Below are 115,343 nucleotides of genomic sequence, written 5' to 3'. Positions count from 1 at the left end.
AGTGCGGCGCGAGTCGCACTCTCATAGCCTTCCCATTCTGTCCGGCCTGGCTCGTTAATATGAACATGCGAGTCCACGAGCCCTGGCATCAACACTTGATCGTCCGGAACGATAATTTCTTTCACTGCATTAACCGGAGCATCGAACTCATCGATTCCATCGATAACCCCATCGCTAACGCGCACTGCACAAGGACGAATTCCATCAGGGAAGACGGTCCGCTTTGCTCTAATAACAAGGTCTACTTTTTGAGTTTCCATGTCTTTCAGCTTTCTATCGGGCAATCGCATCGCGATCGGCATCAAGGTCAACCGTCATCGCTTGCTTCACTGCATTGATGACGTAGGGGTCATTCTTGGAGACCAGGTAGTGACATGCGAAGGCAAGCCCTGCTCCGATAAACCATGAGAATGGACTGAGGAAGCGGCAGAAATCGATCTGCAGAACCGCAATCAAAATTGTGGGGATCGAGGTAGCAATAAACACCCAGACCGCACGCATGTTCCAGCCCTTGGTAAAAGCGTGCATCCCGTTAACCTTGAAGAGCTCTGACACCTGGACATGCTGCTTTCGCAAGAGGTAGTAATCCGCAATGATGATTCCAAAAAGCGGACCGAGGACTGCACCGAAAGCCGCAAGGAAGATATTGATCATCACAGGGCTGTTGAACAGGTTCCAAGGCGTGATAACTAGAGCAATCACCGCGGAGATCAAGCCACCACGAACGAAGTTGATCTTCGACGGCCATGCATTTGCCAGGTCGTATGCCGGGGAAACAAAGTTGGCAACGACGTTAATTCCCAATGTTGCGACCGAGAAGGTGATTGCGCCTAGGGCCGCGGCAATCGGGTGATTAATACGCGAAACCATTTCGACAGGATCGTAAACATACTCACCGTAAATCTGGAACGAACCTGCAGTTACCAGGACTGAGACAACCGAGAAGAGGATGAAGTTAACAGGAAGTCCCCACATATTTGCCTGGAAAACGGCCTTCTTGCTTGGAGAAAAACGCGCGAAATCGCAGAAATTCAACAAGAGCGTTGAAAAATAAGCGACTGTCAAGGCAATGGCTGCAAGGAACGCATGCAGCATTCCCCATTCAGCAGGCTTCGAAGGAACCGTGAGCGAGATGCTCCAACCTGCCTTGTAGAGTACATAAATCGTCAGAACAAACATGACGACCCAAACCGCAGGCCCGGCAAAGTCCTGGAATTTACGGATCGTTTCCATGCCGTTACGAAGCAGGAGCAGTTGAAGCGTCCACATCAAGACGAATGCAACCCAGCCGAGAATGCTCTCACCAAGGAACATTGTGTGTCCCCAGTCGATCCACGACTTATTGATTGAACCAACAAGAACAATCACAGCCTTGGATGCAAGCCAAGTTTGAATCCCATACCAGCAGATGGCAACGAAGCCACGTGTCAAGGCAGGAAGATTCGACCCATAAACGCCGAATGAAATACGTGCCAGCACCGGATAGCACAAGCCAGTTTTTTGACCCGCATATCCCACGAGGTTCATTAGAAGGAAAACAATAACAATTCCAACTGACAATCCTGCAAACACGAGTGCAGCGCTGAGTCCAAGCGCAAAAAGACCCGCCGCAAATGTATATCCACCAATCGAGTGAATATCTGACATCCACATCGCGAACAGCGAGTAGAAACTCCAGTCACGACTTTTTGCTGGAGCAAGATCGTCATTGAAAAGACTGGCATCAACACCCCTCGGCATGGCGCCATCTTCAACGCCAGCCGATGAGGGATTTAGTACCTTCTCACTCATCTTTCCTACTTTCTGCCCGACAACGTTGTCGAGCTCCAGAATTAACCGAATAGACGCTTCTGAAAATCTATGAAGACGCAGACAAAGGGGATGCCATCAGTTCACGCTTTGGTTTCCGCCTCGTATGAGACCTCATCAATATTCTTTGAAGCTTGTAGCATTACCTGAGTATGCTTCCGCCACTTCGTATGTCATTGAAGTTTTGCTCAAACGGAAAGAATTCCGTTCAACAAGAAATGCTCTGAGAACTACTTAGTTCTCGAAATTGGCCAATTCGCAACCCGCTTAGGGCGCGGTGGCGCATAGGTGCGGATTTTTGAGGTAGTCAAACCGAGATCAACAAGATCCTGAGCCAAGAGTGCAGCGCACGCAACCCCCTCGACCACAGGAACATTCAGTTGCTCAGTTAGCTCTCGATCCAAGCCCGCCATACCTCCGCAACCAAGAACAATTACTTCGGCATGATCTTCAAGGAGTGCAATTTGCGCTTGCTCCCGAATAGCATCTTTCGCGCGCTCCTGATCTTCCAGCTCCAGAACACTAAGCGAAGTCGATCGAACATTCGCACAGTGCCTATCAAGCCCAAAGCTCAGCAGACGCTCCTCAATAAGAGGGACGGCACGATCAAGTGTCGTCACGATGGTAAAACGATTGCCGAGAAGCATTGCAAAATGAGCAGCCGCCTCGGTCATATCAACAACCGGAACATCAACAATCTCACGTAGTCCTTCAACGCCATGCTCACCAAAGCCACATTGAATGACAGCATCAAAAGTATCAGGATAGGTTGCCACGCTGTCCATCACCGCAACAGCGCAGAGATACGATTCGAAATTACCTTCGACTGATTCCGCACCAACTTGTGGAGTCACCCCGACGATTTCCGTACCCTCACGCACAACGGCGCGTGCTGCATCAGCAATCTGCTCAGTCATTGCAGCAGTGGTATTGACGTTAACCGCGAGAATTTTCATCTTTCCTCCCAGAAGTCAGTTATCAGCTACATCGCTAATAGGCCGATTCGACGATCCGAGCCGCCGTCGGTACGAGTGATGGTACACAGAGTTGCAACGCAGCAAAACACCTCGCTTTTTGGCTTTATAGCGCGTTTCTGTCGTTCAAACGCACACAAAATAAGGACTGAAAAGTGTCAATCTTGACACCCTGACTAAAAACTCTCAGAAACTTCATGCCCATTTCTCACAACTTTTCCAGCATTTAGTTTTGCACATTAACAAATTCTGGAAAACCGTGGCACATATACCTGTTACTTTAAATATTGTTGACACTCCAGCCGCGCCCTGTACTACAGTGAGCCCCCTAGGACGGTCACATACTGAACATGGAGGTTCTCATGGTGTCCCTCGATCAGCTTCTCAGCCCATATGCTCAAGCCCCCGATATCAGCGCTAGTGCAGTTCACGCAAAGATCAAAGAGAACTCGGCAAGCGAACCGGTCTTTTTCGTCCTTGACGACGACCCCACCGGCACCCAGTCCGTTGCGGATATCCCGGTATTAACAACCTGGGGTTTGGAGGATTGCAAATGGGCACTTATGCAAGAAAAACCCGCAATTTATGTCATGACAAATTCGCGTTCACTACCGCGTTCAGAAGTCGCAATTATCATCAATGAAATTGTTCAGAATGCAAGTGAAGCGGCTCGAGAACTAAATATTCCTATCTCATTTGTTTCGCGCTCAGATTCGACATTACGTTGCCATTTTCCACTTGAGGCTACATCGATTGCGAAATCAATTGAGCAAAACGGTCAAAGAATTGATGGAATTATCCTTATTCCTGCCTTCCCAGATGCCGGTCGACTGACCATAAATGGCGTCCATTACTGCCGAGAAGACAATAGTTATATCCCTGTTGGGCAAAGCGAATTCGCGCGAGATGCAAGTTTTGGTTTTCATTCATCTGAACTTGCTCTTTGGGTAGAAGAAAAGAGTGGGGGTGAAATTCCCTTCGATAATGTGGTAACTGCGGATCTGAATTGCGTTCGCACCAAGCCTGAAGAGCTTCTCTCACGCGTTATGTCGATTTGTAACGGAATGGTCTTCGCACCTGATGCAGCTTGCGAAGAAGATTTGCGCGCAATAAGTCTCGCTTTGATTCAAGCAGAAGCACAGGGGAAGCACTTTGTCTACCACGTCGGTCCTCCTTTTATGCGAGCTCGAATTGGCCAGGACCGTCATGCTCCGATTACTAGCGATGAAATCAACACTCTCATCGACTCTGAGCGTGCTTTTGTTCCCGGCGGCTTGGTCGTAGTCGGATCGCATGTTGCGGTAACGAATGCGCAGCTCAACCATCTCACTTCGAACGTGCCGCTCCATCACATCGAGCTTGATGTTTCGCAGGTTATTGATGATTCTCAACGCGAAATGTACCTCAACGAGCTCGCGCGTGAAGCAATCGATTGTTTATCTGAAAAAACTGTATTGATCTCCACCTCTCGGAAGGTTCACACCGCTTCCGATCCCGAGGCCTCGCTTGCTATTGCGCGCCTCGTATCGGCTTCCCTTGTCCGCCTCGTTCAAGAAATCATCACTGGGACTTCCCCCCGTTTTGTCATTGCGAAGGGAGGGATTACTTCATCGGATCTGGCCTCAAAGGCACTTCAGATGCGGCACGCAATGTGCATTGGGCCGATGCTCGAAGGAATCATTTCGCTCTGGACAGCATGCTCGGGTCCTGCGCTGGGAATTCCGTACATCGTTTTCCCGGGAAATGTCGGTGATGAAACTGCCCTTACTCGGGTTGTCCAGAAACTTACGGCAAGTCAAAAGTAAGCCGGTAACAATTCATTTTTTATACACCAAGAAGGAAAAATATCGTGACCGATATCTTCCATTTCGATACACCCGAAACACCTACCCGGCTATATACCGAGTTCATGCAGAAAGAGACCGAGGAACGCCGCGCATTTCTCGGAGATTCACAGCAACTCGATGAAGAAACAGGAGCACCTGAACTCCTTCGCGATGCACTTAGCAGCGCAATTCTTCATCTAAATAACGAGATTATTTCGCTTTCTCACACAATTCATTCGCACCCTGAGACGGGCTTTAATGAGTACTTTGCAATGAACACAGTCGCCGAAGTACTCGCGCGACACGGCATTAGTAGTGAGAAGGGAGTTTTCGATATTCCAACAGCACTTCGTGCAAGCATCGGAAACTCCAACCCGGATGCACCGGTATTTGCATTAACCTGCGAGTATGACGCCCTCCCGGGCATTGGGCATGGCTGCGGACATAACGTTATGTGCGCCCAAACAGTGGGGGCATTTCTAGCATTATCAGCACTCAATTCAGAACTGCCCGACGGCCTCCCCATGCGGGTGATCCTCCAGACGACACCTGCAGAAGAATGCTCGACATGCAAAGAAGTTCTCTTCCAACGAGGGGCATTTGATGGCGTTGACGCGGTTGTTATGGCCCACTCTTACGGGACGGATGTTGCACACCAAACGTGGCTCGCGCAAAAACGCTTAAAAATCCAATTTACAGGCGTCCCCTCGCATGCATCATCGGCACCTTTCATGGGGCGTAATGCGCTCGATGCTGCAGTCCTATCTCTCACTGGAATCGGTTTGCTTCGCCAGCAGCTCTCACCAACTGACCGCATGCACGCCATCATTACCAATGGCGGCGACGTGCCTAACGTCATTCCAGAGAAAACCGAACTCAGCATGTGTATCCGATCAAAATACGACTCGGGACTGAGCAACCTTATTGAACGAGTACTCAATATCTTCCGCGGGGCAGCACTGATGACAGGTACAGCGGTCACTTTTATCGAAGAAGCAAATCGAAACGAAGCGCCCGTTATATCAAATAAGTGGCTCCTCCAATCGTGGGTACGTTCACAGCGTCGACGCGGACGAAACCCCCTGCCATTCGGAGTCCTATCAGAGACAATCGCGGCGGGAACAGACTTTGGAAATCTATCAATCCGTATACCGGCAATCCATCCGCTAGTTTCTGTTGGAGACTCTCAGCTGATGCTCCACACAGAAGAATTAGCCGCCGCCGCGGCATCACCTTCAGGGGACCAAGCAGCGCTTGATGGTGCTTTTGGCCTCGCAAGTGTGGCGCTCGACTTCGGCTACGACGAACGCTTCCGAAATGCAGTCGCAGAAGACTTCAATGCGACGAAGGAACTCTAGGAGATCACAGATGTCAATGGTCCTTCTTAAAAACGGAACTTCAATCCCCCAGCTTGGCTTGGGAACTTGGTATCTCGGCGATAGCGCAAGCACACGAGACGAAGAAATTGCCGCCCTGAGATACGGAATCGAAGCGGGCGCAACGCTTATCGATACCGCTGAAATGTACGGAAACGGACGATCTGAAGATCTAGTCGGCGAAGCAATCAGCCCCTATGAACGCGATTCTATTTTCCTGATCTCGAAGGTTCTTCCCTCTAATGCCTCGCACGAGCGTATAGAGCACTCGCTCGACACAAGCTTGCGCTTCCTCAACACCGATTATTTGGACATGTATCTCTACCATTGGCGTGGAGCAGTGCCCCTAGAAGAAACCGTCGAAGAATTGGAGCGCCTCCGCGCAAAGGGAAAGATCTCCTCGTGGGGAGTATCTAACTTCGACTGCTCTGATATGTCAGAGCTCTTGGAGGTTCGAGGCTCACAGCATTGCCAAGTCAACGAAGTCCTGTACCACCTTGGTTCGCGAGGAATCGAAGTCGATCTACAACCTTTGCACGCCGCACATAGAGTTACGACGATCGCCTACTGTCCTCTTGCGCAGGCTGGAAGGCTGCAGCACAACCTCATCACAAATAAAGTTATCCAAACCCTGGCTGCCGACCGCGGTGTAACGCCCTTCCAAATCCTGCTTGCATGGGTCCTTGCTCATAAGGACGTCGTTGCAATCCCACGCACCGGAAGCTTGAAGCACATGAAAGAAAACATCGAGGCTGCATCAATCTGCTTCTCGCAAACTGAACTCGATCTTCTCGACTCCGCATTCCCGCGACCGCGGCACCCAGTGCCGCTAGATATCCAATAGGGATAGCTAAATCCGCGCTTGGGAATGCGGAGGGACATTAGCGGCGAGGCGGGCAGTATTCGACTGATCCGCCTCGCCAACTATATGAGCCTTATCCAGAGCATCCTGGCGTTCTTGGTCGGAAACTCGATCCTCCAGAGAGGTAGGGATCCCGCGCGAAATCAGCCTCTCATCAACCTCGTTGACGAAAAGTACACGCCTGCGCTTCCGTGCTCGCGTCGCATGTTCTTCGGATCCCGCAGAGTTATCTCCACTTCCTAAATCCGACTCACGAGAGTGCGAGTGCGTCGCCTCAAAGGGGTCACTCACTTACTATTCCTACGAATCACATGGCGCAAGACCGCATCGGTCTGAGCGCCGCGACGAGTCAATCCAAGTGCACGCCAGAGCTCATCAACTGCCTCTTCTTCGCTGCGCTCAACACCATCGGATGCCACCCACAGTGCGACCTCATCCAATTGGTCATCGCTATAGGCCGCCAGCGGCAAACCACGTGCAATCGCGGGACGCTCTCCACGCGCGCTATCAGCATCGTTTTCAGACTCAGCCACGGCCTCGTTCTCACGAGCATCCTCAACCAACTCATCACGGCGCTGACGAGCCTGCGAGGCCTCGTCATCTTCCTGATCACCGTGCGGAGCCTCAGCAGAAACAGAAGCGAAAGCGTCTTCTTCTTCAGCTACACCAAACTCAGCGTCAGGATCCTCGGGAAGTTCAAGTACTGGCGCGGCGGGACCGTTGATCTCATCAACTGCATCCAACACCAGCTGGACAATGCGATCCGTTTCCTTTGCCGGGTCAATGAAGACGGCCATCGACAATGCGATATGCACCTTCCAGCCCTGCTCTTCAAGCATCGAAGGCCACAGGCGATCGCGCACACGTAATGAAGGCTGAGCAACATACTCATCGTCATCAGTAAGCACTGCAAGGAGTAGGCGTCCCGGAACCTCGGGGTGTCCGATCGCAAGGGGGATCCGCAAACCACCGGGAATACCGATATTTGCAACAACCTCAAGACCCAAGCCGTACAGACGATCCGCTAGGTCGATGAGCAGACGATCCGGCTCAATCTCCAGGGTCGGCCAGGCATCAATACCCACACCCGACTGCCCTTGAGCAATCTCTAGCAAATCGACCAGCATGAGCGCACCACGCTGGGACAAACGCGAAGTATCAATCTCTTCGGGTCGAATCGAAGAGACAACGGTCAGATCTCCGCGCACCGAGCGCAAGACATCAGCCATTGCTCCCGCACCCGCAGGGGAAGAGAAAACACCGAAGTGGTGAATAACGCGACCGTGAGGAGTCTTCGCGAAACCAACAGAAATAATGACGTGGTCGCGGCCCAGGCCTCGTGCACCATCGGGGTCAACAACCACGAAAGGTTCCACACGCGCGGGATCAAAGAAAGAGGCCAAGCCCGGTTCGGCGCCAATCGTGCGCGTCAGTTGGGCGCGGATTCGTTCAGCGTGCTGTGCATTCAACGCGACGACAGCAAGAGAACGATCGGGGGTTGAAGTCGCGTGCTCAAGAACAGCCTCGACAACGGCATCGACTTCCACGGAAGTCGACTCAACGGCCTCACTTCCCGGAGTCGGCATCCCTGTGCCCTCTGTCCACACCGCGGTCACCGGTGCGCTGGCAGAAGTCCAAGGAACCGGAACACCCGTGTGGTCAACGCGATATCGGGCAAGAAGCAATGCCATCTGATCGTTCAAGCGCGTGGGGCGAACATCCATGCGCACCTGCGGAAGAACCTCGGCTAGGGCCTCGACGGCATCCTCGCTGTGTTCCTGCGCAAGATCGGCAAAGACGACCACCTGCGATGCTCGCGAAATAATCGGAACCAGCTCTGCGATGGGGAGCTCATCGATGCCGTCCAAAATCACGACATCGACCTGTTGCTGCTCAGGCAGAATTTGGGGAACCAGCGTCGGGACCGTCAAAACCGCGGGAATAAGCTTCCACGACAAGGGGAATTGCGCGTACAAAGACGTCAGCGGATGCTGGTCTTGGACGGCTAATTCAAGAGCGCGCAAGGCTTGCGGATCATCAGCCAAGGCTTGGGTACGTACCCGGTGCAGACGCGAAATGACCTGCGGAACCAGCGATGCGACCTGGCGGCGGTCCAAATCGCGGCCCTCGATCAGGGTTTGCTCCAAAACGGCAGGATCAAAACCGCCCAAGCGCGAATCGGTTGCCAGCATCAAGCCCAAGATCGAGGCCCACCACGCTAGGTCGAGTTCGGCATCCAGTTGGTCGTCAGCGACATGACGCTGGCGAAGATCTCGGGTCAGCGGTTCAAGACCAAGCTCGGACAGAGCCTTCAATACCGCAACGCGACGAGGAAGCTCGTAACCACCTTCGGGATCAGCGCTGAGCCTTTCGCACAGTTTCGCCAATTCGGCAATCGGCATTGCCTCAAGATCACCGTGAGCCGTCGCAAACATGGGCGTCAGATGTTCAAGATCTTCCGCAACATCCTGGGTCAGTTCCACGGCCTGCGTCAGGTTCGACGGCAGTGTCGGCCAGCCATCCGAATCGCAATGCTGGCGCCACACATCACGTCGTTCCTGGACGGTTAGCAGAGCGCGGTGAAGATCATTGACGTGGGTGCCCGGGCGGAGCATGTCCTGCGCTTGTTTGACCAAACGGACTCGCTGAGAACGAGACATCGAAATACCGTGCTCTTGACGCCACTTCTTCGAGGCGGTCGCAATCACCATATCGGCTGCAGAGCGCTCAAAGACGCGGGGCTGGAAGATATCCAAAACCTCACGAACACCCTCGAACATCGACAGCTGCGCATACCACTGACGCATATCAACAGCGGGGGTGATCCCGCTTTCACCCGCAACCGAGGACATGATGACTCGCAATTGCGGAAGCGTTTCCTTTGCCAGGCGATCGACTCGCTCAAGAACATCAGGAACCTGCTCTTGGGAACCAATGACGATCCCCTTCCAGGGACCAACCTGCGCTTGGCGAGAGAAAACTCCTAGGGCCGAGGCCTCGTGAAGAAGTTCGCGGGCACTCTCTCCCTGGTCGGAAGCGATCTCAAGAAGAACATCCTCACCAAGGCGTACGCGAGTTCGGGGAGCAGGCTTTGTTGCCGTCAGATCAGTCAGAACCTGAAGGGCATTGAAAGCACTGACACCGAAATTCTTGAAGGGGCGGTGCAAATAGGTGGTGTAAGAAGACAGGGTTTGACGGATGGTACGCAAACGCGCACGCATCTGCGCAACTTCGGCCGTATCTTCAACCGAGTTCGTATCTTCAGCCGCGTGAAGAAGCTTCTCCCCCAACAGTGCGTCGGTCGCATTCGACCCGTCAATACGTACCGCGGCCTCATCGATACCGAGCTCACGAAGGCGCCCGTGAACCGCAAGGGAGCGCGAGGGTGAACCTGCAATATGAACCAGCGTGCGTCCATTCGCGGCACTATCGGCAATAATCGCAGAAATAAGGGAAGCATCATCTGCACCCGAAGGCGTATCGACAATGAAGGAATGGCCCTCCGCGACGGCCTCAACAACGTCTTGTTGACGCGGGGTCAGATCACCTGCACCGCGTTCCTCATCGGGGTCACGGTCATTGGGGTTGGATTGTGGAAGAGGACCAGAGGTCGCGCTTCTGGCCGCCGCGTCCCCAGCAAGAGCGCGAATTACGCGGTTCTTCATCAGAACGGCAGGTTGCTCGAGCTCGCGAAGCAAAAGCGCAGCTGGGTGTTCAAAAATCCCAATTGTCAGTTCTTCACGGACATCGAAGTTCTCAAGAACCGAGGCCGCCCGCCGGGCATGGTCCAAAACCACAGATGCAGAAAAACCGTGCGTCTGAGTCGACAGATGCGCAACTTCATCCATATCGATGCGCACGCCCTTGTCCGCGAGCGCATCTTCGAAAGCAGCAGAAAGTTCCATTCCATGACGCAAGGTGATAACGACATCGTCACCTTCAACGGCAAGACGCAGCGGGCGGAGGAAAACGGGGGCGCTTTGCCTGGCCTCGCCACTACCCCACTGCGCGTGACCGATGGCAATGTGAACAGGGGCAACACCGTGGCGCATTGCCATTTCGTGAGCGAATGAAACCAGGGAACGCGCGCGCTCGAGAGCACGCTTATGGGCCACACTTTCACGGATCAGGCTGGACAATTTCGTGGGTCGTCCAGCATAAAGCTGTGCCAATCCTCCCGGGTGTGCCTCAGAGACGGTCAGGCTTGGGAAAGAGTTTCCACCTTCCTGCGAAGTCAATAGGCGCAATTGCGCACGCCATTCTTGGACAACATGGTCGCTGGGTGCGCTCGGCGTTTCAGGAACGGTATCTACCGGTTCCCGTGAGGAATCTTGCGTCGATCGAGAAAAGAAATTAACGGCCACAAAACCACCGTAATGGAAATGACTCCTTCGCCACGAGAGGGAACGCCGTAAGGCAACATTTTCCCAGCACTCGGGCTACCGAGTCCGGCTGCCCGCAGTGACTTAAGCTATCTCCATGAGCACTGTTGCAACTGATTTTGCGTCCAAGCTGGAACCGCTGGTCGAATTGGCCGAACGCGCGGGTATTTCCAGTGAGCACCTTCTCCCCTACGGATTTGATCTGGCAAAGATTGATCTGGCCGCTGTCGACACTTCCGCTCCCCAACGAGCCCGCTACGTCGTCGTGACGGCAACTTCCCCCACTCCTTTCGGCGAGGGGAAAACGACGACTGCTATTGGCCTCGTTCAGGGGTTGGCACTTGAAGGTGCTAACGCAACTTTGACAATTCGCCAGCCATCAATGGGCCCGACTTTCGGCGTCAAAGGCGGAGCGGCCGGCAATGGCAAGAGCCAGGTCCTGCCATTCGAGAAGATGAATCTGCACCTGACCGGCGATTTCCACGCAATCACAGCTGCACACAACCTGCTGTCGGCGATGATTGATAACCACCTACATCAGGGAAATGAGCTCCACATCAAGGAACGCTCCATCACGTGGCCGCGCGTTCTGGACGTCAATGACCGCTCTTTGCGCCACGTCGTCACGGGCTTGGGTGGCGCAATTGATGGCGTGACTCGTCAGTCGTCCTTTGATATCACCGCCGCCAGTGAGGTCATGGTCATCATGTCCCTTGCCACCTCTTACGCTGATCTTCGCGAGCGTTTGGGACGCATTGTCATTGGCCAAAATGAGGCCGGCGAATATGTCACCGCTGAGGACCTGAAGGCTGCGGGAGCAATGGCCGCGCTCCTTCGCGATGCACTCTGCCCGAACCTTTTGCGCACGACTGAGGGCAGCCCGGTCCTGGTTCACACCGGCCCCTTCGGCAATATTGCAACGGGCTGCTCCTCGGTGATCGCGGACCGCCTTGCTGGACAGCACAGTGATTACGTGGTGACCGAGGCCGGTTTCGGCGCGGATATGGGCGCCGAGCGTTTCTTCGATATCAAGTGCCCCGTGGGCGGTTTGCGTCCCGATTGCGCGGTGATCGTCACGACAGTTCGTGCACTCAAGTCCCACTCCGGCAAGTACCGTCTTGCTCCGGGCAAACCCCTGCCCGATGCCATGACCGAGGAAAACGTTGAAGAGATTCGCACGGGCAGCGCAAACCTTCTCAAGCACATTGAAATTGTCCGCGGTTTCGGCCTAAACCCCGTAGTTGCAATCAATGTCTTCCCCACCGACCACGAGGCCGAGCTCGCTGAGATCGAGAAAATTTGTGCCGAGGCCGGGGTGCGTGTGGCGCGCTCCCTCGGTGTCGTTGAGGGCGGCGAAGGCGCGCGCGAGCTTGCACGTGAAGTAGCCGCGGCGTGTAAAGAATCCGCCGATGCGCAGATTAGTCCCCTCTACGAAGATTCGGATTCCCTCGAAGACAAGATCGCAAAGGTTGCTGCAATGTACGGGGCATCGGGAGTGGATTACACTCCTGCCGCCGCAAAGCGCCTCAAGGAATACCAAGCAGCTGGCTTTGGTTCACTCAAGGTTGTGGTTGCTAAAACTCCGATGTCCCTCAGTGCCGATCCGCAGGCGAAGGGCGCGCCTACGGGTTGGACTCTTCCCATTCGCGAAGTTCGTCTTGCGGCTGGTGCAGGCTATGTCTACGCAATTTCGGGAACGCTTTCAACAATGCCCGGTTTGTCGGCTCACCCTGCGGCAGAGCGAATTGGGCTGACCACTGACGGTGAAATCACTGGGGTGAAGTAAGCCTAAAAGAAACTGCACAGAAGGCTCCCTGTCGATCACTGCTTCATCCAGATCGACAGGGAGCCTTCTTGTTGGTTGAGCTCAGAGCACTACTAGATGACCAGAGGACATCCCGAACAGTGAAGCATCACCTCGGGTGCCTTATTCCCGTGGCACGCACCCAAACCCGAAGCGCACAGCGACTGCGCGCTGGTTGCATGGCCTCGGCGCTCCATGTCCTCAATGACGACAGTGGCGAATGCCTTCGACACCTGTGCCTGCGCTGCCGCGGCTTCCAGGGTGCACCCCCGCGCCAGCGCCTCTCTAAGACGCTGGACGGGAGACACAAACTGCGCAGAAGCCATCAGAAAAGCAACCGTCCGATCTGGAAGACGCCGACAGCCAACAGCCAAGCGCTGCAGAGCTGGACGGCAACGGCGGCTGCGGTGAGCTTACCGCCAATCTGGCGGACCTGTTCAGCAACTGTCGCCATACAGGGCGTGTAGGTCAGAACAAAGACCAAGAACGCGAAGGCACCGATCGGCGCTGCATCTCCCGCAGACTTTTGGAAGGATTCAGTGACCAACTGAGGCAGCGAACCAAGATCATCACCGCCATCCTCGGCATCTCCACCTTCTGTTTCGGGATCCATGTTGTAGGAAGTGACGATCGACGAGATCACTGTTTCCTTCGCAACGAAACCGGTCATCAGAGCACCGGTCATGTGCCACTCACCAAAACCAGCGGGTTTGAAGACAGGCTCAAGCACCTGAGCGGTGCGCCCGTAAAGGGAGTCCTCCATTGGGAGTTCCGAGTCGGCGAAAGAGTAGTTTCCTGCCATCGGAATGGCACCCATGAGCCACACGACGAAGGTCATGGCCAAGATGATCTTGCCTGCGCCCTTCACGAAGGCCCACGCGCGCAACCACGTAGTCCGCAAGATCACGAAAACTCGCGGAACCTGGTAGGCGGGAAGTATCAGGAACAGTGGAGAGTCCGTGGTCTTCTTCGTGAAGAACGGCTTGAGGATAAGTGCTCCCAGGACCACCATGATGAGCGAGAGAACATAGAGCGAGAAGATCACTGTTCCAGCACTATCGGGGAAGAAAATCCGCGCGATCATCAAGTAGATGGTCAGTCGCGCTGCGCACGAGGTGTAAGGCGTAATGATGGTCGTGACGATTCGCTGGGCAGTGTTGGGAAGTGTTCGTGTTGCTGCCAGTGACGGCAGATTGCAGCCAAATCCCATGATCAGCGGCAAAATCACACGGCCATCCAGACCGATCGCACGCATGACACGGTCACCAAGGAAGGCTGCGCGAGCCATGTAACCGGAGTCTTCCAGGATGGAAATCATCAAGAAGATGATGAACATCAGGGGGATGAAGGAAGAAACCACGCCCAAACCGGTGCACAGACCACCAATGAGGAAGCTGTGGAGCCAGCCGTCTTGGAGTCCCCCAAGCGTGAGGAGGTAGGTGATGCCGTTTGCCAAAGAGGGGAAGCCTTCATCCGTTGAGGAGAAGATGTGGTCGAAGAAGTCCTGAACAGGGCTGACCCATTCGCCTGCGACTTTGAAGAGGAACCACATAAGGACAAAGAAGATCGGGATTCCCAGCCAGGGGTTGAGCAGGACTCGGTCAATCTTGTCAGAGGTCGAGAGGATGGGGTCGCCTTCGGCTTTTCCGACTACTGCGGTTTCGACGCGATCAACCCAGGCGAAGAGTTCATCTGCTTGGGTCAGCCCACCGCATCCGCAGGTACAGCTTCCATCAGCCGCGTTGACGGGAAGGCCCTTCGGACGTGTGTGGTGTTCGAGCGCGTGACGGACAATTCCTTCAAGAAGATCAGGGTTGTCGTAGTGGCGCGGGTCTACCGCGAGAACGGGAATTCCCAATTCATCGGCAAGTTTATCGACCGGGTATTTCTGGCCATCCTTCTCAGAAACATCAACCATTGTGGCGACGGCGACTACGGGGTGACCAGCTTGTGCAACTTGTCCCAAGAGGTAGAGCGAACGCGTCATTGCGCTGGCGTCCAAAAGGACAATAGCCAGATCAACTTTTCGTCCGGTTCGAGGGTCGGTGAATGAGCCCTCGGCACCAGAAAGAGTGTCACTGACAACTTGCTCGTCAGGAGAAGACGCGATCAAGGAATAGGTTCCCGGAAGATCGACAAGGTTTGCACCCAGTGCGCGCCAGGTACCGCGCTTCATCTCAACCGTGGTACCGGGAGCATTAACGACGTGCTGGCGGGAACCGGTAATCGCGTTGAACAGTGTTGATTTCCCAACGTTTGGGTTACCAACTAAGACAATCGTTTTTTCTCCACCACTTGAGGTCGGAGTGTCCAACACAGCGACATCTGATTTGGGAGAGCAGTGTGGGCAGCTCATGCGATTTCCTCCACTTCGATTGCCCGAGCACTACGGCGGTCAACGGCAACGCGCGCACCGGCGATATTAACGACGAGGCCTCCGAAAGCGGCCTTGTTCACAATGAAGAATTCGCTTCCAGGGCGAACTCCAAGTTCATACAGACGGAGTCGGTGTTCGGGGGAAACCTCCATGTTTCCGAGGCGAGCCCGAGTCCGTAGTGGAAATTGTGATAGTTGCATATCACCAAGGTTAGGCAAGCATTATCGACGCAAGTGACACCTTTGTCCCTCCCATAGAAATTGCGCGCCTATTGCACACTTAAACTCTGCAGAAACGCTTCATAAGCACTCCCTGAACTGCTCTTTTATCTTCTCCATCACATTGGATTTATGATCATCTCATCTAATTTCCTGCTTGCTTTCAGAAGGGATCAATGATGAGCACCGTCCAGGAAGTGAAGGACATTATCGAACGCGCAGCGAAGATGCCGTGGGGGCCCGCGTGCAGTGCCGAGCTTGCACGTGCAGTGGTGCTCGTCGATTCCTTAGAGGGCGAAGAAGAGCTACGCATCGAGGCTTACATGGAGCTGGCTACCGCCTATCAGCAGGGAAATGAAGAATGGAAAGCGCTAGCCCCGACGGCATGGCTCGTCACAAAATTTGACGAAAATCCCGGTGCTTTTGAAGCGGATCAGATCGAATCCTTAGCATGGCTGTACAAGAACGCGACCAGCGCAACCGGACGCAACCCCGCAGTCTCGAAGGAACAAGCACTGGAGCTCTCCGAAGGCTTTGGGAAATTCATCCAGGATCAGGGCTATTCGATGCATGCGGTCCACGGAGTCCGTTTCTCCCTCGCGCTACGGATGGGTGATCCCGTGGCCGCCCATGAAGAATTAGTGAAGTGGCGGGCAACCCCACGCGATGAGGTTTCCGACTGCGTCCAATGCGATCCCGAACGCCAGATTACCGAGGCCGTCGTCGCGAAAGATTGGGAACGCGTAGTTGCGACAGCTGTACCTTTGCTCGACATTCGCGAGGGCTGCGGAAATCAGCCTGCAGGAGTCCAAGCACTGTCGATGATTCCTCTATTGATGTCAGGACGCCCCGAAGCAGCGTGGGAATGCCACGTCCGTTCCTATCGCCAGCATCGCCGTAATGCGCAGTACATGGATCTTTTGGGACAACACATGGAGTTCCTTGTACTCTCCGGGCGTTGGCAGCGTGCGCTCGATATCCTGCGCGACTCCATTGCAGTGACCTCCCGCGCAGAAAGCGCAGCCCTTCTTTTTGATTACCTCAAGGGTGCTGCATTGGCAGCGCGCGAGGCCGTCGACCGAGGTTTAGGAAAACATGCTTTCCGCGCGCTTTGCACCGGGCAATCTCAGTGGTGCCAGGGGCCTCGTTTGGATGTCAATACTCCCTTGGAAGATGTTGCCTCAGGACTCAAAGAATGGTTGTTCTCTGTTGCCACGCTCTTCGATGCGCGAAATGGCAATGATTTTTACACGGCCTCTGCTGGCGAGGTTCTTGATGAAGGCCCCGTTAACAGTGAAGCAGAAGAACGCGCACAAAAAACCTGGTCTTTTGAGGTTGTGGGCGAGCGCGAAGTTCTTCCCGAAGCGATTTCAAGTAGTGACGTCGATGAAACACCGAAATACTCCACGCGTCGCATCAAGCAGGAGAAAGTGAAGACCACCGATGACACGAATCCCTACCCGCGTGTTGATCTAAGGCCCTTTACTCCCCCGGCCTCGATGCAAGAAGCCTTCAATCGTTTCTCAGCACTCTCGGACACAACCGGTTTCGATCCGGAACGCCAGTTCATCGTCGACCACGCAACTGTCATGAACGAGTCAGTTCTGGATATCGATTTCAGTCACGCAGACGTCATGGACTACTACATTTTCGCTTGCGTCATCCTCAAATTGCACCAAAATTTTGATGCTGCTCGCAGCCTCCTCGACCAGGCAGAACAGGCGGTTATTGCACTGGACGATGACACGACTATTGTTTCTCCCGGCTTTTTCTCAAAGCTCAGGGGACGTCGCGCTCACCTCACTCGCCAGCAGCTCAACCTTGCATGGATCAACCTCCAACGTTCTTCCTGTGATGTCATGTATTTTTCCATTCGCGATGAGGAAATCCCCGAAGAAGTAATGACTCATGCGATGGCCCGTATCAAGAACGCTCGCGCATTAATTGAAGAAGTGGCCCCCGAGCTGAATCGCAATCAGGGAACGGGGAAAGATATTCAGCTCGTTGGCCTGATTCTCAGCCAATGTGCGTCCATTGCGACAATGTGCAAAAACTTCGATGACACTGAGGCAAGCTACGCGCTTTGGGAAAACCTCGAGAGGGCTTTTACCCGTTTTGCACCTTCAAAGAAGCATGTTGCGCTTGACCTTCTTTTGGAATATCAGGAATTAGAGCTTGGACGCGAAAAATACATGGCAGCTTGCCAATACGCCGACCAAGCTCTGCGTCTGAACGATTTGTGCGATCCCTATACCGCCCTCATCTCGCGCGGGACGATTTGCTCGGCTTCACTTCAGGCACACCAACCTGACGAGGCTCTTGCCCAAGCCAAGCACCTCAATGACGTCATTCACGCTTTCCCAACCGCGGTGTGGAATGTCAGTGTCGCGCGTCTTTTTTCGCAAGCTCTTGCTGAAAAAGATCGTTTTATCGAAGCAACTGAAATCCTTGAAGAGGCCTTCAGCACTCTCAATGATTCCCCGTATATCAGAATGCGCTTGGCCGAAGCTGCCCCAACTTTGGCACACTTCTACCTCTGCATCGAGGAATACCAAGATGCCTACGACCTTGCGATGAAGTATTCCGCCGTGCTGCGTGAAAATGAAATGTATCGACTGGCTCTGAGCCTTGCCGACACCGCTAGCAATGCGGCGAAGGAGTTGGGGAATTACATTGCCGAGGCCGACGCTGCGGATCTTGCCGCAGAATTGAGCCACGAATGGAAAGAGTATTTCAGGGAGCATCAGTACCTTCGCCGCGAGGCAGCGGCGATGGTCAAGGGACCAAACGTGGGAGAGGACGATCTTGAGCGCGCTCTATCTGTATTGGAACGAGATCGTCAGCTCATCGCCTCAATCAAGACAGAGCTAACCGAGAAACAAGTAGCCATATCGCATGCCGAAAACAACTACACCTTGGGGTGGGTAATGCTGAAGGCGGGCAAACCGGTTGAGGCTATGGATGTTCTTCGCGAATCGATCGCGTGCTTCCGCGCATACGAAGAATATGACGAGGCCGGTTACCCGATGGAAGTTCTTGCACGCTGCTATTACGTCACGGGGAATTTCGATGGCCTGCGCGAGTGCGTCGACGAACTCACTGAGATGACAAAACTACCCTCGATGAAACCCACTAGGTTGAGGTCGCTCATTCGCGCGATCCAAGAACTCATCGACGAGGAAGACCCCGGGGCTCAAGATCAGTCTTAGACCCGCGTGTTTGTGGGGCAAGGATCATGTGCCCTTACCCCCACAAACACAAATAGTTTTAGGACAGATCCGTTACTGCCGAAACCGAAACGGGAACGTTCCCAGCAACCGCCTTCGAATAGGGGCAAAGCTGGTGAGTGCGCTCAACCAATGCCTGCGCCTGCGAAAGCTCAAGACCGGGAATCAGAACACGGATGTCAACAGTGATACCGAAGGATTCGCCCTCGGGACCGATTCCGACGCTCACAGCGACCTTCGAATCGGCAACATCGACCCCCGCTTCCTTTGCGGCCAAGCCAAGAGCTCCCTGGAAGCATGCACCATATCCCATGGCAAAGAGAGCTTCAGGATTTGCACCACCACCGGGTCCGCCAAGAGCCGGAGGCATACGCATATCTAGGGTGAGATCAGGCTCAAAAGAGTGGGCCTGTCCAGAACGGCCACCCGTCACCTCAGCGCGGGCGGTGTACACAATTTTCGATGGTGTATTGCTCATGACGCCATTGTGTCGTTTTTGTCCGAATAGCGCACTATATTTAAGCCCTAGGAGGAAAAAGAATAGAGTGGAGTGCATCGAGTATTACCGCCAAGGAAGACCATGAATACGCGCACTCGTGGATATCTCATCACGATCCTCGCCTCAATTGCCTGGGGCTTCTCGGGAGTCTGTAGTGAATTCCTGATGAAGGATTATGGCGCGAACCCCTATTGGCTCACCGCGATGCGAATGCTTCTTGCCGCACCGACTACGATGGGCTTCCTTCTCTTTAAAGACCGAGGTTTTTCTGCCTTGCACAGAAGCCTCCTGCGAAACCGTCGTTCCTACCTGCCGATGGTCATTTATTCGGTTCTCGGACTTGCAGGCAGCCAGTTAACCTATGTTGTCGCGATCGGCTATTCCAATGCGGGAACGGCAACGGTCATTGAATTCCTCGGTCCCATCCTGATTGTCGTTTTCGTCTGTATCACCGCACGCCGTCTTCCGAAATACACCGAGCTCTTTGCCATTACTTTTGCTTTATTGGGCACCTTTATTCTGGCAACCCACGGGAAGATCGACTCTCTGGCTATTTCCACCGATGCCTTGTACTGGGGTCTTGCCAGCGCGATCGGTTTCGCTCTCTACACGTTGATCCCCGTCAAACTCATCCGCCACTACGGCAGCGAACTGGTCGTTGCGTATGGCTTTATCATCGGCGGAATCATCTTAGGCCTCGGTGTTCGCGTCTGGTCCTACTCCATCAAGTGGGATTTCATGTCGGTGATGGCCATGGCCGGACTGGTCTTAGTCGGCACGACCTTCGCATTCACGCTATTCCTGCAGGGAGTCGGCGATATCGGCCCGGTACGGGCAAGCCTCATTTCCTGCCTTCAGCCAATTTCTGCGACTTTCTTTTCGTTCCTTCTTGTTGGAACCCATTTCACGCCTGTCGATATCGCGGGTATGGCTTTAATTTTGGCAGGCGTTATTATTGTCAGTCTCAAGGATCTTATTTCCGCAAAGCGACTGGATCGTCGTTCTTCTACCGCAACGGGCGACGAAAAAGCAACATCAGAGGGGAAGTGAATGTCGACATTCCAAGTGGACCTCAGGGGGATGGTTGACCTTCTCTCCCGAAATCTGTATTCCGGTCCGCGCGTATACATTCGCGAGCTCCTCCAAAATGGCCTCGACGCTATTGAGGCCCGTAGCGCACTGGATCCTGAGTGCCCGCGCCGCGTCACCATCACAATTGAAGGGCGCACTCTGAAGTGCCGCGATAGCGGAATCGGACTCACAGAGGAGGAAGCTGCGGGACTGCTCTCGACTATTGGCGCCTCATCAAAACGTGATGAATTGGGAATGGCTCGCAGTGATTTCCTAGGCCAGTTCGGTATCGGCATGCTCTCATGCTTCATGATTTCCGACTCAATCACCGTTTACTCGCGTTCGGCTAAGTCTCCTGACTCCCCCACCGTGATCTGGGAAGGGAAGACGGAAGGCACCTACACCACTCAGCCCCTCTCGGCCTCGGACCCCCACAACTTGGGTGAGGCCGGTACCGAAGTGGTTCTCGAGGCCCACCCCGGCGAACCCTGGATCGATCCTGATACCGTGCGAGCCCTGGTCGACGAATTCGCCTCGCTTCTTCCGATTTCGATTGAAGTACGTTCCGACTCCGCTTCAACTTTCCACGGGAATGAGACGCCGGTATGGGAACTGGAGCCTTCGCAACAACAGCAGTGGTGCGACGAGCATCTTGCCTCCTCAGGGATGGATATCATCCCCATCGATGTTCCCGCCGCTGGAGTTAAAGGTATCGCGGTGGTTTCACAGCGCCCGAATACGCTCTCCAGCTCCAACCACACGGTATATGCAAAGAAGATGCTGGTGTCGCGGACCTGCGAAGGAATCGTTCCGCAGTGGGCGTATTTTGTTCGTTTCATTGGGAATGCAAATTACTTGCGCTTGACCGCCTCCCGCGAGCAACTCAGCGACGATGAGCTCTTGGAAAATACTCGCGAGGCTATTGGTAGCGAGATCCGCACCTGGCTCGAGGAGATGGCCAAACACTCACCTTCGCGATTTAACGAGTTCATTTCCACCCATGCGATGGGGCTGCGTGCTGTAGCCATGCGCGACCCTTATATGCTTGACCTCACCGCTCGCTATGTTCCCATGGAAAGCACGGTCGGAGCCGCTCCGATACTGACGCTCCTCTCCTCTGAGGAGACGATCCGATACACGCGTACCGTCGATCAGTACCGAGCCTTGGCCGATGTCGCAGCCTCACAGTCCATAGTCCTGGTGAATGCGGGCTATGCCTACGACGAAGAGCTCATCAATGCGCTGATGACGGATCCCCGTTACTCGACCTTGGCGCAGAAGCTTCAACTGGTCGACCCCTCAGAGCTCCTCGACGCCTTCGAAGAATGCAGTTTGTCGGAGCAAGCTGAGGCGATGGACCTCATGCTGCTCGCGGCCGAGGCGATCGATCCCTCTGATTGTGAAGTAGTACTGCGCCGCTTCACACCAATTACTCTGCCAGCACTCTACCTGCCTGACCCGGACTTCGCGGAACGCCACGTTCAGCGCAATTCTCAGGCACAGGCCTCGAAACTGTGGGCGGGAATCATGGGGGTTACCGATCCCTTCGCGAACTCCAAGCCGCCCAGACTGGTACTGAATCGTTCGAATTCATTGGTGACACGATTGATCGTGGCAAGCCGCTCCCCACAGACCGCTATTAGTGTCCTGCGCGGGCTCTACGTCCAAAGCCTCTTGGCGGGACGCCAAACTTTGGGGCCCAAAGAACGGGCTTGGGCGGCACAGCTCCTCGGCTCACTGCTCGATTCGGCACTCGGCACGACCGACAACTAATTCTCCAACGCTCGGAAGGATCTCCCATGCCAAACGCTGAAGACGTACGCGAACTCCTGGACTTCACCTCCCAGCTTCCATGGGGACCGGCGCGTAGTAGCCAAGTCGCACAGGCGGTTGTCTGGGCAGATGCGCTGGAGGGCGAGGCCGAATTGCAGATCGATGCCTACCTCGCTCTGACTTTGTCCTATCAGCAGGGCAACGAAGAATGGAAGGCACTGGCTCCGGTCTCACTCCTTCTGAGCCGCTTTGAAAAGAACTCAGCGGACTTTACTCCCGAGCAGACCGAAGAACTCGCATGGCTTTTCAAGAGCGCTGTGGCCGCCGCAGGTCGAAACCCCGCGGTCTCGATTGAGCAAATTGATGAACTGATTACCTCGCTTGCGGCCTTCGTATCGGGCCAGGGGTTTTCGATGCATGCAGTTCACGGGGTGCGCGCGATGGTCGGCTTGCGAACGGGGCGTCTGGATGACGCCCGCGAAGCACTGACCTTGTGGCGCTCTACGCCGAGCGATCAGATTAGTGATTGCGAAGGCTGCGACCCTATGAAGCAGATTAACGAGGCCGTCGCTCACAAGGATTGGGAACGTGCAGTTGCCACCGCGATGCCGCTTTTCGACGAGGAGGGCGCCTGCGGAGCTCAGCCCCACGGAATCCGCGCCAAAGCAATGATCCCGCTGTTGATGTCGGGGCGTCCCGAGGCCGCTTGGGAAGCACATATTCGCTCCTACCGGCACCACCGCGGCGTTGCCAACAGCATCGATTACATCGGGTTGCATCTCGAATACCTCGTGCGTTCAGGGCGCTGGCAACGCGCCTTAGAGATCCTGCGAGACAGTATCGGCATGACCTCTTCCCTTGAAAGTGCCTCGCTTCTTGCTGATTATCTTCCGGCCGCTGCGCTGACGGCTATCGAGGCCACACGACGCGGTCACGGCAATGAACCTTTTGGGGCCCTGTGCACCGGACAGTCGCAGTGGTGCCAGGGACCACAGCTCGATGTCAATACTCCGCTTTCCGAGGCCGCCGAAAAGCTCTCGCAGTGGGCATTGGATGTTGCCTCTCTCTTTGACCAGCGTAACGGGAATGACTACTACACCCGTTTAGCGCGTGAGGTTCTTGAAGCCGGGGCAGTCGACGAACAGGCAGAAACACGTGCGCAGGGCGAATGGCAGTTAGAGCTGGTCGGTGAGCGCGAGACGATGCCCGATCCTCTGTCGACTATTGAGGGTGAAGAGTTGCCCGCGCAGCAGGTCTCATCCCGTACCGCTCGCGCACAGGCCGAGACCATTGACCAGTCAAACCCCTATCCGCCCATTGACTATTCACTGCCTCCCTTGCCGACCTCGATGCAAGAGGCTTTTGATCGCTACGCTGCACAGACGGATGTCATCGGCTACAACGTGGAGACCAATCTTCTGACAGATTGGTGTCTTGTTAACACCTTGAATGTCGATGAACTGCACTTTGACGAAAGCGATCCTCAAGCGGCTCTTTCCTTTGCAAGTTTTTCAAAAACTCTTCTGTCCTTGCGGAAAGAACACGAGAAGTTTCAATCCGTCTATGAGCGAGTAGCGCCAGTTATTCGTTCAATGTCTGAAGACGCTCCCCTAGTCACCCCCGGTTTCTTCGCGAAGATTTTCGGGCGCTCCCAAGCGTCTTTCAGTCGCAAGGATCTGAGTATCACGCAGCTGGAATTACTTCGGTACTCCTGCGAGCTCGATCGCTACTCGTGGCTCGGTATGGAAGCGCCGAGCGACCTTCAAAAGGACGCAGTGGCGTTCTGCGACGCTTTCGTCTCTCAAATTGCGTCCATGACGTCAACACTGAACCGGGGCGCAACGAAGGCCGAGGATATTGCAGCAATCATTGATTGCCTGTGTACCTGTGGCGAAATCTTCCTTGATTCAGAGAAATCAAAGCAAGCGCTCAAAGCCCTTGACACGATCGAATCCCTCAAACCCGCTTGCCTGCACAGTGGTACCAGCGAGGCTGCATTCATGCGCACTCTTAGCCTTGAGGGCGCACAGCTTTACCTTGAAATCAGCGACTACCGCCGAGCTGCTCAGCTGGCTGATCAGACTCTTCGTTTAGAGACGCACTGCGACCCCTACACGGCTTTCTTTGCCCGACTGATCATCTGTACTGCCAGCATCAAGGCCTACGAATCAGCCGAGGCTGTTTCCCAAGCCCTGCGCCTGAGCGAAATCATCACGCGCACACCGCTGCGCTCCTTGGGATTGTCTGCCGCGACAATCATCTCGGATGCATTCGAAGGTGTACACCGCATCGAAGAAGCAATTGAGCTCCTTGAGCAAACCATTTCGCGGGCAGGCGACTCCTCCTTCACACGGCTTCTGACAGCGCTTATTCGCCTCACCCTGGCAAGCTACTACCTGTCCATCGACCAAGACGAAGAAGCCTACGAAACCGCAATGGCGGCCATTGACCCACTCGTCGCAAGCGGTAACCTGCGCGCTGCCTCGCGCGCGGGATCGCTGGCCAACGATGCCGCAAAGCGACTGCACGATCGTCCCAAGCGGCTAGCAGCGATCGAGCGAGCTCTTGAGATCGCGAAAGCATTCAAGGCTCCCCACGATGTCATCGCTCTGACTCGAATGGCCGCAAAGACTTACGTCGACACCCCAACGGGAAAGGTGTCGGAAGCCGATAAAGAACGTGCCCTTCAAGCTGTAGATGCCGGATCTGCCTGGCTTGATTCCTTCCCAGAAGAACTCGACCCGCAGGAGATGGCTTTCCTCCGTGCCGGGATTACCTACATTAAGGGATGGGTGTACATGACATCCCACGATCCCTATCCGGCAATTCCGCTTCTACAAGAAGCTTTCACTCTCCAAAAAGAGATCAAGGACGCCGAAAACTATGTCTTCCCACTGGCTGCACTATCTCAGTGCTATTCCGAACTTGGAGACACCGATGCGCTTCACAATCTGCTCATCGAAGTGAAGGAAACCATTAAGACCACTTCCCTTCACTCAGGAAAGCTCCGCACTCTTGCCCGCGAGATCGAGAAGGAACTCAGCGGCGAGGGTGAGGCATAAGGAGAAGACTTTACGAACAGGAAACGCTGACAACTCGCAGCTTCGTTCTTTGCCTCACTCCCGCAAAGTACTAGGACTTTAGTCGGTGTAGGGTGGTCTTGTTCGGAGCAGATCGTATTTATTTGGGCTGGATGCCCAGATTTCACGGAATGCTCACACAAAGACCAAGGAGCGACTATGAACGTTGCAGAGCAGCTTGTCTCCCAACTGATCGACGCTGGTGTCCACCGCGTCTATGGCATTGTTGGAGACTCGCTCAACCCCGTTGTCGATGCAATCCGTAAGTCTGGCGGTAGCAAGAAGGGCGGAATCGATTGGGTTCATGTCCGCCACGAAGAGGCCGCTGCTTTCGCTGCAGCCGCTGAAGCACAACTGACCGGAAAGTTGGCAGTATGCGCAGGCTCGTGCGGACCGGGCAACCTTCACTTAATCAACGGGCTCTACGATGCACAGCGCTCCGCCGCCCCCGTTCTGGCAATCGCCTCGCACATCCCCAGCGTCCAAATCGGCCAGATGTACTTCCAAGAGACGCACCCCGATCGCTTGTTTAATGAGTGCTCGGTTTACAACGAGATGATTTCCAGCGCAGAGCAGGCCCCGCGCGTCGTTAACGCTGCAATCCGTCACGCTGTTGAACTTTCTGGAGTCTCGGTTATCAGCCTTCCCGGCGATGTCTCCGACCTAAAGGCAACTTCACCTTCACCGAAGTACGTACCTTCCCGACGCCCCGTGCTGAGCCCGAATGGGGAAGATGTCCGCCAGCTTGCAGATGTTCTCAATCGGGCGAAGAAGGTTGCAATCTTTGCTGGCGCTGGTGTGGAAGGCGCTCATGACGAGGTCATCGAGCTTGCCGACGCTTTGAAGGCCCCCATCGGCCACACCCTGCGTGGCAAGGACTTCATCCAGTACGACAACCCCTTCGATGTGGGCATGACTGGCTTGCTGGGTTACGGTGCAGCAGCTGAGGGCATGAATGATGCAGATGTCCTCATCATGCTCGGCACCGACTTCCCCTACGATCAATTCCTGCCTGACACATTTACCGTCCAGGTCGAAAACCATCCGGAAAAACTAGGACGTCGCACCAGCGTTTCGCTTCCGATCCACAGTGACGTCAAGCCTTTGATTACGGCGCTCTTGCCGCTGCTCGACCGCGATCGTTCGGACGCTTTCCTTAAGGCCAAGGTGAAGAAGCATTCGAAGATCATGCACTCCCCCGTTGGCGCTTACACGCGCAATGCGGAGCACATGAAACCGATTCACCCCGAGTACGCTGCTCACATCCTCAATGAGGTTGCATCAAAGGATGCGATCTTTACGGCTGACACGGGGATGTGCAATGTGTGGACCGCACGCTACATCGATCCACTTGGCACCCGCCGTCTGATCGGCTCTTTCTTACACGGTTCGATGGCCAATGCGCTTCCTCACGCAATCGGTGCGCAAGTTGCCTTCCCGAACCGTCAGGTTATCTCCGTTTCCGGTGACGGCGGACTTTCGATGCTCCTTGGTGAGCTGGTAACCGCACGCATGTACGACCTGCCCATCAAGGTTGTTGTCTTCAACAACTCGACTCTGGGTATGGTGAAGCTCGAGATGCTGGTAAACGGTCTGCCCGATTACGGCACCGATGTCCACGACGTGAACTACGCGGAAGTCGCAAGCGCAATTGGTTTCCACGGCGAGCGCGTCACCGAGCCCAGTCGCCTGCGCGGAGCGCTCCAAGAGGCCTTCGCTTACAACGGCCCCGCTTTGATCGAGGTTATGACCGATCCGAATGCGCTCTCACTTCCGCCTGAGATCCGTTCGGGACAGGTCATTGGTTTCGCGACCGCGATGAGCAAGATTGTCCTCAACCGCGGCGCTGGCGAAGCTGTCGCAATGGCGACTTCCAATATGCGTAACATTCCGCGCCTGTAAGTCTGAGGGAGCGCTTTCTTCGTTTCCTCATAGCGCTTCTTCTCCTTGACGAGGCCGTGGCTGGGTTGTGTGCACTTCTTCGCACGCCCTGCCACGGCCTCGTCAATTAGGACAAAAGTCCTGAATCGCTTTTGACACCCTTATCAACAATTTCAACCAATAAACACAGTTTTCCGCAGCTTAAAAATATCGTCTTCATTCTTCCTAAAATCGTTATTTTCTTGCACAACCATACGATTGTGACAAATTGAGCTGGATTCGTAAATAAATTCGGTTTTTTCCTTTTTTATGACGAAGGCGTCCTAAACTAAAAATGTCACAGTGTCAGAATCAACTAAGGAATCACTATGTCGCACTCATTTATTGCAGTCGCGAATATCGTGAATGGCGTTGATCTGGATACCTTCCCCGCGTGGCTTCGAATTACCCACTTCATCAACTTCATCATGATGGGGTTCCTCATTCGATCCGGCTGGGAAGTTCTAGCATCTCACCCGCGACTGTACTGGAATAACCACTGCACCCCCGGCTCTGAGTGGATCAAATTCACCAAGGACAAGGTTTCGACCGTCCCCGGCGAGTTCACCGCTCGCGACGATCAGCGCAGTCTTCACCCGCTGATCTCCCTCCCCGGACGAGGCGAAATTGGACTTGGACGCGCATGGCACGCCCTGGTTACCTCAATCTGGCTGCTCAACGGCTTCATCTATGTTGCTCTGCTTTTTGGAACCGGCCAGTGGCGCCGAATCGTCCCTACGTCATGGTCGATTTTCCCCGAGGCCTGGGAAAGCGCCAAGATCTACATGGGATTGCAGATCCCTTCGATCGAACACTTCCAGCCCTATGACGCCCTGCAGAAGCTCATGTACTTCACAGTCGTCTTCATCGTTGCACCTTTGATGATTGCAACCGGACCGATCATGTCCCCGACCTTCGCAGGACGCTTCCCTCGTTACGTCAAGCTCTTCCATAACCGTCAGACGGCGCGTTCCATTCACTTCCTTGGAATGGCTTTCTACTGCGTATTTGTTGTGATTCACGTTGCCCTGGTTTTCGTGGTTCACCCGCAGTACAACATTGCACACATGATGCTGGGCGAAAACTACAACGACATCACTGCAGCGCAATTCGCTCAAGCTGTGACAATGCTGATTCTTGGAATTGTTTTTGCAATCGCTCTATGGATCGGCGCGTCCTACTGGTCATTGAAAGATAAGCGCCGCGCACAGCGTCTGGTCTGGGGAGCAACCCAGCCTATCCGTTCGCTCACCCTCGACAAGATGCACTCTCGTCAGGTCAAGACAGGCACCTTCACCGAAGACGATATTTCGCCTTTCCACTGGGTGAACACTCGTCCCCCGACACGCGAGCAATCCGAAGAGTGGGTTGAAATGCGTGAACGCGGCTTCGAGGACTACCGCTTGGAGATTGGCGGTCTGGTCGAGGAAGAGAAGTCCTTCTCGATTGATGAGCTCAAGGCTCTTGGCCACGTCACCAACATCACCATGCACACCTGCATGCAGGGATGGACTGGCATTGCAAAGTGGGAAGGCATCCGTTTGAAGGACGTCTTAGCTTTGGTGAAGCCAACTGAGGGCGCACGCTACGTTATGGTCACCTCCTACGGACACGTGGGGCATATGTACGACGGCGGTCCAACAACTCCGTACTACGAGTGCCTGGAGCCTTCCATGGTTGACGATGATGAGTGCATCCTTGCATGGGCCATGAACGGCGAGCCTCTGCCCGACGTTTACGGCGGTCCCCTGCGTCTGCGTGCTGATTCTCAGCACGGCTACAAGATGGTCAAGTGGGTTCACCGTATCGAATGGATTCACGACTACCACGATGTCGGCGATGGTCAGGGCGGTTCTCGCGAGGACTCCGGCCTTCAACACTTCGACGCACGCGCATAAAGCGCCGGGGGCCCATCCGGCCCATCCGGCCATCTACTCCACACGAAGTCAGCAAAAGACACAGGCTATAACCTATGCTTTTCGTCGACTTCATGTGACAGATCTAAGAGATCAGGCAAGCGGATGACGTGATCCGCGTTTGTTCGCACTATGGGGGGCGCTGCCAATTTGATTGGCAGCGCCCCCCCATTACATTTACAGATACGCGCTTCTAAGCTCTCTCCATCTTCCCGCTAAGCGACCCCCACTCCCCTACGCAGAGCCGGTCACGCCTTGCCAGACATGAACTCAGGCTATAAACGGCACTATTCCGTCACTACGCGCCTATTCCGTCGCTATGCGCAACTATGTCACTACGCGCGGCTAAGAACGCTTAGAAGCATGCAGAGGTATAAGAGACTTCAAGACACCTATCGCTACACATTCAGACTCACCAACAACACTGGTGGGCCCCATCTATATAGATGGAGCCCACCAGTACGTGTACTGCGTTTACGCCTGAGACATTTCTGTTGATCGAGGGGATCTACTCTTCAGGCACTAAACCTCAGTTTTGAAGCCGCAGCTTCAGACCTGCTCTCAGGCCTGCTGACGACGACGCATCAGCGCAGCACCCAATGCCAGTCCAAGCACGCCCAAACCAATCGCCCGAGCAGTCATAGCACCTGTACGGGCCAAGGGGGTCTTAGGCGAAGGAGTGGTACTGGTCGAGGGTGAAGGCGTGGCCTCGGTTGTTGACACAGAGGGAGACGGGGTCACCGTCGTTGCCGGAGGAGTCGGAGGAGTCGTCACAGGAGGAGTCGTCACCGACGGAGTAGGCGGAGTCGTCTTCAACTGACCCTCAACGTTTCCCCAACCGACTGTTTCAATCTCAATGTTCTTAACAGCGGTTTGACCATTGATCACCGCAGTGTTTTTGAAGACGTTTCCGATCTTCAGTCCCTCAGGGGTGTTGAGCTCGGTGTAGTACTTGAGCTCGTAAATGGCGTCATCGTCCGTCTTCGGGAACGACGCGACAAAACCATTAGCAGTTTCAGTCATCGTGAAGGTACCACCATTAATGGAGCCTCCCACCCACACCAGTTGACTGGGCTTCTGGTGGTAGGGGTCGTTGCGGTAGGCCTCGGTGGTGTTCCATTTCAGCAAACGTGCCTGCTGGTTCTTCTTGCCGTCGTTGAAGAGCTTATAGCCACCGTTAGCGGTATCGAATGTGTCGGTCACGGTAATGACCGATCCTTGCACCGATTTGGCGGGAATGTGAATTTCCCAAGTGAAACGCTCGTTGTGGCCTTCATGCAGCTGCCAACCGTACTTCCAGGGCTGCTTGGGAACCCAGCTGTACTTGTTGGAAACAACGTTGCCGCGATCAATCTTGGCTTCGATTGTCACCGAATGCCCAATTGTGAAAGTGAAGCGATCCGTCGTTGTGGTCATGGCCATGTCGGCTCGGACGTGGATATCACCCTTGGCATTGATGTGGGTCTTGACGTAATCGGTGAAAACACAGTTGACGATCTGTCCGGTGCCCGCGGGGACCGAACACTTGAGTGCAACGCCACCACCGTTCTTGTCAATGACATCGAAGTTTGCGCTGCGTGTACGCAGTTCTCGAGGGAGTTGGATCGTCAGGGTGTCGCCTTCAGCAACGTTCTTCCCTGTTGTATCGAAGGTTAAGTCTGCCGAGAACTCGTCCCAAATAATGTTCGGGCCAGTCGAGCTGGACTCATTTTTCATCGATACACCGGTCACCACACCGTTAACTTCTGCTGCCGAGGCCGCTGGAGCAGTTGGCGCAAAAACGCTGAGTGCGCCGGCACCGAGCAAAGCGACTGTTAGTGCGCCAGCGAGAGGAACGCGACGCAACTGCGCGCGCGTAGCTTCGTTATTCATGACGTATATGTCTTTCTGGAGGGATGCCGCTTAAGCGGCTAAGCCCTTTCAGGCTAACACTTTCATCTTCAGCTTTGGTCAAGCGATTACTCCCCAAACAACAATGTCAATTTCAGGAAATCCGCAGAATATCAACGATATACACATTCAATATCAGCCGATTCCCCGATACATTCCTGAATATTCCTGAGTAAATCCCAGTTATTGACACAGTGTTAGAGATTCGAAAGCCTCAAGTTATCCAGCAATACATATTCGCGTCTTTCTGGCTACATGCAACTGACCACCGCCACATATTCGTATGAAATCGCCCAGATAACAATGTCTCTGGATAAAGTTGTGGGCCCCATCCATCAGGATGGGGCCCACAATTCAGCCGTTACTTCTCGACCGAGAAGCGTGTTTCATTCAGACTCAGGCCTGCTGACGACGACGCATCAGCGCAGCGCCCAATGCCATTCCCAACGCGCCCAAGCCAATCATCGGAGCAGTCATAACACCTGTACGAGCCAAGGGAGTCTTCGGTGAAGGAGTGGTGCTGGTCGACGGGGAAGGCGTGGCCTCGGTTGTCGACTCAGAAGGCGAGGGGGTCACCGTGGTAGCCGGAGGAGTCGAGGTCGACGGAGCGGGAGGAGTCGGGCGATTGTCACTCGAGAGGTCACCCCAGCCAACCGTTTCAATCTTGATACTGCGCTCAGCGGTCATCCCATTGACGTCAGCCTTGTTATTAAAAACGTTTCCGGCCTTCGCATTTTCAGGAACATTCAGCACCGTGTAGTACTTGATCATGTAGTACGCGTCGCTGTTCGAGTTCGGGAAAGAAGCTTCGAAGCCCGTTGAGGTCTCAGTCATGGTGAAGGTGCCACCGTTGACGGCACCTCCAACCGGAATACTCTCGTTGTAGTTCTGGTGGCCGGGATCCGCCTTGAATTCCGCAAGCGAATTCCACTTGAGCAAGCGGGTGCGCTGCCATGCATTCGGATCCGTTGAGGGATCATTGAACAGCTTGTAACCACCATGAGCGGTATCAAAGGTATCCGTCACCGAAATGGTGTTGGAGCGAATATTACGCTCTGGGATGTAGACCTCCCAGGTAAAGCGTTCATTATGACCTTCGTGCAGCTGCCAGCCGTGCTTCCATGGAGTATCGGGAGCATAGCCATTCGTATTCGGAACGACGTTGCCGTGGTCAATATCTGCAGACAGGGTAATGTCATGGCTCAACTTGAACTCGAAACGAGTTGAAGTGGTCGCGCGCGTAACGTCAGCTAGGACGTGGATATCGCCCTTCATGTTGATGTGGTTATCTGCGTAGTCGGTAAAAGCACAGCGCAGCGTCTGCCCCTCACCATTGGGGATAATGCACTTCATTGCAACGCCACCGGTGTTCTTATCAGTGACATCAAACGAGGTCGCACGAGTACGCAAGTTGCTGGGGAGCTGAATGGTAATGGTGTCAGTTTCAGCAACATCCACACCAGTCGTGTCGAAGCTGAAATCCAGGGTGAAGTTATCCCACACATGGTTGGGGCCATTCGGTGTCGAACTATTCTTCATCACGAGGTTTTTGACGACCTGATCAACCTCAACGGGATAGTGATCAGCGGCTTGTGAAGAAGAAGCGGTAACGACAGACATCACGCTGGCTCCGGCAAGCGCACATGCAAGAGCACCGGCAACCGAAGCGCGACGCGCACGCGCGCTTGTAGCATCGAAAATCATGAAGCCATTTCTTTCTGGAGGGTTGTCACACGAGTGACCAAACACTAGAAGACTATCACGCCTTCATTCAGCTTCAACTCAGGTTGCACCCCGAACAACATCAGAACTTTCGGCTTTTTCTGCGGGTATTCGGAAATTTTTTCAGACAAAGACCGATACATGTGTGTATTTTCATAGCAAAATCCCAGTTTTAACTGAAAATGAAATACACCTTGCTGTAACGCTTTCGCCCACGTTTCCAGCATGAGGATGAATGGATACAGAAGTCCCACGCTTCCCCCCCCGATCACAACACGGAGCCCCCCCCACATAGCGATTGACCGATGCCCACACACGGAGACACCGGCCAATCAAACTAGCGAGAGTTTAAGTTACTGTGCGCGTCGACGCGAAATCATTGCGCCCAGCGTGCCAGCTAAGGCGCCGACGATAAGAACAACCGCTGTACTTGCACCCGTACGAGCCAAGACCTTAGGAGCTTCACTCGGTGTTGAAACACTGGGTTCGGGCTCAGGCGTCGTGGTAGACGGGGTAGGTTCAGGCTCTGGACTCGTGGTGGACGGAGTCGGTTCGGGAGTAGTCGTCGACGGGGTGGGCTCAGGCTCAGGTGTCGTGGTAGACGGGGTGGGCTCAGGCTCAGGCGTCGTAGTGGACGGGGTCGGCTCAGGAGTTGTCGTTGAAGGAGTCGGCTCAGGAGTAGTCGTCGACGGCGTAGGTTCTGGCGTCGTGGTAGACGGGGTCGGGGTCGGCGTCTTCTTCTTATCTGCATCAACATCGCCCCAACCGGCGGTGTTAATGACGATACTCTTCTCGGCAACCTGGTCATTGACGACAGCAGTGTTCTTGAAAGCGCTGCCGACGCTTGCACTGGCCGGAACCTTCAGTTCTGTGTAGTACTTAAGCAGATAGTAGGCATCGCCACCCGAGTTCGGGAAAGACGCAACAAAACCGTCAGCGGTCTCTGTCATGGTGAAGGTGCCACCATTGATCGAGCCACCAACGTCGACCTTTTCAGCAAAATTCTCACGCTTCGGGTCGTTCTGGAAGTCTTCCAGCGTGTTCCACTTCAGAAGACGCGTACGCTGCCATGCACCATTTGGATCATTGAAAAGCTTGTAGCCACCGTTGGCGGGATCAAAGGTATCGGTCACACTAATGGTAGTTGCGTGGTTTTGACGCTCAGGGATGTAGACCTCCCAGGTAAAGCGTTCATCATGCCCGTTGTGAAGCTGCCAGCCATCCTTATAGGCCTTGGCAGGAGCGTGCGCATTAGACTTCGGAACAATCTTTCCATTGGGCATGGGAACAGGAAGTGTCACTGTGTGGTTGACAGTGAAGTTCAAATTCTCACTTGAAGATTCGGCGGCTGTATCACCAACCAGGTGAATCTGCCCCTTCGCATTTTCATGCGTCTTCATATAGTCGGTGAAAACGCAGGTAAGTTCAGGTCCTTCACCAGAAGGAACCGAGCAGCGAAGCGCTACGCCGCCGGTCTGAGCATCAGTCACATCGAAAGATGCCTGACGAGTCCTTAATTCCTTGGGAAGCTTAATAGTAAGAGTGTCATTTTCGGCTACAGTCTTGCCGGTCGTATCGAAGGAGAAAACGGCATTGAAAGAGTCGAAGACATTGTTGGGACCATTTGGATGCGTGGTGTTCTTGATCGATGCATCGGTAACCACATTGACATCCGCAGCCTGTGCGACGCCGTTCGAGGTCATCACACCGGCAGCAGCTCCAGCGCCGACCAGCGCACAGGCGAGTGCCGTTGCTCCCCAAGAAGACACCGGGCGGACGCGTGTCACTTCAGAGTTCATTACAAATTATCTTTCGTTGAGAACGTCGAACTGTATTGAGATCCCTCGAATGCTATCACAGCAACATGCAGGTTAAATTCAGATATTTTTCACACTTTCCACATTTTTCAGATATTGCACGGAAAATACCTGATTTATAACGCGAGAAGCGAACTCTATTCATCCAGAATCCCCCTATGCAATTGAAGGCCATATGACAATTTCAGATCCTTATAGAAAACGTGGCCGGTGCGAAATTACGCACCAGCCACGTTCACGATCACCGATCACTCATTGTTCTCGACGAGCAATGAGTGCAGCTCCCGAAATTCCAAGTAACAGCACCGAAAGTCCAATCAGCGCCGCGTCACTTCCCGTGCGGGCAAGAACCTTTTGAGGGGGCACACTTGCGCTTGTTGACGAGGCCGGGGCTGGGCTGGTCGTCGAAACAGTCGGCTCTGGTTCCGGAGTCGATGACGAGGGAACAGGCTCAGGCTCGGTGGTTGAAGGAGTCGGCTCAGGTGTAGTCGTCGACGGCGTGGGCTCAGGCTCAGGAGTTGTCGTCGACGGAGTAGGTTCAGGCGTCGTTGTAGACGGAGTCGGCTCAGGAGTTGGCGTGGTCTTTTGATCCGCATCCAGATCTCCCCAACCAGCAGTCTTGATGGCAATAGTCTTCTCAGCCTTCTGCCCATTTACAACCGCGGTATTTGTAAAAGTGCTGCCAACCTTCGCGTTAGCTGGAACATTCAGGACTGTGTAGTACTTGAGAAGGTAGTAGGCATCGCCGTGAGTATTCGGGAATGAAACACGGAAGCCATTCTCGGTATCCGTCATCTGGAAGATACCCCCATTAATTGCACCCCCTACCGAAACAGTCTCTGCAGGACGTTCATGACTGGGATCCGCTTTAAAGTCCTCCAGCGAGTTCCACTTCATAAGGTGGGTGCGCTGCCACGCATTTTCACTGCTCTCATCATTGAAAAGACGGTAGCCACCATATGAAGAATCAAAAGTATCGTTGATCATGATGGTGTTTTCACCAATGTTGCGCTCAGGAATGTAGACCTCCCAGGTGAAGCGTTCGGGGTGCCCATCGTGAAGCTGCCACCCGTACTTATACGCTGTTTCCGGCGCAAAACCTCTTGTGTCCTTGACGATTGAGCCATGATCAAGGGTCATCGGAATATCAACTGAGTGATTAATCGTCGCATGAAGCACTTCGCTTGTTGTTGCTTTCACCGAATCTGCAACAAGGACGATATTTCCCCTGGCATTTACATGCGTTGCCATAAAGTCGGTGAAAACACAGGTTACTTCTGGCCCCTCACCTGCCGGAACAGTGCATCGGAGCGCAACGTCACCCGATTCCGTATCGGTTACGTCGAAAGAAGCACTGCGAGTTCGTAGCTCACTGGGAAGCTGAATATTCAGAGTATCGTTCTCAGCAACTGTCTTGCCGCTAGTGTCAAAAGTCAGCTCGAGCTTGAAATTGTCATAGACATAGTTCGGACCGGCTGGCGTCGACGTATTAGTAATCTTCGCTCCAGTCACGGCATCAATTTGAGCAGCCTCTGCAGATTGGTCAGCCGCCACAACTCCTACCAAGGCGCTCACACCCACCAAGGCACACGCTGCCCCTGTTGCAAGCCATGACGGAACCCGTAAAGCGCACTTCATACCTGACTCCATAACGCGATAAACCTCTTCAGCAAGGTTAAAAAATATTCAGACTCTCAAATGTTAACACTGCCTATATGCAGATGAATTTCAGCAAGAATTGAGAAATACCCCAAAAGCTGAATAAATACACACGAAAGAAGGCTGATAGATCACATAATTGCGACACTCGAGATGTCTCACATCTCAGACAATATTCAGTTTTGGCTCGGATCCAAAGCGATATAAGAATCTTTAATCCGAGCCGCGGGAGTGAAAGCCATCGCGACACCAGCAAGCACTGACAGAACAACGAAGATATACATGGCTGCTTCGACACCCACGATGGAGGCAAGAATACCTGCAGCGACCGATCCCAGGGGCATCACTCCCCATACCGCGAAACGGAAGGTCGCATTCATGCGCCCAAGCATCTGTTTAGGGCAGATCTCCTGCCGCAAGCTCATCTGCGTGACGTTGTAGATGGTAATGAAATAGGAGTAGACCACTCCCGCACCGGCGATCACCCAGCCAGCAATCGCGGGCACGTGGAGCGCTGCCGGCTGCAAAACAAGGATTGAAACTCCAACGACGTAGGTGGCAACAATACAACGCCCGATCCCTAGGCGCTCAAGCCACAGGGAACGAGTCATTGCTCCAAGAATTCCACCAAGCGCACCTGCGCTCAGAAGCACCCCCAATTGTGTCGCATTCATACCCAGTGTTCGAAGCACCAAAATCGGCAGGAGAACACGTACCCCTGAACCTGTAAACGCAGCAAAGGAGATGCAAGAGAATAAGGGAAAAAGCAGACGCTCATGTCGGACGAAGCTCAGTCCCTCACGGATTTGCGCAAACAGAGAAGCACTGGAGCGCACTGGTTGGGGTTCGGGCGTTCGAATCCGCCAAATTGCCACCGTTGAAAACAGGTAAGTTACTGCGGTAAAAACGTAAGCCAAAGGAGGCGCAAAGACGCCCAAAAGCCAGCCGCCCAAACCAGGGCCACCCGCAGCACCAACCTGGTACGAGGCCTCGAACCGCCCATTTGCAGCAGCGATGTAGCGCGTGGATGCAATTACCGGAACATAGGACTGGTAGGCAACATCAAAGAAGACCGTCGCAAGCCCCAAGAGTGCAGCAACGACCATCAGGTGCGCGAGCGTAAGCGAAAACCACTCATAGGCGATCGGAATCGAAATCAGCGCAAGAACCCGCACAAGGTCAGAAACAATCATGACCCGGCGTTTACGCCACCGATCAACCCATGCACCAGCGGGAAGACCAATTAGAAGAAATGCGAGTGTTTGCAAACCAGTGAGGATACCGATTTCAGACTCCGTGGCGTGCAATAGAGAGATAGCGATTGCAGAGGTTGCAAGAGTGGCTACTTGGAAACCGAACTCGGCTGCGGTCTGGCCCGCCCACAGGTGCATGAAAGCGGAATTGCGCGTGAGAGGATGGCTCAGCAAGCGCCCAAGCACCCTGTTCACATCTCCCCCATCTTGCTTATGCCGGCGTCTTTCACTCACCCGATGCCACAACCATGTGCCCGGGTAGCCTTCTGAATAGAGAAAACACAAAACCGGCCTGAGACCAAGCCGTTTTGCATTTCAGTGCCCCCGAGACGATTCGAACGTCCGACACCCGCTTTAGGAGAGCGGTGCTCTATCCCCTGAGCTACGAGGGCGCACCCACATAGGGTATCACCCACCTCTTCGTTTCTCAGACTCTCGACAAACAATGCCTATACGTAAGCGGCGACACCCGAAGATGTCGCCGCTATTTGAAAACGTATCGTTAGCGCCTGCTCCACTCCTGCGAAGGATCAGGTGACACATCATGGTGAGCAGATGGAACCACCATCACCGGACAGGTCGAGTGCGCGATCACCGTCTGCGAAGTCGAACCCAGCAAGATGCCGGCAAAGCCACCACGGCCTCGGGTGCCGACGACAACCAAATCAACGGCAGTCGAGAACTCAATGAGCAACGATGAGGGGGACCCGTCCAAGGCATGACGAGCAACCTTGCGCTGGCGTCCATCCAAGGCTGCGTCAACAGCGTTATCAAGCCCCTCCTTGACATCCTTGAGGAGCTTGTCGCGATCAATATTGGCAGGAAGCCAAGCCATCATCGTCGTACCCGTAGCCATCGGAACTGCGGCAACTGCGGTCAGCCGGGCGTCCCACAGCTCGGCCTCGTCAACCGCGCGCTTGAGCGCCGAGGTCGCACCCTCGGAGCCATCAGAGCCAACGACAATACGCTCAACGGGAGTAAATGCCTTACCGGAGGTGTGACGGGGCACGATAACAACCGGGCAATGAGCATGGGCAGGAAGTGCGGAAGAGACAGTTCCCAGGAGGCGGTCGGCGAAACCACCACCACCGCGCGAGCCAACGACAATCAAGTCGACTTCGCGGGACATGTCGATAAGAATCCCCGCGGGATCACCAGCCTCAACGAGGCCGTGAACGTCAGCAGCGCCGATTTCCTTTGCCAGGTCAACGCCTTGCTTAACGATCTGCGAGGCTCCTTCTTTAAGAGCTGCATCGTCAAGAACCGCATATCCGCCATCTAGGGTTGCCGCGGCATACGATGCAACGGCATAAGTACAAATAATGTGAAGTCTGCATGAGCGAAGCTTTGAACGCTCGGCTGCCCACTTGACTGCTGCGAAGCTCTCCTTTGAGCCATCGACACCGACCAAAATCACTTCTGATGTCCCCATGACTACCTCCTCGTGATTACGTCACCACTATTTTGCCCTATTCACACGTGAAATGTCAGCACTTCAGTGATTCCACAGCGAAAAACTCGATATCACGGAGCGCGGGCAGATGTAGGAAAGGGGCCGCCGAAGCGACCCCTTTCCTATCACACAAAAACTCAGTAGCGCACGAAGCTGTAGTTACCCCACAGCGGCTGGACCTTAGTCACAGAACCGGGGGTGGTAGCCTCGACGACCATTCCGTTGCCTGCGTAGATACCCACGTGACCGTAGGCGTGCCACACGAGGTCACCGGGACGCGCTTCAGAAGCGGAGACGAAAGTACCCGCTGCGCCCTGCGCACCAGAGGTACGCGGAATGGAGATACCTGCACGAGCGTAGACGTACTGGGTGAAGCCAGAGCAGTCGAAGCCCGCGGGGGTAGAGCCACCGTAGACGTAAGGAATGCCGGTGAGAGACATTGCGATCGACACAATGTCGTTACCTGAAGGGTTCACCGCTGCAGACGAAGTGGCAGAAGCGCCAAGATCCGCGCGAGTGTAATCACGCGAAGCAGCATTCGTCGTTGCAACAGGAGCCGGAGCTTCAGCCGAAGCGGAAACTTCGTCACTAGCAGACCAGGCGATATCCGGGACCGAAACCGTCGTAGGCAGAACGGTCGCGGTGTTGTTCGAAGTATCGACTGCGGCATCGTGGACAGTGGGGGCTGCGGTTGCAGTGCCACCGACGACAGCGGTCAGAGCGAGTCCAGCGGCCGACGCAGCAGCGGTGCCACGAAGCGGTGTCTTGAACGCGGTGAGCGTGTCAGCCAAGTCGAAAACAGGGGCCATCGGGCGGCGTGCCTTGCGGTGCCGCGGCGCGGGCTTACCAGTTGTCACAAGTAATCTCCTCTTTGACCTGCGAGGTGAGCTGTCGGGTTCGGGCGGGAGAGCCCGGCTTGGTTTCCCAAGCTTCACCCCAAGACCCAAGGGTCGTAAGTGGTTTCCCCGCGTTGAACCTTCGTCTTACCTATTTCTTCGCGGTTCAACCTCGGTTAACGAAGAACGGTCGGCCAGTGCGGCCATGTATGAGTTTATCCTACCGGCCCTGAAATGTCACGCCAATGTAACGAAACGATGACGAACATATTACAGGTTTTCTTAAGGTTTTGCAGCTTACTTTCAGAATTGCTGGTCAGGGAGCTTAATTAAGCGTAATGAAAAGGTGCGGAGCAAGCGTCAAAGGCAGTTGAACGGCCTGACCGGGCGCCGATTCCTTCCCATCAGCTGTGTGAGTTACCTCAAGAATGACCTCACGAGGGTCAGCCTCGAAGTTAATCCGAGCCCCCGGACGCACTCCGCAGCGTGCGAAGGCATCCAGCAATTCCGTCTCTGCTTGGATGGGTTCACCGATTCGGGTAACCGTTCCAGAGGTGGACTCCCCCATTCGCAATGCCAGTTCCATCGAAATACCGTCTGACACCCCATCCGTTCCAGGAATTGGGTTTCCATAGGGATCGGTCGTCGGGTTATGAAGAATTTCCCCAAGACGCTGTTCAACCTGGTCCGACATGACGTGCTCCCAGCGACACGCTTCCTCATGGGTGTGGGCCCAATCCAAACCGATGACATCAGTCAAAAGACGCTCAGCAAGGCGATGCTTGCGAACAACTTCAATGGCGCGCTCACGCCCCAGAGCCGTCAGTTCCAACCGCCGGTCCCCCATGACATGCACGAGGCCGTCACGCTCCATTCGCCCAATTGTTTGCGAAACCGTGGGGCCAGAGTGCCCCAATCGCTCGACAATTCGAGCGCGAAGAGGCGTAACACCGTCTTCTTCAAGCTCAAAAATCGTCTTGAGATACATTTCGGTGGTATCGATCAGATCGCTCACGATTCCTCCATAGGTAGTTTCTGACCTCAGAGTACATATTTCTGTGCCCTTGTGTTCATTAGCCTAGAAAACCGCGCGTCACGGGGAGTCAGGTGAACAACTTCGACATCAATTGAGATAAGCCGATGTTTCTAATTCCCCATATAGGGATCGTAATGAGCATTCGGGTTCTCAATTTCAATGGGGTGCGCACCCGCGCGAACATGCAGATGAATATCCCACCGTTTCATGCACACCGCGGCGGTAATAATCGTCACGATCAGGGTTGAAACCGAACCCACCCAAATCGAGGCACGAGCATCAATCACCTGACCAATCCACCCCACAAAGGGAGCACCGATAGGTGTCGACCCCATAACGACCATGCCGTACAGGGCCAAAACCCGTCCACGCACGTCTTCCGCAGTCGTCGTTTGAACTGCCGCGTTCGCAGAAGTGAGCATGGTAATCATGGCAAAACCCGTAGGAACACACATGATCCCATAGGTTTCATAAGTGGGAGTAAATGCCAGAATCGTTGATACAACGCCCAATGCAATAGTTGAGCCAACGACCAAACGAAGACGCGGAAGCTTCCGCCGCGCAGCAAAAAGTGCCCCAGAAAACGATCCGACCGCAATCAGTGCGCTCAACATACCGTACTGGCCCGCTCCCCTATGGAATACCGTTGTCGCCATGACGGCCGTCGTGAGCTGCTGGTTTAAGGCCAAAGCCGAAGCGAAACCAACTACAACAATGATCAAAATAAGATCGGGACGGCCTCGTAAATACACAAGCCCCTCACGCAGCTGCCCTTTCTTCCGAGGAACCGGCCGACGAGGCACTAAATCTTTATGGCGAATTGATGTCGTGAACATCGCGGCAATCAGGAACATTCCCGAGTTCACAAAGAAGACCCAGGCCTCGCCCACCCAATCAATCATCAGGCCCGAAATTGCGGGGCCTACCAGACGGGCAAAATTAAAAGCAACGGAGTTGAGCGCTACAGCATTCGTAATCGATGAAGCGGGGACAAGCTCGGAAACAAAAGCCTGACGCGCAGGAGAATCAAAAGCCGCAGCGACTCCCCCACCGAAGGCTAAGCCATAGACCAGCCACAGATGCGCATGCCCCGTAAAAACCATGATCCCCAAGAGCAGGCCGAAAACACCGAAAGATGTCTGCGTTACTTGGATGATGCCCTTGCGATCGAGACGGTCGACCACGACGCCCGCATAGGGACTCAAAAGAAGAATGGGGAGGAACTGGAGAGCCGTGACGACACCGACTTGGAAAGACGAGTTCTGCGTCAATACGGTCAGAACAAGCCAGTCCTGAGCAACGCGCTGCATCCACTGGGCAGAAGCAGCCAGCACATTGGCGACAAACCAATGCCGGAAACTCCGGTACTCAAATGACTGAAAAGTTCGTGACACAAAAGCCCCCCCAGCTTCACTAAACACTATTTTTGAGGATACGCCCAAATACACGTGTGGGGGCCGACACATGCCGGCCCCCACAAAAGGTGAATAAGGGATCAGGCTCCCAAAGCGGCCCGAATCGGTCCCAAGAGGAAGTAGACCACGAAGAGGATCGAGGTCAGCCACATCAGCGGGTGGATCTGACGAGCCTTGCCCAGGGTGATCTGAATGACCGTGTAGGCGATGAAGCCAACGCCGATACCCACCGAGATCGAGTAGGCGAAGGGCATGAAAGCGATGGTCAAGAAGCCGGGGATTGCATACTCCGGGTCCTTCCAATCAACCTCAAGAACCTGAGCCATCATGAGGAAGCCAACGAATACCAGAGCGGTCGAGGCGGCCTCGGTCGGGACAAGCTGAACCAGGGGTGACAGGAAGGTGGACAGCAGGAAGAGGACACCGGTGACAACCGAGGCCAAACCAGTACGTGCACCCTCACCAACACCGGCGGTCGACTCAATGTAGGAGGTGTTCGAAGAGACACCACCCAGACCACCTGCAGCAGCAGCCAAGGAGTCAATGAGCAGAATGCGGCTGGAGTGAGGCGGGTTGCCGCCTTCGTCCAGAAGACCACCCTCGGCACCAACAGCAACCATCGTGCCCATGGTGTCAAAGAAGTCTGCAAGCATCAGCGAGAAGATCAGCAGAATAACCGAAACAACGCCAAGCTTCCCGAAAGCTCCGAAGAAGTCGATTTGGAAAAGCGAGTTAAAGCTGGGGATCGAAATCGGAGAGCCGCTCAGAGCCGGAATGGTCTGTCCCCAACCGGTCGGAGAGCCCTCACTGCGCACGGGAAGGTGGACGAAAAGCTGAAGAATCGCGGCCAAAACCGTCGAGGTGATAAGGCCGATGAGCATAGCGCCCTTGACCTTGCGCACGTACAAGATGATGGTCAGACCAAGACCAACAACGAAGACCAGGGTCGGCCATCCCTGCAGGGAGCCGTTAATACCAAGCTGAACCGGGGTTGCGCCTGCACGAATAATGCCCGCGTTGATCAGGCCCACCAGGGTAATAAAAAGACCGATACCTACAGAGATAGCGGTCTTGATCTGGTACGGGACTGCGCGGAAGACCGCGTCTCGGAACCCTGTCAGAACGAGAAGGGTGATGAGGATACCCTCCCAGAAGATCAGGCCCATGGCCTCTTGGAAGGTCAGTCCTGAACCAAGGACCAGGGTGAAGGCAACAATTGCATTCAGGCCAAGACCTGCAGCCAGTGCCAGCGGGTAGTTCGCAACAACACCCATGAGGATGGTCATGATGCCCGCGACAAGTGCGGTACCTGCAGCAATTCCCGCGGGGGTAATGGAGCCGTCTTGAGGCAGAGCGGCGGAAAGAATTGAGGGGTTAACAACAAGGATGTAGGCCATTGCGAAGAAGGTGACCACGCCACCTCGGATTTCGCGACCAATTGTGGATCCACGTTCAGTGATGTGGAAGAAAGTGTCAAGGGGATTCAGTGGCTTTGCGCTCGATGGCGCTTTCTCTTGTGTGCTCACTCCCCACATATTCGCTGAAAAAACACTCAAAGTGAAGCGCTTATCATCCAGCGAGATGCACTTTGATTTCCCGGATTGACCTGCTTATAGTTCTTATTTAGAACCAGTTTCGTTTTCAGGACCCGATTCGCTCAGATTCAACAAGGAAATCGTTGATACGCGAGGGACGAACTGGCCAATCCGTTCCATTGTTGGGCACGTCAGTTTCCGAGTGCGCACCGCAAGTGTGATCCAAACTCACAACACAGCCATCATCTTGTGCCCATTCATTTGCGCAGACACCAAAGACCAAGCGCATCGAACCGGACATCTTCATAAGGAAGCCGCAGGTCGAACACGTCTGCTTAGGCCGACGGCCACGCTTAGGACCGCGTTCCGAGGCATACCAGCGCTTTGCAGCATCGTCATGACCTTTATCAGAAAGAACGCGAACGCGGCCCAAACCCAGCTCACGGTCCGTAGGCAAATCCGGATCTTCTCCGGTGTCCTCAAGCCCCGAAATCAAGCGATCATCATCGTCACGGTACGGCAGAACATCCTCACGGCTCACATCACCCGGCTGCAGGCGGTCCTCCCACGGGAGCCACTCGGGTGCCAAAAGCGCGCCAGAACCGGGTACCAAATCAACTTCGCACACCGTGATCTTCCGCGAACGCGGAACGCGCGTCAAAGTGACCGACCAACGCCAGCCGACATAACCGGCATCGTTACAGGCGAAGTAGTGGGTGCCAAGGCGCTCGGCATCCATTTCGAAAGAGAGGTGCTCTCCTACCGAGACTTCTCCCCCAACTTCGACCGCGTTTTCACGCGCAAAGTCCACCGCTTGAGCGAGCTGCTGATCCATTCGCCCACGCGCGGACGCAGTTTTTTCAGGCATCAAAATCCTCTGCAACGGCCCGCATGACCTTCGCGATCTTTCCTGCATTTTCCGGGTAGTGTCCGCGGCGCAAAGATTCAGAAGAGGCATCGAGCAGTTTAATTAAGTCTTCGACGACGGGCACCATAGTTTCGGGCTTGCGTCGTTGGGCACGCGCCACGGAGTGCGGCGTGGAAATAATACGAACCGATAGCGCCTGAGGCCCCTTGCGCCCATCAGCAACCCCGTATTCAACACGGGTTCCGGGACGAGGCGTCACTCCTTCAGGCAGCGCGGAAGAGTGCAGGAAAACCTGACCACCGTCTTCTCCCATAATGAAGCCAAAACCGCGCTCAGCATCAAAAAACTTCACCTTACCAGTGGGCATCGTACGCACTCCTTCCTGTGTCATCGGCTAAGGACGTATACTCCATCATAGATGGCACGTCAATTAAACGCTTCTTAGCCGTAAACTAGTGGCTATGTTTTACCACGCTTTCCGCTCTCGTTGTATGGCTTTTTTCGCCGCGCTTGCTACGGTGCTTGTCGCGACGTGTCTACCCGCCGGAATTGCGCGCGCCGATTCACCGGTGACCGTAACAACAAACCTGACGGATACGGCCTCGTTCCTGTCTGAAAACTCAGTCCAATCCATTAATACCGAACTGCGTGCCCTTCAAAGAAAAGGTCTGGATACCTACATCGTTGTGGTCCCAGATTTTTCAGGAACAGCCCCTCTTGAATGGTGCAATACAGTTGGCACCCAATCGGGCCTATCCAGTTCTTCACTGGTCTTAGTGATTGCAACGCAAGAACGACAGACTGCCACCTGCGGCAATTCAAACGGAAAAGGTATCGATGACGCGACGGTTGTGAGCGCATTCTCGGGATTAAGGGAAGTGCTGAGCAAGGCAGATCCTCTAGACGAATCAACTTTAGCTACTGGCCTCAGCCTTTTCGTCACCGAACTGGAAGTGGGAGTAACAACTAAATCCATCACGGCCTCGCCGACGGCAACCAAGTCCGCCGCGACGACTTCTCACAGTTCCAAGCGAAACTCGAACTCACTGGCCATCGCCATCGGCGCACTCGCTCCCTTCCTTCTGCTTCCTGTTATCATCCTCGTTTTTCTGTTTATCATCATGCGTTCTCAACGCAAGACACACAAAAATGTCGTGCGTAATCAGGCTCAGGAGCATGTTCAACAGACCTTGGATCTCGCACGCCTCCTGCTGGACGCAGACGACATCGTTCGTTCAAGTGACGACGAAATCCAATTTGCCAAGGCTCAATTCGGCCCCGAGTCCGTCAAGTCCTACTCTGCGGCGCTTGAAACGGCGCGAGCACTGGTTAATAAGGGTTTCACCATGCAGCGCGAGAATGAGGATGGAAGCCACCCGCGTTCTCCCTACGAATTCCAAGAGTTTGTCGGGAAACTCAACGTCGCAATGAACCAGTTGGTTGCGGAGAAGAACGCTTTCACTCAGCGCCGTAACCAGGTTGCAAATGTCGGCCAGCAAGCCCGCGAGTTGCTCGAGATGATTGCGCAGACTCGTACTCAGGTGGATCAGGCTGAGAAGGACCTTCAGACCCTCCAGCTCGCCTATTCTCCCGAGGCCGTCGCCTCCCTCAAGGAACGTCCCAACCAGGCCCGCGCGCTCTTGGATCAGGCCGAAAGCAGTGCAAACGAGGCTCTAGCAAACGAGAGCAATGGCCAGAACGCGCTTCAGATCCTCGAAGTTGCGCGTCGCGCTTTGGCGCTGGCACGCCATCAGCTGGAAGCCATCACTCAAGCTCCCGATCAGCTTTCGCGTTCTTCGGAGCTTTTGACCGCTGCAATCGGTTCAATCACCTCGGATATTTCTGATGTGACTCGCCTTCACGCGGATCCGATCGCATTCCAGCAGCTGGTTGCCTCCGCTCAAGAAGCAATTAACGCTGGCAATGCCGCGCAAAACGGGAAGGGCGATCCTTTAGTCGCGCTTGAATCCCTGCGTGTTGCGGAAGCCGCCCTTGACGAGGCCTTGGCTCCCTTACGTAGTGCAGAAGAGCGCAGCCAACGTGCTGAGTCAGGAATTGACGCACTTTTGGCTCAGGCTGATTCCGATGTCGCGCGCGCAAGTCAACACGTGACAAGTCACGGCACGCTGGTTGGTTTCGATGCGCGCTCAAATCTTTCCTTTGCACAGTCCTCACTTCAAAGTGCGCACTCCTATCACGACCAAGGCAATGATGAGACCGCTGCCGGTCAAGCGCGAAACGCAATCACCTACGCGCAGGCAGCAATCAATGCTCCCCTGAACACTCCGCAACGTTCCACAACTGGTGACTCAATTGTTAACGGGATTGGGCTGGGCAGCATGCTTGTATGGTCCGTTCTCAATGGAATGCTCAACGGAGGAAGTTCGCGTCGACACGATTGGGGTGGGGGCGGCTCCAGTTGGGGCGGTTCCAGCGGAGGAAACTTCGGCGGGGGCGGTTCCAGCGGAGGAAACTTCAGCGGAGGTGGCTTCGGCGGAGGTGGCTTCGGCGGCTCCAACGGATCAGGTCACACCGGATCGTTCTGAAATAGGATATAGTTCAACCATAATTTTTCCCGCTTCCCAAAGGAGGAAACAATGGCGGAAAAGCAAACCATTCTTGGTCGTATTTCTCAGCTCGCAAAGGCAAACATCAATGCGCTCCTCGACCGCGCCGAGGACCCTCAGAAGATGCTTGATCAGCTGATTCGCGACTACACGAACTCGATCGCAGAAGCAGAGACCGCAGTCGCACAGACCGTCGGTAACCTCCGTTTGGCCGAGAAGGACCACGATGAGGACGTCACTGTAGCTGCAGATTGGGGACGCAAGGCAGCCGCGGCCTCGGCAAAGGCAGAGGAAATGCGCGCAGCCGGCGACCAGGCCGGCGCACAGAAGTGGGACGATCTGGCTCGCGTTGCCATCGGCAAGCAGATCCAGTTCGAAGGCGAAGCAAAGAACGCTGAGCCGCTGATCGCTTCTCAGCGCGAGGTCGTCGACAAGCTCAAGAACGGTCTGGTCCAGATGAAGGACAAGCTCAGCGAGCTCAAGACCAAGCGCGATCAGCTGGTTGCACGCCAGAAGGCCGCCGAGGCACAGGCACAGGTTTCGGATGCAGTTGCCTCGATCAATGTTCTTGACCCGACCTCCGAGCTCTCTCGCTTCGAGGACAAGGTTCGTCGAGCCGAGGCAATGGCCCAGGGCAAGACTGAGGTTGCAACCTCCTCGCTGGATTCACAGTTCGCAGAGCTGGAGACCGATTCTTCTCAGGCTGAAATCGAAGCTCGTCTTGCAGCACTGAAGCAGCAGCACTGATTGACAGCATAAAAATGTGGGCCCTGATCCAGGGCCCACATTTTTATATGTCAGAGATAGTCGAAGGGGTCGAAGTCTTCGATATCGATGATGTGAATACGCGGAAGCTGTACTTGGAATGCGTGCGCATCGTATTCAAGGTCAATGATTTCAAGGCCCAGATCTTCCAGTTCGTGGAACTGGCTGGAGAGGAACTCCTTGAAACACATAATCCCAACGCGGTGTCCGTTTTCAAGCAGATCTTGAATTTGTGGCAGGAAATCGGCGTCGTGAGAAGCCAAAATAACTGAGCCTGACCCCTGCTCTGCAATGGCTTCAAGGGTGCGTTGAATACCGACATCAACGACCTTCATATCGTCTGGACCCGCTAGGGGAAGAGCGCGGTAGCCCATTGCATGGAGCGCTTGAATAAAGCCCATGGGAAGGTAACCCGAGGTTCCATTGAGGTAGAAAAGGCCGCGCACTTGCTGATGCCAGAGCTGTTCGGTCGCTTCACGAATTCGATCCCAGCGGGGACGTTCATCGGGAGTGGGACGGCGGTCCAGAACGGAAAGCCCAAGTGTGGCATCGATGTTTTCGCCATCGATCAGGAGATATGTCGCTTCTGCGTCAGGGGGATTCATAGTCCAATCCTATACTTCTGGGCTTCGACGCATACGTGAATTAAGGAGAAATCCTCATCGCGAGGCGCCTGAGACGCAAGAGGCCGGGACCGCAGATGCGGCCCCGGCCTCTTATGCCTCAATACCTTGAGACTACTTCACGTCCTCGTCAACCCAGTCGAGAGTACGGGTGACGGCCTTCTTCCACAGACGGTAGGTGCGATCACGTTCTGCAGGAGCCATCGAAGGAGTCCAGCGCTTGCCTTCCTGCCAGTTGGCAACGACATCATCGGTGCCCGACCAGAAGCCAACAGCCATACCCGCAGCGTAGGCAGCACCCAGCGCGGTGGTCTCAATGACCTTCGGGCGAACGACATCGACGCCGCACAGGTCAGCCTGGAACTGCATGACCAGATCGTCGTGCGTCATGCCGCCGTCGACCTTGAGCTCCTTGAGAGGAACACCCGAGTCGGCATTCATTGCATCCAGAACTTCTGCGCTCTGGAAAGCGGTGGATTCCTCAACCGCGCGAGCAATGTGGCCCTTGTTGACGTAACGCGTCAAGCCGACGATTGCACCACGCGCATCGGAACGCCAGTACGGTGCAAAAAGACCGGAGAATGCGGGGACGAAGTAGACGCCACCGTTGTCTTCGACCGTACGTGCCAGTTCGCCGATATCGGAGGACTTCACGATCATTCCCAGGTTGTCACGCAGCCACTGAACCAGCGAGCCGGCAACAGCGATAGATCCTTCCAAGGCGTAAACGGGAGCCTGATCACCGATCTTGTAGGCAACCGTCGTGAGCAAACCATTGTTGGAGAACACAGGCTCGGTGCCGGTGTTCATCAGCATGAAGCAGCCGGTGCCGTAGGTGTTCTTTGCCATGCCCTTTTCGAAGCAAGCCTGGCCGAAGGTTGCAGCCTGCTGGTCACCAAGGATGCCCGAAATCGGCGTATCGATGAGCAGGCCGTTCTTACGGCCGTAACCGTAGATCTCTGAGGAGGACTTGATCTCAGGCAGCATCGACATGGGGATGCCGAAAATCTCGCAGACATCTTCGCGCCACTGGAGGGTGCGGATATCCATGAGCATGGTACGCGAAGCATTGGTGACGTCGGTGTAGTGAACGCCGCCGTTCACCCCGCCCGTCAAGTTCCACAAAACCCAAGAGTCGGTGTTGCCGAAGTAGAGATCGCCGGCCTCGGCACGCTCGCGCGCACCCTCCACGTTGTCGAGGATCCACTTAATCTTCGAACCGGAGAAGTAGGGCGACAGTCCAAGGCCACAAATCTGACGGAAGCGATCGGGGCCCTCGTCACCTTCAAGTTCCTTGACGATGTCGGAGGTACGCATGTCCTGCCAGACAATCGCGTTGTAGACGGGCTCACCGGTGTTCTTATCCCACACGACGGTGGTTTCACGCTGGTTGGTGATGCCGACGGCTGCCAGTTGGTGACGGTTAATTTCCGCCTTCTGCAGTGCATCAGCGACGACCTGACGCGTGGTATCCCAGATCTCGATCGGGTTGTGCTCAACCCAACCGGGGTTCGGGAAGATCTGGGTGAATTCCTTCTGTCCGACAGAGACAATCTCACCGGAGTGATTGAAGATGATTGCTCGGGTCGAAGTCGTACCCTGGTCGATTGCCATGACGAATTCTTTAGTAGTCATGAGTTTCCTTTCGAAAGTTGTGTCACGTCGTTGTGTTTACTCAGACAAGAACGAGGAAGTAGAGGACAGTTCCCAACACAGCACCCACGATGGGGGCGACGACGGGAACCCACGAGTATGCCCAGTCGGAGCCGCCCTTGCCCTTGATCGGCAAAATTGCGTGAGCGATACGGGGGCCGAGGTCACGAGCGGGGTTGATTGCGCATCCGGTGGGGCCACCCAAGGAGTTACAGATGACGACGATGATGAGGGCAACGCCAAGCGGGCCAATCGCGGTTTCGGTGTGACCGGAAACGAAGACCCACAGGACCAGGACGGCAGTGCCGATGGCCTCAGTGACGCAGTTCCAAGCGTAAGAGCGAATCTCGGGGCCGGTAGAGAAGACACCGAGCTTCAGAGCAGGATCGCAATCCTCATCGAAGTGCTTCTTGAAGGTGAGCCAGCACAGGACAGCACCGACAAATGCGCCGAGGAACTGGGCAATGATGTATACGGCAACATTCGAGCCGGTGACAAGAACAGCTCCAGCCTTTTCTGCCGGAACGCCGTTGAGAGTCTGGCTGGGGTCAAAGAGGTAGGCGACAACCTTTGCAATGGTGACTGCGGGGTTCAGGTGTCCACCGGTACGGAAAGCGACATAAACACCTGCAAATACTGCAAGTCCCCATCCGAAGTTGATCATGAGCCAACCGCCACCCTTGCCCTTGGACTTGGGGAGCAGGTTCGTGGCAACGACGCCAGCACCAAGGAGAAGAAGCACTGCAGTTCCAAGGAACTCAGACCAGAAGACCTGTGCCGTTGTCACCGGAAGTGACGTGTCAAAGGCTGGGAGAATTGTTGCGAGCATATTTCCCTAACTTTCTCCGTCGCGTCTTCGCGACGGGGTCATTGGCGGGATCTCACCGCCATGCAAGTACCACCAGACCACCCTCATTCGAAGATGCGTTGTGGATCACGTTTAGTATCTCATTTGTTGCCCTTCACCCCAAATGGATGAACGTTTGTTCATGTATTTGGGTCAACCTGTGGACAAGTACATCATTTGGAGCCCACTTCGCCTATAGGCAAATTGGTGACTAAACAGCTACAAGTGCGTGCTTATGGATGGCATACTAGGAAATGTGACAATACGTGATGAACAGGCCCACGAAGCGGCCTCGATGTATTACCTGCAGGGGCAGACGATGGAGACCATCGCCCGCCACCTCGGTGTTTCACGTTCGTCTGTTTCACGCCTACTGACCTACGCTCGAAACTCCGGTCTGGTGCGCATCTCCGTTGCTGCGACCCCAGGAAACCGCGGTTCACTCTCGGGCCAAATTAACGAAATATTTGGAATTCGAACATCAGTCGTTCCCGTTCATGACATTCACACGGAAGTGAATCGGCTGCACAATGTTGCACGAGTAGCCGCTGAACGCCTTGTGGATATGCTCAAGCCCGGAGACACTCTTGGAATTGCATGGGGTAACACGACCTCCGAAGTCACCCGATGCCTACCCCGAGTGAATCTCCCTGGTTCAACAGTGGTGCAACTCAATGGCGCTGCAACTGCGACAGAATCGGGTGTCCCCTATGCGGATGCCATTATTTCTCGCGCAGCTACTGCTTTGGGTGCCCGAATGGTTCACTTCCCCGTCCCTGCTTTCTTTGACTTCGCAGAAACAAAGGAAGCACTGTGGCGTGAACGTTCGGTTACCTCTGTACTTGCGACGATTGATTCGGCGAATGTCGCGCTCTTTGGAATCGGCTCACTTTCTGCCCGACTCCCATCGCGCGTCTATTCGGGAGGCTTCTTGGATCCCGATGAAATTGCGCATGCGCAAGAAGACGGCGTTGTTGGGGATGTCTGCACGGTCCTTCTGCGTGAAGATGGATCGACAGACATGGATCTGAACAAACGCGCATCTGGGCCAAGCCCGGCAACGCTACGGAAGATTCCCCGTCGCCTGGCCGTGGTGGCAGGTGCATCCAAGGCACTACCGCTACTGGGAGCACTCCACGCCGGTGTCATCACCGATCTTGTTTTGGATGATGGCGCTGCACGTGAACTCTTGGATTTGGTGCGTCACCGCGCCCACGCCTAACCCGCACCTGTGACGTCTTAACACAGCGTTTTCAGGTAACCCCCACCAGCACTTAGGTGCACTCTCTACATACAAAAGCGGCCGGCTTCGTCAATTGACGAAAGCCGGCCGCTTTTACGTACTCAGCCCAGGCGCTTCACCAAGGGGAAGGGAATCGTTTCACGGATTCCCTGTCCGGTCAGCACCATCAGCAGGCGGTCAATTCCCATGCCCATACCACCGCAGGGCGGGAAGCCCTGTTCCATGGCGATAAGGAAGTCCTCATCCAGGACCATGGCTTCAGGATCGCCATTGGCAGCTGCCAGAGCCTGCGCTTCAAAACGCTGACGCTGGACAACGGGATCAGCGAGCTCGGAGTATGCCGTTGCGGTCTCAAAACCACGAACGTACAGGTCCCACTTCTCAGTCAGGCCCGGACGTGAACGGTGGTAACGGGTCAGCGGAGAAGTGTCCTCGGGGAAGTCATAGACGAAGGTCGGTGCCCACAGCTTCGAGGCAACGAGCTCTTCGAAGATATCCTCGACGATCTTGCCGTTGACTGCATAATCATCAACCTCAATACCGATCTGGTCGGCGTACTTGAGCAGCTTTTCACGAGGAGTATCGACCGTGATCTCTTCACCCAAAGCCTCTGAGGTCGAGCCATACAGGTCGATGTGGTCCCAATCGCCCGAAAGGTCATACTCGGTGCCGTCAGCAAGAGTGACAATTTCCTGGCCTTCGGGAAGATCGAAGGCATCACGAGCAGCCTGCTGGATAAGGTTTCGGGTCAGGGCAGCCATTCCGTTGTAGTCGGAATAGGCTTCGTAGGCCTCCAGCGAAGTGAATTCGGGGCTGTGAGAGGAATCCATACCTTCGTTACGGAAGTTACGGTTCATCTCAAAGACGCGATCCACGCCACCGACAACTGCGCGCTTGAGGTAAATCTCGGTAGCAATACGCAGGTAGAGGTCCATATCCAGCGCGTTCATGTGCGTGATGAAAGGACGTGCCGAGGCGCCACCGTGGATGACCTGGAGCATCGGAGTCTCAAGCTCGATGTAATCACGGCGGAAGAAGTTCTCACGAATGGAACGGTTCACTGCAGCGCGAATACGGATCATATTGCGCGCGGCAGGACGGGTGATCAGGTCGAGCTCGCGGCGGCGGATTCGCTGATCTTCCGAAAGAGTAACTTCTTCACCCTCGGCGGTCGTCCATGTCTTTGGCAGAGGACGCAGGGCCTTTGAGGCAATTGCCCACGAGGCGTCAGGAGCGGGAAGAGCAGTCGGGGCCGCGTCGTAAGCGGCTTGGGCCTCGGGAGTGACCTCAGCCGGGGTAGCGAAGATCGACAGTTCACCGCGCTTGGAGGAAATCACGCGACCGTGAACGTAAAGGAAGTCCCCCAAGTCAACGTCGTTTTTGTATTGCGCCAGCGACTCTGCACCAACCGAGGCAGCTGAGAGCATCACTTGGATCTTGTTGCCCGCACCATCCATGAGGGTTGCGAAGCAGAGCTTTCCACCGTTACGTGCCAAAACCACGCGACCAGAGAGAGCAACGATGTCATCGGTCTCTTCGCCGGCTTCCAGATGGCTGTACTTTTCACGGACCTTTGCGATGGTCGTGGTGATAGGAAGCTTCACAGGGTAGGCGGGAATCCCTGCCTCCATGAGGCGTGCACGCTTGGCAGCGCGGATTTGTACTTGTTCAGGGGTATCGTCAACAGGCGAATCAGTCATGACTTCAATGGTAGCGAAAGTCAGCGATTAGTCACGCCCATGCGTATGAGCGGATTGAAATTCACACACCCGAACTTTTCAAGCCCAAGCTTTGGGCGTGGGGCGAAGACTCAGGGACCTGTCCCAGAGCACTCCCCTCTTCGATAATTCGATTCTGCGCATCAACGAAAACGACGCTGGGCGTTACAGAGCGAACCTGAGATTCGGGGACCTGGGCATAGGCCATGATGATGACCAAATCATCCAGGTTCACCAGATGCGCCGCTGCTCCATTGAGCTGAATGACACCACTTCCACGCTGGCCGGCGATTGTGTACGTCGACAGGCGTGATCCGTTGTTCACATCCGCGATATCTACTTTTTGGCCGGGAACGATATTGGCCGCATCCAAGAGGTCTTCGTCGATGGTAATTGAGCCAACATAATGCAAATCGGCTCCAGTTACTCGTGCACGGTGAATCTTTCCAATCACCATGGTCCGAGTCATTTCACTCATGACGTGCGCCTCCGGCAACAGAAATAACGACATCCGCGTTATCAATCAAGCGAGTCGCTCCAACCCGCGCGGCAAGAAGAATTCGAGCGCGAAGGCTCCCCTGCGTTGCCGCAGCTTCCAGGGCTTTCTCACGGCTATCCTTGTCCACCTGCTCTGCGGCGCTTCCGCTCCCTGCAAGGAGGGTGAAATCGTCATCATCCACGATCGCAACGTAATCGGGAACGACTCCCTCTTCGGCCTCGAGAACAGAGGACGCAGCACGCAAAACCTCGTCAAGGGGAACACCCAAAGCCGCAGCAGCGCGGGCCTCGTCAATCGCACGCGACAGGGAACGCGCATGTACGCGTTCTTCCTCGCTGAGGTACTGATTACGCGAAGACAGCGCAACGCCATCGCTATCGCGAACAATCTCAACGGCCTGAATGCGCACGGGCATATCCAAGTCACGAACGAAGGTACGAATAACCGCCAGCTGCTGGGCATCTTTTTGGCCAAAGAGCGCAACATCAGGACGAATCAGATTCATTGCCTTTGAGACGACCAGAGCAACGCCGGCAAAGTGCGTCGGGCGGGTTGCGCCTTCAAGAATGTGAGCAACCGGGCCAGCGTCGATACGGGTGGTTGCAGGAGTTGGGTAAGCATCGGTGACAGAAGGAGCCCATACAAGATCAGCACCCACCGTTGACAGAGCCTCCATATCGGCATCTAATGTGCGCGGGTAGGCGTCGTAGTCCTCGCCGGGAGCGAACTGGGTGGGGTTCACGAAGATCGTGACGATGACGTGATCGGCAAGCTCCTGTGCCTGCCGGACAAGCTCAAGGTGCCCTCGGTGGAGCGCTCCCATTGTCATGACCAGTGCGCGCGTCCCCTCAAGTTGGGATAGTGCTTGCGCAAGCTCTTCTCGGGTATGCGTCAACTGAGGCGTAGAGTTCATATGACTTATTTTCGCCCGAAAGGCCCCCAAAACGCCATTTCGCGGGGGTCTAACGGATCACTTTTCACCCATTTCGCGCACGGCTGCGCGAATTTCCGAGGCCACCTGAGAGCTGATTCTCCCCTCGAATTCCAGTAGGTCGACGGTGTGCAGAGTCATTGCCGCGTAGGTCGAGCGCGCATCCTCGAGGCGGTGTGCCCACTGGCCCTCCCCCGCCAGGTTTTCTTCCTTGGCCTTGGTTTCTAGAACGCTCAGGTGCTCGCGAATTGTTCCTACGTCACCCCGTGGAATGGGGCCAGAAACCCCGCGGTCTCCTGCTCGTAGCGCGCGATCGAGTGCGGCCTCGCAGAGGGGGCGCAAGAAAGTTCCCGGGTCGTCAATTCCGACGGTGGAGAGGATCTGCTTAGACTGCGCGACTACGGTGGCAAGGAAATTTGCACCGTGATTCAAAGCAGCGTGGTAAACCCCGCGGTCTTCCTCCGCGATCTCAAAAGGCTCACCGCCCATTTCAACGACTATCGCTTGAGCAATGGGCAAAGCGATTGCGGGAGCAGTCACCGCAAAGGGTGTCCCCACCAAACGTGGAACGTCAACAGAGGTCCCCGTGAAGGTCATTGCCGGATGAATTGCCAGGGGGATTGCCCCCATAGCGGAGGCGGGGCGCAGAATATCAATTCCATGTGCCCCCGAAGTATGCACAACCAGTTGCGAGGGCTGCCAAGCACCTAATTCGGCCAGCCCCTTGACCAGGCCTTCCAGCTGGTCGTCGGGAACGGTCAGAACAACCATCTGGCATCGAGAGACAATCTCTTCCACCGAAAGAATGGGAATCCCCGGTAACAGAGCATCGGCGCGCTCGCGTGATTCCTCTGAAGAGGCACTCACCCCAACAATCGTGTGTCCAACCGCGCGCAGGGCCGAGCCAATCACAGGGCCAACATGTCCCATGCCGATAATGCCGATATCAAGTCGACCGCCGCGCATATTCCGCCTTTGCTGTGGTGTCTGATGAATGGCCCTGAGTGTCAAGCCGCGCCTGAACCTGCGCCATGATCGGCGCTATCTTCGCAGGTGCGTCATTGGAAATTAACTGTGCATCCCATTTTCAACGCGCAGCATCCATTTCTCAGGAGGCTCGCTGGCACGGTTGGCCTGCCCTTCAACGAGCAAGGTGAAAATATCTGCACTTGCCTGCGAGGCATCTTGATGCGCCGCAATCATCCTGAATGCACCGGGAACCACATCCATGTGCAGACTTGCCACACCCAGTTTGCGTTCTAGTGGCCCCGATTGCACCCGAACCGACTGCAGACGAGCAATAGGTGCCCACAGGCTCTTCCAATTCAACCAACCATCGCGGATAACGAATGTGGTCCGCGTGATCGCTCGAGCGCGGCGATGGTAGGCGAAGGGGTCCAGGCAGCGCGCTCGAGGCGACATCTGCACAAAGCCCTGCCCGCTTCCCTTTCCCGCGAGCGCAGCCTCGATAAAGGAAGGAACATCGTCGACACCCAGATCGTTGAAAACCATCCACAGTGCGAATTCAACATCTTGGCGTGTACCCACTGGAATAAGGATGTGAGAGCTCTGCTGTTTGTCCGAGTCAGTATCTTTCGCACCGTAACCGGCCTGAAGAATGCTCACACGGTACCAACCCAGGAAACGCCAAAAGAAGGGCTGCTGAACCTGAATCGCGTGAATACGCCTGGGAGGAATGGTCTGTGCGCGCGTGCTGAGTAAACCGCGTCGCACGCGGATACCATCGGGGGAAATCGCGAGGCGGAAGTTGGCCTCGGAGGCAAAACGATTCCACTGCACACCGACGATCGACATTGCCACAGAAAGGAAACCACCCAATGATGCAATGGCGACAACAATGCCTTCTTGTACAGCGGCAATGCCTCCTGCAACGAGGAACGCAATCAGAAGCAAAATGGCAATGATATTGCCCAAAGACAGCATCTGCGATCCGAGCAGGCGTCCCATTGAGACCTGATAGAGCTCCCGCTCAGGTGCGACCGGGATTGAGGAAGGCGCATAGACCTCGCCGGTATAGCTGTAGTTTCCGGGAGTTTGCGAGGCCGTGGGCTGAGCAGGAGCGTAGGGATCCGCCGTTGCGGCTGGGTACCCGCTCTGGGCGGGGGCGTACGGAGACTGAGGCGATCCCCCCATTTCCGAGGCCTGGGGGGAGGTTTGCGCCTCTACCCTCAGCCCTGCGGCACGAGCGAGGATTTCTCCGCGCAGAGCCTCAAGTTCGGAGACCTTGAGGTAACCGATGGTGATGTTGGAGGAGGAACCACCAGCAACTTCAACATCAAGCTTGCCCAAGCCAAGAATTCGTGCAAGGACCGGCTGGGAGATATCAACGGCCTGAATACGGTCCAAGCGCGCATGGCGCTGCTGACGCTTAAGAATCCCGCGGCGCGACCACACTGCGGTTTCCGTGACTGCAAAGGCCAAGGACCACCACTGGAGAAAAACAAAACCAACCAGGACGGTGATGACAATCAGCGCGCTCCCCGCCAAATAAAAGAAACGCTCCGAAAAGAAAGAGAGAAGATACTCAGAGCGCAGCATTTCCTGAATTTCACTGAAATTGCGATAAGTAACTAAGGCAAAACCTGCCACCAGGATTTGCCAGATCTCCAGAAGAGGCGTGATGACGTGGACGCGGCGCCACAGCGAGGGATCAACGCCCTGGTCCGCTGCATACACGTGTTGAGAAGAACTCATGCTCACAGCCCTGCCATCTCAGCGCTTCCACGCTGGGCGAGTTGATCGCGCAGACGGGCAGCATCCTCGGAGGGAATCCCCTGAACAAAGGCACGAGTAGAGACCGAGGCGGTATGAATGATCACCGTGGAGATACCAAAGAAGCGGGAAACGGGGCCTTCTGAAATATCAACGTACTGAATACGACCGTAAGGAACGATTGTCATCGAGCGGAAGAAAGCACCTCGACGAATGAGGAAATCATGCTCGCCTTGTGCCCATGCGAAATTACGTACTTGCCGACCGATGATCCACATCATGTAGAGCCATCCGGCACTCAATCCCGCAATGGCTCCAAAACCCCACTCTCGCGGAAGATCTGGTGCCATCACCATGGCGACCGATACTGCAGCAACACCGATGACAAAGTAAACGCTGACGTTGAGCCGCCGCACCAGGGCAAGCGAGCGTTTAACCGGATTAAAAGTCACACCTTGGGGTTCAAAAAGGCTTTGAGAGCTGGATTGAGTCATGCTTGCATTATCTCCCTTTCAACATCTTTTTCATGCGGATTCTCAGAAAAACAATTTCACACAGCAGGCGTTCAGGATACATTCAGTTATCTCACTCAAAATGTTGACTATGACGGAATTTGAAAACACTGGAGAAGCACGACTTCTTGTCGTTGACGATGAACCAAATATTCGCGATCTTCTGGCCTCATCACTGCGTTTTGCTGGCTTTGATGTCATCACGGCAGAAGACGGAGCATCTGCTTACCACCAGGCTCAGGAAGAACGCCCTGACCTGATCGTTCTGGACGTCATGCTCCCCGACATGGATGGCTTCACAGTGACTCGTCGCCTGCGCGATGCAGGTATCACCATCCCCGTCCTTTTCCTGACAGCTCGCGATGATATGCGCGACAAGATCCAGGGACTCACCGTCGGCGGCGACGATTACGTCACGAAGCCTTTTGGCCTCGAGGAAGTCGTCGCACGTATTCGTGCCGTCCTGCGCCGTACGCTGGGCGAGAGCGGCGACGATGGCAAGCTGCGCGTCGCTGACCTTGTCATCGACGAAGACGCACACGAAGTCACTCGCGCTGGAGTACCGATCGACCTGTCCCCCACCGAGTTCAAGCTTCTGCGCTACCTCATGATCAATCAGGGACGAGTCGTTTCCAAGATGCAGATCCTCGATCACGTCTGGGAATACGACTGGGATGGCGAGGTCGCAATCGTCGAATCTTATATTTCCTACCTGCGTCGCAAGCTGGCCGTCGAAGGCGCCAGCGGCGAGCTCATTCACACCAAGCGAGGCGTTGGATACATCCTTCGAGACGATAACTAAAAAATGTACCCACGCGGTGTAGTACGCAGATTCTGGTCGTCACGTTCGTTGACGGCCAGAATTGTTGCGCTCACTGCACTTCTTCTCTCCCTTGGACTTTCCCTTTCAGCAACGGTGATGATCGGCCTCTTGCAGCGCCACCTCATTGCCCAAGTTGATGACCAGCTCTCATCAACAGTTCTGTCATTGGCCCCCAAGGCCATTGAGAACCCCCAAGAGCTGACCCAAGAGCCCAACCTCCCCACCCTCTACTACCTCAACATCCAACGAGCCAACGAAGAAGACGTCACGCTGCTCTCGGCCTCGACACGCGACCACGCGGGTAAACCGCTGATTCCGGAGCTTCTCAAGCCAGGTCAATCCGCGCAGACGGCTACCGGCTGGACTGACCCCGTTACTGTCGAATCAACGAAGAAGGGATCTACATGGCGCGTGATTATTGTTCCCATTACGCGCAGTGGCGATATCACCCCAACGGGCAGGCTCACCGTCGCACTCCCGCTCAACGACGTAAAATTCACCATTCAAAATATGGCTGGATACGTTGCGACGACGGCAATTGCGATCATCGCCATCGGCACCGGCCTGGCGACCTACCTAGTCCGGCGCGCGCTTCTTCCTCTGCGCGGAATCGAGACGACTGCTGGGAAGATCGCCGCTGGCGACCTCACCCAGCGTGTTCCATTCGCTCCGCCTTCAACGGAAGTCGGTTCGCTTTCGAACTCATTGAACTCCATGCTGAGCCAGCTGGAGCAGTCATTCGCAGCGCGCGAAGAATCTGAGCGCAAGATCCGTCGCTTCGTTTCCGACGCTTCGCATGAACTACGCACTCCCCTAGCCGCGATTTCCGGTTACTGCGAGCTCTACTCAATGGGCGGCGTTCCGGCAGAGCGCACCGGCGAAGTCATGGGGCGCATTCGATCCGAATCAACTCGCATGGGTTCATTGGTTGAGGACCTTTTGACCTTGGCTCGCTTGGACGAGGGCCGGCCGCTAGAAATCGTGGACGTTGACGTGATCGCGATGCTTCGCAATGCTCGCTTTGACCTTCAAGCCCTCGATCCCACTCGCCAGGTCAAGATTCTGGGGATCAATGACCAGCCGATTCCACAAGCCGTATGGATTCAGGCCGACCGCGACCGCCTGCAACAGGTGCTCACAAATATCATCGGCAACATTGTGCGTTATACCCCGCGTTCAACACCGGTTGAGATTGCGGTAAGTCAGAATCCCACTTCTGTTCTGATGGAATTTAGGGATCACGGACCTGGAATTGCGAAGGAAGACTATGAAAAAGTTTTCCAGCGCTTCTATCGAACAGAAAGCTCGCGTGCCCGCTCGCTGGGTGGCTCCGGATTGGGCCTTTCCATTGTGTCCTCAATCATCTCGGCACACGGCGGTCACGCACAGCTGGCAAAGACCACGGGCGGTGGTCTCACCGTCAAGATCGATATGCCAATCGTGCAGTCCAAAGAACGCATGAAGGCGTAAACTGACGGAATTCGATCTTCGCCACTTCCTTTCCACGTCGAATGTCTTGCGAATCTCAACTACCTAAGCAGCACTGTTTTTCCTTGAGAATGACGCAGAAAACCGCTGGGAATTAAGTGATCACGCGCTGCATGACCTCTGCAAATCCTTCGCTGAGTGGGCAAGCTCCGTGCCAAGCGCCCAAAAAGTGGCTAGCATTGCCAAGTAACATTGTCAGACTAGGAGTGAGCGCGCATGGGTGCCGATGCACCTCAGTGGCTTTTTAGTTCCTTCGTGGACACGATGCAAGAAATTGGGGCAAGCGCTCCGATTCCCCTTCTGGAGGCTGAAGCTCGCGATTTGATCTCGCGCTGGAATGCCAAGGGACGAATCCTTCACAATACCCGCCATCTCATCAAAACTTTGGCGCGTATCGACGAGATCGCTTCGACAGCACACGATCCTGACGTTCTGCGGGTTGCTCTGTGGTATCAAGGAGCGGTACTTAACCGCAGTTTCGATGTTTTCCAACGCGGAACCAACAGTGATGAACAGGAATTCTCTGCGCTGTACCACGCACGTTCTCGCATGGAAACACTGGGGCTGAGCGAAGACGTTATTTCTCGCATTCAAGAGCTCATGATGGCGCTTTTCACGCACCGCGCGGATCCTTCTGACATGGATGCTCAAGTCCTCATTGATGCCGACTTGGGAATGCTGGCAGCTAGCCCTCAGGACTTTAAGCGCTTCCGTGAATCACTGCGCGAAGAATACCCTGATTTGTGCGATACGGATTACGTACGTGCACGCCGCCTGGCAATTAAGAAAATCTTGGCGCGCGAGCAGATCTTCCACTCACCCCTTGCACTTGCATGGGAAGAAAGCGCACGAGCTAATCTCGAGGCCGAAAGCGCCAAGCTCGCCCGAGTTCTCAAAGAATGCGCCCCCGAGGCTGATCTTGATGAGCCCGAAGAAGATTTTGGGTCAGAGGAACACCACGAGACGCTCTCATCGGATACTCCTGCTTCTGGAACGATGATTATCCGTCGTCGTCACCTCAACATTAAGAGTCATGCTGAGCCTTTCGACCATGTCGATACCCCGAATGTTCCCGGCGAGTCTTCGCCTTCCGCTGTTGTTGAGCTTCCAAAGTCAACCCTTTCCGTTGATTCCGATGAGTTTGCCACTGACGAGGCCGCTGGCGTACCTGTGACGCCCGCTCCCCTTGGCAGTGGGGCTGAGGCTTCAGTCTCCGCTCAGGCTCCTTCCAATGCCGCATCTGATAGCGCGGAGGAGTCAGCGGGGGATACTGTGCCCGTATCACCAACGCTTCCTCCTGAAAACACTGAGACACCTGCTCTGGGGATTCCAAGCGGAGAGGCAGCTCCCACGCCCTCTGGCATGGCAGAGCCTTCTTTTCAACATGTTTCTCTGCCCAGCACCGTCCACACCCCTCTGCCGGGTGTTGCAGCAGAGAGTCCTTCGCGTAGATCTGCTGTTGATGATGACGACACTTCTTCTTTGGAGTCAGCGTTGGATGACTTGGACATTCCAACTCCTCCCCCACTGTCCTAAATCCTTAAGGTTGAATCATCGTATTCATCCACCGTGTCAGGTTGAACCGTTTTTTGCACAGATCGCCTCATCTGCACGGTGACATCATTTTTCTCTTCCTAGGCTGTGAACACCCATTCACCCAGCCTAGGAGGGCACAATGACCGCGTTTTCCGTCGACTCCGCACACATCGCTTCATGCGCCTCGCGGATCCAAATTACCTGCGACTCAATTCGAAGCGAAGTCTCAGCACTCATGAACGAATTACTGGCGCTTAGAGATACTTGGCAAGGTGGCGCCTCTGCGCAATTCTCCGATTCTGTTGCTTCTTGGCAGCTCACCCAAGCTCAAGTTGAAAGCTCCCTAGACCAGATCTCAAGCTCACTTTCACATGCGGCTCAGGTCTACGCAGATGCTGAAGCACAGAGCATCGGACTCTTCGCGCATTAGAAGACTGGCCTAGTCAATGAAACCGCCTAATAAATGCCTGTGGGGGCGCGCTTGAAGCGCGCCCCCACAGGGACATTCAATGGGAATGCTGTTTTCTAACCCCTAGGGGATCAGTACATTCCGCCCATTCCGCCGTCAGCAGCTGCTCCTGCCGGCGCCGGAGGCTCGGGCTTGTCGGCAACAACGGCCTCGGTGGTCAGGAACATACCTGCGATCGAGGCTGCGTTCTGCAGAGCGGAGCGGGTGACCTTGACCGGGTCGGAGATACCCTGAGTCATCAGGTCGCCGTACTCGCCGGTTGCAGCGTTCAGACCGAAGCCGGGCTCCATCTGAGCAACACGGTCAGCAACAACGCCACCTTCAAGGCCAGCGTTCTCAGCGATCTGCTTGAGCGGTGCGGAGACAGCTTCGCGAACGATGTTCACACCGGTGGCCTCATCTCCGCTGAAGTTCAGCGAGCCAAGAGCCTTGGAGGCTGCCTGAATCAGTGCAACACCGCCACCGGCAACCAAGCCCTCTTCGGAGGCTGCGCGAGCGTTACGGATCGCGTCCTCGATGCGGTGCTTACGTTCCTTGAGCTCAACCTCAGTTGCAGCACCGGACTTGATGACTGCCACGCCGCCGGAGAGCTTTGCCAGACGCTCCTGGAGCTTCTCGCGGTCGTAATCGGAATCGGTGGTCTCGATTTCCTTACGCAGCTGACGGATGCGTGCCTGGATGTCATCCTTTGCGCCCAGTCCATCAACGATGGTGGTTTCATCCTTGGAGACAATGACCTTGCGTGCACGGCCGAGATCTTCAAGGGTGGCGTTCTCAAGAGAGAGGCCAACGGTCTCGGAGATCACTTCACCGGCGGTGAGGATTGCAACGTCCTTCAGCATGGCCTTGCGGCGATCGCCAAAGCCGGGAGCCTTGATGGCGACAGACTTGAAGGTGCCACGGATGTTGTTGACAACCAGGGTTGCCAGGGCTTCGCCCTCAACGTCCTCGGCAATGATGAACAGCGGCTTGCCGGTCTGCATGACCTTTTCCAGGACAGGCAGCAGTTCCTTGGCATTAGTGATCTTGGTGTCGACCAGCAGGATGTAGGGATCCTCAAGGACGGCTTCCTGGCGATCTGCATCGTTAACGAAGTATGCAGAGAGGTAGCCGCGCTCGAAACGCATACCTTCGGTCGTCTCAAGGGTGGTGTCGAAAGAGTTGGTCTCTTCAACGGTCACAACACCTTCGGAACCAACCTTCTCAAAGGCCTGAGCAATGAGCTTGCCAATCTCGGGATCGTTTGCGGAGATTGAGGCCGTGGCAGCGATCTGCTCGGTGGTCTCAACAGGCTTGGAATCCTTGTGCAGCTGGGCAACGATTGCCTCAACGGCGCCATCAATGCCGCGCTTCAGGGCGATGGGGTTCGAACCGGCTGCAACGTTGCGCAGGCCCTCACGGACCAGTGCCTGTGCCAGAACGGTAGCGGTCGTGGTGCCGTCACCTGCGACGTCATCGGTCTTCTTGGCAACTTCCTTGACCAGTTCTGCACCGATACGCTCGAAGGGATCTTCGAGGTCGATTTCCTTAGCAACGGAAACGCCATCCTTGGTGATGGTGGGGGCGCCCCACTTCTTGTCGAGGACGACATTACGGCCCTTGGGGCCCAGGGTGACCTTAACGGTGTCGGCGAGAAGGTTCAGACCGCGCTCCATGCCGCGGCGTGCCTCCTCATCGAAGTGAATGAGCTTCGTCATGTTCTTCTATCCTTCCGCGATGCGGATTGGACCGATGCCCGCGACGGACGACTCAGGTAACTCCTAAGCCTCACCGGCCTTAGTGCTTATCACTCGGCAGTCCCGAGTGCTAAATCCAAGTCTGGCACTCTCAGCCTCAGAGTGCAAGATGGACAGTTGGGAGTTCACTGAAAAAGAAAAACCCCGGTACCAAGTACCGGGGAGAAGCTCCCGCGACTGGATTCGAACCAGTAACCGTCCGATTAACAGTCGGATGCTCTGCCGTTGAGCTACGCGGGAAAGCGACAAAAAGAAATAGTAGCGATGAAGTGGGCCAAGAGCAAATCCGAGAGCTTCCTACGCTCATGGCCTGCCTCACATACCAATTACTTCCATTCGGGATTGTCCGTATCCACACCACTATCGCGAGCAGCGCACTCAATTGCGGTCGCGAGCCATTGAGCAAAACCGTCGAGCTGTGAGTCGTAGTGCGAGCGGAAACGCTCGTCGTGAATGTAGGAACGTGAAATCACGTAGTGCTTTGCAGGGGTCACCGGGAAGAACTCGCTGAGCAATTCCCGATGCGAGGCGACAAGAGCTGCCGCCTCGTCACTATCGGGAAGAACGCCCTGACGGATGGCTGCGATCATGTCCTTCTCGACCTGCTGAAAACGGTCAGCATTTCCCTGCCAGTCCGCCGAGCTCCACGATGCAGTGCGGCGCTGAGATTCCTGCCAGTCGTCACTATCACCGTAGTGTTGTTCAGCTTCCTCCTGATGCGCGGCAAAGTCAGCATCCCCAAGGATTTCCCCGATCTCTTCCACACTGAGAGAATTTTCGTTCATTGCATCCTCCAATAAGGTATCGATTGCTTTGATCATTTTGTCCGTCTGCTGGCGATGGGCAATAAGGCTTGCTCGCTGTCGCTTCAGGTGCGAGAGCGCCGATTCCCCAGAATCGAGGAGTGTCTTGATGTCCCCCAGCTTCATCCCCGTCGCTCGATAGATGATGATCCTTTGGACCCGAGCACAGTCCTCGACCGAGTAGAGCCGGTAGTTTGACCAGCTCCGTTCGGCGGGAGCGAGGAGCCCTTGTGCCTCCCAGTGGTGAAGCGTTCGCACAGTCACCGAAAAGCGCTCAGCGACCTCACCAACGGTGTAGAGATTGTTGTCATCGCTCATGGCAATCATTGTGAAGTCTCACGCCGCGTCATGCTCAAGTCGAATGCGCACGAGATTGCGAAGCTGCCACTTCACGAGACCGAGGCTAACTTGCATGGCCGCGGGCGACGGCAGGGCCTGGCCGGGCTTCGAGCCGATGCGCCGAGCGAAAGCTCGCGGCGCGGACGGTGAGCGGGCGGGCCGTCGCAGCGGCCAGGGAGGATCCTCGCAGGCGGTCCAGAGTGGCACACAAAGCGGAAACCCCGCCCTGCCAAAGCAGAACGGGGTTTCGCGGCCCATGACGGGCGAAAGTCTGAATGAATCAGACGGGGAAAGTCACTTAAGGGTGACCTTGCCGCCGGCCTCTTCGATCTCAGCCTTAGCCTTCTCGGCGTCTTCCTTCTTGGCGTTCTCGAAGATGGTCGAGGGGGCGCCGTCAACCAGGTCTTTGGCTTCCTTGAGGCCCAGGCCGGTCAGAGCCTTGACAGCCTTGACGACGGCGATCTTCTTGTCGCCTGCGGACTCGAGGACAACCTCGAACTCGTCCTTCTCTTCAGCTGCGGGAGCATCGCCTGCTGCGGGAGCAGCAACGGCAACGGCTGCGGGAGCAGCAGCGGTAACGTCGAAGGTCTCTTCGAAGAGCTTCACGAAATCGGAGAGCTCGATGAGGGACATTTCCTTGAAAGCTTCGATGAGCTCGTCGTTGGAGAGCTTAGCCATGATTGGCATCCTTTCGATTTTGGCCTGCTACGTGAGCAGATTGTGGATGTGATCGCAAAGGCGAGTGCCTTCGCGGGCCTGTCACGTCAGGCCGCTTCGCCCTGCTTTTCACGCAGAGCATCGATGGTGCGCACCGCCTTGGACGGAAGCGCGTTGAAGGCGTATGCCGCCTGAGAGATCTTCGCCTTGAGGGCGCCTGCAGCCTTGGCCAGCAGGACCTCGCGAGACTCGAGATCGGCAAGCTTCTTGACAGCCTCAGCGGAGAGCTGCGCGCCCTCCATAGCACCGGACTTCAGTACCAGCTGAGGATTCTCCTTGGCAAAATCACGCAGCGTCTTGGCAGCCTCAACGGGCTCACCGGTGACGAAAGCGATAGCGGTCGGGCCCTTCAGGTCAGCCTCGAGGAAATCGAGACCAACTTCGCGAGCCGCCAGGATCGCCAGCGTGTTCTTTGCCACGGCGTAGGTCGCATTGCCAGCCAGGCCGCGACGCAGCTGCTTGAGCTGGCCAACGGTCAGACCGCGGTACTCGGTCAGCAGGACAGCGTCGGCTGCGCGGAAACGCTCCACGAGCTCGGCAACTGCTGCCACCTTGTCGGACTTCGCCATGGTCCTCCTTTCAAAAATTCACCGCCGGACGCACGAAAAAGCCCGGCACGCAGGAAAGCGGCCGGGCTCAAATGAAACCCACTTCAAAAGAAGTCACTCACCTGCGTCGGAAGCTTTCGCACTTGGAATCCACCGAGGTGGATGACCGACGGTCTTCGGCAACGAGTAGCTTAACACGCATCGCAGTAGGGGTTCCAGCTCTGGAAGTGTGTATCAGCACACTCATAAACACACACTGGGATTTTCGCTGCACCAGATCCAAAGCAAGGGGTCCCCACAAGCATTGCTCGTGGGGACCCCTTGAAACGACTATCTGCCGTTAACCTCTAGCGCTTCAGGAAGCGTCCTCGGAGGTCAGGGCGCGAGTCTTGGTGGCATCCAGCGGGATACCGGGGCCCATGGTCGTGGCGACCGTAGCCTTGAGGATGTAACGGCCCTTTGCGGAAGCCGGCTTCAGACGCAGGATCTCCTCCAGGACGACAGCGTAGTTCTCGACCAGCTGCTCGGCGGTGAAGGAAGCCTTACCGACGATGAATGCCAGGTTTGCGTGCTTGTCGACACGGAACTCGATACGACCGCCCTTGATTTCCTTAACGGCCTTAGCAACATCCATGGTAACGGTGCCGGTCTTGGGGTTTGGCATGAGGCCACGGGGACCAAGCACGCGGCCCAGACGGCCAACCTTGCCCATGAGGTCGGGGGTTGCAACGGCGACATCGAAGTCGGTGTAGCCCTTGGCAACCTTCTCGATCAGCTCGTCGCCACCGACTTCGTCGGCTCCGGCGTCGATTGCTTCCTGTGCGCGCTCGCCAACGGCGAAGACCAAGACCCGGGAGGTCTTACCGGTGCCGTGCGGCAGGGAAACAGTGCCTCGGACCATCTGATCGGCCTTACGGGGATCAACACCCAGTCGCATAACAACCTCAACGGTTGAATCGAACTTGGTGACCGAGGTTTCCTTGGCCAAACGCATTGCGGCCAGGGGGCTGTACAGTTCGCCAGCGTGGATCTTCTCCGCCGCTGCGCGGTAGCTCTTAGAGCGCTTCGTCATTCTGCTTCTTCTCCTTGCAGGTGTGGGTGTCGGGCAGCGCCTGCCCTACCACGGAAATTAAAGGGTCAGTCCTGAACAGTGATGCCCATGGAACGTGCGGTGCCCGCAACGATCTTGGATGCAGCATCAATGTCGTTGGCGTTGAGGTCAACCATCTTGGCCTGAGCGATTTCACGCACCTGGTCCATAGTGATCGATCCAACCTTGGCGGTGTTCGGGGTACCCGAACCCTTTGCAACACCTGCAGCCTTCTTGATCATCTCGGAGGCCGGAGGGGTCTTCAGAACGAAGGTGAAGGAACGATCTTCGTAAACGGTGATTTCAACCGGGACGATCGAACCGCGCTGCGACTCAGTTGCAGCGTTGTATGCCTTCGTGAATTCAACGATGTTAACGCCGTGCTGGCCCAGTGCAGGACCAACGGGCGGAGCCGGGGTCGCGGCGCCTGCAGCGATCTGCAGCTTGATAAGGCCGGTGACCTTCTTCTTCTTCGGTGCCATATTTCGGGTCTTTCTATTTCTTACTCAGCCGCGGAGACTACCGCGGCATACGTCCATGTGGGATCTACAAGAAGAGCAACCTGTAGACAAAGTCCACCTAGACGCACGAATCTACATGATAACGCGATGTGGGTGACTCCCCAAGTCTAGGTGCTGCAGCTCACGCCGATCGAGAAATCGGCAAGCATCTACTGCATCAGCAGAAAGGGAGCCCCAATTGCGTTTCAGGGAAATTACTCTTCGATCTTTTCGACCTGATCGAAGGTGAGCTCCATGGGGGTCTCACGTTCGAAGATGGTCAGCAAGACCTTCAGACGCTGGGTTTCAGGCATGATCTCGGAGATCACTGCGCTCATGGTGGCGAATGCACCATCGGTAACGGTGACGACCTCGCCAACCTCGAACTGAGTGTGGACTTCCTGAACGGGAGCGGGAGCGCTCTTTTCCTCGGCGGCAGCAGCCTCGAGTACGTTCGGGGTCAGCAGCATGACGACCTCGTCGATCGACAGCGGCACGGGATTGTGCTGATCGCCAACGAAGCCGGTGACCGCGGGAGTTTCCTTCACCACGCGGTAGGAATCCTCGTTGAAGTCCATGCAGACAATGACGTATCCAGGGATGCGCACACGACGAACGCGCTTCTTCACATTGCCGCGGTACTCCATGACGTATTCGTCGGGAACCTCAACCTGGAAGATCGACTCTTCCATGTTCTGGCTGGTGATGCGCTGCTCAAGGTTTGCCTTCACCTTGCGCTCGTGGCCGGAGTAGGTGTGAATAACGTACCAGTCACCGGGAGACATGTAGAGCTCGCGGCGCAGCTTCTCGATGGGATCATCCTCGCTCGAGGCTGCTTCCTCAGCTGCTTCCTCGACGCCAGCAATCGCTTCGCCTTCTTCAAGAGCTTCCTTGCGCTCTTCGGGGGCGTCTTCAAGACGCTCTTCGCGCTCGTCCTCGCGCTGTGCAGCGGTCTCCAGCTCACCTTCGGGGGCGATTCCACCGTCAAAAGTATCGGGTTCCTGGCCCTCGATCTTGTCCTGGCTCACGGGTTTTCCTCCTGTGGTTACCGCTTGCGCGGTGCTTCACGGCCGAGCCGTAGAAGAAACCCGCCTGCATTCCTGCGGGCGGGTCACGGTTTCAGCCAAATACGATGGCACTTAGTCTACCGAATAGGAAATCAAGAATTCCAGTGAAAGCCATAACTGCGGTAACAAACACAATCACGACGATGAAGTAGGTCCAGGTCTCTGATCCGCTGGGATAAACAACTTTCTTCATCTCAGCGACAACCTGAGAGACGAAGATCACCATGCGCTTGAAGATATTCGGACGCTTTTCCTGGGTCTTCTCAGAGGAGGAGGCTTTACGAGAGCGCGTTGCACCGCTCTTTGTACGATCCGCCTTGGGCGATTCGTCACGGCGAGCCTGGGATCCGCTCATCGTTCCTCCAATAGTTCTGCACCTAAGTGGCAGGGCAGGCGGGACTCGAACCCACAACCGCCGGTTTTGGAGACCGGTGCGCTACCAATTGCGCCACTGCCCTACTGCAACTCTTCAAAAAGTGTTGCCTGGTTGAGTTTAGGGGAGAACGCGCCCCATGTCCAACTCATCCGCGCGACATTGCCTCATAGACGCTCAAATTGTGACTCAGACCAATAAATGACTGCGGCCATGTCACAATACTGATGTGGATACTCAATCAGCTTCGCGCATCTCAACGCGCTTCGCCAATATCACTCCATCTGCAACCCTTGCCGTCGACGCTAAGGCTAAGGCGCTGAAGGCACAGGGGCGTCCCGTCGTTGGTTTCGGTGCGGGCGAACCTGATTTCGCCACCCCCGATTACATTGTCGAGGCCGCGCTCGAAGCAGCACGCAACCCCGCGATGTACCGCTACACCCCGGCCTCGGGCCTTCCTGCACTCAAGGAAGCAATCGCGCACAAAACTCTGCGCGATTCGGGTTACGAGGTCAGCCCCGACCAGGTTTTGGTGACTAACGGTGGAAAGCAGGCGGTTTTCCAGGCCTTCGCAGCGCTGCTGAACCCCGGAGACGAGGCCATCCTCCCCACCCCCTACTGGACCACCTACCCCGAGGTCATCAAGCTCGCGGGCGCAACCCCGGTGGAAGTTTTCGCGGGTGCTGATCAGGACTACAAGGTCACCGTTGATCAGCTCGAGGCCGCGCGTACCCCTCACACCAAGCTTCTTCTTCTGTGCTCGCCCTCTAACCCAACAGGCGCCGTTTATACTCCCGCTGAGCTGACGGCCATCGGTCAGTGGGCACTCAAGCACGGTGTGTGGGTGATCACCGATGAGATCTACGAGCACCTTCTCTACGACGGTGCGCAGAGCGCACACATCGTCAAGCTGGTCCCCGAACTTGCCGACCAAACCATTGTGTTGAACGGTGTCGCGAAGACCTATGCGATGACCGGTTGGCGTGTGGGCTGGATGATCGGTCCTCACGACGTGATCCGTGCAGCGACCTCCTTCCAATCGCACCTGACGTCGAATGTCAACAACATTGCTCAGTGCGCTGCAATCGCCGCCCTCAATGGACCACTGGATGTCGTTGAACACATGCGCCAAGCATTCGATCGTCGTCGCCAAACCATGGTGAAGATGCTTCGCGAAATCGACGGACTCCAGGTTCCCACACCTAAGGGGGCCTTCTACGCCTACCCGGCGGTCAAGGATCTTCTTGGTCGAGAGATTCGCGGGAAGGTCCCAACCACTTCCGCCGAATTGGCCGACCTGATCTTGGATGAGGTCGAGGTCGCAGTCGTTCCGGGCGAGGCCTTCGGCCCCTCTGGTTTTATTCGCCTGTCCTATGCCTTGGCAGACGAGGACCTTGTTGAGGGCGTTGGCCGCATCCAGGAACTTCTGGCAGAAGCTCACTGATACAGCCGAATACAAAACTTCAATACACCCGGGCGGTAGCGACACAGTGCTACCGCCCGGGTTTTTCTTACTCCGCGTCAATAAATACCCCAATAGCGCTATCCAAAATTGAGCTTGAGCTGTCACAATTGACATATGGACCTTTCGACGCGGCGAACACACCTCGACCAACCCAATGGACACGTCCTTGTCGCCCACGGTTATGGCGAGCATTCGGGACGTTTTGAAGGGCTGGTCAATGCGCTTCTCCAGACTGGCTACGATGTGTCAACCTACGACCACTACGGTCATGGCACTTCCCCAGGTCCTCGCGCCCAGGTCGACGTCGGTCTACTGATCAAGGACCACATCGCTGCTCGCCAACAGGCTCTTCACAATTCACGCTGCGATGAATTGATCCTCTTTGGGCATTCAATGGGTGGTTTGATTAGCGCTGCTTCTGCGCTGATCTACCGCAAGGATCTGCGCTGCATGGTCCTCACCGGACCCGCTTTCATTCCACTCCCCCAGCTTCCTATGCCCATGGTTGGCGGACTTGGGAAACTGGCTCGCTATTTGCCGGGAGTACAGGTTCCGGCGGCACAGTCCACGCCCGAACATTCCTTGCTTTCGCGTGATCCCAGCGTCCAAGAAGCTTTCGACGCCGATCCCCTCAACTACCACGGCGCTCCCCCGCTTCTGACGGCCTCGACCATGGTGATTCAGGGCAAGAAGGCGCTTGATCATGCGGATCGCCTGACCTGCCCCACGCTGATTTTCCACGGCAGCGCTGATGAGCTCACCTCGCCGGAAGGCTCTGCAGAGTTTGTTGAGCGCGTGCTCGAAGCTCACCCCGGTGCGGATATTCACCTGCGTGTCATTGACGGGGCCTGCCACGAGGTTCTCAACGAGCCTGAGAAGGCCATGGTCCTGCGCGACTTGCTCCTGTGGGTCGAGAAGCACTGATGGAGCAGCGTCAAGCATCTCGCCAGCTTTCGTTAACGGTTCCAGCACCAACTCCCCCCGGGCGTCGGCCGCTCTCCACGCTCCCCAAAGCACACCTGCATCTGCACTTTACTGGGGCGATGCGCCCGCAAACTCTGATCGATATGGCCCGCGAGAAAGGCACCCGCCTTCCTCCTCACCTCTTGGACTTGGACCCCTTAACCGTGCCCGCGGACGCCCGCGGTTGGTTCCGTTTCCAGCGTTCCTACGATGCGGCGCGAGCTTTGGTCCGTTCCGAAGCCGCGATGCGGCGGATCGTTGCCGAGGCCGCGGAAGATGATGCGGCCGAGGGCTCGCGTCGCCTCGAGATGCAGGTCGACCCCACGTCTTACGCGCCCTGGGTTGGCGGGATTACTCCCGCTTTGGAGATCATCATTGACGAGGCGATCGCCGCGGGGAAGCGCACGGGCGTTGAAGTTGCATTGATCGTTGCGGCCTCGCGGATTCGCCATCCTCTTGACGCGCGAACGCTTGCTCGTCTGGCGGTTCAGTATGCCGGTGATGGCCCCGGACAGGTTGTGGGCTTTGGTCTATCGAATGACGAACGCATGGGCGACACCTCTGCTTTTGCTCCTGCCTTCCGTATTGCCCGCGATGGCGGTTTGGCCTCGGTTCCTCACGGCGGGGAGCTTTTGGGCCCGGAGTCTGTGATGAATGTTGTTTCAGCCCTGCACCCGACGCGTTTGGGGCACGGCGTGCGCACCAGTGAAGATCCCGATTTGCTGCGGCGTTTGATTGACGCGGATATTTCTTTCGAAGTGTGTCCGACCTCGAATATTCACCTGGGGGTCTTCCCAGATTTCGCATCTGTTCCGCTCATGCGCTTTATCGAGGCCGGCGCGCGCGTTGCTCTTTCGGCTGACGACCCCTTGTTGTTCCATTCGCGCGTGGTTGCCCAGTACGAGGCCGCGCGTGATGTTTTCGGGCTTTCTGACGCGCAGCTAGCGGATTTGGCCCGTCAGTCGATTGATGCTTCTTTGGCTAGCGAGGCATCGAAACGCGTGTGGAAAGCGGAAATCGATCAGTGGCTTGCGGCCCCGCCCGCGGCCTAAGTATCTCTCTTCACCAATAGTGCACGCGTGCACTATCATGCACTTATGACGCGTTTTAATCGGGAGGATGCACCATTGCTTGTGCGCGAAGCACGCACTGACGCCTCCCTCACACAGGCTGAGCTAGCAGGCATGACCGGGATGAGCCAGTCAACCCTCGCACAAATCGAAGCCGGGAAACGTGCCGTATCCACCGAGCTTCTCGAGAAAATTCTTCGCGCCGCCGACTATCGTCCCTCCCTGCCACTAGCCCGCTACGCGCCCTCCATTAGCCGCTATGCCATGAAACGGGGCCTCGATTCCCTCCGCGTCTTTGGTTCCGTCGCTCAGGGAACGGACGGCTTTGAATCGGATATTGATCTGATCGGTACTCCCACCCGCGAGCTGTCACTGTTTGAGCTGGCAGATATCGCATCGTTTACAAGCGAACTCACGGGATTTCCTACCGAAGTCCACGCGGATACACAAGTACCCGACGCTCTGCGGAAGATCATCGACGAGGCGGTACCACTGTGAGCGAGCCTGCGTCTTTCACGCCTCGGCCACGCGCGCCAAAACGACAAACACCTAGCTTCGACGTTGATAACTTCTTACGTGAACTTGACGTTATCGCTCGACGCATCGAGCGGGTTGCTGGAGTCCCCCCTCAGACCTTCAACGCCGATTGCCCCGAATACGACTCCGCGTGCATGGTGATCATCCGGCTAGCTGGTTTCCTGGAGCGCGAGGAATACGCGCCATACATGGATACCCTCACCTCGGTCGAGAAACGCGCACTACGGACAACTGGGAACATCGCGGCACATTCGGGGTACCAAAGCATGGATGACAAGCTTCTGTGGGCGGCCGTTACCCGCAATGTTCCCGATATGATCGAACGCCTACGCACCGCGCTTCAGGCAGATAGACAGCAGCCTCGCGGGTAAATAATTCGCCTATTCACAAGGTTGAAGAAGATCTGAGTTACCACTCAATACCGATGGCAACAGGCTCAGGAACAAGAGTCACACCATAGGCATCAAAGACTCGCTCGCGCACAGCGCGCGCCAAGGCCTCGATATCTGCACCACTTGCACCCCCGCGGTTCGTCAGCGCCAGCACGTGCTTGGTCGACAAGGATGCGCGAGGCGGGTCACCGGCCTCGGGAAGATGGAAACCCTTGGAGCAGCCTGCGTGGTCAATGAGCCAAGCGGCGCTGGTCTTCACGAGTCCCTCCCCCGCCGGGAAACGAGGAGCCTCTTCGGGGAGCGCAGCGGCCACAGCCTCGGGGAGGATGGGGTTTGTGAAGAAAGATCCCGCGCTCCACGTATCGTGGTCCTCGGGGTTTAAGACCATTCCCTTCCCCGCGCGCAGCTCGAGCACGGTCGAACGGACCAAGGATGCCTCGGCACGCTCCCCAGCTTCCACTCCCAGGCGCCGCGCAAGTTCGGAGTACATGACGGGGGCACTCAAGGATGAGCGCTCGAGGCGAAAGTCGACGCTCAACACAACCCAACGCCCCGTCGGCCCCCACACGCGGCCGGGAAGACCGGGCTGACCAATGCTGTGCTTGATCGCGGAGGAACGGTAGGCAAAACCTAGCTCGGAGGGGAGCAGACGGACGATGCGCTGCTCGAGGCGGTCGTAGGCCTCGACGCTGTGAATTGTTTCAGCAACCTCGTGTCCGTAGGCACCCACGTTCTGCACCGGGGATGCCCCCGCGCTTCCGGGGATCCCCGACAAGGCCTCGATACCGGAAAGGTGTTCGTCGACGCTCCACGCAACAAAGTCATCCCAGACCGTGCCGGCCCACACGCGGACGATCACCAAGCCATCCGCATCCTCTTCAACGATCCGTGCAATCTCTGCGCCCGGACGTACGGCGACGACAGTTCCATCAAATGGAGCATCGGATGCAAGCAGATTCGATCCGCCACCTAGGACTAGAAGCTGGCGCTGCTCCTCATCGGCCGCGCGAACGGCAGCAACCAATTCCTCACTGGAAGTCACGCGAACAAAGCGAGAAACCTCTCCGCCCACGCGAAAGGTCGTCAATTCAGCAAGAGTCGTCATGACTCAAGATTAATCGTCAAGAGGTGCAACGGCTCGCACGCGCCCCCGCTGGTCCGGAACCTGGCCGGCCAACACGATGGCCAGACACACCGGGAGCACGACGAAAACGAGCGCACGGTGGTAGCCAACGTGATCCGCAATAAGACCTAAAATCGGCGGTCCAATGAGCGCCGAACCATAATTCACGGTCGAGAGGACCGAGACTCGCGCAGGCGTCATCACGGGATCAACGCTCAGGGCGGAAATACCCAGCGGGAAGACCAAAGAAGCCCCAATACCCCACAGGGCAACGCCAACGATCGCCAGAATATGATGCGGAGCAAAAGCGACAAGCGTCAGGCCAATGATCGCGCAGCCCATTGTGAATCGCAGCAAATGCGGCGCTCCGAAACGCCTCTCCAAACGCGGGGATCCGAAACGCATGATCGTCATCATCAGCAAGAAGAAAGCGAAGATCGCCGACGCGGAAGAAGTCGCAAAACCATAACCGTCGACCATCGACAGGTTCAGCCAGTCGTTAGCAGCGCCTTCCAGGAGTCCACCGCTCATCACCATGAGCGCAATCAGAACCGTGCGACGCTCGCGCCACGCCAAGCGGGTCAGGCCCTTCTTCGCATTGTTTCCCGAGGCCTCGTCCCCTTCGCCCGCAGGGCTTTCCTTAGCGGGTTCAAGAGCGGCGACCTCGCCGTGGCTGAGGTAGAAACCGACAGCGATGCCACAGACCACAAGCTCAAGCGTGGCCAAGCCAAAAAGGTGAGCTGCAACTGGAAGTCCCGCACGTGCGGCAAGTGCGCCTACGAGCGCACCGCCGAGCATACCCACGGCATACATCGCCTGAATCACGGGCACGACCAAGCGCCTCACAGCAGCTTGGACCAAACCAGCCTCGATGTTCATGCTCGATCCCCACAGGCCCGTCCCGGCGGACATGAAGACAAGGGAAGCGGTGAAGAGCACAAGAGAATTCGCAAGCGTTCCCGTCGCTGCTCCGGCAATGCCCAATGCCCAAATGAATACGCCGATTCGCCCAGCCCACCGTGCACCGATCTTCATGACGATCGGACCCGAAGTGGGAAGGGTCAGCAAAGAGCCCAGGGAGGCAATCAGCAGCATCATGCCGATTGTGCCCGGGGTCAATCCCAGATGATCGCGTACATCTGGCAAACGTGAGAGCCACGCTGAGGTTGCGAAACCTAGGCCTGCATAGACCACAAAGGTCGCACGAAGAGCACTGTGAGCACGCGATGAGGGAATAGACATGATTCGAAATTTTACTCGCCGATAGACCCGTGCTTAAAGGCCGCAAAAAGAGGTGTCCGTGTGAAATAGCTCCACACGGACACCGACTGATATTCGGAAGAAAAGTCAGTTTTCGACGGCGGCCTTAAACCAACCAGTTACCGACGTCGGGTGAGTAATTGCGGTACCCACGATCACTGCGAACGCGCCGAGCTTCATAGCAGCTGCGGCATGCTCCGGAGTGTGAATACGCCCTTCACAGATTACGGGAACATTCGGGAATGCCTGAACCGTCTGCTCGAGAAGCTCTAAGTCAGGACCATCGGTCTTCGGGCGATCTCCGGTGTAGCCAGCAAGAGTCGTTGAAACAATATCGACACCGGCATCAACGGCGCGCTGTGCATCTTCAAAAGATCCGCAGTCAGCCATAACCAGAGTCTCTTCTTCGCGAAGAGCTGCAACGGTTTCGGCAAAACTACGACCATCAAGACGCGGGCGACCGGTCGCATCCAGAGCGACAATATCGGCCCCAGCCATCACACACGCACGCGCGTGTCGAAGCGAAGGAGTGATGTAGACGCCTTCGTGGCCTTCCTTCCACAAACCAATGACGGGTACATCCACGCGCCCCTTGATTGCGGAAATATCAGACAGACCTTGGCAGCGAATTGCCGCGGCTCCACCGATTTCGGCAGCGCGCGCGATCTGCGCCATGGTTTCGGGGTGCCGCATGGGCTCTCCCGGGTAAGCCTGAACGGAAACAATGAGCTTCCCCTTCAGGCCAGCAATAAGCGGATGCATGGTTTCTCCTATGCGTTGAGGAAGAATGAAACGGCTCCGAGCAGCGGCGCGTCGCCGCCCAGGGAACCAATGAGGATCGGTGTATCAGCAACGGGAGTCATCGCGCTGGCTGCGAAACCTTCACGCAGGCCATCCCACCAGATATCTCCGGAACGAGTCATTGAGCCAGAAATGATAACCGCTGCGGGGTCTACGCAGTTAACCAGCGAGGCCGTGGCCTCGCCCAGTGCGTACGCAGAGCGCGAGAAGCAGGCGCTAGCCAGGGGGTCACCCGCATCTGCAAGTTCTTGCAGTGCACGACCACCATCAACTTCGGGAGCGTCTTGAGGACGCAGCGAGTTGTACCAAGCCGTAATTCCTGATCCGGAGCAGAACGCCTCGATGTGACCAAGCCGACCGCAGGAGCACGCCATATCGGGGGCGAAGTGGTGATGGATATGACCGACGTGCCCAGCGATCCCTCGGGAGCCAAAAGTGACATGGCCGTCTTCAACCAGGGCACCACCAATTCCCGTACCTACTGCGATCGAAAGGACTGAGGAATAGGGGCGTCCGGCTCCCAAGGTCGCCTCACCCAGACCGTGTGCGTGGACGTCATTGAGGACGCGCACAGGAAGTCCCGTGCGCTGCGCAACGAGCTTCCCCAGAGGGGTCCCTCCCCACCCGGGCATGATGTCAGTTGCCGAGACAATCTTTCCTTCAGCGGGGTCAACGACCCCAGCAGAAGCAATTGCGACACCCGAGGCTTCGGGGTGAGTCTCTTTGAGAGACGAGGCCAGCGAGCAGATTCGCTCGGCAACGTCGGCACCCCCACGGGAAGCCTCAGTAGGAATTGAGCCGCGCTCAACAACCGTATAGTTTTGTCCAACTTCGACAATGCCCCAACCGACTTTGGTTCCGCCGATATCAAGGGCGAGGAGCGTAGTCATGAAAGTTCTCCAATAAATAACGGATGAAAATGTTAATCAGCGAGGCCAAGGCGGGCGCACGCTCGCGCGTACGCGAGAGGAGGACCACCTCGGCCTCGCTGATGATCAGGAGAGCAAGCCAGCTTCGCGCAGGACGGAAGCAACGTGCTCGACGTTGTCACCTTCGAGGGCGGCGACAGGACGCGGCATCTCGTTGGAATCAAAGACACCGAGGAGCTGCAGAGCAGTCTTGAAGGCACCAACGCCAGCACCGAAGCCCTGAACACCCTTCACCAAAACGATGCGCATGAGGTCCGCAAGACGGTCCTGCTCGGCGCGCACGGCTTCCCAGTCACCGCGCTCGAAAGCCTGCCACTGACGGACGTAGCCATCGGGGTCAACATTGGCCAGTCCGGGGACCGAGCCATCTGCGCCCGACATGTAGGCACCATCGACAACCACTTCGTGGCCGGTCAGCAGCTGAAGCGGGTGGCCAGCGGCCTCGTTCGCACGGGACAGCCAGCGGAAGCCCACATCGTCACCGGAGGAATCCTTAACACCGTCAAGAACGCCTTCCTTACCCAAGCGAAGAACAAGATCGTTCTGCAGCTTCGTGTGGACGCAGACGGGAATGTCGTAGGCCCACAGCTCAAGGTTGGTGTTCTCCTTGAGGATGCGGAAGTGCTTTTCGATCTCTGCCTGGCCGCCCAGTGCATAGAAGGGAGCGGTTGCAACGACGCCCAGAGCTCCACCGATTTCTTCAACTGCCTTGATGTTCTCAATGACACGCTCAGTTTCGGTATCGATCACACCGACCAGCAGCGGAACGCGACCGTCGACAATGCGAACAACCTCACGCTGGATCTGCTGACGACGCTCGGAGGTCGAGAATGCAACCTCACCGGTAGAGCCGGAAACGAAGAGGCCGTTCAGGCCCGCACCAATCATGCGATTGATGTGACGCTCCAACGAGGCAACGTCCAGCTCGCCGTTCTTCAGCGGGATAGCCAACGGCGGGACAACGCCGCGAATCTGTGAACTCATTAGTTCTCTCCTCCGAGTGTTGGATGCAGCAGCGAGGGTGCAGCCCCCAGGAGCTTGCGGGTGTAGGGATCCTTCGGGGACGCCAGCAATTCGGCTGCCGGTCCCTCTTCAACGACCTTTCCGCCATTCATCACAGCGATCCGGTCAGAGACGTAGCGAACAGTTTGAATATCGTGCGAGATGAAGACCATCGCCAAGCCCAGTTCCTTCTTCAGGTCCGTGAGCAGGTTCAGGATCTGTGCGCGAACCGAGACGTCCAGAGCACTGGTCGGTTCGTCAGCGATGATCGCATCGGGACCGATGGACAGAGCACGGGCGATTGCCACACGTTGACGCTGACCGCCGGAGAGCTGACCAGGAAGCGCATCCAAAGCGCTCGAGGGCAGGCCCACGAAGGAGATCAGTTCGCGAACGCGCTTGGCTCGCGAGGCCTCGTCACCAATCTTGTGCACACGCAGCGGATCAGCAAGCTGGTCAGCAACGTGCATACGCGGGTTGAGTGCGGTTGCGGGGTCTTGGAAAACCACGGAAACGACTCGTCCGATACGCCTACGCGCATCCGCACCGCGCTTGGTGACTTCCTCGCCGTTGAAGAACACTTGGCCCTTCGTTGGCATTTGGAGGCCGCACATGACATTGGCGGTCGTGGACTTTCCACAGCCGGATTCGCCGACGATACCCAGTGTCTGTCCGCGCTCGATGCGCATATCAACGCCGCGAACCGCGTAGACCTTGTTCGGCTTGAACAGCGATCCAGTACGGGAGTTGAAGGTCACCTCAACGTCTTTGAGCTCGATGATCGGAGGTTCGGGTGTAGCGATCACCGTCTCGGTTTCGACAATCAGAGTTTCGGTACTCATCAGTTTTCCTCCTGACCTTCTTCGATGACGACGGTCTCGCTTACGACAAGAACCTCCTCGCGAGGCGGCAGTGCCGCATACACGTGCTCCGGGCCAACCTCGGTGAGGATCGGACGGATGTCGAGGCCATAGTCGGGGTGCGAGGAACGCGGGGCGAAGCGGTCGCCGATCGGGAAGTCCCGAGGCGAGGGCACGGTCCCGGGGACCTGGTGCAGACGTCCCGAGCCGGACTCGATGGAAAGGACCGCGCCCAACAAGCCGCGGGTGTACTCGTGGGTCGGGTGGGTGAGCAGTTCCTGAGTGGGAGCTTGCTCAATGACCTGACCGGCGTACATGACGGTGATATTGTGGGCGACCTCTGCGACAAGAGCCAGGTCGTGGGACACGAAGATCATTGCGAATCCCAGCTTCTCACGCAGCTCATTGAGCAGCGAGATGACCTGCTTCTGAACGGTGACGTCCAGTGCGGTGGTCGGTTCATCAGCAATGATGAGCTTCGGGTCGCGGGTCAGTGCCATTGCGATCAGAACTCGCTGACGCTGGCCACCGGAGAGTTCGTGCGGGTAGGACTCGAGGGTGCGCTTGGGGTCCAAGCCCACCAGCTCAAGGAGTTCTTCTGCGCTGCGGGTTCCGCCGCGCTTGGTCAGCTGCTTCATCTGTGCCTTGATGAGCATGGCGGGGTTCAGCGAGGAAAGCGCATCCTGGTAGATCATTGCCATCTCGTGGCCCAGAAGCGCGCGACGCTCTTCCGGCTTCATCTCCAGCAAGTTCTTGCCTTCGTAGAGGATCTCACCGGTGATCTCTGCCTTCGGGTCAATGAGGCCCATGATGGTCAGTGCCGTAATGGACTTACCACATCCGGACTCACCGACCAGACCCATGGTTTCGCCAGCGCGCACCTTGAAGGACACGTGATCGACGACATTGACATCGCCGTGACGCTCGAACTTGATGCACAGGTCCTTGACCTCGAGCAGAGGTGCTTCTTTCGAAGTGGCAACGAAACGATCGTGACGCTTGCCTTCGACAACTTCCAGATCGTCCAGGCGTTGCTGCAGGGACTCGGCCTGCTCGGCGTATGCACGGCGAGGATCCAGAAGGATACGGTCGGCTTCGCGATCAGAGTTCTTATCGACCTGGGCAACGGCTGCCGTCGAAGGAGCCGCAACCATGGCATCGGTGATGCCTTCGGAGAGGATGTTCAAGCACAAGACGGTGATCATGATGAATGCACCGGGGAAGACGGCCGTCCACCACATCCCAAGTATGACTGAGAGGTGGGTGGATTCTTCCGAAAGGATGTTGCCCCAGGTCGCAACCATGGTGGGGTTCAGGCCCGAACCGATGAAGGTCAGCGAGGCCTCGAGGATGATCGCGTCTGCAACCAAAACCGTAGCGAAGACCAGAACCGGAGCAGCGGTATTGCGCATCACGTGCTTGATGAGGATCCATGGTGCACGAGCACCGGAGACGATCACTGCACGCACGTAGTCTTCACCGTATGCGGCCATCACGTTTGCGCGAACAATACGTGCCAGTTGCGGGATGTAGACAAAGGCGATCGAGAAGACGATCACCATCACAAGCCCGAACTTATTGCCCGATTGGGAAAGTGCACGACCGAAGACCAGAACCGTAACAGCCGCCATTGCGATACCGGGGACCGCCATGACGATGTCCAAGATACGCATGATGGTTTCGGAGATGGCCTTGCGCGTCACGGCTGCGATCGAACCAATGATTGCACCGAAGAAGAGGGCAATGATGGTCGAGGCGATACCGATGAACAGTGAGTACTGCCCGCCGTAGAGCACGCGACTGAAAATATCGCGTCCTTGGTGATCAGTTCCGAAGAGGTGTGCGGCAGAAGGAGCCTGCCAGGCTTCATTCAGCGCATCGGGATCATAGGGTGCAATGAAGGGCGCCAAGATCGAGCCCAGAGCGATCAGAGCAAGGACCACCATTGAGATCTTGGCTCCGATAGACATCGCTCCGATACGCGAGAAACGCACGCCCTTTCGGGTAACTTTTTCGAGTTTTGCTTTCTGGTTCATGACTCACACCGACCTGATACGCGGATTGATGAGCAGGTAGAGCATGTCAACGAGGATGTTGACGATGATGAAGGCGATTGCGACAACCAATGCGCCGCCCTGCACCAGGGCGACAGCATTGTCTTGGATACCCTTCAGGAGCACCAGCTTGCCCATTCCATCAATGGCGAAGATGATTTCAATAACAACCGCACCACCCATGAGGTAGCCAATGCGAAGACCAAGGACGGTCACGGGGGTGATCAGCGCATTACGCAGAACGTTACGCGCGACGACAACGGTCTTTGGAATACCCGCACCGATTGCAGTTCGGACGTAGTCACGGTCCAATTCTTCAACCATCGAGGTACGAACGACACGTGTCATCTGACCGATGACGGGAACCGCCAGTGCGATAGCCGGAAGAATCATCCGGAGGAACCAACTCGATGGGTCATCGCTGAAAGCAGGAACGTCACCCGACACGGGGATCGAGGTACCGACGAATTGCAGGACCAGCAACGCTGCCAGCCAGAAGGAGGGAGTACCAATCGAAACGACCGAGATCACACGGATCAACTTATCGGGCCAACGATCACGGTAGAGCGCGGCGATGACTCCGAGGGGGAAGGAAATAAGAACGGCAATGATCAGACCGAGGAATGTCAGCTGCAGGGTGAGAGGAAGAGCCTTGGCAATCTCGTCGCTGACGCGATAGCCGGTACCGACACCGTATGTTCCAAGGTCACCGTGGAGCATCCCCCACAGGTAGAGGCCGTATTGAACGAAGAAGGGCTCATTGAGGTGGTGCTGAATGCGGTATTCCTCAAGAGCATCAGGGGCTGCGGTCTCACCGAGCGCCGAGTAGGCGGGATCAATGGGAGACAGCCACATAATTGAGAAGACTAGGAAGGATACACCGACCACCATGATCGGCAACCACACTAGTCGTCGCGCGAGAAGACGCAGAAGGTTATTCACTGCTAGACCTCCATGTCAAGCGGAATTGGGCAAAGAAAGGGAGGGGTGGGGTCCCACTGTGGCTAGAGCCTCAGGGCGAGCATCCCACCCCTCCTTTCTGTGAAGCCTCGAAGGGCTTACTTTGCGCTTACTCCAAGCAGCTGCAGGCTGGTGGCGGAAATTGCCTTGAAGCCATCGACCTTCTTGGGGTTAGATGCGGTAATCATGTTGCGGAAGGCGAGCGGGTAGATCACGCTCTGCTCGGCGAGCAGATCCTGAGCTTCTCCCCACTTTTCCTTAGCCGCAGAACCTTCAAGCTGGACAGCCTCATCCATGATGGTCTGCAGCTTCTTGAAGGACTCGGGATCCGAGACCTGCCAGCCGTTACGCTTCTTGGTCCACACGTTGTCGCCATTCCACCAAGAAATGATGATGCCGGGATCAACACCGAAGACCGAGGGGTCACCGGGGGCGATGACAATGTCGTAGTCGGGCTTGTCAACATCGGTGACGGTCGAGTACAGAGCCGAAGAAGCCATCTGCTGGTGGTTGACCTTCAGGCCCAGTGCTTCAAGATCAGACTTGACCTGAGGAACCAGTGCCAGGATCCACGGGTGGTCCGTGGTGACCAGGTTAATTTCCTTACCGGAGACTCCGGCTTCGTCAAGTGCCTTCTTAGCTGCATCCTTGTTGTAGGACAGGTCGGTTGCAGGCTTCTTGTAGGCCGGGTTTGCTTCGGGCAGGAAGGACTTAGCTTCCACAGCCTGACTACGGAGAGCGGCAGAAACGAGCTTCTGCTTGTCGATGGCCTTGAGGAATGCGCGACGCACCTCGGGCTTGTCGAAGGGAGCCTTCTGAGTGTTGAACATCATGAAGGGGTTGCCGTAGCCGGGCTTGGAATCAACGGTCCAGTTCGCAGCCTTGAGCTTATCCGCTGCATCTGCAGGAACTGCTTCCATGATGTCGATGCTGCCACCGAGAGCAGCGGAAAGACGAGGCGAATCATCCTTGAGGACGCTCCACTTGAGGGTGGCTGCCTTTGCGGGGATCTTGCCGTTGTAGTGTTCGTTGGGAACAGCGGTGACCTCAGTGGCCGAGATGTTATCGAACTTGTAGGGACCAGAGCCGATCGGCTTGGACTTCAGTTCGTCTGCGCTCATGCTTGAAGGAACCACTCGAACGTTAACGAAACGTTCCTTCAGTGCAGCGAAGGGGTGCTTCAGGGTGATGGTGACAGTCTTGTCATCCTTCGCTTCGACAGAATCGACGAAGGTGAAGAACTGACGGTAGATCGACTTTTCATCGGTGGTGCGCTCATAGGAGCTCACAACGTCTGCAGCCTTGACATCCGTGCCGTCGGAGAACTTCGCTCCGTCACGCAGAGTGATTTCGTACTTGGTGTCGGAAACCTTGACGGGATCTCCGGCAGCAAGTGCGGGGGTGACTGAGTAGTCGGACATATCGAAGCGGTACAGGCCTTCGAGGACCTGCCAGTCCGCGCCGATGCCCAGTGCTGAGGTGGTGATCGGGCCGTAGTCAGTGGTCTCGTAGGCGGAACCAACGGTGATGGTGCCCTTGGGTGCGCCTGAGTCTGAACTACTGCTGCTGCTGGTTGATGTTGAAGTGGACGATCCGCCGCCGCATGCGGTCAGGACCATGGTTGCCGCTGCTGCCATTGCAGCACCGGTTGCGAAGTGCTTGCGCATACGCATATTCTCGCTCCTCATCTTCGAGAAATGGGATGTGCGGGCCGTTTATCACGTCCGCTGATGCAAGCATATGTTGTCTGACAAATTCCCGCAAGATATTCAGATAACAATTTCATACACCCCTTGAGATCTGCCCCACACAGCACAAAAACTCTAGGGCAGAAGCTCGCACCTAGGAACCACGGCCTCCCACAGTCCACGGTCCCGTTCAAACACAAGAACAACCTTGTCACCACGAACGCAGACGTCGCTATACCCAAACTCTCCCCCACCCAAGGCAGCAACGGCCTCGGCGCGCACATTTCCTTCCCAAGGAGGAGTCAAGCGCACAACAGTTCCTCCACTACGTGAACTGAGTGAATGCGGGTGAATAAAGAAGTCGGCGAGCTGTTTTGCATTGCATCCCGGGTCCTCGCAATCCCATAACTGACCGCCACTCCAGCTGCGCCCATCCCCCCATGCAAGGTAACGAGCTCCCGAGCCTCGGCCTTCAAATCCTTGCAAACGACAATTGGCAACAAGCCGTCCATCCCAAAGCGCCAGCGTCGTCTCATCAAGAAGAACACCCCTCGGACCAACTAGGGGATCAGAAAGCCACTGAATCTCGCCGCCGCGTACGGCAACCACCTGCACATGAGTGCGATCACCCACTCGCACAACATAGGGAAGAAGAACCGCCCCCTGCCACGTCACAGTCGAGCCCGAGGTTGCGAAGAGTGCATCAGCCCCCGTGCGAGAGTACAACTCATCCGTAATATCACGCGCCTGCAGGTCCTCCGGGCCGCTCCCCCACGCAAGAATCGCCTGAAGGCGTTCACCATCGGCACGCGAATCCATGTATCCCACTCGACCACGAGTCGAAGCGCAGGCCAGGTGAAGAAGACCGTCACCATCGATCCCCACACACGCATCAGAGGTAATCGCAGGAAGGGCAGGAGGAAGATCGCGCGGCGTACTCCACTTTGACGCATTTTCATCTTCGGCTGGAAGAGTGCACTCCACCCAACGAATTCGATTCGGGTTGGGAAGGTCCGAGGCCATCGTCAGCCCATTAAAATCCGAGCCATTTCCCGAGGCCGGGGCTGGCCGCTCGTCATAAAAGAGAAGCAAGCGTCCGCTGGGAAGCGTCACGAGGGCAGGAATGCGGGCCTCGCCCCTATCCAGTGGGGCAACAATCTGACGACAATCCACGCGGGCACTCATGGGGACCACACTAGCGGAAAAATGGAAACAGATAACAAAAATCCCCGAGGAGCTTGCGTTCCTCGGGGTTTAGCGCGACGCCGTCAGCGGGTCTCGCGGTGAAGCGTAGACTTGCGGCAACGCGGGCAGTACTTCTGCAGTTCAAGACGATCCGGCGTGTTACGACGGTTCTTCTTGGTGATGTAGTTGCGCTCCTTGCACTCCGAGCATGCCAGAGTGATCTTGGGGCGAACGTCCTGAGACTTGCTTGCCACGGTGATTCCCCTTTTGCTGTTGCTTATGTCGGCGTGCGACTCTGTTGGTCTGGTAGCGGGGGCGGGGCTCGAACCCGCGACCTCACGATTATGAGTCGTGCGCTCTGACCAGCTGAGCTACCCCGCCGCAGCGGCTGCGGTCGAAACCGCGACCTGAGCCCCGAAAGGGAATCGAACCCTTGACCTTCTCCTTACCATGGAGACGCTCTGCCGACTGAGCTATCGGGGCAACGCCGAGAAGCCTAACTCATAACCGAACTGCGAAGCAATTCCTGTCAGTGAGAATGACATCACAACGAGTCTCTACGAGACTGTGGCAGGTGAGGGATTCGAACCCCCGAAGCACGAAGCGTCTGATTTACAGTCAGATCCATTTGGCCGCTCTGGAAACCTGCCATGCGTCGAAAAAATCGGTGCTGTGGAAGAATAGCAGAATGAACGGGTCGCGCGCCAATCAGAGCGACCCAAGTGCGCCATAGAGCACAAAGAGAGGATGGTCATGGCCGATTCATCATTTGACATTGTTTCCAAATTAGACCGCCAGGAAGTCGACAATGCGGTCAATCAAGCCGCAAAAGAAGTATCAACGCGCTACGACTTCCGCGGCGTTGACGCCTCGATCCGCCTGAGCGGAGACGCAATCGAGATGGAAGCCAACACTCCCGAACGCGTCATGGCCATCGTTGATGTTCTTCAAACCAAGCTCATTCGCCGAGGAGTATCCCTGAAAGCTCTTGATCTCAAGGATCGCGAGCCGAAGGCATCGGGCAAGATCTACCGCCTAGTTGCACCCCTGCGTGAAGGAATTGAACAGGACGTTGCGAAGAAAATCACAAAACTGATCCGCGATGAAGGACCCAAGGGAGTCAAAGCGCAGATCCAGGGTGATGAAATTCGCGTCTCTTCAAAGTCTCGTGATGATCTCCAAGCAGTCATCGCACTGCTCAAGGGCCCCTCGGGAGAAAAACTTGAGGTCGCACTTCAGTTCGTAAACTACCGCTGACTCAGATCGACTGACAGCAACACTGTGGGGGCATCTAGCGCTGCTAGATGCCCCCACAGGTTATTCATAAGTTCTGGATGATCACGTTTGACTTCAAGGTTCTCACGCGTCTGTCCTTAGAAGTCAGCCACTTCCTAGTAGCCCGCGATGTGCTCAAGGCGCGCAATACGCTGATCCATCGGAGGGTGAGTCGAAAAGAGATTACGCAAGCCCTTTCCTCTGAAAGGATTCGCAATCATCATTGCTGAGACATTCTGAGTCTGCGGCGTCGCCTGAAGAGGATACTGAGCATTTCCCGACTCAAGCTTTTTCAGTGCCGAGGCCAAGGCCAGCGGATCTTCAGTCAGGTAGGCGCCGTCCTCATCTGCATCGTATTCGCGAGTCCTCGAAAGAGAGAACTGGATCAGTGTGGCCGCAAAAGGAGCGAGAAGCGCTAGCAGGATGCCGCCAATTGCAGAAAGAACTCCGCCTTCGCGATTATCACGACTTCCACCACCGAAGTACAAGATGAATTGGGCGATAGAGGTCATGATACTTGCCATCGCTGCCGCGACGGAGGATGTCAGGATATCGCGGTTGTAGACGTGCATCAGCTCATGCCCAAGGACTCCGCGAAGCTCGCGTTCGTTGAGCAGGTGCAAAATACCCTCGGTGCAGCACACCGCTGCGTGCGAAGGGTTACGCCCCGTGGCAAAAGCATTCGGCGTCATTGTGGGAGCCACCCAAAGCGTCGGCATTGGTTGACCAGCTTTTTGTGACAGCTCGCGAACAATCCGATACATCGCAGGCTGTTGCGCCTCAGTTACCTGATAGGCATTCATCGAACGCAAAGCCATAGTCGTAGAGTTCCAATAGGACCAGACGATTTGGATGAGCCCGATCCCGGCGAAGATGAAAATCCACATGGACTGCCGCGTTCCAAGGGCAATGGCATAGCCAATTGCCAGGAGCAGAGCCCACATCCCGCCCAAAAGCACGGTGGTCTTCAGGCCATTGTGATAGTGACGCGTATGCATAACGCCTCCTTAGTGACCGTCTCAGGCGCGAGTCGGCCCCGAGTAGTCCTCAAAACGCTCGGGGGCGGAAGGAACACCCATCTCCCCCATTTCGCCGATCAGGTCCTTGTGAACCTCATCCTTTCCCTGGGAAATATCGGTCATCGCGCGACGTGACACGACCTTTACGCGCTCGCGCGTTCCACGGCCACCGGGAACCTCGCCGAACTGCTCGCCCAGCGCGGCCTCGTAGGCATCAAGAAGCTCCCAGCCCTCCCAGGTCGTGAACTCAACGCCACGCTCGCGCAGCAGCGCAACCATGGCCTCGTGACCAACCTCGGAAGAAGTCGCATGCAGGCGACCGGCCTCGGCGTCCTCAACCAGGTGCGAAATCGTCTGCTGAGCATCGGACTTCGTCGAGCCAATGAGGCCAACGGGACCGCGCTTAATCCAGCCGGTTGCATAGATACCCGGAATCACCGGGGCATCTTCGTTCTTCGTCGTATCAGAATCAATCACGCGGCCCTCGACGTTGGGAACAACACCCGCGCGCTTATCGAAGGGCAGACCGGGGACCGGCGAGGAGTAGTAGCCAATCGCGCGGTAGACAGCCTGGACGGGCCAGGTGGAAATGACACCGGTTCCACGTACGGATCCATCGCCCGTCAGCTCGGTGCGCTCGGTGCGGATCGCGCTGACATTGCCATTCTCATCGGCGAGGATCTCGACCGGAGATTGGAAAAGGTGGATATGGATGCGACGCGAAGCCGTGTGAGACTCCGGATCCTCCATCGCGTAGTTCGTCAGAGTTTTGACAACCTGGCGCTGCTGGTTCGAGGCGCGCAGGGCTTCTTCGGAACCTTCATCAAAGTCGAAGTCATCCTCGGAAACAATGATGTCAACATCGGGAACATGCCCCAGTTCGCGCAGTTCCAGCGGTGTGAACTTCACCTGGGCGGGGCCACGACGACCAAAGACATGAACGTCAGTAATAGGGTTTTCGGCAAGGCCCTTTGCAACGTTTTCCGGGATCTCGGTCACGAGCATGTCTTCCGCGTGCTTGGCCAAAACACGGGAAACATCCAGAGCAACATTTCCCACGCCCAAAACGGCCACGGATTTCGCTTCCAGCGGCCAGGTGCGCGGGTAGTCCGGGTGACCGTCATACCAAGAGACAAAATCAGCAGCACCGTAGGACTGAGGCAGATCAACACCGGGGATATTCAGCGGGGCATCGCGGTCAGCACCGGTTGCGATGATGATCGCGTCGTAGTGCGCATGCAAGTCATCGATAGTGACGTCGCGGCCAATCTCAACATTGCCCAAAAGACGAATATCACCGCGCTGCAGGATCTTGTACAGGGCGACAATGATCTGCTTGATTCGCGGGTGATCGGGAGCAACACCGTAGCGGACCAGACCATAGGGGGCGGGAAGGCGTTCAAATAGGTCGATATTCACGTCCAAACCGGATTTGGACAAAATATCCGATGCATAGATGCCAGCAGGTCCAGCGCCGATGACGGCGACGTTGTAGGTGCTCACTCGTATCCTCTTCTCTGGCCGCCAAGGAAGGCGACCCTAATCCTGTCCCAATCCTACAATTAGACGACCTGCAGGGCAGCTGAGAAGGTCAGGGCACGCCTCAAGAGGGGTGCGGCGCAATCAGGCGACGCGATCCACCATCAGGTGGGCAAAAGAGATCAGAGCCTGCTTGGCTTCCCCATCGGGAAGGTCGGCAATGCATTCAAGAGAGCTATCGCACCACTGACGAGCAAGCTCCCGTGTCTGCGACACAACGTCATGCTCACGCAGGCGTTCAACCAGCGCAGCCAAAGCCTGATCGGAGGAAAGATCTCCACCCAGCATGGACAAAATCTTCTGCCCCTCGGGGTCCAGATTGCCATTTGACTGCGCGCGGCGAAGAAGAAGCACGGGAAGAGTATCCACGCCTTCGCGAAGATCAGTTCCCGGGGTCTTCCCCGAAGCGCCGGCCTCGGGCCCCAAATCAATGACATCGTCGGCGATCTGGAAGGCGACTCCCAAACGCTCACCAAACTGAGTGAGGGCATCAATTGTCGCCTGATCCGCACCCGCGTGCATCGCACCGAATGCCGCTGCAGAAGCCACCAGAGAACCGGTCTTATCAGCCAGCACCTGGATGTAGAACTTCAGCGGGTCATCCCCGTCCTGGGGGCCGAAGGTTTCATTGAGCTGCCCCATGCACAGGCGCTCGAAAGTGATGGCGTGGTAGCGAACCGTTTCATCACCCAAAGTGGCAATCATGGCCGATGCACGTGCAAAGAGGATGTCTCCTGCAAGAATCGCGCGGTTATTGCCCCACAGATGTTGAGCCGATGGAACCCCCCTGCGGGTGGGCGCAGAATCCATGACATCGTCGTGGTAGAGCGAGGCCAAGTGCGTGAGCTCGATACCCGTTGCTGCCGTGAGGACTTCGTTGCTCAACGCGCGTTCGGGATCACCAAACTGCGCGGCAACCAAGGTCAGCAGGGGGCGCATACGCTTACCACCGGCCTGGGCTAGGTGAGACGTCAATTCTGTAACCAGGTCCCGAGAGTGGGACACGGCCTGGCGCAAACGGTCCTCAACGGCCTCGAGGCCCGGAAGAATTCGGGCCTCGAGATCAGGAACGTGTAAGTCGATTACGGCGCTCACGGGAGAAGCACAACCACCTGATTGAGTAGAGACAGAACCGGACTCGGGAAGAGTCCCAGTGCAATCGTACCCACAGCACACACGGTAATGGCAACACCTGTGAAACCTTCGGAGCGAACAACCGCAACGTCTTCACGCGGCTCCGAGAAGAACATCACGCGAACCAGACGGAAGTAGTAGAAGGCGGTGACCGCCGAGCATGCCAACGCAAGGGCGACAAGCCAGGCATTTCCAGCTGCGAAAGCATCCGAGAAAACGACGAACTTCGCAATGAAACCGCCGGTGAAGGGGATGCCCGCGAAAGACAGCAGGAAGATTAGCATTGCCGAGGCCAGGGCCGGGTTGGTCTTTCCAAGTCCCGCCCAGCGACGCAGGTCCGTCACTTCCCCACCGATGGTGTCCTGATCGTCGCGCGAACGCACCAGGGTAATAACCCCGAAAGCACCGATGGTTGCAACCGCATAGGCCAGAACGTAGAAGAGAACGTGTCCGGCAGAGTAGCGCAGCAGCGAGATCACACCCATGAGGATGAAGCCCGCGTGGGCGATCGAGGAATAGGCAAGCATGCGCTTGACATCCATCTGGACGACACCGGCGAAGGTGCCCACCAGCATGGTCAAGATGATGACAACAACCATGATCGGGATGAGGCTCCACTGCAGGGGTGCTGCCACAACCTGGAAGAAGCGAAGCATCGCACCAAAGGCTGCGAGCTTAACCGCGGCGGCCATGAAGCCGGTAACGGGAGTCGGCGCGCCTGTGTAGACATCAGGAGTCCACGCGTGGAAGGGAGCAGCACCGACCTTGAAAAGCAGGCCGACCATGACCATGACCGTGCCCATGAGCAGAAGAATCTGCATTCCAGCGGTCTGAGCCGTGGGAGTCGCCGCGTTGGAGATCAGCAGCGAACCTGAGTAACCGTAAAGGAAGGCCGAACCCATGAGCATAAAGCCAGAGGAGAAGGCACCCAAGATGAAGTACTTCAGGGCAGCTTCCTGCGAGAGCTGACGGCGACGACGTGCCGTTGCGGCCAGGATGTACAGCGGCAAAGACATGACTTCCAGAGCCACGAAGAGCGCGATGTAGGAGTTCGCCGCCGGGAAGATCATCATGCCGCCGGTGGAGAAGAGCACCAGAGCAAACATTTCCGAACGCTGGTAACCCTTTGAATCGGAACGCTCTTCATCGGAGGAACCGGGACGATCCGAAGGCTGGCCGGCAAAGGCACCGTCTCCGGCCTCGGAACGATCGGCAATAACCAGAACCGCGAAGAAAGCGATCAGGACCAAGATTCCCTGAGCTGCAACCGTCAAAGGATCCTCAATGTACTCCCCCAGGGACTGAGGGGATCCAAGAACGGCAGCCCAACGCATCACCAGAGCGACTGCGGAAGCGATCAGCGCGACGACGGCAATTCCGAAGACCGAGGCACGGCGTGCACGTACCGGCACGAAGGACTCGGCCAGTACCGCAAGGATGCCTCCGCAGAGAACGCACAGAACCGGCGCGAGCGCGGCCCACGAAATCTCGGGAACCGTAAAGTTAACGGCCGTTGCAACAGAATTCACTGTGCGCTCCCTTCACTCAGAGTTGCGGTCGCTGCGGTGAGGAGATGTGAGCCCTCATCGGCGATGGGTGCCAGAGCAGAAACCAGAGGCGCCGCCCAAATACCCAGAACAAGCATTGCAATGACCAGCGGGGTCATAACGGTCTTTTCACGCCCGTTCAGATCAGCAATATGCTTCTTATCCTCTCGCGGAGGACCGGTGAAGACTCGCTGGTAGGGCATGAGCATGTACAGCGCGGCCAAGACCACTCCCAGCACCGCAAAGAGTGCAAGAAGGGTCGAAACCTTCCACGTGCCCATAAGAACCAAATACTCGGGGACGAAGCCCGAGAGGCCGGGAAGCGCAATCGAGGCCAAGCCAGAGAAGAGCCACAGGCCAGCTAGGACGGGGCTCACGCGCTGCATACCGCCGTATTGGCGCATGTCTTGGGTTCCGCCTCGCCTCGACAGCCAGCCGGACAGCAGGAACATCGCGGCGATTGAGACACCGTGGGCAACCATGTAGACCATGGCGCCGGTCAGCGCGATCTGCGAGCCGATGAAAATGCCCAGAACCATGAAGCCAAAGTGCGAAACCGAGGTGTAGGAAACCAGGCGCATGATGTCGTTTTGGCCGATGGCAGCCAAACCGCCCCAGAGGATTGACAGGACAGCGAATCCACAGATCCACCACTGCAGGCTTGCGGCTCCCAGCGGGAACAGACGCAGGCACAGGGTGATCATGCCGAATGTACCGACCTTATCCAGGATGCCGACAAGCAGCACCGAAGTGCCCGGACGGGCATTTTCAGCGGTGTCGGGCAGCCAGGTGTGAAGGGGAACCATTGGCGCCTTGATCGCAAAGGCGATGAAGAAGGTTAGGAACAGGCCGATCTGGATTCCCACGGGAAGACCAACAGTTCCGGACGAGAGAGTATCGATCATGAAGAGCGTGTCGCCACGGCGAGCAGCCAGTGCCCAAATAGCGACCAAGCCGCCGAGCATGACCAGACCGCCAGCCAGCGAGAAGAGCAAGAACTTCATTGCTGCACGCTGACGCGCCTTCTTTTCACCAACTCCGTAACGTCCAATCATCACGAAGAGCGGAACCAGCATCCCTTCGAATGCCAGGTAGAAGAGCAGGACATCCGAAGCGGCGAAGATCAGAACCATGAAGGATTCCAAGAACAGAACCCAACCGAGGTAAGCACCGGTACGAGAGGGGTCCTCGTCCTCATTCCATCCGGCCACGACGACCAGGGGAACCAAGGCGACGGCCAGAAGGATCATCACCAAGCCAAGAGCATTCACGGCCAGCGCCCAACTCAGGCCAATCTGAGGAATCCAGGAATAGGCCTCGGAAAGCTGGTAGGTGGAGGAATGCGACCAGTCGAATGCAACCGCAGCAACGATGGCCACGACCAGCTCACACAGCGAGAGAATGAGTGCGAAGGCACGCCCCGCTTGACGCAGGGATGGAATCGCCAGAAGAAGCACGGCACCCAGTGCGGGAAGTGCAACAAGAATCGACAGCCACGGTAGTGGCGCGCTGAGCATTTGAGACATCTGCATAGATCCTTACTTCCTCACAGCGAAAATGCCAGGACAGCGGCAAGGGCACACACGACCCCGCCAAGAATGTAAGAGGCGTAGGTACGCACGCGACCGGACTGAGTGAAACCAACCGCTCGGCCGGTACCGGTGGATGCCGCTTCAACCAAGTGGACAACGCCGTCGATCGCCTTGTCATCACCAAGGGTTGCGGTCTTCACCAGGGCGATACCCGGAGTCATGAAGAGCGCTTCATTAACGGTGTCTTGGTACAGGTCAACGCGGGCAGCACGCGTGAGCGCATTGCCTGCCGGGATGGCGGTGGGAACCTCACGGCGACCGTACATGTTCCAGGCAATTGCTGCGCCGGCGAGCACCAGAAGCAAAGTGACAATCTGGATGGCAATTTCAGGAGCAACCGGGTGAGCGTGCTCAGCAACGCCAAGCGAAGGCTCAAGCCAGGTCGTGAAGACATCGCCAATCGATAGAAGGCCACCGACCACAGCAGCGCAGACCGCCAAGATCACCATCGGGATGGTCATCAGCGGACCCGACTCATGCGGGTGGACACCATTACCTTCGGCCTCGGTGGTCCAACGAGCAGTGCCGTGGAAGGTCATGAAGAACAGTCGCGACATGTAGAAGGCGGTAATACCAGCGCCAACCATGGTGACGATGCCGAAGACCCAACCTGCCCAGACGGCCTCGTGACCGGCGAAGGTGGTCGCACCGAATGCTGCTTCGATGATCTTGTCCTTGGAGAAGAATCCCGAGAAGGGAGGAATACCAAGGATTGCCAACCAGCCACAGGCGAAGGTCAGCCAGGTGACCTTCATGGCGGTGCGCAGAGCACCGAAGCGACGCATATTGACCTGGTCATTCATTCCGTGCATGACGGAACCCGCACCAAGGAACATGAGTGCCTTGAAGAAACCGTGAGTGAAGAGGTGGAAAATCGCGAAGACCCAACCGATGGGGCCAAGGCCCGCACCCAGCATCATGTAGCCGATCTGGCTCATGGTCGAGGCCGCAAGAACCTTCTTCATATCGTCCTTGGCACAACCAACAATCGCGCCAAAGAGCAGCGTGATTGCACCGACGATGACAACCGCGGTAGCAGCGATAGGTGATGCCTGGAAGATCGCACCCGAACGAACAATCAGGTAGACACCGGCGGTAACCATCGTTGCCGCGTGGATAAGCGCGGACACCGGGGTCGGACCGGCCATTGCGTCACCCAACCAAGCCTGCAGGGGGAACTGCGCCGACTTACCGCAAGCGCCCACCAGCAGGAAGAAACCAATGATGGTTGCTTGAACGGGAGAAACCGTGGCGGCCGCTGCGTTCACTTCCTCGATGTTGACGGTCGAGAAGTTAGCGACCATCGCCATCATCGCAATGAGCAGGCCCATGTCACCGACGCGGTTCATCACGAATGCCTTCTTCGCAGCAACCGCATTGGCGGGAACGTAGTTCCAGAAACCGATGAGCAGGTACGAGGCCAAGCCCACGCCTTCCCATCCGACGAAGAGACCCGCGTAGGAGTCTGCAAGCACCAGGATGAGCATGGCGGCAATGAAGAGGTTGAGGTAGGCGAAGAAACGGCGACGCGCATCGTCATGAGCCATGTAGGCGATGGCGTAGACGTGGATAAGCGAACCGACGAAGGTGACCAGCATGACGAAGGTCATCGACAGAGGATCGATCATCAAGCCGAAGTTCACCGAGAACTCGCCCGCGGGAATCCACGAGAAAAGTGGGAGTTCAAAGCGGCGCGTATCGGGGGCTGCGGAGAGCATGGCGATAATGACGCCGAGTCCAACAGCGAAGGATGCCCACGATGCCAGAGTTGCCAGGAGATGGCCCCAGCGATCGGAGCGGCGTCCGCATACAAGGAGGAGCGCACTGGAAACGGCGGGGATCGCAATCATGAGCCATGCCAGGGAAATGATTCCCGTGGGCTGGCCAGGAGCTGCGACCTGTGCCGCGGTGCTGAAAAGTGTCAATGTCATTCCGGCTTACTCCTCAGTTCTTCAGCAGATCGAGGTCGTCAACGTTTGTAGTGACGCGTGACTTAAAGATGGACACGACGATTGCCAGGCCGACAACAACTTCCGCGGCAGCAACGACCATGACGAAGAAGGCCATGATTTCGCCACTAACATTTCCGTGGATTCGTGCGAAGGTCACGAAGGCAAGGTTCGCGGAGTTAAGCATGAGCTCGACTCCCATGAGGGAGATCACCGCACTGCGACGGACCAAAACAATGGCTGCTCCGATCGCGAAGAGGATCCCCGAGAGCACCAAGTAGGCTGCAAGGCTCATTCTTCTTCCTTCCCTTCATCAGCGGTCTGGGGAGCCTGCGGCTGCTTCAGACCAGTGGGAGCTGCGGCACCCGGCATACCCCATGCCTGAGAACGCTCGTGAGTGCTGGGGTGAGCCGGATCGAAGATCGTGTGGTCGAGGGAGCCGCCCTTGGCCAATGCCAGCGACTGCGCAACCTCAGGCTCAACCTGACCAACAACGCGATCCAAGCCACGCACACGCAGAACCCTGGGAACCGAGTCTTCGACAGGTTCGTGGGTTTCACCCGAAAGTGCGGGAACATCAACCGCGTTGGAGTGGGCGTACACGCCGGGGGCCGGGAGCTGTCCAATTCGACGTCCCGAGGCCTTGAAGGCGCGCATCTTCGCTTCTGCTGTCGTGCGCTGGGTGAGTACCGGACCGAGCTGATCGGAGTGAGTGAGTAGCATCGCGCCGATTGCTGCGGTAATCAGCAGAATTCCCGCGAGCTCCATTGAGAACCAGTAGCGCGAGAACAGCGTTGCCGCCAAGTCGGTGATCGGTGCGTTCGAGTAGGGATCGTCACTGAGCGAGGCCGAGCTTCCCGCGGTGCGCGAGCGAGCAATTGCGCCGATGAGGATCGCGCCCAGGCCAAGGGCCATCAGCACCGAGGTGACGATGCGTCCACGCGATTGACGCGCGTAGTTATCAGAGGCGCTCAAGCCGATCATCATGATGACGAAGAGGAAGAGAACCATGATTGCGCCGGTGTAGACGACAACTTGGACCGTGCCCAAGAATGCTGCCCCGTGCATGAGGTACAAGATCGCAAGGCCGAGCATGACTCCGACCATGCAGATCGCACAGTAAACGGCCTTCTTGAAAAAGAGGACGCCCAGGGCGCATGCGACCATGAAGACCGCCACGCAGCCAAAGAGGATCGCCTCCCCCGTCGATGCCATTTCAGGCCAATTCATTAAGGTCATGCCTGACGCGCCTCCTCATTGACGGGACGGGCAGTTGCAAGGGAGGGATCATCTGGACGATGCTCGCGTACCCAATCAATCTGAGTTTGTGTGGGGCCCTGTACCGCGCCGCGGTAGTAGTCACCATCGCTAAAGCCTTCCACCTGCGGGTGCGGAGGCTGAAGCATTCCCTCTGAGAGCGGAACCAGAAGCTGGTCCTTCTCATAGATGTCATCAGCGCGGCGATACTCGGCAAGCTCGAAATCGTGACCCATGGTCAGGGCGCGAGTCGGGCAAGCCTCGATGCAGAATCCGCAGAAAATGCAGCGCAAGTAGTTGATCTGGTAGACGCGACCGTAGCGTTCACCGGGGCTGTACTGTTCCTCGGGAGTATTCGATGCGGCCTCGACGTAGATGGCGTCCGCGGGGCATGCCCATGCACAAAGTTCACAACCCACACACTTTTCCAAGCCATCCGCGTAGCGGTTGAGCTGGTGACGTCCGTGGAAACGAGGCTCGACGAAGGGGCCCTCGAAGGGGTACTGCTCGGTCACGGTCGGGCGGAAGAAGGAGGACAGGGTCACTCCATAGCCCGCGAAGGGAGCGAAGAACTGACCGATCGGCCCCTTCGGATCCTGCTCGTAACGCAGATTCTGGCTGTCGTTCTGATCAGTCATTCGTCTCCTCCAATGCGGCAGCAGTGACCACGCGGTTTGCGCGCGGCGAGGGCGGTAGCTGTTGTCCCGGAAGCGGAGGTACCGGGAAGCCATCCGCCATGGGATCAAAGTTCGCCAAGCGCTCTTGCTTCTCAGCTTGCGCAAGAGCTTCCTTACGAGCATCACGCGAATCTGCGAACCACATGACGATCAATGCAATAACGAAAATTCCAGCAACGCCACCGATCAGCTGCGGCAGGGTCAAAGACACCCACTGGGTAATTGCCCGAATAATGGCAACCATGACCAGCCAGGCCAGCGAGATCGGGATCAGTCGCTTCCAGCCCAGCTGCATGAACTGGTCGTAACGGAAACGCAGCAGGGTGCTTCGGGTCCAGATCATGAGGAGCATGAAGAACCACATCTTGAGGAAGAACCACAAGATTCCGAACCAGCCGCCATTGAGGAACTCAATGTGCGAGAGGGGCCAGGGGGCGTGCCAGCCGCCAAAGAACATGGTCGTCGCCACCGCTGAAACGTTGAACATGTTGACGTATTCAGACAGGTAGAACCAACCGAATTTCATTGAGGAGTACTCGGTCATGTGACCGGCGACCAATTCGCCTTCGGCCTCGGGAAGGTCGAAGGGAAGACGGTTAACTTCACCGACCATGGAGATCAGGTAGATCACGAAGGCGGGTGCCAGGGGCAGGAACCACCAGGTCTGCGCCTGCGAGGCCACGATCTGCGAGGTCGACATCGAGCCGGCCATCAAGAACACCGCAACCAGCGACATTCCCATGGAAAGCTCATAGGAGATCACCTGTGCCGAGGAACGAACCGCGCCGTAGAGGGGAAGCGTCGAGGACGCGGACCAACCACCCAGCACAATGCCGTACAGACCCAGCGAAGAAATCGCTAGAACGTACAGGGCAGCGACCGGCATATCCGCCAGCTGCAGCGGTGTGGAGTGACCGAAGATCGAAACATTCGGTCCCATGGGGATCACGGCGAAGATCGAGAATGCTGCAAATGCCGAGATCGAGGGCGCAAGCAGATAAATGAACTTATCGGCCTTACGCGTCCACATGTCTTCCTTGAAGAGCAGCTTCACGGCGTCAGCGATTGCTTGGAACAAGCCGAAGGGACCGGCAACATTCGGGCCGGGCCTGGTCTGCATGCGTCCGATCGTTCGACGTTCAACCCACAGGGCGAGCAGAACGTTGAGAATCAGGAAAACGATGATGAAAACGGCCTTGAGGACTGTCAACCACCAGGTTTCCTGCGTAAAGTCCGCAGCGGTGTACGTGGGAACATCCAGGGGGATCAGGTTCATCGGGCCACCTCCCCCTTTGCGCTCAAGGTGACAGAAGAACCGAAGTTCCCCAATGATTCGTGGACGATAGATCCCTGGGAGCACTCGGGCACCCAGACAACCCCGTCGGGAAGATCAGCAAATTGCAGGGGAAGCGTAACGCTTCCGCGCTGGGTACTGAGCGTGAGTTCCTCGCCCTCGTCAATGCCGAGGCCCGCGACAGTTGCGCGCGAGGCGAAGACGACTGGACGTCGTGCGCTTCCCGCCAGCATGCTTGCGCCGTCTTGCAGACGACCTGCGTCAAGCATCGGCTTGTGGGTGGCAAGAAGCGCCTCGCCCTGGCCGACCTCAACCAATTCCGAGGCCTTCGCCGGAACGAATTCTTCACGCTGACCGTTCCACTGCATGAGCGGATTCACTTGGTCGTACAGACCCACGAGGTCGTGCAGACCAAGATCCACGCCAAACTCACTGGCGAGCGCATCGAAGACCAGTCGATCGGTCTGTGAACGCGAGGCGATGGCCTGGCCGAAGGGACGCAGGCGACCTTCCCAGTTGATGAAGGTTCCGTTCTTTTCCAGCGGAGGTGCGACCGGCAAGATCACATCTGCACGATCGGTCACCTCACTGCGACGAACCTCAAGGCTCACCAAGAAATCAACCTGATCAAGCGCCTTTCGTGCGGCAGCCGGATCATCGAAGTCACGAAGGTCAACGCCACCGACAACCAGTGCCTTAACGCGACCATCAGCTGCAGCTTCCAACATCTGCGTGGCATCAAGACCGCGCTGAGCGGGAATCTCTCCCCATGCCAAAGACTCGCGAGCCTCTTGAGAGGCAAGCGCACGGCCGAAAGGCAGAAGACCGGGAAGAAGACCGGCTTCCACTCCACCGCGCTCACCGGCGCGGCGAGGGACCCACTGAATACGGCAGTGAGTGCGCTCTGCCAGTCGAACAACTTCACTGAGCAGACCCGGCGTTCGGCTTGCGCGCTCGCCAACCAGGATCACTCCCCCGTCAAGACGCGAGGCAAGATCAGCGAACTCACCACCCTCGCGGATCTCAGCGGCAACCTCGACCTCGGTTCCGGGAGCGCAACGGAGCAGCTCTCCAGAAAGCTTGGCGAGGCCTCGGGAAGTCATCGGAGCCAAAGAAGCAACGCGGAGCTTGCCCTTGCGAGTGGCCTTGCGCATCCGCAGGAAGATCGCACCACACTCATCCTCGGGTTCGAGTCCAACCAGGAGGACCTGGCCGGCGTTCTCAAGCTGCGAGTAGGTGACACCCAATCCGCTACCTGCGACGTGGGCAGCAAGGAATGAACGTTCCTCTTCACTGTGGCTGCGCGAACGCATATCGATGGAATCGGATCCAACAACGGAACGCGCAAACTTCGACCATGCCCAAGCATCTTCGAAGCTCAGGCGGCCACCGGGAAGAAAACCAACCTGGTCACCGGAAAGGCCGGCAAGCGCACGATGGACACGGTCCAAGGCATCCGACCACGAGGTCGGAACTAGCTGGCCGTTCTCGCGAACGAAAGGAGTGTTGAGGCGCTGGACACCGGACCACTTAAATGCGAAGCGATCCTTGTCAGTGATCCACTCTTCGTTGACCTCGGGATCATTTCCAGCCAGACGACGCAGAACTTCGCCGCGGCGAATATCCACGCGGATCGCACTACCGGAAGCATCGTGCTCGGTTACCGAAGCGGTAGATACCAAGTCGAAGGGGCGTGCGCGGAAGCGGTAATCATTCGAGGTCAGAGCACCAACCGGGCAGATCTGGATGATATTTCCCGAGAAGTACGAGGCGAATGCGCGGCCCGAAACATCACGATCATTGGGGGCAAGATCGCCTTCATTGAGGGAGCCGATAATGCCTTCTTGACCGTAAGGTCCGGAAATTCCCGCCTTGACATTGTCCTTTGCCTGCGGGTTGAAGTAATCCAAGACCGCGGTATCAAAGGAGCCAACCTGCTCACCCATGAAGTGATGGTGCTCGGTCGGCGCGGTGCCACCGCCTCGTCCCTGAAGATCAAGGAAGGGGTCGCCCGCAATTTCCTTACCGAAGCGCACGCAGCGCTGGCACAGGATGCAACGCTCGCGGTCCAGAAGAATCTGCGAGGTGAGCTTCAAAGGCTTGCGATACGTGCGCTTTGCATCGATGAAGCGCGAGCTCTCGCGGCCTTCGCTCATCGCTTGGTTCTGCAGGGGGCATTCGCCGCCCTTGTCGCAGATTGGGCAATCAAGCGGGTGGTTGATCAGCAGGAATTCCATCACGCCTTCCTGGGCGCGACGGGCAACCTCGGAGGTGTGCTGAGTCTTGACCACCATGCCTGGGGTGACAGTCTGAGCACATGAAGGCTGAGGCTTGGGCATGAATCGCAGCTCGCCGGTGTTGCGATCGGGCATTCCAACCTCAACAAGACACTGGCGGCACGCGGCGACGGGCTCAAGCAGCGGGTGATCACAGAAACGCGGGATACGAATTCCGGCCTGCTCGGCCGCACGGATCACCAGGGTGCCTGCGGGAACGTCCAATTCGACGTCGTCGATTGTGACCTTCACTAGGTTCTCGCTCATCGAACTCCTCCCTTGGCAAAGTTGCTCGAGGCCTCGTAGGGGAACAATTCGCGCGCGGGCGTGGTCAGCCCGGCCTCGAATTCTTCGCGGAACTTCTTAATTCCCGACATGATCGGGGTTGCTGCCGCATCGCCCAGAGCACAGAAGCTTCGGCCAAAAATGTTGTGTGCGATCTCGTCCAGAAGATCGATATCGCCTTCCTGGCCCTTACCTGCTTCCAGGCGGAGCATGATCTGCTTGAGCCAGTAGGTTCCTTCACGACAGGGCGTGCACTTACCGCAGGATTCGTGCTGGTAGAACTCAATCCAACGGGTAATGACACGAACCACAGAGGTCGTTTCATCGAAGACCTGCAATGCACGGGTACCCAGCATCGAACCGGCGGCGCCAACAGATTCGTAATCCAGAGGCGTGTCCAGTTCGGCTTCGGTGAAGATCGGGGTCGAAGAACCACCGGGAGTCCAGAACTTCAGCTGGTGTCCTTCGCGAATACCGCCGGCAAGCTCAATGAGCTCACGCATGGTGATTCCGAAGGGAGCCTCGAATTGGCCCGGATTCTTCACGTGACCTGAGATTGAGAACAGACCGTGTCCCTTGGACTTTTCCGTTCCCATCGAGGAGTACCACTGTGCGGAGTGCTGGAAGATTCCGGTCACCTGGCTGATCGACTCGACGTTATTAATAACAGTCGGACGCGCATACAAACCTGCGACAGCGGGGAATGGAGGCTTCAGACGCGGGTGGCCTCGGTAGCCTTCCAGAGAATCCAGAAGAGCAGTTTCTTCACCACAGATGTACGCACCCGCACCTGCGTGAGCGGTGATGCGAAGATCACCCAGCAGGCCGGCCTCGGTTGCTTCCTTAACTGCAGCCATCAGGCGGCGGTAGACGTGAACGACTTCGCCGCGAAGGTAGACAAATGCGTGGTGGCAATTGATGGCACGCGAGGTGATCGCAATACCTTCAATCAGCACATGGGGATTTGCCATAATCGTCGGGATATCCTTACAGGTTCCCGGTTCCGATTCATCGGCATTAACCACGAGATAACGAGGCAAACCGTCATCGGGCGGAAGGAACGACCACTTGAGGCCCGTGGGGAATCCAGCACCACCACGGCCTCGCAAGCCAGAGGCCTTAACGGTCTCAACGATCTCGGCGGGCTCCATGGTGTTGGCCTTCTTGAGTCCCTCATAGCCGCCACGGCTCAGGTAGGACTCCAAAGTCCACGAGCGATCGCTTCCCCATCCGCGGGTCAGAATCGGGGTCAGGGCCACGGTTGTTTCACTCACCGTCCTTCTCCTTTCCTTCTTCCGCAGGAACGTCAGCCGGAGCGCTCCAGCCGCGTTCTTCGGCGATCCTCAGTCCCAGCGTCGAGGCCTCGCCGGCGCTGGGTCCTTCGTTCTCGTGTCCGTCAAGGAAGCCGGCAAGGACGTGCTCGGTTTCCTTGAAGGTCGGCAGCACAGCACTTCCGCGGGTGGGGTGCAAGGGCTTACCGGCCTCGATGTCATCAATGAGGGCGCATGCGGATTCGGGGGTCTGGTTGTCGAAGAACTCCCAGTTCACCATGACAACGGGAGCGTAATCGCAGGCCGCGTTGCATTCGAGGCGCTCAAGGGTGATGGTTCCGGCCTCGTTGGTTTCGTCGGTTCCGACACCAACCTTTTCGCTGACGGCCTCCCAGATTTCATCGCCACCCATGACGGCGCACAGAGCATTGGTGCACACACCCACGAGGTATTCACCCGTGGGGTGACGCTTGTACTGGGTATAGAAGGTCGCAACTGCAGAAACTTCTGCGCGAGTGATACCCAGAAGTTCAGCGCATAGTGCGATTCCGTTTGCACTCACATAGCCGTCTTCAGACTGGACTAGGTGAAGCATGGGAAGCAGTGCGGAACGAGCGTGGCCCTGGGGGTAGCGCGCGATGATTTCGCGTGCCTCACCTGCAAGGCGCTCATAGGTTTCCACGGGATAGCTCATCGATCAACGCCTCCCAGAACGGGGTCGAGAGTGGCCAGCGAGACAACGACATCGGCCAGCTGGCCGCCTTCCGTCATCATGGCCAGAGACTGCAGATTTGCGAATGAAGGGTCACGGAAGTGCGCGCGGAAGGGACGAGTTCCACCGTCAGAAACCAGGTGGACACCCAAAATGCCCTTTGCGTGCTCAACGGTCTGGTAGACCTGGCCGGCGGGGACCCTAAATCCTTCGGTGACCAGCTTGAAGTGGTGGATCAGGGATTCCATTGAAGTTCCCATGACCTTCGCAATGTGTTCGGCTGAGTTACCCTGGCCGTCCGTTGCAACTGAAAGCTGTGCGGGCCACTTGATATGCGGGTCGGCAACCATGACGGGCTGGCCTTCAGTTGCCTCCAAGCGGCGAAGGACCTGCTCGACAATACGCAGCGACTGGTAGCACTCATCGAAACGCACGCGAACACGGTTGTAGGCGTCGTTCGAGTCATAGGTGGGAACGTCGAATTCGAAATTCTCGTAACCGCAGTAAGGCTGATCCTTACGAAGGTCTTGGGGCAAGCCGGCTGCTCGCAGGGACGGACCGGTCAAGCCCAGGGCCATCATTGCTGACAGCGGCATGTAACCAACACCAATGAAGCGCTGTTTAAAGATCGGGTTTGCCAGAACCAGGTCCTGGAGCTCACCGATATCGTTTCGCACCTTCGGAAGCTTTTCGCGGATGTACGGGACCATACCGCTGGGCAGGTCCTGAACCACACCACCGGGACGGATGTATGCGTGGTTCATACGCAGACCGGTAATGCGCTCGAAGATTCGCAGAATCTCTTCACGTCCCCTGAAGGCAATAGTCATCATGGTCGTCGCGCCAAGCTCGTTACCGCCGGTACCGATTGCAACGATGTGCGAGGCGATGCGGTTGACTTCCATCATCAGGATACGAATGAGGTTTGCGCGTTCCGGCACATCATTCGTGATCCCCAGGAGCTTCTCAACGGCCAGGCAGTAACCCACTTCCTGGAAGAAGGGAGCCACGTAGTCCATACGAGTGCACAGCGTGACGCCCTGGGTCCACGTGCGGTATTCCATGGTCTTTTCGATACCGGTGTGAAGGTAGCCCGTGTCAACGCGAGTTTCGCGAACGGTTTCACCATCCAGCTCGAGGATCAGGCGAAGAACGCCGTGGGTTGAGGGGTGGACAGGACCCATGTTGAGCACGATGCGCTCATGGTTGATGCGCTCGATCTCAGCGATAACGTCGTTCCAGTCTCCGCCCTGGGCAAGAACCTCGGGAACCTCGTCAATGTCCAGGCCTGCACTTGATGCTGCAGCGTGAAGTGAAGGAGTAGTCATTAGTTGTACGACCTCCGAGTGTCGGCAGGTGCGTTGACTGCACCCTTGAATTCCACGGGAATACCACCCAGGGGGTAGTCCTTACGCTGCGGGTGACCTACCCAGTCATCAGGCATAGCGGTTCGTGTCAGCGAGTGATGCCCATCAAAAACAATTCCCATGAGGTCCCATGTTTCGCGTTCCTGCCAGTCGTTCGCCGGGTAAATATCGACGATCGAGGGAATGTGCGGATCCGAATCCGGGCAGGTCACTTCCAGACGGATCATGCGATTGTGCGTGATCGACATGAAGGGGTAGATCGCGTGGAGTTCACGGCCTTGATCTTCGGGGTAGTTCACGCCGTTAGTTCCCAGGCACATCTCGAAACGCAGATCCTGATCATCACGCAGGTAGCGCGCGACGCGGCGGATGTGCTCACGCGGGATGAAGATGCTGAGTTCACCGTGTTCAACGACGACCTTCTCAATGACATCCGCAACTGCCAGCCCATCGGCGGCAATCAATTCCTCGAGGATGTCAACGATCTGATCGAAGTACGAACCATAGGGCCGCACTGCTGCGGGCGCAGTGCGCGCAACAGTTACTTGCTGCGAGAAGCCCGTGGTATCGCCCTGATCCGGAGCTCCGAACAGACCCTGACGGGTTTTGATGACCTCGGGCTGCTCGGCACCGAAACGATTAATTTCTTCGCTCATGCCAGCAATCCCTTCAAATCGTGAGTCGGGGTCGCAGCAAGTGCTGCTGCTTCAGCCTTGCGAGCAATTTCGCGACGGTGTGCGCCCAGCGGTTCACTTCCGATCTGCTCACGCAGTGTAAGGATTGCGTGAATCAAGGCCTCGGGACGAGGCGGGCAGCCGGGAAGGTACACATCGACGGGAACAATGTGGTCGCATCCCTGAACGACGGCGTAGTTGTTGAACATACCGCCCGAAGATGCGCAGGCACCCATGGAGATGACCCACTTGGGATCGGCCATTGAGTCATAGACGCGGCGCACGATGGGAGCCATCTTGTGGGAAACACGTCCGGAGACAATCATGAGGTCGGAGTGACGCGGCGATGCGCGGAAAACTTCCAAACCGAAACGCGACATGTCGAAACGGGGAGTTCCGGCTGCCATCATTTCAATTGCGCAGCACGCCAAGCCCATGGTGACTGGCCACTGGCTGTGCTTTCGAGCAAGACCGAGGATCTTCTCCATGCTTGCCAGGGCAATGCCTGCAGGCAGGCTTTCTTCAATTCCCATTGTTTTCCTCTTACCTCAGTAGTCCAGTCCGCCGCGGCGCCATTCGTAGATATAGGGGACGGTGATCACCGCGATGAAGGTCAGCATGGCAACCAATCCGAAAAGTCCCAGCTGGTTGAAGCTCACGGCCCACGGGTACATGAACACGACTTCAATGTCGAAGACAATGAAGGTCATAGCTACCAGGTAGTAGCGCACAGGAAAGCGTCCACGCTCCAGGTGCTGCTCCGTGGGGTCGATTCCGCATTCATAGTTATCGGCCTTCGTGCGATTCTTGCGCGTTGGCCCCAGAATTGCGGATGCGCCCAGCCCGCCCAGCGCCAAGACCATGGCGGCTGCAGCCATGATCAGCAGCGGAACATAGGGATTTGTCATCGTTCCTCCCACATCGGGTGTACCTTCGTAGCCATCATGCTGATGGCACCATCTTGGATAGGGTCGTAATCAGTCGGTCGTCGAAGTCGCCGCCTTGGCGTTCGAAGCCATCCGACAGAAGTTTGTGAACCAGGGTCATCAGGCGCGGGATGGGCAGACCGTAGGTCGTGCACAGGCGCATGATTCGCGGATTTTCAATGAGACGAACAAAGATGCGTCCCAACTGGTAGTAACCGCCGTATTCGTCGCGGATCCGTTGGGGATAGGCGCTCATCGCTCGGTCAACGCCAGCGCGGTGCGTGCGGGCAAGAGCCTGAGCCATGGCCTCGGCCGCGTAGCGTCCAGCCTTCATCGCGGGTGCGATTCCTTCTCCGTTAAAAGGAGAAACCATTCCGCCGGCATCGCCGACAATGACGAATCCATTGGTGTAGTGGGGCTGACGGTTAAGGCTCATCGGCAAAGCTGCGCTGCGGAGCTCACCGATTTGATTCTCTGGGGTAAATCCCCAATCCTCGGGAAGGTTGGCCATCCACTGTTCGAAAACCTGACGATAGGGCAGGTTTGTCGCACTTGCCGTCGAGGCCACAGAGCCCAGTCCGACATTGACGACGCCATCCCCCATGGGGAAGATCCAGCCGTATCCAGGAAGCAGATCCGAGTGCCCGGGTTCGCCCGCCCAGAGTTCCAGGTGCGATTCCATCCACTCTTCGTTGCCACGAGGGGAACGGAAGTAGGTGCGCGCCGCAACGCCCATGGGACGCTTGGGATTCTTTTCAATTCCGAGGCGGGTGGAAACCTTTGCAGAGACGCCACCAGCATCCACAACCAGCTTGGCGCGGATTGTCACGTCCTGGGCATTCTTGCCACGGCCTCGACGCGCGCGAACACCACAGATTCGGTGCGCGGAGTCTTGGAGGGCCTCGGTAACGGTGAGTTCTTCTTCGAGGCGAGCTCCCGCACTCTGTGCACGCTGGACCAGTGCGTGGTCAAGATCCATGCGCGCGCGAGTCATTCCGTATCCCGGAAGTGAAGCCTGATCGGGCCACTCCATGTGGATGGTGTGGCCACCGCCAATGACGGTCAAACCGCGGTTTCGTGCCCAACCAGAAGTATCGACACCCATGAGGATGAGCTCTTGGACGGCGGCGGGAGTCAGGCCATCACCACAGATCTTGTCGCGCGGGAAACGTGCCTTATCGACAAGAAGGACGTCAATACCAAGGGTTGCCAAATGATAGGCGGTAGATGCACCACCTGGGCCAGCGCCGACAATAACGACATCAGCGTTCATGTCTTGGGCCTGTTGGCTCACCACGCCTCCTTCACGCTCCACGCAACGACGAACCTATATCGGGGTCCAGTTCAGACCATAGTCACCGGTATACGAAGCCGCGAAAGCACGCCAAAAAGTCCGTGAGAACAACACTTTAGGGGCGTGAGCGAGCACACACCCGTATTCAATTTGCACATATGTTTGTTGCGTTAATCGGCGCGGAAATCCTTAGGAAACCGGGTAGCAGTGCTCCGGCTCGGCCAAACCGGGACCGAAGTCAACCTCTCGACCGTCCAGAGACCAGACATTTCGCGAGATCTGCTGGACGTCCTCGTGGCGAGCAAGCCACTGGCTCAGCTCTGCCTGTTCCTGCTCCGTCAGCCATACCAGAGGGTCGGAAGATGACTTAAAACCGGCGACCGCAGCAACGTCCTGAAGCCACCCAATCTGCTGATCATTCAGCAGGTTCTTCATGTGGCGGAAGAAGATGACATCGGGGTCAACATCGATGAGCTCACGCAGCCATAGCCGCGATACAGAACCCATAAAAGCATTGCGCGCTTCTGCGTCGGAACGATCATCAGTCGCGTAGTTCTTCCAAATGGGCGCAACATCGCAGCCCACTCGAATTCCATCGTAGAGCCCGATCGCAGGGATGATCAGGGCACCAGAACCCAGAAGGTAGGTGCCCTCCCCTGCAGCCTCACGCAAAATCTGCGAACCCAAAACAAATGCGTCATCGGGGCTTGCTTCGCGATCAAAACGCACGCCTTCAATGGCCGCTGCGTTAATAAAGTCCGTCTTGATATAGCGGATCCCAGCCTCAAGCAGGTATCCGATGGTGTCGCGCAGATATTCCTGCGCCAGAGGGTGCGTCGTATCCAGCGCATAGTAGGGACCGCCCCAGTTGTATCCGGCGATAGCGAGCTTCCCATCTTCGTCGTGAACGAAAGCTTCGGGGTGCGCTTGAAGGAAAGGCGTTCCTTCGCGAGCAATGAAGGGAGCGATCCACAGACCGGGAGTCACGCCGAGATCGGAAATGTAACGCGCACAGGCCGCAAGATCGTGTCCAAACTTCGCATTCGGACGCCAATCGCCTACATTTAGCTGCCAACCATCATCAATTTGCAAGGCTGTGAAACCAAGTTTTGCAAGCCCGGGAAGCTGTCCCGCAAGAACGTCCCAGGAAACGTTTTCGTAGTAGGAATACCAGGAACACCACACGCGCGGTGCCTGACCGGGGCTACGACGCCGAGAGCGCAGCTGCTCCACATAGGCCTCGAAAATCTCCGCTTCACTGCCCCAGCTCACAAACCAGCGAGCCGGACGAATCTCGTCGAAGCCAACAAAAACATCTTCATCGGCACGAACCTTCGGGTGCCCACCCGCGAGCGCACCGATGAGGAAACCTGCGCCACCCTCTTCTTCAACGACCGCACCGATCCACGAACCGTGGTGGCGGACGGCGTCATCTGCGCCCGGGTCATCGGCGGTTGTCCGACGTTCATCAGAGGGAACGCGCAGCGGCGCATCGCTCAGCGAATTCCAGCCCGAGGGCGACCAAGAATTGTGCCCACTGCGGTAGTACTGGCCACTTTCCATTCCGTGGAGCAGCGCGACACGGCTGGCGTCAATGATTGCGTAGTTGTCACCCTGCTCGATGAGCTGAGCATCGGCTGACGCGCTCAAAGTGGCGTTGGGAAGGGAAAGTACCAGACGTTGCATGATCGTTCTTTCATTGACGAGGCCGCGGGAAGCGGTGCAGAAGGAAAGGAAAGTTTTGGGTTTGGGTGTGGAAAGCGGGTCCCGCCGCCCTGCGATTGGGTAATCGACGGGGGCGGGACCCGCTCAGTGGCTTACTTGAGCAGAGCGTTTGCCTTCTCGTTGGCCGCGGTCATGGTCGCCTGAGGATCGGCGCCACCGGCGACCTCCTGGATTGCGTCCTGGATCAGAGCGTTGACCTCGTCACCGTGTGAGAAGACGGGAACCGGGAAGGTCTCCTTGTTCTCAACGACGGTGGTGAATGCCGAGTTGTCCTGGCCCTTTGCCTCGCGTGCCTTCAGGGACGCCTCGGTACCCTTGATGCTGGCGGGGAAGATGACGCCGGACTCGCCGACCTTGATCTGGCACTTGTCGGAAGCCATGTAGGCGATCCACTTGAATGCCTCATCGGGGTGCTTCGAACCGCTCCACACGACGTCGTGCAGGCCGTTCATGGCGCTACGACGTCCAACGGGGCCGATCGGAAGGGGTGCGTAGGCGAACTTCTTCTGCGCATCTGCACCCAGGTAGGAAGAGACGGTGAAGGAACCGGCGATGGTCGATGCAGCAATACCTGCGTTCATCGTTGCGTCGGTGCCCAGCGAGGACTGCTTATCGAACTTGGGGGCGTAGCCCTTCTCGATGAGCTGACGTTCCCAAGCGAGGGTGTCGACCAGGCTCTTATCGGCGAAGTTGAACTTGGTGGGGTTCACGGTCTTGTCGCCGTAGGTGAAGCCGTTGGAAGCGGCGAATTCGCCCCAGCCGTTCTGGCCGATTGCGCCGTCTGCCCACTCGGGGTAGTAGCCGTAACGCTTGACGTTGTTCTTATCGAATGCCGGGTCAAGTCCGTTGTGGCCATTGGCGTCAACTGTGGTCTTTGCAACGAATTCCTGGAAGGTGCCGCCATCGGTGGGGTTCCAGGTCAGCTTGGCCATGTCTTCCTTGGTGTAGCCAGCTTCCTTTGCGACCTCGGTGTCGTAGAGCAGACCCATGGTGTCCCAGTCCTTGGGCAGGCCGTAACGCTTGCCCTCGAACTTCGACAGATCAGCAAGTCCGGGCTGGTAGATGGAGTCATCGATTCCAGCTTCCTTCGCCTTGTCAGTGATATCCAGAATCTGCTTGGAATCAATGAACTGGAGAAGACGCGTGGAGTGATCGACGAAGGTGTCGGGGGCGTTCGATGCTGCCAGCTGAGTGGTCAGCGTATCCCAGTACTGACCCCATGCGGTCTGGGTGATCTTGACGGTGATGTTCGGGTTTTCTGCGTGGAAGTCGTCAGCGCACTTCTGGTACAGAGGAGCTTGACGGTCATCCCACAGCCAGTAGCTGACGGTCACACCGTCGCCCGATGCCGAGGAACTCGAGGTGCTCGAGGAGTTGGCGTTGCACGCGCCCAGGGACAGCGCCATTGCTGCGACAATCCCCGCTGAGACTACGGTACGAGTTTTCATGTGTGGTTCTTTCTCTTCAGGCACTTTCGTGCTATTTGATTCCAGAGAAGTTCAGGGACTCAACCAGCTTGCGTCCCATGAGAATCAGGAGGATCAGGACCGGGATGACGCTGAGCGTTGACCCTGCCATGAGTCCGGTCCAGTCGGGTGCCCTATTGGGCGATTGCTGCTGGAAAATTCCCAGAGCAACGGTGAGGAGCTGAGCGCCTTCGCGCCCGGTCAGCAGCGGCCAGAGGAAGTCTTTCCACATGCCGATGATCGTAATGAGGGTCATCGTCATGATTGGTCCTGCGGACATGGGGATGGTTACTTTGAAGAAACGGCGGACGGGTCCCAATCCGTCAAGCATTGCCGCTTCCTCCACTTCCCGAGGCAGGGAGAGGAAGAACTGCCGCAGGAAGAAGATTGAGAAGGGTGCCATGAAAAGTGCGGGAAGCATCATGCCCTGCATCGTGTTCAGCCAGCCAAGCTGCTTAATCAACACGTAGTTCGGCAGAAGCGAGAAGATCCCGGGGATCATGAGCGCACCAATGACGCACGCAAAGAGCGCATTTTTGAAGGGGAACTTCAAACGGGCGAAAGCGTAGGCCGCGCATGAAGCGAAGAAGGTCTGAATGATGGCAATACCGCCCGCGTAAATCAGCGAGTTCGTTGTTGCAATAGCGAAGTTGATCGTTGCTCCACTACCACCGGCTGCCATGGCTTCTTCAACGGAAACCAATCCAAGAATTCGCTTGAAATTAATCATCGTCGGGTGCGATGGCCACAGCCTCGTTGATTCGGCAATGAGATCGGCCTGCGGTGTGATCGCCGTGCGGATCATCCAATAGAAGGGGAAAACCGTCACAAGAACTGCGATCGCAATGATTGCCCACGCGACAACTTTGGAAGGTTGGAATTTCTTGAGCATGATTGGTCCCCTTAGGCCAGATCCGACGAGCCGGCGCGCATGAGGCGCAATTGGATTGCAGTGAAGATTGCCAGAACGACAACCAGGAGCATTGCGACGGCCGAGGCGTAGCCCATCTTCAGGAAGGTGAAGCCCTGCTGGTAGATGTAGTAGTAAATGACGCGAACTGCGGGAATTGGATGTCCGGCGTAACCGATCTGAACCGTATCGAAGATCTGGAAGGATCCAATCAGACCCATGACCAGGACCAGAACCAAAACAGGACGCAGAAGCGGAAGCGTAATTCCGAAGAACATTCGCGTCTCGCCAGCACCATCTAGCGACGCACTTTCATAGAGTTCACCGGGGATCTGCAGCATGCCTGCGTATAAAAGCAGTGCGGTGTATCCGGTGTAGGCCCAGATATTAATTCCAGCGACGATCGGCATTGCTGCGTTGGCGTTGTAGAAAGTCACGCCATCAACACCAACCATTGAAAGTAGGTGAGTAACAAAACCGATATTCGAATCGAGGAGCCATCCCCAGATCAGCGCGATGGCGACATTGGGAACAAGCCACGGCAAGAGCAAGAGTGAGCGAACCCAGGTTGCGCGAGCAAATCGCTGCATGAGTGCTGCAAGAAGCAATCCGAGGAAAGTCTGTCCCACGATGTTGTACAGCGCGTAAGCAATGGTGACTTTGAAGGCGTTCCAGACTTCCTTATCGGCAATTGCCTTGCTGTAGTTGTCCAGGCCAACCCAGTTGGCCTCGCCGATCAGGTTGAAGTCTGTGAATGAGTACCACAGGCCCCGAAGTGCGGGGTAGACGTAGAAGATGAAGAAACCGATGAAGGTTGGAATGAGGAAGATAGCTGCTGCCCGGCGATCATCGCGACGCTTGAGCGTGCGAGTTCCAGCCGCATCTGCGCTCGAGCGCAGACCCTGCTTCTTGCCTGCCAGCTGCGCTCCCTGTTGCGCGCTGGTTTTCTGCGAATCAGAACCGGTCCCTGACCGGTCTTCCGCAAGTGTGGGGCTCTTCATTGAGTACACCTCCATTGCTGTGACAGGCACTAATTAAACACCTTGAACAAAGTTTGTCAAGACCATTGACAAAGCTGATCCCACTCTGCTTCACTACTTGTCACGAGCTCAATGACAGAGCTCAATCGCCCGAAAGGACTCTCGACGATGAGAAAAACACCAGCTTTTCTTCTCTCAGGCGCACTCGCGACGGCACTGACGATTGCCGCCCTGCCGGCCACGGCCTCGGATTCAGGAAATGGGGAATGGACGCAACTCAAGAGCGCCCCGGCCCCCGTTTCCAACCCTCTCAAGGGTTTCTTCCCCTTCGCGCCCGACGATGGAAGCGAGTTGCCTGCCGCAGAAGGCGCGCTTCCCTACACGATGGAATGGACTTACTTCCCTGTCAGTGACGTTGTCACCGCAAAGGGTGTCTACGACTGGAGCAAGGTCGACAAGATGCTCGATGCTATTGCCTCCCGCGGCCACCAAGCAGTGTTCCGTTTCTACCTTGACTACCCCACCAGGAAGTCCGGAGTTCCGCAGTATCTCATCGATGAAGGAATCAACACTTCCCGTACCTACACGGTCTTTGATAACAATCGCGTATCATTCTCGCCCGACTACAACGACCCCCGTGTTCAGGAAATGATGCTTGATTTCGTCAAGGCACTGGGCGAAAAGTATGACGGTGATGCGCGCGTGGGTTATCTGACCGCCGGACTCATCGGTTTCTGGGGAGAAGACCACACGTGGCCCATGAACGGCGAAGTGAGCGCAGACAACCCCAAGGGTGAAAACTGGATGCCCAGCGACGAATTCCGTGCCAAGCTGGTTGCCGCATGGGACAGCGCATTCAACGACACCCACATTCTGTACCGCCTTCCCACCGAGGCAACGAAGGCCCACCACATGGGCTACCACGATGACTCTTTCGCCTACTCAACCCTTGACAATGTTGACTGGCACTTCATGGCACACATGAAGAATCAGGGCGAAGACAAGGCATGGCAGAACGTTCCGATCGGTGGCGAAGTCTACCCGCCATTGCAGACCTGCATCTTCTCTCAGCCTTTGAATTGCCCGGGTGCGGAAGCAGAAAAAGCACAGGGTCGCAATTTCGACATGATTGAGTCCATCAAGGCCACCCACGCGACTTGGCTCATCAACCACAAGGCTTTCCTTGTCGGATACAAGGGCGCAGACCTGGAGCGAGCAAAGGAAGCAAATGCCCTCATGGGCTACACCCTGAGCGCTAAGAAGGCTCGGACGACCGTGAAGGATTCCTCCGTCACCGTCGAAGCAGAGATCGCTAACACCGGCCTCGCCCCCTTCTACGCGAATTGGCCAATCGAGGTCGCGCTGGTAAACAGCAAGGGAGAGAAGGTCGTTTCCAAGACCATTGAGTCCCCGCTTCCCTCTGTTCAGCCCGGATCTTCAACGACTGTCGAGGCCACGCTTGACCTGAGCAGTGGCGCTGGAGAACGTGGCGCCCAGGCAGCTACCGCCCCCGCAAGCGGAGATCTCACTGCAGTCCTTCGGGTTGTCAATCCGCTACCCAATGGCGTACCTGTGGCATTTGCAAACGAAGCAATGGGCACAACCCTTCCCGGCTACTTGAGCCTGGGAACGGTGTCTTTGGGCACCTCGCTTCCGGCTCTGCCTTCCACGCCAAAGGGCAATGACTCGAACACGCCCGGCGGTTCC

The 115,343-nt window shown here is 56.4% G+C and carries 96 protein-coding genes, 6 tRNA genes and 1 riboswitch (2 of these 103 running past the window's edge); of the genes, 24 read left to right on the top strand and 78 right to left on the bottom strand.

The genetic code is table 11. The features are described from left to right. From allB to HGAS_RS06480, 3 genes are all read right to left on the bottom strand, one after another. Positions 1 to 260: the start of an allantoinase AllB gene (allB, locus tag HGAS_RS06490; protein ID WP_034234037.1), read on the bottom strand. 1,081 nt of this gene lie to the left of the window's left edge; 260 of the gene's 1,341 nt are visible here — the first part of the coding sequence; its start codon is at positions 258 to 260; the stop codon falls past the left edge of the window. Positions 261 to 273: 13 nt separating this feature from the next. Then, positions 274 to 1,791 (bottom strand): NCS1 family nucleobase:cation symporter-1, encoded by a 1,518-nt coding sequence (locus HGAS_RS06485; RefSeq protein ID WP_019127019.1) that lies wholly within the window; start codon positions 1,789 to 1,791, stop codon positions 274 to 276. A gap of 248 nt (positions 1,792 to 2,039) precedes the next feature. Further along, positions 2,040 to 2,765 (bottom strand): aspartate/glutamate racemase family protein, encoded by a 726-nt coding sequence (locus HGAS_RS06480; protein WP_019127018.1) that lies wholly within the window; start codon positions 2,763 to 2,765, stop codon positions 2,040 to 2,042. 380 nt (positions 2,766 to 3,145) lie between these two features. Between HGAS_RS06480 and HGAS_RS06475 the strand changes: the two genes are divergently transcribed. Genes HGAS_RS06475 through HGAS_RS06465 form a run of 3 tightly spaced genes read left to right on the top strand, consistent with a single transcriptional unit; the run spans position 3,146 to position 6,829 of the window. Then, on the top strand, positions 3,146 to 4,588 hold the full coding sequence (locus HGAS_RS06475; protein ID WP_019127017.1) for a four-carbon acid sugar kinase family protein: 1,443 nt from the start codon (positions 3,146 to 3,148) through the stop codon (positions 4,586 to 4,588). Between the two features lie 44 nt (positions 4,589 to 4,632). After that, positions 4,633 to 5,967 carry an amidohydrolase gene (locus HGAS_RS06470; protein WP_019127016.1) on the top strand — a complete coding sequence of 445 codons (1,335 nt, stop codon included), beginning with the start codon at positions 4,633 to 4,635 and terminating at the stop codon, positions 5,965 to 5,967. Positions 5,968 to 5,983: 16 nt separating this feature from the next. Continuing rightward, on the top strand, positions 5,984 to 6,829 hold the full coding sequence (locus tag HGAS_RS06465) for an aldo/keto reductase (RefSeq protein ID WP_233993729.1): 846 nt from the start codon (positions 5,984 to 5,986) through the stop codon (positions 6,827 to 6,829). A gap of 6 nt (positions 6,830 to 6,835) precedes the next feature. On the opposite strand, the gene HGAS_RS06460 is transcribed toward HGAS_RS06465, so the two are convergent. Together HGAS_RS06460 and HGAS_RS06455 are read right to left on the bottom strand one after the other, a co-directional pair. After that, a complete protein-coding gene (locus HGAS_RS06460) occupies positions 6,836 to 7,138 on the bottom strand; it encodes a hypothetical protein (protein ID WP_019127014.1) in 303 nt (100 codons plus the stop codon). Beyond that, positions 7,135 to 11,211, bottom strand: a complete 4,077-nt coding sequence (locus HGAS_RS06455) for a hypothetical protein (protein WP_019127013.1) — start codon at positions 11,209 to 11,211, stop codon at positions 7,135 to 7,137. Before HGAS_RS06455 ends, HGAS_RS06460 begins: the two co-directional genes overlap by 4 nt. Positions 11,212 to 11,326: 115 nt before the next feature. On the opposite strand from HGAS_RS06455, the gene HGAS_RS06450 reads away from it, so the two are divergent. Continuing rightward, positions 11,327 to 13,015: a formate--tetrahydrofolate ligase gene (locus tag HGAS_RS06450; RefSeq protein WP_019127012.1), complete on the top strand. Its 1,689-nt coding sequence runs from the start codon at positions 11,327 to 11,329 to the stop codon at positions 13,013 to 13,015. 92 nt (positions 13,016 to 13,107) lie between these two features. On the opposite strand, the gene HGAS_RS06445 is transcribed toward HGAS_RS06450, so the two are convergent. Genes HGAS_RS06445 through HGAS_RS08745 form a run of 3 tightly spaced genes read right to left on the bottom strand, consistent with a single transcriptional unit; the run spans position 13,108 to position 15,610 of the window. Beyond that, on the bottom strand, positions 13,108 to 13,359 hold the full coding sequence (locus HGAS_RS06445; protein ID WP_019127011.1) for a hypothetical protein: 252 nt from the start codon (positions 13,357 to 13,359) through the stop codon (positions 13,108 to 13,110). Then, positions 13,359 to 15,389, bottom strand: a complete 2,031-nt coding sequence (feoB, locus tag HGAS_RS06440) for a ferrous iron transporter B (protein ID WP_019127010.1) — start codon at positions 15,387 to 15,389, stop codon at positions 13,359 to 13,361. Before feoB ends, HGAS_RS06445 begins: the two co-directional genes overlap by 1 nt. Beyond that, the gene (locus HGAS_RS08745; RefSeq protein WP_081581514.1) at positions 15,386 to 15,610 is read right to left on the bottom strand and encodes a FeoA family protein; all 225 of its coding nucleotides are present in this window, start codon (positions 15,608 to 15,610) and stop codon (positions 15,386 to 15,388) included. Before HGAS_RS08745 ends, feoB begins: the two co-directional genes overlap by 4 nt. Positions 15,611 to 15,807: 197 nt before the next feature. Between HGAS_RS08745 and HGAS_RS06430 the strand changes: the two genes are divergently transcribed. After that, positions 15,808 to 18,837 carry a hypothetical protein gene (locus tag HGAS_RS06430; RefSeq protein WP_019127009.1) on the top strand — a complete coding sequence of 1,010 codons (3,030 nt, stop codon included), beginning with the start codon at positions 15,808 to 15,810 and terminating at the stop codon, positions 18,835 to 18,837. A 58-nt stretch (positions 18,838 to 18,895) separates the two neighbouring features. On the opposite strand, the gene HGAS_RS06425 is transcribed toward HGAS_RS06430, so the two are convergent. Further along, complete coding sequence (locus tag HGAS_RS06425; RefSeq protein WP_034234035.1) at positions 18,896 to 19,333, bottom strand: Ohr family peroxiredoxin; 438 nt, start codon at positions 19,331 to 19,333, stop codon at positions 18,896 to 18,898. Between the two features lie 102 nt (positions 19,334 to 19,435). Between HGAS_RS06425 and HGAS_RS06420 the strand changes: the two genes are divergently transcribed. The 5 genes from HGAS_RS06420 (at position 19,436) to HGAS_RS06400 (ending at position 29,096) form a co-directional block, all read left to right on the top strand. Then, the gene (locus HGAS_RS06420; protein WP_019127007.1) at positions 19,436 to 20,404 is read left to right on the top strand and encodes a DMT family transporter; all 969 of its coding nucleotides are present in this window, start codon (positions 19,436 to 19,438) and stop codon (positions 20,402 to 20,404) included. After that, positions 20,405 to 22,198, top strand: a complete 1,794-nt coding sequence (locus HGAS_RS06415) for an HSP90 family protein (RefSeq protein ID WP_019127006.1) — start codon at positions 20,405 to 20,407, stop codon at positions 22,196 to 22,198. Between the two features lie 26 nt (positions 22,199 to 22,224). Next, positions 22,225 to 25,260 (top strand): tetratricopeptide repeat protein, encoded by a 3,036-nt coding sequence (locus HGAS_RS06410; RefSeq protein WP_019127005.1) that lies wholly within the window; start codon positions 22,225 to 22,227, stop codon positions 25,258 to 25,260. Between the two features lie 177 nt (positions 25,261 to 25,437). After that, entirely contained in the window at positions 25,438 to 27,180 is a 1,743-nt protein-coding gene (locus HGAS_RS06405) for a pyruvate dehydrogenase (RefSeq protein ID WP_019127004.1), read from the top strand. Positions 27,181 to 27,527: 347 nt separating this feature from the next. Further along, positions 27,528 to 29,096 (top strand): molybdopterin-dependent oxidoreductase, encoded by a 1,569-nt coding sequence (locus tag HGAS_RS06400; RefSeq protein WP_009408146.1) that lies wholly within the window; start codon positions 27,528 to 27,530, stop codon positions 29,094 to 29,096. Between the two features lie 579 nt (positions 29,097 to 29,675). On the opposite strand, the gene HGAS_RS06395 is transcribed toward HGAS_RS06400, so the two are convergent. From HGAS_RS06395 to HGAS_RS06330, 14 genes are all read right to left on the bottom strand, one after another. Further along, the gene (locus HGAS_RS06395; protein ID WP_019127003.1) at positions 29,676 to 30,986 is read right to left on the bottom strand and encodes an Ig-like domain-containing protein; all 1,311 of its coding nucleotides are present in this window, start codon (positions 30,984 to 30,986) and stop codon (positions 29,676 to 29,678) included. 414 nt (positions 30,987 to 31,400) lie between these two features. Beyond that, positions 31,401 to 32,708 (bottom strand): Ig-like domain-containing protein, encoded by a 1,308-nt coding sequence (locus HGAS_RS06390; protein WP_019127002.1) that lies wholly within the window; start codon positions 32,706 to 32,708, stop codon positions 31,401 to 31,403. 44 nt (positions 32,709 to 32,752) lie between these two features. Next, positions 32,753 to 32,980 (bottom strand): hypothetical protein, encoded by a 228-nt coding sequence (locus tag HGAS_RS08525; RefSeq protein ID WP_233993728.1) that lies wholly within the window; start codon positions 32,978 to 32,980, stop codon positions 32,753 to 32,755. A gap of 99 nt (positions 32,981 to 33,079) precedes the next feature. Next, complete coding sequence (locus HGAS_RS06380; RefSeq protein WP_019127000.1) at positions 33,080 to 34,525, bottom strand: Ig-like domain-containing protein; 1,446 nt, start codon at positions 34,523 to 34,525, stop codon at positions 33,080 to 33,082. 270 nt (positions 34,526 to 34,795) lie between these two features. Further along, positions 34,796 to 36,097, bottom strand: coding sequence for an Ig-like domain-containing protein (locus tag HGAS_RS06375; protein WP_233993727.1), 1,302 nt, complete (start codon positions 36,095 to 36,097; stop codon positions 34,796 to 34,798). A 281-nt stretch (positions 36,098 to 36,378) separates the two neighbouring features. Next, on the bottom strand, positions 36,379 to 37,641 hold the full coding sequence (locus tag HGAS_RS06370) for an MFS transporter (protein ID WP_019126998.1): 1,263 nt from the start codon (positions 37,639 to 37,641) through the stop codon (positions 36,379 to 36,381). 133 nt (positions 37,642 to 37,774) lie between these two features. Then, positions 37,775 to 37,847: transfer RNA gene (locus tag HGAS_RS06365), tRNA-Arg, on the bottom strand. Positions 37,848 to 37,957: 110 nt separating this feature from the next. Beyond that, complete coding sequence (locus HGAS_RS06360) at positions 37,958 to 38,887, bottom strand: universal stress protein (protein ID WP_019126997.1); 930 nt, start codon at positions 38,885 to 38,887, stop codon at positions 37,958 to 37,960. Between the two features lie 158 nt (positions 38,888 to 39,045). Further along, complete coding sequence (locus HGAS_RS06355) at positions 39,046 to 39,765, bottom strand: C40 family peptidase (protein WP_019126996.1); 720 nt, start codon at positions 39,763 to 39,765, stop codon at positions 39,046 to 39,048. A gap of 3 nt (positions 39,766 to 39,768) precedes the next feature. Next, positions 39,769 to 39,901, bottom strand: a riboswitch (cyclic di-AMP (ydaO/yuaA leader). 168 nt (positions 39,902 to 40,069) lie between these two features. Further along, entirely contained in the window at positions 40,070 to 40,759 is a 690-nt protein-coding gene (locus tag HGAS_RS06350; RefSeq protein WP_019126995.1) for a metal-dependent transcriptional regulator, read from the bottom strand. 131 nt (positions 40,760 to 40,890) lie between these two features. Next, positions 40,891 to 42,174: an MFS transporter gene (locus HGAS_RS06345; protein ID WP_026066689.1), complete on the bottom strand. Its 1,284-nt coding sequence runs from the start codon at positions 42,172 to 42,174 to the stop codon at positions 40,891 to 40,893. A gap of 101 nt (positions 42,175 to 42,275) precedes the next feature. Continuing rightward, entirely contained in the window at positions 42,276 to 43,730 is a 1,455-nt protein-coding gene (locus tag HGAS_RS06340; RefSeq protein WP_019126993.1) for an NCS2 family permease, read from the bottom strand. A 106-nt stretch (positions 43,731 to 43,836) separates the two neighbouring features. Beyond that, the gene (locus tag HGAS_RS06335; RefSeq protein WP_019126992.1) at positions 43,837 to 44,598 is read right to left on the bottom strand and encodes a DUF3027 domain-containing protein; all 762 of its coding nucleotides are present in this window, start codon (positions 44,596 to 44,598) and stop codon (positions 43,837 to 43,839) included. Next, positions 44,591 to 44,965, bottom strand: coding sequence for a cold-shock protein (locus HGAS_RS06330; RefSeq protein WP_019126991.1), 375 nt, complete (start codon positions 44,963 to 44,965; stop codon positions 44,591 to 44,593). The genes HGAS_RS06335 and HGAS_RS06330 overlap by 8 nt, the downstream gene beginning before the upstream one ends. 124 nt (positions 44,966 to 45,089) lie before the next feature. On the opposite strand from HGAS_RS06330, the gene HGAS_RS06325 reads away from it, so the two are divergent. Further along, on the top strand, positions 45,090 to 47,144 hold the full coding sequence (locus HGAS_RS06325) for a TPM domain-containing protein (protein WP_019126990.1): 2,055 nt from the start codon (positions 45,090 to 45,092) through the stop codon (positions 47,142 to 47,144). A 51-nt stretch (positions 47,145 to 47,195) separates the two neighbouring features. Beyond that, positions 47,196 to 47,912: a PspA/IM30 family protein gene (locus HGAS_RS06320; protein ID WP_009408662.1), complete on the top strand. Its 717-nt coding sequence runs from the start codon at positions 47,196 to 47,198 to the stop codon at positions 47,910 to 47,912. A gap of 50 nt (positions 47,913 to 47,962) precedes the next feature. Here HGAS_RS06320 and HGAS_RS06315 read toward each other — a convergent pair whose 3' ends face one another. The 3 genes from HGAS_RS06315 to HGAS_RS06305 form a co-directional block, all read right to left on the bottom strand. Continuing rightward, positions 47,963 to 48,535, bottom strand: coding sequence for an NYN domain-containing protein (locus tag HGAS_RS06315; protein ID WP_019126989.1), 573 nt, complete (start codon positions 48,533 to 48,535; stop codon positions 47,963 to 47,965). A gap of 132 nt (positions 48,536 to 48,667) precedes the next feature. Then, entirely contained in the window at positions 48,668 to 50,188 is a 1,521-nt protein-coding gene (gene glpK / locus HGAS_RS06310) for a glycerol kinase GlpK (protein WP_009408660.1), read from the bottom strand. Between the two features lie 40 nt (positions 50,189 to 50,228). Beyond that, a complete protein-coding gene (locus HGAS_RS06305; protein WP_019126988.1) occupies positions 50,229 to 51,035 on the bottom strand; it encodes an MIP/aquaporin family protein in 807 nt (268 codons plus the stop codon). Between the two features lie 313 nt (positions 51,036 to 51,348). On the opposite strand from HGAS_RS06305, the gene HGAS_RS06300 reads away from it, so the two are divergent. Next, on the top strand, positions 51,349 to 52,275 hold the full coding sequence (locus tag HGAS_RS06300) for a sugar-binding transcriptional regulator (protein ID WP_026066687.1): 927 nt from the start codon (positions 51,349 to 51,351) through the stop codon (positions 52,273 to 52,275). Between the two features lie 122 nt (positions 52,276 to 52,397). Here HGAS_RS06300 and HGAS_RS06295 read toward each other — a convergent pair whose 3' ends face one another. The 6 genes from HGAS_RS06295 to HGAS_RS06270 form a co-directional block, all read right to left on the bottom strand. Beyond that, positions 52,398 to 53,996 (bottom strand): lysine--tRNA ligase, encoded by a 1,599-nt coding sequence (locus tag HGAS_RS06295; RefSeq protein ID WP_019126986.1) that lies wholly within the window; start codon positions 53,994 to 53,996, stop codon positions 52,398 to 52,400. A 61-nt stretch (positions 53,997 to 54,057) separates the two neighbouring features. Then, a complete protein-coding gene (panD, locus tag HGAS_RS06290) occupies positions 54,058 to 54,492 on the bottom strand; it encodes an aspartate 1-decarboxylase (RefSeq protein ID WP_019126985.1) in 435 nt (144 codons plus the stop codon). Then, positions 54,485 to 55,426, bottom strand: a complete 942-nt coding sequence (gene panC, locus HGAS_RS06285) for a pantoate--beta-alanine ligase (protein ID WP_019126984.1) — start codon at positions 55,424 to 55,426, stop codon at positions 54,485 to 54,487. The genes panD and panC overlap by 8 nt, the downstream gene beginning before the upstream one ends. Before the next feature lie 57 nt (positions 55,427 to 55,483). After that, a complete protein-coding gene (locus HGAS_RS06280) occupies positions 55,484 to 56,440 on the bottom strand; it encodes a Rossmann-like and DUF2520 domain-containing protein (RefSeq protein ID WP_420705273.1) in 957 nt (318 codons plus the stop codon). Between the two features lie 72 nt (positions 56,441 to 56,512). After that, positions 56,513 to 58,159 (bottom strand): PH domain-containing protein, encoded by a 1,647-nt coding sequence (locus HGAS_RS06275; protein ID WP_026066686.1) that lies wholly within the window; start codon positions 58,157 to 58,159, stop codon positions 56,513 to 56,515. Between the two features lie 2 nt (positions 58,160 to 58,161). Then, on the bottom strand, positions 58,162 to 58,671 hold the full coding sequence (locus tag HGAS_RS06270) for a PH domain-containing protein (protein WP_019126981.1): 510 nt from the start codon (positions 58,669 to 58,671) through the stop codon (positions 58,162 to 58,164). Between the two features lie 100 nt (positions 58,672 to 58,771). Here HGAS_RS06270 and HGAS_RS06265 point away from each other — a divergent pair, with 100 nt between their 5' ends. The 4 genes from HGAS_RS06265 to HGAS_RS06250 all read left to right on the top strand — a co-directional run bounded on the left by HGAS_RS06265 (position 58,772) and on the right by HGAS_RS06250 (position 62,966). Beyond that, a complete protein-coding gene (locus HGAS_RS06265; RefSeq protein ID WP_009408650.1) occupies positions 58,772 to 59,491 on the top strand; it encodes a response regulator transcription factor in 720 nt (239 codons plus the stop codon). A gap of 3 nt (positions 59,492 to 59,494) precedes the next feature. After that, entirely contained in the window at positions 59,495 to 60,982 is a 1,488-nt protein-coding gene (locus HGAS_RS06260) for a sensor histidine kinase (RefSeq protein WP_019126979.1), read from the top strand. A gap of 234 nt (positions 60,983 to 61,216) precedes the next feature. Beyond that, the gene (locus HGAS_RS06255; RefSeq protein ID WP_019126978.1) at positions 61,217 to 62,536 is read left to right on the top strand and encodes a hypothetical protein; all 1,320 of its coding nucleotides are present in this window, start codon (positions 61,217 to 61,219) and stop codon (positions 62,534 to 62,536) included. A gap of 139 nt (positions 62,537 to 62,675) precedes the next feature. Beyond that, complete coding sequence (locus tag HGAS_RS06250; protein ID WP_019126977.1) at positions 62,676 to 62,966, top strand: WXG100 family type VII secretion target; 291 nt, start codon at positions 62,676 to 62,678, stop codon at positions 62,964 to 62,966. Between the two features lie 110 nt (positions 62,967 to 63,076). Here the strand turns inward: HGAS_RS06250 and groL are convergent, their stop codons facing one another. The 10 genes from groL to HGAS_RS06200 all read right to left on the bottom strand — a co-directional run bounded on the left by groL (position 63,077) and on the right by HGAS_RS06200 (position 70,263). Continuing rightward, positions 63,077 to 64,702 (bottom strand): chaperonin GroEL, encoded by a 1,626-nt coding sequence (gene groL, locus HGAS_RS06245; RefSeq protein ID WP_019126976.1) that lies wholly within the window; start codon positions 64,700 to 64,702, stop codon positions 63,077 to 63,079. Between the two features lie 207 nt (positions 64,703 to 64,909). Then, a tRNA-Asn gene (locus HGAS_RS06240) sits at positions 64,910 to 64,981 on the bottom strand. A gap of 86 nt (positions 64,982 to 65,067) precedes the next feature. Next, positions 65,068 to 65,862 carry a MerR family transcriptional regulator gene (locus tag HGAS_RS06235; RefSeq protein WP_019126975.1) on the bottom strand — a complete coding sequence of 265 codons (795 nt, stop codon included), beginning with the start codon at positions 65,860 to 65,862 and terminating at the stop codon, positions 65,068 to 65,070. A 315-nt stretch (positions 65,863 to 66,177) separates the two neighbouring features. Further along, a complete protein-coding gene (gene rplL, locus HGAS_RS06230; protein WP_019126974.1) occupies positions 66,178 to 66,561 on the bottom strand; it encodes a 50S ribosomal protein L7/L12 in 384 nt (127 codons plus the stop codon). Between the two features lie 86 nt (positions 66,562 to 66,647). After that, a complete protein-coding gene (rplJ, locus tag HGAS_RS06225) occupies positions 66,648 to 67,169 on the bottom strand; it encodes a 50S ribosomal protein L10 (RefSeq protein ID WP_009408642.1) in 522 nt (173 codons plus the stop codon). A 334-nt stretch (positions 67,170 to 67,503) separates the two neighbouring features. Then, positions 67,504 to 68,220, bottom strand: coding sequence for a 50S ribosomal protein L1 (gene rplA, locus HGAS_RS06220; RefSeq protein WP_009408635.1), 717 nt, complete (start codon positions 68,218 to 68,220; stop codon positions 67,504 to 67,506). A 65-nt stretch (positions 68,221 to 68,285) separates the two neighbouring features. Continuing rightward, positions 68,286 to 68,720 (bottom strand): 50S ribosomal protein L11, encoded by a 435-nt coding sequence (gene rplK, locus HGAS_RS06215; protein ID WP_009408634.1) that lies wholly within the window; start codon positions 68,718 to 68,720, stop codon positions 68,286 to 68,288. 233 nt (positions 68,721 to 68,953) lie between these two features. Further along, on the bottom strand, positions 68,954 to 69,766 hold the full coding sequence (gene nusG / locus HGAS_RS06210) for a transcription termination/antitermination protein NusG (protein WP_019126973.1): 813 nt from the start codon (positions 69,764 to 69,766) through the stop codon (positions 68,954 to 68,956). 91 nt (positions 69,767 to 69,857) lie between these two features. After that, positions 69,858 to 70,160: a preprotein translocase subunit SecE gene (gene secE, locus HGAS_RS06205; protein WP_019126972.1), complete on the bottom strand. Its 303-nt coding sequence runs from the start codon at positions 70,158 to 70,160 to the stop codon at positions 69,858 to 69,860. 27 nt (positions 70,161 to 70,187) lie between these two features. Further along, a tRNA-Trp gene (locus tag HGAS_RS06200) sits at positions 70,188 to 70,263 on the bottom strand. Positions 70,264 to 70,407: 144 nt separating this feature from the next. Here HGAS_RS06200 and HGAS_RS06195 point away from each other — a divergent pair. The 5 genes from HGAS_RS06195 to HGAS_RS06175 all read left to right on the top strand — a co-directional run bounded on the left by HGAS_RS06195 (position 70,408) and on the right by HGAS_RS06175 (position 74,584). Continuing rightward, positions 70,408 to 71,622 (top strand): pyridoxal phosphate-dependent aminotransferase, encoded by a 1,215-nt coding sequence (locus HGAS_RS06195; protein ID WP_019126971.1) that lies wholly within the window; start codon positions 70,408 to 70,410, stop codon positions 71,620 to 71,622. Positions 71,623 to 71,757: 135 nt separating this feature from the next. Continuing rightward, entirely contained in the window at positions 71,758 to 72,567 is an 810-nt protein-coding gene (locus HGAS_RS06190; RefSeq protein ID WP_019126970.1) for an alpha/beta hydrolase, read from the top strand. Further along, the gene (locus tag HGAS_RS06185; RefSeq protein ID WP_019126969.1) at positions 72,567 to 73,658 is read left to right on the top strand and encodes an adenosine deaminase; all 1,092 of its coding nucleotides are present in this window, start codon (positions 72,567 to 72,569) and stop codon (positions 73,656 to 73,658) included. The genes HGAS_RS06190 and HGAS_RS06185 overlap by 1 nt, the downstream gene beginning before the upstream one ends. A 45-nt stretch (positions 73,659 to 73,703) precedes the next feature. Next, positions 73,704 to 74,174 carry a helix-turn-helix domain-containing protein gene (locus HGAS_RS06180; RefSeq protein WP_026066685.1) on the top strand — a complete coding sequence of 157 codons (471 nt, stop codon included), beginning with the start codon at positions 73,704 to 73,706 and terminating at the stop codon, positions 74,172 to 74,174. Continuing rightward, entirely contained in the window at positions 74,171 to 74,584 is a 414-nt protein-coding gene (locus HGAS_RS06175; protein WP_019126967.1) for a hypothetical protein, read from the top strand. The genes HGAS_RS06180 and HGAS_RS06175 overlap by 4 nt, the downstream gene beginning before the upstream one ends. 37 nt (positions 74,585 to 74,621) lie before the next feature. On the opposite strand, the gene HGAS_RS06170 is transcribed toward HGAS_RS06175, so the two are convergent. The 14 genes from HGAS_RS06170 to HGAS_RS06105 form a co-directional block, all read right to left on the bottom strand. Beyond that, entirely contained in the window at positions 74,622 to 75,710 is a 1,089-nt protein-coding gene (locus tag HGAS_RS06170; protein ID WP_019126966.1) for a UDP-N-acetylmuramate dehydrogenase, read from the bottom strand. Positions 75,711 to 75,719: 9 nt separating this feature from the next. Then, the gene (locus HGAS_RS06165) at positions 75,720 to 76,970 is read right to left on the bottom strand and encodes an MFS transporter (protein WP_019126965.1); all 1,251 of its coding nucleotides are present in this window, start codon (positions 76,968 to 76,970) and stop codon (positions 75,720 to 75,722) included. A 105-nt stretch (positions 76,971 to 77,075) separates the two neighbouring features. Further along, positions 77,076 to 77,750 (bottom strand): N-acetylmannosamine-6-phosphate 2-epimerase, encoded by a 675-nt coding sequence (locus HGAS_RS06160; protein WP_019126964.1) that lies wholly within the window; start codon positions 77,748 to 77,750, stop codon positions 77,076 to 77,078. An 8-nt stretch (positions 77,751 to 77,758) separates the two neighbouring features. Next, positions 77,759 to 78,679: an ROK family protein gene (locus HGAS_RS06155; RefSeq protein ID WP_019126963.1), complete on the bottom strand. Its 921-nt coding sequence runs from the start codon at positions 78,677 to 78,679 to the stop codon at positions 77,759 to 77,761. A gap of 105 nt (positions 78,680 to 78,784) precedes the next feature. Then, positions 78,785 to 79,702 (bottom strand): dihydrodipicolinate synthase family protein, encoded by a 918-nt coding sequence (locus tag HGAS_RS06150; RefSeq protein ID WP_019126962.1) that lies wholly within the window; start codon positions 79,700 to 79,702, stop codon positions 78,785 to 78,787. After that, on the bottom strand, positions 79,702 to 80,562 hold the full coding sequence (locus tag HGAS_RS06145) for an ABC transporter ATP-binding protein (RefSeq protein WP_019126961.1): 861 nt from the start codon (positions 80,560 to 80,562) through the stop codon (positions 79,702 to 79,704). Before HGAS_RS06145 ends, HGAS_RS06150 begins: the two co-directional genes overlap by 1 nt. After that, positions 80,562 to 82,616, bottom strand: coding sequence for a dipeptide/oligopeptide/nickel ABC transporter permease/ATP-binding protein (locus HGAS_RS06140; protein ID WP_019126960.1), 2,055 nt, complete (start codon positions 82,614 to 82,616; stop codon positions 80,562 to 80,564). The genes HGAS_RS06145 and HGAS_RS06140 overlap by 1 nt, the downstream gene beginning before the upstream one ends. A gap of 3 nt (positions 82,617 to 82,619) precedes the next feature. Further along, positions 82,620 to 83,576: an ABC transporter permease gene (locus tag HGAS_RS06135; protein WP_019126959.1), complete on the bottom strand. Its 957-nt coding sequence runs from the start codon at positions 83,574 to 83,576 to the stop codon at positions 82,620 to 82,622. Positions 83,577 to 83,692: 116 nt separating this feature from the next. Next, positions 83,693 to 85,267 carry an ABC transporter substrate-binding protein gene (locus HGAS_RS06130; protein ID WP_019126958.1) on the bottom strand — a complete coding sequence of 525 codons (1,575 nt, stop codon included), beginning with the start codon at positions 85,265 to 85,267 and terminating at the stop codon, positions 83,693 to 83,695. A gap of 150 nt (positions 85,268 to 85,417) precedes the next feature. Then, positions 85,418 to 86,467: a sialidase family protein gene (locus tag HGAS_RS06125; protein ID WP_026066684.1), complete on the bottom strand. Its 1,050-nt coding sequence runs from the start codon at positions 86,465 to 86,467 to the stop codon at positions 85,418 to 85,420. A gap of 83 nt (positions 86,468 to 86,550) precedes the next feature. Continuing rightward, positions 86,551 to 86,721, bottom strand: a complete 171-nt coding sequence (rpmG, locus tag HGAS_RS06120) for a 50S ribosomal protein L33 (RefSeq protein ID WP_019126956.1) — start codon at positions 86,719 to 86,721, stop codon at positions 86,551 to 86,553. Positions 86,722 to 86,771: 50 nt separating this feature from the next. Next, positions 86,772 to 86,848, bottom strand: a tRNA-Met gene (locus tag HGAS_RS06115). 29 nt (positions 86,849 to 86,877) lie between these two features. Beyond that, positions 86,878 to 86,950: transfer RNA gene (locus HGAS_RS06110), tRNA-Thr, on the bottom strand. 85 nt (positions 86,951 to 87,035) lie between these two features. Then, positions 87,036 to 87,117 (bottom strand) — tRNA-Tyr (locus HGAS_RS06105). A gap of 103 nt (positions 87,118 to 87,220) precedes the next feature. Here HGAS_RS06105 and HGAS_RS06100 point away from each other — a divergent pair. Continuing rightward, a complete protein-coding gene (locus tag HGAS_RS06100) occupies positions 87,221 to 87,724 on the top strand; it encodes a YajQ family cyclic di-GMP-binding protein (RefSeq protein ID WP_026066683.1) in 504 nt (167 codons plus the stop codon). Between the two features lie 134 nt (positions 87,725 to 87,858). Here the strand turns inward: HGAS_RS06100 and htpX are convergent, their stop codons facing one another. From htpX to HGAS_RS05990, 22 genes are all read right to left on the bottom strand, one after another. Continuing rightward, positions 87,859 to 88,740, bottom strand: coding sequence for a zinc metalloprotease HtpX (gene htpX / locus HGAS_RS06095; RefSeq protein WP_019126955.1), 882 nt, complete (start codon positions 88,738 to 88,740; stop codon positions 87,859 to 87,861). A gap of 21 nt (positions 88,741 to 88,761) precedes the next feature. Next, positions 88,762 to 90,264, bottom strand: coding sequence for an FAD-dependent oxidoreductase (locus tag HGAS_RS06090; protein ID WP_019126954.1), 1,503 nt, complete (start codon positions 90,262 to 90,264; stop codon positions 88,762 to 88,764). A gap of 120 nt (positions 90,265 to 90,384) precedes the next feature. Then, the gene (locus HGAS_RS06085) at positions 90,385 to 91,395 is read right to left on the bottom strand and encodes a polyprenyl synthetase family protein (RefSeq protein ID WP_009408612.1); all 1,011 of its coding nucleotides are present in this window, start codon (positions 91,393 to 91,395) and stop codon (positions 90,385 to 90,387) included. Next, the gene (nuoN, locus tag HGAS_RS06080) at positions 91,392 to 92,963 is read right to left on the bottom strand and encodes an NADH-quinone oxidoreductase subunit NuoN (RefSeq protein WP_019126953.1); all 1,572 of its coding nucleotides are present in this window, start codon (positions 92,961 to 92,963) and stop codon (positions 91,392 to 91,394) included. Before nuoN ends, HGAS_RS06085 begins: the two co-directional genes overlap by 4 nt. Beyond that, positions 92,960 to 94,498 (bottom strand): NADH-quinone oxidoreductase subunit M, encoded by a 1,539-nt coding sequence (locus HGAS_RS06075; RefSeq protein ID WP_026066682.1) that lies wholly within the window; start codon positions 94,496 to 94,498, stop codon positions 92,960 to 92,962. Before HGAS_RS06075 ends, nuoN begins: the two co-directional genes overlap by 4 nt. A gap of 29 nt (positions 94,499 to 94,527) precedes the next feature. Next, on the bottom strand, positions 94,528 to 96,504 hold the full coding sequence (gene nuoL, locus HGAS_RS06070) for an NADH-quinone oxidoreductase subunit L (RefSeq protein ID WP_019126951.1): 1,977 nt from the start codon (positions 96,502 to 96,504) through the stop codon (positions 94,528 to 94,530). A 13-nt stretch (positions 96,505 to 96,517) separates the two neighbouring features. Beyond that, positions 96,518 to 96,817 carry an NADH-quinone oxidoreductase subunit NuoK gene (gene nuoK, locus HGAS_RS06065; protein ID WP_009408608.1) on the bottom strand — a complete coding sequence of 100 codons (300 nt, stop codon included), beginning with the start codon at positions 96,815 to 96,817 and terminating at the stop codon, positions 96,518 to 96,520. Beyond that, the gene (locus HGAS_RS06060; protein WP_019126950.1) at positions 96,814 to 97,761 is read right to left on the bottom strand and encodes an NADH-quinone oxidoreductase subunit J; all 948 of its coding nucleotides are present in this window, start codon (positions 97,759 to 97,761) and stop codon (positions 96,814 to 96,816) included. Before HGAS_RS06060 ends, nuoK begins: the two co-directional genes overlap by 4 nt. Next, positions 97,758 to 98,417, bottom strand: coding sequence for an NADH-quinone oxidoreductase subunit NuoI (gene nuoI / locus HGAS_RS06055; protein ID WP_019126949.1), 660 nt, complete (start codon positions 98,415 to 98,417; stop codon positions 97,758 to 97,760). The genes HGAS_RS06060 and nuoI overlap by 4 nt, the downstream gene beginning before the upstream one ends. Next, positions 98,410 to 99,732 (bottom strand): NADH-quinone oxidoreductase subunit NuoH, encoded by a 1,323-nt coding sequence (gene nuoH, locus HGAS_RS06050; protein ID WP_019126948.1) that lies wholly within the window; start codon positions 99,730 to 99,732, stop codon positions 98,410 to 98,412. Before nuoH ends, nuoI begins: the two co-directional genes overlap by 8 nt. Further along, entirely contained in the window at positions 99,729 to 102,293 is a 2,565-nt protein-coding gene (locus HGAS_RS06045) for an NADH-quinone oxidoreductase subunit G (protein ID WP_019126947.1), read from the bottom strand. The genes nuoH and HGAS_RS06045 overlap by 4 nt, the downstream gene beginning before the upstream one ends. Beyond that, complete coding sequence (gene nuoF / locus HGAS_RS06040; RefSeq protein ID WP_019126946.1) at positions 102,290 to 103,585, bottom strand: NADH-quinone oxidoreductase subunit NuoF; 1,296 nt, start codon at positions 103,583 to 103,585, stop codon at positions 102,290 to 102,292. Before nuoF ends, HGAS_RS06045 begins: the two co-directional genes overlap by 4 nt. Continuing rightward, complete coding sequence (gene nuoE, locus HGAS_RS06035; protein WP_009408602.1) at positions 103,578 to 104,276, bottom strand: NADH-quinone oxidoreductase subunit NuoE; 699 nt, start codon at positions 104,274 to 104,276, stop codon at positions 103,578 to 103,580. The genes nuoF and nuoE overlap by 8 nt, the downstream gene beginning before the upstream one ends. Beyond that, positions 104,273 to 105,622: an NADH-quinone oxidoreductase subunit D gene (locus HGAS_RS06030; protein ID WP_019126944.1), complete on the bottom strand. Its 1,350-nt coding sequence runs from the start codon at positions 105,620 to 105,622 to the stop codon at positions 104,273 to 104,275. Before HGAS_RS06030 ends, nuoE begins: the two co-directional genes overlap by 4 nt. Then, complete coding sequence (locus tag HGAS_RS06025; protein ID WP_019126943.1) at positions 105,622 to 106,317, bottom strand: NADH-quinone oxidoreductase subunit C; 696 nt, start codon at positions 106,315 to 106,317, stop codon at positions 105,622 to 105,624. The genes HGAS_RS06030 and HGAS_RS06025 overlap by 1 nt, the downstream gene beginning before the upstream one ends. Further along, on the bottom strand, positions 106,314 to 106,868 hold the full coding sequence (locus HGAS_RS06020; protein WP_009408599.1) for an NADH-quinone oxidoreductase subunit B: 555 nt from the start codon (positions 106,866 to 106,868) through the stop codon (positions 106,314 to 106,316). The genes HGAS_RS06025 and HGAS_RS06020 overlap by 4 nt, the downstream gene beginning before the upstream one ends. A gap of 15 nt (positions 106,869 to 106,883) precedes the next feature. Further along, the gene (locus tag HGAS_RS06015; RefSeq protein ID WP_019126942.1) at positions 106,884 to 107,243 is read right to left on the bottom strand and encodes an NADH-quinone oxidoreductase subunit A; all 360 of its coding nucleotides are present in this window, start codon (positions 107,241 to 107,243) and stop codon (positions 106,884 to 106,886) included. A gap of 34 nt (positions 107,244 to 107,277) precedes the next feature. Next, the gene (locus HGAS_RS06010) at positions 107,278 to 108,534 is read right to left on the bottom strand and encodes a geranylgeranyl reductase family protein (RefSeq protein WP_034234069.1); all 1,257 of its coding nucleotides are present in this window, start codon (positions 108,532 to 108,534) and stop codon (positions 107,278 to 107,280) included. 210 nt (positions 108,535 to 108,744) lie between these two features. Continuing rightward, complete coding sequence (locus tag HGAS_RS06005; protein ID WP_019126940.1) at positions 108,745 to 110,241, bottom strand: glycoside hydrolase family 36 protein; 1,497 nt, start codon at positions 110,239 to 110,241, stop codon at positions 108,745 to 108,747. A gap of 131 nt (positions 110,242 to 110,372) precedes the next feature. Next, positions 110,373 to 111,728: an ABC transporter substrate-binding protein gene (locus HGAS_RS06000; RefSeq protein ID WP_019126939.1), complete on the bottom strand. Its 1,356-nt coding sequence runs from the start codon at positions 111,726 to 111,728 to the stop codon at positions 110,373 to 110,375. 31 nt (positions 111,729 to 111,759) lie between these two features. Beyond that, a complete protein-coding gene (locus HGAS_RS05995) occupies positions 111,760 to 112,638 on the bottom strand; it encodes a carbohydrate ABC transporter permease (RefSeq protein WP_019126938.1) in 879 nt (292 codons plus the stop codon). Between the two features lie 11 nt (positions 112,639 to 112,649). Further along, positions 112,650 to 113,657 carry a carbohydrate ABC transporter permease gene (locus HGAS_RS05990; RefSeq protein ID WP_019126937.1) on the bottom strand — a complete coding sequence of 336 codons (1,008 nt, stop codon included), beginning with the start codon at positions 113,655 to 113,657 and terminating at the stop codon, positions 112,650 to 112,652. 147 nt (positions 113,658 to 113,804) lie between these two features. Between HGAS_RS05990 and HGAS_RS05985 the strand changes: the two genes are divergently transcribed. Continuing rightward, positions 113,805 to 115,343, top strand: the 5' portion of a protein-coding gene (locus HGAS_RS05985; protein WP_019126936.1) for a DUF4832 domain-containing protein. The gene runs 159 nt beyond the window's last position; only the first 1,539 of its 1,698 coding nucleotides appear in the window; the start codon lies at positions 113,805 to 113,807; the stop codon falls past the right edge of the window.

It is taken from the genome of Actinomyces sp. ph3 (genome assembly GCF_000308055.1).
GTDB lineage: Bacteria > Actinomycetota > Actinomycetes > Actinomycetales > Actinomycetaceae > Pauljensenia.
This window is presented reverse-complemented; position numbering and strand designations above follow the sequence as displayed.

Excerpts from the sequence above, each read along its gene's own strand:
- HGAS_RS06485 (WP_019127019.1), bottom strand. The coding sequence starts at position 1,791 with ATGAGTGAGAAGGTACTAAATCCCTCATCGGCTGGCGTTGAAGATGGC.
- HGAS_RS06480 (WP_019127018.1), bottom strand. The coding sequence starts at position 2,765 with ATGAAAATTCTCGCGGTTAACGTCAATACCACTGCTGCAATGACTGAG.
- HGAS_RS06475 (WP_019127017.1), top strand. The coding sequence starts at position 3,146 with ATGGTGTCCCTCGATCAGCTTCTCAGCCCATATGCTCAAGCCCCCGAT.
- HGAS_RS06465 (WP_233993729.1), top strand. The coding sequence starts at position 5,984 with ATGGTCCTTCTTAAAAACGGAACTTCAATCCCCCAGCTTGGCTTGGGA.
- HGAS_RS06450 (WP_019127012.1), top strand. The coding sequence starts at position 11,327 with ATGAGCACTGTTGCAACTGATTTTGCGTCCAAGCTGGAACCGCTGGTC.
- HGAS_RS06445 (WP_019127011.1), bottom strand. The coding sequence starts at position 13,359 with ATGGCTTCTGCGCAGTTTGTGTCTCCCGTCCAGCGTCTTAGAGAGGCG.
- feoB (WP_019127010.1), bottom strand. The coding sequence starts at position 15,389 with ATGAGCTGCCCACACTGCTCTCCCAAATCAGATGTCGCTGTGTTGGAC.
- HGAS_RS08745 (WP_081581514.1), bottom strand. The coding sequence starts at position 15,610 with ATGCAACTATCACAATTTCCACTACGGACTCGGGCTCGCCTCGGAAAC.
- HGAS_RS06430 (WP_019127009.1), top strand. The coding sequence starts at position 15,808 with ATGAGCACCGTCCAGGAAGTGAAGGACATTATCGAACGCGCAGCGAAG.
- HGAS_RS06425 (WP_034234035.1), bottom strand. The coding sequence starts at position 19,333 with ATGAGCAATACACCATCGAAAATTGTGTACACCGCCCGCGCTGAGGTG.
- HGAS_RS06420 (WP_019127007.1), top strand. The coding sequence starts at position 19,436 with ATGAATACGCGCACTCGTGGATATCTCATCACGATCCTCGCCTCAATT.
- HGAS_RS06415 (WP_019127006.1), top strand. The coding sequence starts at position 20,405 with ATGTCGACATTCCAAGTGGACCTCAGGGGGATGGTTGACCTTCTCTCC.
- HGAS_RS06410 (WP_019127005.1), top strand. The coding sequence starts at position 22,225 with ATGCCAAACGCTGAAGACGTACGCGAACTCCTGGACTTCACCTCCCAG.
- HGAS_RS06405 (WP_019127004.1), top strand. The coding sequence starts at position 25,438 with ATGAACGTTGCAGAGCAGCTTGTCTCCCAACTGATCGACGCTGGTGTC.
- HGAS_RS06400 (WP_009408146.1), top strand. The coding sequence starts at position 27,528 with ATGTCGCACTCATTTATTGCAGTCGCGAATATCGTGAATGGCGTTGAT.
- HGAS_RS06395 (WP_019127003.1), bottom strand. The coding sequence starts at position 30,986 with ATGAATAACGAAGCTACGCGCGCGCAGTTGCGTCGCGTTCCTCTCGCT.
- HGAS_RS06390 (WP_019127002.1), bottom strand. The coding sequence starts at position 32,708 with ATGATTTTCGATGCTACAAGCGCGCGTGCGCGTCGCGCTTCGGTTGCC.
- HGAS_RS06380 (WP_019127000.1), bottom strand. The coding sequence starts at position 34,525 with ATGAACTCTGAAGTGACACGCGTCCGCCCGGTGTCTTCTTGGGGAGCA.
- HGAS_RS06360 (WP_019126997.1), bottom strand. The coding sequence starts at position 38,887 with ATGGGGACATCAGAAGTGATTTTGGTCGGTGTCGATGGCTCAAAGGAG.
- HGAS_RS06340 (WP_019126993.1), bottom strand. The coding sequence starts at position 43,730 with ATGTGGGGAGTGAGCACACAAGAGAAAGCGCCATCGAGCGCAAAGCCA.
- HGAS_RS06335 (WP_019126992.1), bottom strand. The coding sequence starts at position 44,598 with ATGCCTGAAAAAACTGCGTCCGCGCGTGGGCGAATGGATCAGCAGCTC.
- HGAS_RS06330 (WP_019126991.1), bottom strand. The coding sequence starts at position 44,965 with ATGCCCACTGGTAAGGTGAAGTTTTTTGATGCTGAGCGCGGTTTTGGC.
- HGAS_RS06325 (WP_019126990.1), top strand. The coding sequence starts at position 45,090 with ATGGCTTTTTTCGCCGCGCTTGCTACGGTGCTTGTCGCGACGTGTCTA.
- HGAS_RS06320 (WP_009408662.1), top strand. The coding sequence starts at position 47,196 with ATGGCGGAAAAGCAAACCATTCTTGGTCGTATTTCTCAGCTCGCAAAG.
- HGAS_RS06315 (WP_019126989.1), bottom strand. The coding sequence starts at position 48,535 with ATGAATCCCCCTGACGCAGAAGCGACATATCTCCTGATCGATGGCGAA.
- glpK (WP_009408660.1), bottom strand. The coding sequence starts at position 50,188 with ATGACTACTAAAGAATTCGTCATGGCAATCGACCAGGGTACGACTTCG.
- HGAS_RS06305 (WP_019126988.1), bottom strand. The coding sequence starts at position 51,035 with ATGCTCGCAACAATTCTCCCAGCCTTTGACACGTCACTTCCGGTGACA.
- HGAS_RS06300 (WP_026066687.1), top strand. The coding sequence starts at position 51,349 with ATGTATTACCTGCAGGGGCAGACGATGGAGACCATCGCCCGCCACCTC.
- HGAS_RS06295 (WP_019126986.1), bottom strand. The coding sequence starts at position 53,996 with ATGACTGATTCGCCTGTTGACGATACCCCTGAACAAGTACAAATCCGC.
- panD (WP_019126985.1), bottom strand. The coding sequence starts at position 54,492 with ATGAGTGAAATGACTCGGACCATGGTGATTGGAAAGATTCACCGTGCA.
- panC (WP_019126984.1), bottom strand. The coding sequence starts at position 55,426 with ATGAACTCTACGCCTCAGTTGACGCATACCCGAGAAGAGCTTGCGCAA.
- HGAS_RS06275 (WP_026066686.1), bottom strand. The coding sequence starts at position 58,159 with ATGAGTTCTTCTCAACACGTGTATGCAGCGGACCAGGGCGTTGATCCC.
- HGAS_RS06270 (WP_019126981.1), bottom strand. The coding sequence starts at position 58,671 with ATGACTCAATCCAGCTCTCAAAGCCTTTTTGAACCCCAAGGTGTGACT.
- HGAS_RS06265 (WP_009408650.1), top strand. The coding sequence starts at position 58,772 with ATGTTGACTATGACGGAATTTGAAAACACTGGAGAAGCACGACTTCTT.
- HGAS_RS06260 (WP_019126979.1), top strand. The coding sequence starts at position 59,495 with ATGTACCCACGCGGTGTAGTACGCAGATTCTGGTCGTCACGTTCGTTG.
- HGAS_RS06255 (WP_019126978.1), top strand. The coding sequence starts at position 61,217 with ATGGGTGCCGATGCACCTCAGTGGCTTTTTAGTTCCTTCGTGGACACG.
- HGAS_RS06250 (WP_019126977.1), top strand. The coding sequence starts at position 62,676 with ATGACCGCGTTTTCCGTCGACTCCGCACACATCGCTTCATGCGCCTCG.
- groL (WP_019126976.1), bottom strand. The coding sequence starts at position 64,702 with ATGACGAAGCTCATTCACTTCGATGAGGAGGCACGCCGCGGCATGGAG.
- HGAS_RS06235 (WP_019126975.1), bottom strand. The coding sequence starts at position 65,862 with ATGAGCGATGACAACAATCTCTACACCGTTGGTGAGGTCGCTGAGCGC.
- rplL (WP_019126974.1), bottom strand. The coding sequence starts at position 66,561 with ATGGCTAAGCTCTCCAACGACGAGCTCATCGAAGCTTTCAAGGAAATG.
- rplJ (WP_009408642.1), bottom strand. The coding sequence starts at position 67,169 with ATGGCGAAGTCCGACAAGGTGGCAGCAGTTGCCGAGCTCGTGGAGCGT.
- rplA (WP_009408635.1), bottom strand. The coding sequence starts at position 68,220 with ATGACGAAGCGCTCTAAGAGCTACCGCGCAGCGGCGGAGAAGATCCAC.
- rplK (WP_009408634.1), bottom strand. The coding sequence starts at position 68,720 with ATGGCACCGAAGAAGAAGAAGGTCACCGGCCTTATCAAGCTGCAGATC.
- secE (WP_019126972.1), bottom strand. The coding sequence starts at position 70,160 with ATGAGCGGATCCCAGGCTCGCCGTGACGAATCGCCCAAGGCGGATCGT.
- HGAS_RS06190 (WP_019126970.1), top strand. The coding sequence starts at position 71,758 with ATGGACCTTTCGACGCGGCGAACACACCTCGACCAACCCAATGGACAC.
- HGAS_RS06185 (WP_019126969.1), top strand. The coding sequence starts at position 72,567 with ATGGAGCAGCGTCAAGCATCTCGCCAGCTTTCGTTAACGGTTCCAGCA.
- HGAS_RS06180 (WP_026066685.1), top strand. The coding sequence starts at position 73,704 with ATGACGCGTTTTAATCGGGAGGATGCACCATTGCTTGTGCGCGAAGCA.
- HGAS_RS06170 (WP_019126966.1), bottom strand. The coding sequence starts at position 75,710 with ATGACGACTCTTGCTGAATTGACGACCTTTCGCGTGGGCGGAGAGGTT.
- HGAS_RS06165 (WP_019126965.1), bottom strand. The coding sequence starts at position 76,970 with ATGTCTATTCCCTCATCGCGTGCTCACAGTGCTCTTCGTGCGACCTTT.
- HGAS_RS06160 (WP_019126964.1), bottom strand. The coding sequence starts at position 77,750 with ATGCATCCGCTTATTGCTGGCCTGAAGGGGAAGCTCATTGTTTCCGTT.
- HGAS_RS06155 (WP_019126963.1), bottom strand. The coding sequence starts at position 78,679 with ATGACTACGCTCCTCGCCCTTGATATCGGCGGAACCAAAGTCGGTTGG.
- HGAS_RS06150 (WP_019126962.1), bottom strand. The coding sequence starts at position 79,702 with ATGAGTTCACAGATTCGCGGCGTTGTCCCGCCGTTGGCTATCCCGCTG.
- HGAS_RS06145 (WP_019126961.1), bottom strand. The coding sequence starts at position 80,562 with ATGAGTACCGAAACTCTGATTGTCGAAACCGAGACGGTGATCGCTACA.
- HGAS_RS06140 (WP_019126960.1), bottom strand. The coding sequence starts at position 82,616 with ATGAACCAGAAAGCAAAACTCGAAAAAGTTACCCGAAAGGGCGTGCGT.
- HGAS_RS06130 (WP_019126958.1), bottom strand. The coding sequence starts at position 85,267 with ATGCGTATGCGCAAGCACTTCGCAACCGGTGCTGCAATGGCAGCAGCG.
- HGAS_RS06125 (WP_026066684.1), bottom strand. The coding sequence starts at position 86,467 with ATGAGTGCCCGCGTGGATTGTCGTCAGATTGTTGCCCCACTGGATAGG.
- HGAS_RS06100 (WP_026066683.1), top strand. The coding sequence starts at position 87,221 with ATGGCCGATTCATCATTTGACATTGTTTCCAAATTAGACCGCCAGGAA.
- htpX (WP_019126955.1), bottom strand. The coding sequence starts at position 88,740 with ATGCATACGCGTCACTATCACAATGGCCTGAAGACCACCGTGCTTTTG.
- HGAS_RS06075 (WP_026066682.1), bottom strand. The coding sequence starts at position 94,498 with ATGCTCAGCGCGCCACTACCGTGGCTGTCGATTCTTGTTGCACTTCCC.
- nuoL (WP_019126951.1), bottom strand. The coding sequence starts at position 96,504 with ATGACATTGACACTTTTCAGCACCGCGGCACAGGTCGCAGCTCCTGGC.
- nuoK (WP_009408608.1), bottom strand. The coding sequence starts at position 96,817 with ATGAGCCTTGCAGCCTACTTGGTGCTCTCGGGGATCCTCTTCGCGATC.
- HGAS_RS06060 (WP_019126950.1), bottom strand. The coding sequence starts at position 97,761 with ATGACCTTAATGAATTGGCCTGAAATGGCATCGACGGGGGAGGCGATC.
- nuoI (WP_019126949.1), bottom strand. The coding sequence starts at position 98,417 with ATGACTGATCAGAACGACAGCCAGAATCTGCGTTACGAGCAGGATCCG.
- nuoH (WP_019126948.1), bottom strand. The coding sequence starts at position 99,732 with ATGAACCTGATCCCCCTGGATGTTCCCACGTACACCGCTGCGGACTTT.
- HGAS_RS06045 (WP_019126947.1), bottom strand. The coding sequence starts at position 102,293 with ATGAGCGAGAACCTAGTGAAGGTCACAATCGACGACGTCGAATTGGAC.
- nuoE (WP_009408602.1), bottom strand. The coding sequence starts at position 104,276 with ATGAGCTATCCCGTGGAAACCTATGAGCGCCTTGCAGGTGAGGCACGC.
- HGAS_RS06030 (WP_019126944.1), bottom strand. The coding sequence starts at position 105,622 with ATGACTACTCCTTCACTTCACGCTGCAGCATCAAGTGCAGGCCTGGAC.
- HGAS_RS06025 (WP_019126943.1), bottom strand. The coding sequence starts at position 106,317 with ATGAGCGAAGAAATTAATCGTTTCGGTGCCGAGCAGCCCGAGGTCATC.
- HGAS_RS06020 (WP_009408599.1), bottom strand. The coding sequence starts at position 106,868 with ATGGGAATTGAAGAAAGCCTGCCTGCAGGCATTGCCCTGGCAAGCATG.
- HGAS_RS06015 (WP_019126942.1), bottom strand. The coding sequence starts at position 107,243 with ATGACAAATCCCTATGTTCCGCTGCTGATCATGGCTGCAGCCGCCATG.
- HGAS_RS06010 (WP_034234069.1), bottom strand. The coding sequence starts at position 108,534 with ATGAACGCTGATGTCGTTATTGTCGGCGCTGGCCCAGGTGGTGCATCT.
- HGAS_RS06005 (WP_019126940.1), bottom strand. The coding sequence starts at position 110,241 with ATGCAACGTCTGGTACTTTCCCTTCCCAACGCCACTTTGAGCGCGTCA.
- HGAS_RS06000 (WP_019126939.1), bottom strand. The coding sequence starts at position 111,728 with ATGAAAACTCGTACCGTAGTCTCAGCGGGGATTGTCGCAGCAATGGCG.
- HGAS_RS05995 (WP_019126938.1), bottom strand. The coding sequence starts at position 112,638 with ATGCTCAAGAAATTCCAACCTTCCAAAGTTGTCGCGTGGGCAATCATT.
- HGAS_RS05990 (WP_019126937.1), bottom strand. The coding sequence starts at position 113,657 with ATGAAGAGCCCCACACTTGCGGAAGACCGGTCAGGGACCGGTTCTGAT.